Below are 98,104 nucleotides of genomic sequence, written 5' to 3' on the forward strand. Positions count from 1 at the left end.
GAACGCGGCCATGGAGCTCGACGAGCTCGGCATCCTCGCGAAGCACGGCGTCGAGCTCATCGGTGCGAAGGTCGACGCGATCCGTCGCGGTGAAGACCGCCAGGTGTTCAAGGAGCTTGTCGTCGAGGCGGGCGCCGACGTCGCGCGTTCGCACATCGCGCACACCATCGACGAGGCGAAGGTGGCCGCGGCCGACCTCGGCTACCCGCTCGTGGTGCGCCCCTCGTTCACGATGGGTGGCCTCGGCTCGGGCTTCGCCCACACCGAGGAGGAGCTCGTGCGCATCGTCGGCGAGGGCCTGCTCGCATCGCCGACCACCGAGGTGCTGCTCGAGGAGTCGATCCTCGGGTGGAAGGAGTATGAGCTTGAGCTCATGCGCGACAACTTCGACAACACCGTCGTCATTTGCTCGATCGAGAACTTCGACCCGGTGGGTGTGCACACGGGCGACTCGATCACCGTCGCGCCCGCGCTGACGCTCACCGACGTCGAGTTCCAGAACCTCCGCGATATCGGCATCGACATCATCCGCCGCGTCGGCGTCGACACCGGTGGCTGCAACATCCAGTTCGCCATCGACCCGGCCACCGGTCGCATCATCGTCATCGAGATGAACCCGCGCGTCTCGCGCTCGTCGGCGCTCGCCTCGAAGGCGACCGGATTCCCGATCGCGAAGATCGCCGCGAAGCTCGCGATCGGCTACCGCCTCGACGAGATTCCGAACGACATCACCCGCGTCACGCCGGCGAGCTTCGAGCCCACGCTCGACTACGTCGTCGTCAAGGTGCCGCGCTTTAACTTCGAGAAGTTCCCGGCCGCCGACCCGCTGCTCACGACGACCATGAAGTCAGTCGGCGAGGCCATGGCGATCGGCCGCAACTTCACGACGGCGCTGCAAAAGGCGCTGCGCTCGCTCGAGAAGCGCGACTCGTCGTTCACCTGGGGCGACGATCCGCGCAGCATCGACGAGCTGCTCGAGAGCATCGCGATTCCGACTGACGGCCGCATCGTCGACGTGCAGATCGCCCTCGCGAAGGGCGCGACGCCTGAGCAGGTCTTCGAGGCGACGAAGATCGACCCCTGGTTCATCGACCAGATCGCGCTCATCAACGAGGTCGCCGACCACGTGCGGCAGGCCGAGGGCCTGGATGCGCCGACACTGCGGCTCGCGAAGCGTCACGGCTTTTCGGATGCCCAGCTTGCGCAGCTTCGCGGGCTCGGCGAGGGTGAGGTGCGCGCCATCCGCCGCAACGCCGGCGTCGTGCCTGTCTACAAGACGGTCGACACTTGCGCGGGTGAGTTCCCGGCCTTCACGCCGTACCACTACTCGAGCTACGACAGCGAGACCGAGGTGACCTCGAGCGACCGCAAGAAGATCATTATCTTGGGCTCGGGGCCGAACCGCATCGGGCAAGGCATCGAGTTCGACTACTCGTGCGTGCACGCGAGCTTCGCGCTCTCGGATGCCGGGTACGAGACCATCATGGTGAACTGCAACCCCGAAACGGTCTCGACCGACTACGACACCTCCGACCGCCTGTACTTCGAGCCGCTAACGCTCGAGGACGTGCTTGAGATCGTCGACGCAGAGCGGGCGAGCGGCGAGCTGCTCGGCGTGATAGTGCAGCTCGGCGGCCAGACGGCCCTNTGGCCTCGCGAAGGGCCTTGAGGCCGCGGGCGTGCCGATCCTTGGCACCGACCCCGCCGCGATCGACCTCGCGGAGGAGCGCGGGCTATTTTCTGAGATCCTCGACAACGCGGGGCTCGCGGCGCCCGCGAACGGCACCGCCGTCGACGCCGCCACCGCCCACGAGGTCGCCGAGTCGATCGGCTACCCCGTGTTGCTTCGCCCGAGCTTCGTACTCGGCGGTCGCGGCATGGAGATCATCTACGACTCGGCGCAGCTCAACGACTACTTCGTGCGCACCGCGAACCAGGTCATCATCTCGAAGTCGCACCCGCTGCTCGTCGACCGCTTCCTCGACGACGCCACCGAGATCGACGTCGACGCGATCTACGACGGCACCGAGCTCTACATCGGCGGCATCATGGAGCACATCGAAGAGGCCGGTATCCACTCGGGCGACTCGGCCTGCACGCTTCCCGCGATCACGCTCTCGAACCGCGTGCTCGAGGAGGTCCGCGACGCCACGCTGAAGATCGCCGAGGGCATCGGCGTCAAGGGCCTGCTCAACGTGCAGTTCGCGATTAGCGCCGGCCGACTGTACGTCATCGAGGCGAACCCGCGTGCATCGCGCACCGTGCCGTTCGTGTCGAAGGCGCTCGGTGTGCAGCTCGCGAAGGCGGCAAGCCGGGTCATGGTCGGCGACTCGATCTCGCAGCTGCGCACCGAGGGCATGCTCGCGGCCGAGGGCGATGGCACCATCCAGCCGATGGATGCGCCGGTCGCGGTCAAGGAGGCCGTGCTGCCGTTCAAGCGCTTCCGCACCCGTGACGGCAGCATCGTCGACGCGCTGCTCTCGCCCGAGATGCGCTCGACGGGCGAGGTCATGGGCATCGACAACGACTTCCCCCGCGCCTTTGCGAAGAGCCAGATCGCGGCCTATGGCGGACTTCCCGAGTCGGGCAAGCTGTTTGTGTCGGTGAACGACCGCGACAAGCGGTCCATCGTCGCGCCGATCATGCGGCTTGTCGATCTCGGCTACGAGCTCTACGCCACCGAGGGCACCGCCCGGGTGTTGGCGCGCCACGGCGTCCATGCCGAACTCGTCGGCAAATTCACCGCCGACGAGCACTCGACGATGCCGACGGAGCGCCCGAACATCGTTGACATGATTCACGCTGGCGAGATCGATATGGTCATCAACACGCCCTCGGGGGGAGCCTCCCGGGGCGACGGCTACGAGATCCGGACCGCCGCAGTCTCGGCCGACCTCCCCATCTTCACCACGATGTCGGAGCTGCAAGCCGCGGTCGCGAGCTTCCAGGCGCTGCGTGATGGCTACGACGTGACCCCGCTGCAGGACTACAACGCACGTAGGAAGGCAATCTCATGAGCGACACCACCCAGCCGGCCGTACCGGCATCGACCGGCCCTTCGTTCGGTGAGCGCCTCGCCGACACGATGGACCGCTACGGTCGGCTCTGCGTCGGCATCGACCCGCACACGCACCTGCTGCAGAAGTGGGACCTGCCCGTGAGCGCGGTCGGCGCGCACGAGTTTGGCCTGCGCATCATCGAGAAGCTCGCGGGCCGGGTCGGCATCGTCAAACCGCAGGTAGCGTTCTACGAGCGCTTCGGCGCGAGCGGGTACCGCGTGCTCGAGGATGTCTTCGAGGCGGCACGCCAGGCCGGGCTGATCGTGATCGCCGATGTGAAGCGCGGCGATGTGGGTACGACCCTCGAGGCTTACTCGGAGGCGTGGCTGACCCCTGGCATGCCCCTCGAGGCCGACGCCATGACGATCAACCCGTACCAGGGCTTCGACACTTTCCGGAAGCCGCTCGAGATGACCGAGCAGTACGGCAAAGGTGTGTTCGTGCTCGCCGCCACGTCGAACCCCGAGTCGGCGTCGGTGCAGACCGCTCGCCGCGTACGCGGCTCGCAGGAGGGCCGCTCGGTCGCCGGCGGCATCGCCGCGCGCGCGGCGCTCTGGAACCGCGAGCACTCGGTGGGGCGCGCGAAGGGCTCGGTCGGTGTCGTCCTTGGCGCCACCGTCGACATGCAGCTGCTCGATATCGATGTCGACGACCTGGCGACCGAACCCGACACCCCGATCCTCGCGCCGGGCTTCGGCGCGCAGGGTGCGGCGTTCGAGGACGTCACGAAGATTTTCGGGAAATCGGCCAAGAATGTCATAGTTACTTCATCGCGCTCGATGCTCGACGGCGGCCTCGCCGGCCTGGACGACGCGATCACCTCGAAACTCGACACCCTGAAGAACGCCTTCGCCGTATGACTTTGACCCCGCCTCCCGTTGACCGCTCCGCCGCCTCAAAAGCGGCGGTCGCCGCCCGGCGCGCCCGGGCCGAGGTGAAGAACCGCATCTCGTCGGGCGCCGCTCGACCCATCGACGTGCTCGACGCCGCGGGCGATCGGGAGCATCCGGCCTCGACGCTGCGCATCACGCAGTTCCTGCGGTCGATTCCGCACATCGGCGTCACGAAGACCGAACGCATCCTCGCTGAGCTGCAGATCGCACCCGTCAAGCGCCTCGGCGGTCTCGGTCGCAATCAGCGCGAGCGGCTGCGCGCCTGGCTCGGGGAATGGGAACACGCGAGCGGTGCGACGCCCCGGGTCGTCGTGCTCGCCGGGCCGACGGCGGTGGGCAAAGGCACGGTGTCGCGATACATTCGCGAGCACTACCCCGACGTGCACATCTCGGTCTCGGCGACGACCCGCAGCCCTCGTCCCGGTGAGGTCGAGGGGCGGGACTACTACTTCGTGGACGACGCCGAGTTTGACCGCATGGTCGAGTCGGGCGAGATGCTCGAATACGCGACCGTGCACAACTCGTATCGCTACGGCACGCCGGCCGCGCCGATCCGCCGCGAGCTCGCGGCCGCGCATCCGGTCTTGCTGGAAATTGACCTTCAGGGCGCGCGACAGGTGAAAGCTGCGATGCCAGAGGCTAGACTGGTGTTTTTGTTGCCCCCGTCATGGGATGAGTTGGTTCGCCGACTCATCGGACGCGGCACGGAAACGCCCGAGGAGCAGCAGCGCCGGCTCGAGACCGCGAAGGTGGAACTGGCCGCGCAGCACGAGTTTGACGCCCGAGTCGTCAACGAAACCGTTCCGAGGGCCGCCGGCGAAGTCGTCCGCCTCATGGGATTCGACGTTCCCCGAGACGACGCAAGCTGACGCACGAAGCCGACTGAATACAAGGAAGCACCATGATTGACAAGCCCAAGGGCATCATCGACCCGCCGCTCGACGACCTGCTCGAGCGCGTCGACAACAAGTACCAGCTCGTGATCTTCGCCTCGAAGCGCGCTCGACAGATCAACGACTACTACACCGACCTGCAGGACGGTGCGATCTACGACAACGTCGGCCCGCTCGTCGACTCGGCCGTGGACGACAAACCCCTGTCGATCGCCCTGCGCGAGATCAACCAGAACAAGCTCGTCATGCGCGAGCCCCAGGCAGCGCCCGAGATTGTTCTGCCCGGTGACGACGACATCATCGATTTCGGTGACGACGACGTCACCCCCGCCGAGTCCGAATAGCCTCAGGCGCACCGCGACGATGACGACAGCGAACGAGCACGCGGCCGCCAGCTGGCGCATCGTCGTTGGTGTTTCGGGTGGTATTGCCGCCTACAAGGCCGTCTCGGTCATTCGGCAGCTCGTGCTGCTCGGCCACCACGTCGAGGTGATCGCCACGCCCTCGGCCCTCGAGTTCGTCGGTGCGCCGACGTTCGAGGCGATCAGCCGCAACCCGCTGCGCCGCGACGTGTTCGAAAACGTCCATGCGGTGCAGCATGTCGCGGTCGGCCAGCACGCCGACGTCGTCGCGGTCTTGCCCGCGACGGCGAACACGCTTGCGCGGATGGCCGCCGGGCTCGCCGACGACCTGCTCACCAACACGATTCTCGCGACCGGTGCCCCGGTCGTGGTAGCGCCCGCGATGCACACCGAGATGTGGCAGCACCCCGCGACCCAGGCGAACGTCCACCGGCTCGACGAGCGCGGGGTCACCATCGTTGGCCCCGAGTCCGGGCGCCTCACCGGCACCGACGAGGGCCCTGGCCGGCTCGCCGATCCCGACGACATCGTCGCGGCGATCCTCGCCGCCGCTCGCACCGCCGAGCGCGAGCGGGCCGCGGCCGCGCAGGGTCGCGACCTGGCGGGCATCCGGATGCTCGTGACCGCCGGCGGCACCCGCGAGGCGATCGACCCAGTGCGGTATCTGGGCAACCGTTCCTCGGGCAAGCAGGGCGTCGCCCTCGCCGCCCGGGCGGCGGCGAGGGGTGCCGAGGTGACTCTCATCGCCGCGAACGTCGAGGTCGCCACCCCCGACGACGTACAGCTCGTGCGTGTCTCGAGCGCCGAGCAGCTCGCCGCGGCCGCGACCGAGCTCGCGCCGAAACAGGACGTCATCATCATGGCCGCGGCAGTCGCCGACTTCCGGCCCGATCGCGTCTCGAATGACAAGATCAAGAAGGAGTCGACGGGCGACACCCTGACGCTCACCTTCACGAAGAACCCCGACATTCTGCGCAACCTCGTCGAGGTGCGACCCGAAGGTCAGCTCATCGTTGGCTTCGCGGCCGAGACCGAGGCCGACGACGCGGCCCGGCTCGAACTCGCGCGCGCCAAGGTGAAGCGCAAGGGCAGCGATCTGCTCGTGCTCAACCGAGTCGGCTGGGATCACACCTTCGGCCGCGAGGAGACCGAGATTCAGGTGCTCAACCTCGCCGGCGACGTGCTCGCTGAGGACGTCGGCGACAAGCTGTCGGTGGCCAACACTATCCTTGACGTCGTCGTGGCCGAACGCGGCGACGACACCGCGAACTAGCGTTCGCACTTCACACAAGTCCTCCCACGCGGCGCCCGGCGCCGCGCACTCCTAGGGAAAGTGAGCCAATCATGTCAAATCTCCGACTCTTCACCTCCGAATCGGTCACCGAGGGGCACCCCGACAAGATCTGCGACCAGATCTCCGATCGCATCCTCGACAACCTCCTCGCCCAAGACCCCTCGGCGCGCGTCGCCGTCGAGACCCTGGTGACAACCGGCCAGGTGCACGTAGCGGGCGAGGTGCGCACCTCGGGCTACGCGGACATCGCGGGCATCGTGCGCAAGACCATCACCGAAATCGGCTTCACCTCGAGCGACTACGGCTTCGACGGCAACCTCTGCGGCGTCTCGGTGTCGATCGGCGAGCAGTCGCTCGAGATCTCGAGCGGCGTCGAGCAGTCGCTCGAGCATCGCGAGGGGTCAAGCGACGACGAGATCTCGAAGCTCGGCGCAGGCGACCAGGGCATCATGTTCGGCTACGCCAGCAACGAGACGCCCGACATGCTCCCGCTGCCGATTTGGCTTGCGCACCGCCTCGCCGAGCGCCTCACCGAGGTGCGCAAGAACGGCGTGCTCGGCCACCTTCGTCCCGACGGCAAGACGCAGGTGACCATCGGCTATGACGACGAACACCAGCCCCGCAGCGTCGAGACGATCGTCATTTCGACCCAGCACGACGCCGACGTCACCCTCGAGCAGCTCAAGAACGACGTCGTGCGCGAGGTCGTCACGCCCGTACTCGCCCGAGTGAGCGAACTCGATACGTCGGGCCTGCGCATCCTCATTAACCCGGCCGGCAACTTCGTGCTCGGTGGCCCCGCGGCCGACGCGGGCCTCACAGGTCGCAAGATCATCGTCGACACCTACGGCGGCATGGCCCGCCACGGTGGTGGCGCGTTCAGTGGCAAGGACCCATCGAAGGTCGACCGCTCTGCCGCGTACGCCATGCGCTGGGTCGCGAAGAACATCGTCGCGGCGGGCCTCGCCGACCGCGCCGAGCTCCAGGTCGCCTACGCCATCGGCACGGCCGAGCCGGTGGGCCTGTACTGCGAGACCTTCGGCACCGAAAAGGTCTCGAACGAGACGATCCTCGCGGCCGTGCGCCAGGTGTTCGACCTCCGCCCCGCCGCGATCATCCGTGACCTCGAGCTGCACCGCCCGATCTACTCGAAGACGGCCGCTTACGGTCACTTCGGTCGCGATTTGCCCGAGTTTACGTGGGAGCACACCGACCGAGCCGAGGCGCTGCGCGAGGCCGCCGGCCTCGAATGACCCACGCCGTCGCTCGAGTCGTACTCGAGTCGCCGCTGCCACAGCTCGACCGGGTCTTTGAGTATGAGATTCCGGTCGAGTTGCGTGGTCAACTCCGCGAGGGGATGCGCGTCAAGGTGCCGCTGCGCAGTGGCGGTCGCGTCGTGGGCGGCTACGTCGTCGAGTTGACCGACGACCCCGAGTACACGGGACGACTCGCGAAGGTCGAGCAGCTCGTATCGGGGGCGCGGGTGCTGCCGCCCGAGCTCGCCCGCCTTGCGCGGGCCGTGGCCGATCGCCAGGCCGGCACGATGTCCGACGTGCTGCGCCTCGCGATCCCGGCCCGCTCGGCGCGGCTCGAGGGTCGCTGGCTCGACGACGAAACGGGGGAGCGAGCCGGCCGCGCCGCCGCAGCCGCACCGGTGCTTAGCTCGCACACCTCGCTCGAAGCCAGCTACGGCCCCGAACTCCTTGACGCGCTGCGCGGCGACACGCCGGTGCGGTGGTCGCTGCGCGTCCCCGTCGGGGTCGCTGGCGCTACTCCGCGCGCGCTGCGCACGCTCGTCGAGATGGCCGCCGAACTTGTCGCGATGAGCCGTTCGGCCATCGTGCTCGTGCCGGACTACCGCGACCTCGATCTCGCGATCGCTGCGGCCGAGGAGGTGCTGCCGACGGCGTCGGTGCGCCGCTTCGACTCACGACTCAAGCCGATGCCGCGCTACGAACAATTTCTGCGGGCGCTTGAGCCGGTACCCCAGCTCGTGGTTGGCACCCGGGCGGCGGTCTACGCGCCCGCGCATCGGCTCGGCGGCATCCTCATGTGGGACGACGATGATGAATCGTTCCGCGAGCCGCACGCGCCGTACGCACACGCGCGCGAGGTGGCGCTCATGCGTGCGCAACAGCAGAACTGCGCCGTGATTCTTGCGGGCCATGCGCCCTCGCTCGAGGCGGCGCGGCTGCTCTCGACCGGCTGGCTGCACGAAGTCCGGCCGCTGCGGCCCCAGCGGCCGAAGGTCATCCCGGCTGCCGCGACGCTCGGTGACGAGTCGGCGCAGCGCGAGGCGCGCATCCCCTCGTCGGCCTGGCGCGCCGCGCGCGAGGGACTCGACCGTGGCCCGGTGCTCGTGCAAGTCGGGCGGGCCGGATATCGCCCGTATCTCGCGTGCGCGAGCTGCCGCACGCCGGCCTCGTGCTCATTCTGCGGCGGTCGGCTACAGCAGCACGGCCCTGGCGGCGTGCCCTCGTGCGCCGTCTGCGGTCGGCCACATGCCGATTGGACGTGCCGCGAGTGCGGCGAGGCGAAGCTGCGCTCCGGCGGCATCGGCCACCAGCGCACGGCCGAGGAGCTCGGCCGTGCGTTTCCTGGCGCGCGCATCGTGCTGGCCGATGGCGAGGAGCGCCTCGTCGCCGTCGACGCGACGCCGCAGCTCGTCGTGGCCACCCGCGGCGCCGAGCCGGTGCCCGAGGGTGGCTATCGGGCGGTGCTGCTGCTTGACGTCGAGGGCGCCCTCGCGCGCGAGTCGCTCGGCGCTACGGAGGCGGCGATGCGCGCCTGGTCGAACGCGGCGGCCCTCGTCGCCGACGACGGCGCCGTGATTCTCGCGGGGCAGCCGTCGCCTCCGCTCATCGCCCTGCGCGATTGGCAGCAGACCAAGTGGGCGAGTGCCGAGCTGGCCGAGCGGCGCGAACTCCACTTCCCGCCCGCTGTGCGGGTCGGGGTGATCACCGGTAACGAACTCGAGGTCGACACCGCGGTGCGGCGACTCACCGACCTCGACGCGGTCGAAGTGCAGGTGCTCGGTCCGGTGCCAGACCCCGAACAGCACGACCGGGCGCGGGCCGTGATTCGCTTCAGCTATCGCGACGGTGTCACGGTCGCGGCCGCGTTGAAGTCCGAGCTCATTGCCCAGGCATCGGCGAGTCGACGTCGCGCGGGCGGGCGGGGAACGCCGTCATCGACGCTGCGCGTTCAGCTCGACGCACCCGACGTGTTCTAGTCAGTAGCATCGTTTCAGGAGGATCCATGCGAATCGCATTTGCCGGAACACCGCAGGCCGCGGTGCCGACGCTCGAGGCGCTCGTCGCCGCCGGGCACGACGTCGTCGCGGTGCTGACGCGCGAGGATGCGCCCGTCGGCCGCAAGCGCGTGCTCACGCCGTCGCCGGTCGCCGCGCGGGCCGAGGAACTCGGGCTGCACGTGGTACGCGCGAACCGGGTGACCGACGAGGCCACCGCCGAGCTGCTGGACCGTGGCTTCGACCTCGGTGTGGTCGTGGCCTACGGCGGCATTCTGCGCAGCCCGCTGCTCGACACGCCCCGCCACGGGTGGATCAATCTGCACTTTTCGCAGCTGCCTCGCTGGCGCGGTGCCGCGCCCGTGCAGCGGGCGATCATGGCCGGCGACGCGGCGAGCGGTATCGCGGTGTTCCAGCTCGAGGCGGGCCTCGACACGGGGCCGACCTTCGTGAACCGATCGGTTGATATCGGCACGCACGAAACCGCCGGCGAGCTCCTCGAGCGGCTCGCCGAGCTCGGCGCGCCCGACGTCGTGACGACGGTCGCCGAGATCGAGGCAGGGACCGCCGAGGCGACGCCCCAGACCGGGCACGCGACCACCGCGGCCAAGCTCACGGTGCGCGACGGGCTTGTCGACTGGCACGGCAGCGCGGCCGAAATCGACGCGCTCGTGCGGGGCGTGACGCCCGAGCCGGGCGCCGCCAGCGAGCGCGACGGTCAGCGGTTCAAACTGCTGCGCGGCGCCGTGGCCGAGACCACGCACGCGGCCGGCTCGCCCGGCGACGTGAGCGAGCGCGAGGGCCGCATCTTGGTGGCGACCGGCGAGGGCAGCTACGAACTGCTCGAGGTGCAGCCCGCCGGCAAGAAGCCGATGTCGGCCGCCGATTGGTGGCGGGGCCAGCGCGGCGCCGCGGTGCGCCTCGGATGAGCCGCTCGCGGACCCCGCGCGAGGTCGCGCTTGACGTGCTCATCGCGGTGATCGAGGACGATGCCTACGCCAACCTGCTGCTGCCGAAGCGGCTCGAATCGGCCGATCTCCACGGCACCGATGCCGCGTTTGCGACCCAGCTGACGCACGGCACGCTGCGCGCGCTCGGCTTCTACGACTGGATCATCGCCGAGGTCTCGGGCCGGCCGCTACGCAAGATTGACGCCGTCGCGCTTGCCTCGCTCCGGCTCGGCGCACACCAGTTGCTTGACACCCGCGTCGCGGCCCACGCCGCCGTCAATGAGACCGTGAACATCGTGCGACGGCGGGCGGGCCGTGGGCCCGCGGGCTTCGTCAACGCGATTTTGCGGGGCATCGCGCGCCGAGACCGCGGCGAATGGCTCGCGCAAATCGAGACGAAGGTTTCGGATGCGCGGGAGCGGCTCGCGATCACGCACGCGCACCCGCGTTGGATTGTCGACGCGTTTGCGGCGGCGCTCAAACGGGAGGACCGCGCTGGGGAACTCGTCGCGCTCCTCGAGGCCGACAACGTGGCGCCGCACGTGCAACTGGCTGCCCTTCCCGGTCGAGCCGGCAGGGATGAGCTCGCGAGCGAGTCCGCGCGACTCCGAGCGCAGCCCGCGGCGCCGACCGCGCTCGAACTCGAGTCGGGTGACCCCGCCAAGCTCGAGGCCGTGCAAGCGCACCGGGCGCGAGTGCAGGACGCCGGCTCGCAGCTCGTCGCGCTCGCGCTGACCCGAGCCGAAGCGCTGCGGCCGGGGGAGCGACTCCTCGATCTTTGCGCCGGGCCCGGCGGTAAGTCGGCGCTCGTCGCGGCAGAGACCCTCGTCGCCGGCGCCGAGTTCACGGCGAACGAGGTGACGCCCTCGCGCGCCGGTCTCGTGCGACAGGCGCTCGAGCCGCTCGGGGAATTCGAGGTGAACGAACTCGACGGTCGTGAATTTGCCGAGCGAGCCGGCCGCTTCGACCGCATCCTCGTCGACGCACCGTGCACGGGCCTCGGCGCTCTGCGGCGTCGGCCCGAGGCGCGCTGGCGCAAGTCCGAGCAGGATGTTCGCGAACTCGCGGTGCTGCAGCGCGAACTGCTCGACGCGGCGCTGCGGGCGACCGCGCCGGGAGGACTCGTCGCGTACGTGACCTGCTCACCGCATCCGGCAGAGACGACCGAGGTGGTCGAACGCGCCGTCGCCGCTGGCGCCGCATCTCCCCTCGACACTCGAGCGATTTGCGGTGAGCTCGCGCCCGATCTCGACCTTGCCGAGATCCGCGTTGGCACCGGCACCGCGGTGCAACTGTGGCCACATCGCCACGGCACCGACGCGATGTTCCTCGCGCTGCTGCGCACCCCGAACGAAGAGGAGCCCCCTCGTGGCTGACGTCCGCATTAACCCGTCGATCCTCGCCGCCGACTTCGCGAACTTCGCTGGCGAGCTCGACCGCATCCGCACTGCCGATGCGGCTCACGTCGACATCATGGACAACCATTTCGTGCCGAACCTCACGTTCGGCCAGCCGATGGTGGAGCGCCTGCAGCAGATCTCGCCGATTCCGCTCGACCTCCATCTCATGATCCAAGATCCAGACCGCTGGGCGCCGCAGTTTGCCGAGCTCGGCGTCTTCTCGGTGACATTCCACCTCGAGGCCGCGACCGCGCCCGTGACCCTTGCCCGCGCGATCCGCGATCGCGGCGCACGGGTGGGGGTGGCGCTGCGACCCGGCACACCGCTCGCTCAGATCGAGGAGCTGCTCGAGCACTTCGACCAGCTGCTGATCATGACGGTCGAGCCGGGCTTCGGCGGGCAGTCGTTCATGGCCGAGACGATGCCGAAGCTTCGGCAGGCGCGCGAGTGGGCCCGCGCGCACGACGCCGAACTCTGGTTGCAGGTCGACGGCGGCATCTCGGCCGACACCATCGAGATTGCCGCCGCGGCCGGAGCCGACACGTTCGTGGCGGGCTCGGCAGTATTCCGAGGCGAGCCGGCGGACGAAATCGCCCGCCTGCGCGAGCTCGCGAGCGCGCACGTGCACGCTGCTGACACCGCAACCCACTAGGGTGGAGCCGTGAAGAGCTTTGAAGATCTGTTTGCCGAATTGAGCGAAAAAGCCGCCACGCGCCCCGAGGATTCGGGTACGGTCGCGGAGCTGGATCGCGGGGTCCATTTCATCGGCAAGAAGCTCGTCGAAGAGGCTGCCGAGACGTGGATGGCAGCCGAATACGAATCCGACGCCGAGTGCCAGGCAGAGATGTCCCAGCTCATCTACCACCTGCAGGTGATGATGCTCGTCAAGGGTTACTCGCTCGAAGACATTTACCAGCACCTCTAGGAGACCCCCACACATGCTTCGCATTGCTGTGCCCAACAAGGGCATGCTCGCGGCGACCGCCAACGAGATGCTCATCGAGGCGGGCTACCGTGGCCGCCGCGGCGACCGCGAACTCGTCGCGTTCGACCCCGTCAACGAGGTCGAGTTCTTCTACATTCGCCCGCGCGACATCGCGACCTATGTCGGCGAGGGCGTGCTCGACGCCGGCATCACCGGCCGCGACCTGCTGCTCGACTCCGAATCGAAGGCGAGCGAAATTCGCGCGCTTGACTTTGGTGGCTCGACCTTCCGCTTTGCCGCGAAGCCCGGCGAGTTCTCGGAGCTCGCCGACCTCAACGGCAAACGGGTCGCTACCAGCTTTGTCGGCCTGCTCGGCGCCTACTTCGCTAAGCACGGAGTTGACGCCGAACTCGTGAAGCTCGACGGCGCCGTCGAATCGTCGATTCAGCTCGGCGTCGCCGACGCGGTCGCCGACGTCGTCTCGACCGGCACGACGCTGCGCCAGGCCGGGCTCGAGATCTTCGGCCCCGTCATTCTTGAGTCGACCGCAGTGCTCATCTCGAGGCCAGCCAAGGTCGAGCACACGCGCACGCTGCTCAAGCGCCTCGAAGGTGTGCTCGTCGCGCGACGCTACTCGATCATGGACTACGACATCCCCGCCGAGAAGCTGCAGGCCGCCATGGCGATCACGCCGGGCTTCCAGTCGCCGACCGTCTCGCCGCTGCACGACGAGACGTGGTTTGCCGTGCGCTCGCTCGTGCCGAACCGCGAGCTCAACCAGGTGATGGACCAGCTCTCCGACGTCGGCGCCCGCGCGATCCTCGTGACCGCGCTCCAGGCCGCACGGATGTAACCATGACGAGCTCCACCACCGACTCGCTCGCGGTTCGGGTCATCCCGTGCCTCGATGTGGCCGACGGCCGCGTCGTCAAGGGCGTCAATTTCCTCAACCTCCGCGACGCCGGCGACCCCGTCGAACTCGCGATCGCGTACGCGCAACAGGGCGCCGACGAGATTACCTTCCTCGACGTCACCGCGACGAACGAGAACCGGGCTACCACGTTTGACCTCGTCACCCGCACGGCCGAGAACATCTTTATTCCCCTCACCGTTGGCGGAGGGGTGCGCAGCGTCGAGAATGTCACGCAGCTGCTCGCGTCGGGCGCCGACAAGGTCGGCGTGAACTCGGCGGCGATCGCGCGGCCGAGCCTGATCGACGAGATCGCGGCGAAGTTCGGGGCGCAGGTGCTCGTGCTCTCGCTCGATATTCGCCGCAGCGACTCGACCGAGTCGGGGTTCGTCGTTACGACCCACGGAGGCCGCACCGACACCGGCATCGACGCGCTCGGTTGGGCGCGCGAGGCCAGCGAGCGCGGCGCCGGCGAACTCCTCGTCAACTCGATGGACGCCGACGGCACGAAGGCGGGCTTCGATCTTGAGCTGATCGAGCGGATGCGCGAGCTCGCNACCGTGCCCGTCATCGCCTCGGGCGGTGCGGGCAGGGTCGACGACTTCGCGCCCGCGGTCGCTGCCGGCGCCGATGCGGTGCTCGCGGCAAGCGTCTTCCACTACGGCGAGATCACGATCCCCGAGGTCAAGCGGTCCCTGCGCGACTCGGGTGCGGTGGTGCGCGATGTCTGAGCAGCCCGACCTCACGACCGAGCAGATCGAACAGATCATCGCCCAGGTGCAGTTCGCTGAGAACGGCCTCGTCCCGGCGATCGCGCAGCAGTGGGACACCGGCGAGGTGCTCATGATGGCGTGGATGAGCGCCGAGTCGATCCGACGCACGCTCACCGAGCGTCGGGCCGTCTACTGGTCGCGCTCGCGCGACGAACTCTGGCGCAAGGGTGATACCTCGGGCCACACGCAGGCCGTGAAATCGTTCGCGGTCGACTGCGACGCCGACACCGTGCTGCTGCGCGTACACCAGGAGGGCGCCGCGTGCCACCTTGGCACGCGCACCTGCTGGGACTCCGACCCGAACGCGGTGCATTTCTCGTGAGCCCCCGCCTGAGCAAACGGTTGAGCCTCCTTGGCCCGGTCGTGTTCGCCGCGCTCGCGATGATCGCGTGGACGCAACCGTGGGCGCACCTCGTCCTCGACGTTGAGGGCACCTCGGCCGACATCACGGCCTCGGGCAGCGATGCCTCGCTGCCCGTCATGGCGCTCTCGCTCGCGGCACTCGCGGGCACCGCCGCGATGGCGATGGCGCAGCGCAGTTGGCGGCTCATCCTGGCGATCCTGCTCGTCCTGCTCGGCGCGGGCATCGCGGTCACCGCGAGCCTCGCCTATGGCGATCCCGCCGCCGGCCTCCTCGCCCCGGTCGGTGAGGCGACCGCGATCGGCGGCGAAAACGCGATTCGTCAGGTCATCGCGACCGGAGAGGTGAGCGGCACCGCGTGGCCACTCATCGCCGCGATCGGCGGCGTCGGGGTGGCGATCTCCGGCGCGTTCGCGGCGATCACCTCGCGCAGCTGGGCGAGCGGCGGCCGTCGATTCGATCGGGATGCGAGCAGCGAACAGGAGGCCGATGAGGCCGTCGGCGACACGCGCGTGAGCCAGTGGGACGCGCTCTCGGCGGGCGATGACCCGACCGACGAAGAATCGCCCACTCGCCAGGTAGACTGATCAGGTATCTGGCAGCGACACAAGGAGTCATGGGATGTCGAACGAGGACGTCGTTTTCTCGAAGTACCACGTCGAAGACGAAGGCAACTCGGTTGCGGGCTGGACGGGCTTCACGCTGATCTGCCTCGGGTTCTTGATCGGAACCGTCGGTCTCTTCCTCAACATCGACATCATTCTCTGGATCGGCGTTGCGCTGATCCCGATCGGTGCGCTTGCCTGGGTCATCATGCAGGCGGCTGGCCTCGGGCCCAAGGAACACCACTAAGCCATGATGCTCGACGACCTTCTTGCGGGGTCGCTCAAGGACGCCGCGCGCCGTCGCGCCGAAGTGCCAACTGCTGAGGTCGAGCGTCTTGCGCTCGCCCAGTCGCCCGCGCTCGACGCGATTGCTGCGCTGTCTCCGCGCGACACCGTCAACATCATCGCCGAGGTGAAGCGGGCGAGCCCCTCGCGCGGCGCCCTGGCAGGCATCCCCGATCCGGCCGACCTCGCTCGTCGCTACGAGCGCGGGGGAGCCGCGGCCATCAGCGTGCTCACCGAGGAGCGCAAGTTTCTCGGCTCGCTCGACGACCTCCGCGCCGTGCGCGCGGCCGTCGACATCCCGGTGCTCCGCAAGGAGTTCATCGGTGAGGAGTACCAACTGCTCGAGGCCCGCGCGGCCGGGGCCGACCTCATCCTGCTNCATCGTGGCGAGCCTCGACCAGGCGACCCTGACGCGACTCAAGTCGTTTGCCGAAGACCTCGGCATGACGGCACTCATTGAGGCGCACACCCGCGAGGAGTTCAACCGCGCGCTCGACGCGGGCGCCAAGGTGCTCGGCGTGAATGCGCGCGACCTCCAGACGTTCGAGATGCATCCCGAGCTCTTCGGCGAACTTGCCCCGAGCTATCCCGAGGGCGTCATCAAGGTTGCCGAGTCGGCGGTGCTGCGCCCGGAACACGTGCGCGCCTACCGCGACGCTGGCGCCGACGCCGTGCTCATCGGCGAAGCGCTCGTGACGGGCGACGATCCAGAAACCACCATCAAGGAATACCTACAGGCATAACGTGACTCAGTACCGGAACGCGCAGGGACCATACTTCGGCGAGTTCGGTGGACGCTTCGTCCCCGAAAGCCTCATCGCCGCGCTCGACGAGCTCGACCGCGAGTGGACGGCCGGCAAGAATGACCCGGAGTTCTGGGGCGAGTTCCAGCGCCTCCTGCGTGACTATGCTGGGCGGCCCTCGCTGCTCACCGAGGCGCCGACCTTCGCGAAGTCGGCGGGCGGGGCGCGCATCCTGCTCAAGCGCGAGGACCTCAACCACACCGGCTCGCACAAGATCAACAACGTGCTCGGCCAGGCGCTGCTGACCAAGCGCCTCGGCAAGACGCGCATTATCGCCGAGACCGGCGCGGGCCAGCACGGCGTCGCGACCGCGACCGCGGCCGCGCTATTCGGCCTCGACTGCACCATCTACATGGGCAAGGTCGACACCGAGCGCCAGGCCCTCAACGTCGCACGCATGCGCCTGCTCGGCGCCGAGGTGATTGCCGTGGCCTCGGGCTCGCAGACGCTGAAGGACGCCATCAACGAGGCGTTCCGCGACTGGGTCGCAAACGTCGAGACGACGAACTACATTTTCGGCACCGCGGCCGGGCCCCACCCATTCCCGGCCCTCGTGCGCGACACGCAGCAGGTCATCAGCGTCGAGGCACGTCAGCAGTGCCTCGACCTCACCGGCGTGCTGCCGGATGCCGTGGTTGCCTGCGTCGGCGGCGGCTCGAACGCGATCGGCATGTTCGAGGCCTTCCTCGACGACGAGACCGTCTCGCTGCACGGTATCGAGGCGGCGGGGGAAGGCGAGGACACCCCGCGCACCGCGGCGACGATTGGCACCGGCCGCACCGGTGTGCTGCACGGCGCCAAGACGCTGCTCATGCAGGACGAGGACGGACAGACGATCGAATCGCACTCGATTTCCGCCGGCCTCGACTACCCGGGCGTCGGTCCCGCGCACTCGTGGCTCGCCAGAGCGGGCCGCGTGAGCTACTCGGGCGCGACCGACACCGAGGCGATGGAGGCCATGCGCCTGCTCTCGCGCACCGAGGGCATCATTCCGGCGATCGAGTCGGCGCACGCGCTCGCCGGCGCGATCAAGATCGGGCAGCAGCTTGGCCCGTCGGCAACGATCATCGTGTCGCTCTCGGGCCGCGGCGATAAAGACATGGAGACGGCAATGAACTACTTCGAGCTCAGCGACGCGAGCCGCGTGATCGGGGGCGACAAGTGAGCACGTCGCAGGTCGAACGCGCGATTGACGCGGCCCGCGCGGAACGCCGCGGTGCCTTCATCGGCTACCTCCCGGCAGGATTCCCCGACCTTGACGCCTCCGTCGACGCGGCCATCGCCCTGTCGCGCGCTGGCGCCGACGTGATCGAGTTCGGCGTTCCCTACTCCGACCCGGTGATGGACGGCCCCGTGATCCAGGCTGCCTGCCAGCAGGCGCTTGCCTCGGGCTTCCGGGTGAGCGATCTGTTCCGGGCCATCGAGCGAGTGCGCGCTGAGGTCGACACGCCCATCCTGGTGATGAGCTACATCAACCTCATGCTGCAGCACGGCATTGAGGCGTTCGCGGCCGACCTCGCCTCGGCGGGCGGCGCGGGCGCGATTACGCCCGACCTGATCCCCGACGAGGCCGACGAGTGGCTCGCGGCGGCCACCACGCACGACCTCGACCGCGTGTTCCTCGCGGCACCGGCGTCAAGCGACGAGCGCCTCGAGAGGATCATCGCCTCGTCGCGCGGCTTCGTCTACACCGTCTCAACGATGGGCATCACCGGTGCCCGCGCCGACGTCGACAATGCGGCGCGCGTGCTCGCCGACCGGCTCCACGCGGCCGGCTGCGAGCGGGCCTGCGTTGGCATCGGCATCTCGACCGGCGAGCAGGTTCGCGACGTGCTCGACTACGCCGAGGGCGCGATCGTCGGCTCGGCGCTCGTGCGCTCGCTCGGCGAGGGCTTCGACTCGCTCACCGACACCGCCCGCTCACTCGCACAGGGAACGGAGCGCTAGTGCCCGCGCTGACCTCGATTCCATCGCCGCCCGCCGAGTGGGCGGCCTTCTCGATCGGCCCCTTGACGCTGCACGTCTACGCCCTCGTCATCGTGCTCGGCATCGTCTTCGCCGTGTGGTGGACGAACCGGCGTCTGACCGCGCGCGGCGGCGAGCCGTGGATCATCATCGACATTGCGGTGCCCGCGGTGATCCTCGGCCTGCTCGGCGCGCGGCTCTACCACGTGGCGACGCACCCGGCCGACTACTTCTACGAGGGCGCCGACTGGTGGCGCGTGTTCGCCATCTGGGAGGGCGGCAACGCGATCATCGGCGGCCTCATCGGCGGCGCGATCGGCGCATACATCGTCTGCCGCATGCGCGGCATCCGCTTCCTCAGCTTCGCGGATGCGGTGGCCCCGGCGCTGCTCGCGGCGCAGGCCATCGGGCGCATCGGCAACTGGTTCAACCACGAGCTGTTCGGCTGGCCGACCGACCTGCCCTGGGGCCTCGAGATTCCGCAGCCGAACGCCGCGATCCCCGAGGGGCTGCCCGCCGGCACGCTGTTCCACCCGACTTTCCTCTACGAAATGCTCTGGAATCTCGTCGGCATCGGTGTGATCCTTGTGCTCGAGCGGATGTTCCGGATGCGCTGGGGCAAGACGGTCGCGATCTACTTCATCTGGTACGGCGTGGGTCGCATGATGATCGAGTCGATCCGCGTCGACTACTCCGAGGTCATCCTCGGCCTGCGTTCGAACGTGTTCGGCGCGCTCGTGCTCGCACTGATCGGCGTCGTGCTCTTCGTCGTGCAGACGCGGCGATACCGCACCGACGAGAGGTCCATCTACGCCGATGACCATGTCTGGAGCGACGAGGCGGAAGCCGAGGCCGAGACGCCCGCGCGCGAGAAATCTCCCGCGGCGGTCACGGCCGGCGTCAACGAAGCTGTAACCACTACCGACAAGAATGGCTCCGACGAGTCGAAGTAATCGACTCGTTCTCGCGAACTACGAAGAGGTCAACATGACACGACGCGCGAAAATTGTCGCGACGCTCGGCCCCGCGGTGTCCTCACCGGAGGGCATCCGAAGCCTGCTGACGGCCGGCGTCAACGTGACGCGATTTAACCTCAGCCACGGCGACCACGAGGTGCACACAACCAATTACGGTTACGTGCGCGACGCATCCGAAGAACTCGGCCTGCCGGCGGCGGTGCTCGTCGACCTGCAGGGCCCGAAGATCCGCCTTGGCAAGTTCGAGGCCGGCCCGTACCAGCTCGACAAGGGAGACACCTTCAAGATCACGGTTGACGACATTGTCGGCAACCAGCAGATCGTCAGCACCACCTTCAAAGGGCTCACTGGCGACGTGCGCCCCGGCGACCCAATTCTCATCGATGACGGACGCGTCGCGCTGCGCGCGACCGAGGTGACCGACACGACCGTCACGGCGGTCGTCGAGGTTGGCGGCCCCGTCTCGAACAACAAAGGCATCAACCTGCCCGGCGTTGCGGTCAACGTGCCGGCGCTGAGCGAGAAAGACGAAGACGACCTCCGCTGGGGTCTGCGCATCGGCGCCGACATCATCGCGCTCTCGTTCGTGCGTGGCCCCGAGGACATCACTCGGGTGCACGAGATTATGGACGAGGAGGGCGTTCGCCTGCCCGTTATCGCGAAGGTTGAGAAGCCCCAGGCGGTCGACCACCTCGCCGACATTGTCGATGCCTTCGACGGCATCATGGTGGCCCGAGGCGATCTCGGCGTCGAGCTTCCCCTCGAACAGGTGCCGATCGTGCAGAAGCGTGCGATCGAGCTCGCACGCCGGCGAGCGAAGCCGGTGATCGTGGCGACGCAGATGCTCGAATCGATGATTTCGAGCCCGCGCCCGACCCGTGCCGAGGCCTCGGACTGCGCGAACGCGGTGCTCGATGGCGCCGATGCGCTCATGCTCTCGGGCGAGACGAGCGTCGGCGAGTACCCGATCATCACGGTCGAGACGATGGCGCGCATCATCGAGTCGACTGAGGAGCACGGGCTCAGCATGATTCCGCCGCTCGGCACCCAACCCTTCACCCAGGGCGGCGTCATCACCCTCGCCGCGACGGAGGTCGGTGAGTTCCTCGGCGCGAAGTACTACTGCGTCTTCACCGAGTCAGGCGACTCGGTGCGCCGCCTGTCGCGGCTGCGCCCGCAGATCCCGATGCTCGGCTTCACTCCGAGCGCGGCGATTCGTCGCCGCATGAACCTCAACTGGGGCGTCGACGGCATCATCGTCGAGCGCAAGAAGCACACCGATGAGCTGTTCCTCCAAGTCGATGAGTACCTCATCTCAACCGGCAAGGCGCAGCGCGGTGACAAAGTCATCGTCATTGCCGGTTCGCCTCCTGGAGTTCCCGGCTCGACGAACGACCTGCGCGTGCACCGCGTGGGCGACGCCCTCGACGCGGTGGCGCCGGCCTACGAGGGGCGCCACTCCCGCAAGGGCTAGCGGCTCGCGCGTACGAACAGGGCTGCCANGGGGAGCAGTTCGAGCAGTTAGAGCACGCGGCGGCGCAGGATGGTCCAGAGGAACACCGTGCCACCCACGAACTCGATGAGAATCGACACGACGCCCTGCGCATAGAACACGTGGTTCATGATGAAGTAGGCGCTCGTGAGCACGAGGAAGGCGAAGGTGATCGCAAGCGGGAACACGAAGCGGTGATCCGAGGTGTTCGCGAACTGGTACGCGAGCGTAGCGACGAGGAAGCCGAGGAAGGTCATCGGGCCAACCAGCGCCGTCGACACCGCCATGAGCAGCGTCACGAGGGTCAGCGTCGTCATGAGTTCACGGGTGTGGTTGAGGCCCAGGCCGGTGGCGATGTCCTTGCCGAGCGCCATGACGTTGAGCCGGCGCGAGCGCAGGTAGAGCAGCGCCGCGACGACGATGACGATGGGAATCGCGACCGGCAGATACTCCTCGCGCGCGTTGTTCACCGAGCCAAAGAGGCGAGCGGTGAGCAGGTCGAACTCGCTCGGGCTCAGCATGCGCTGCATGAAGCTCGAGACGCTGCCGAGGCCCGTTCCGATCACGATGCCCACGAGCAGCATGATCTGGAGGTTTGCGAAGCGGCCCGAGAGCAGCCAGCCGTATAGGAGCGCCGCGAGGGCCACCATGACGGCGATTTGCGCGAGGAACTGGCCGATGCCCGAGAACGCAGTGAGCCCGGTCGAGCCGAGGAAGAACATCACGCCCGTCTGGATCGCGACGTAGAGCGACTCGAATCCCATGATGCCGGGCGTAATGATGCGGTTCGTCGTGATCGTCTGGAACGCGACGGTCGCGGTCGCGTGGCACACCGCGATGATGAGCATGACCAGCACGCTGCTCGCGCGGCGACGGGCGATCACCCAGAAGGGGTCGGAGCCGAACGCGACGGGGATGTTGTAGGTCAGAAGGCCGATCGCGAACAGCACGGCAAGCGTGACGCAGACGCCGAGGGTAAGCCAGTAGCGTCGGCGCGCTCGGTCGTTCTGGAAGGCAACCGAGCCGCTGCGCTGGCGGGGCAGCGTGGGGGATGCGGTGGTGCTAGCCATAACGTCGCTTTCGCAGCAATAGGAGCACGAATGCAATCGAGCCGAGCACACCGAGGATGAGCGAGACCGGCACCTCGAACGGCATGATGATCGTGCGGCTCACGATGTCGCAGACCGTGACGGTCGCGATACCGAGCAGGAACACCCACGGCAAGTTGCTGCGCAGATTGTCGCCGCGGAACATCGAGACGATGTTCGGCACGATCAGCCCGAGGAACGGCAAGTTGCCGACGACGACCGTGACGACGCCCGTCGCGACCGCGACGAGCGAGGTGCCGATGAGCATCATCCGGTTGTAGTTCAGTCCGACGTTCGTCGCGATCTCCTCGCCGAGCCCGGCCACCGTCAGACGGTCCGCAAGCACAAATACCGCCACGAGCACGATCGCGACGATCCAGAGCACCTCGTACTGGCCGCGCAGAATCGGCGCGAAGCTGCCGGCGAACCAGATGCCGAGCTGCTGCAGCATGTTCGTCTGCAGCGCGAAGAAGGTCGAGACCGAGCTCACCACCGCGCCGAGCATGATGCCGACGATCGGAACGATGAGCGAAGAGCGCAGCGAAACCCGACGCAGAAACGCGAAGAAGATCGTCGTGCCGATGAAGGCGGCGATGATCGCACCGACCATGCGACCAAGCAGGCTCGCGGTCGGGAAGAAGATCATCACGGCAAGGAGTCCGAGGCCGGCCCATTCGGTGGTGCCGGTGGTGGTGGGCTCAACGAAGCGGTTTTGCGTGAGTAGCTGCATCACGAGCCCGCAGATCGCCATCGCCGCGCCCGCGAGCACGAGCGCGAGGGTGCGTGGCACGCGGGTGATCCAAAACATGTCTGGCGACCCCTCGCCGTGGCCATCCAGGGTGTACACACCGATGAACAGTGAGGCGCCAAGGAGGGCGACCACAGCGAGTGTCGCCAGATACAGCTTCCAGTCAAGACGGTCGCGGCGAACTGGAGCGGCCGCGACCGTCGAGGTTGAGCTGGGGTTGGTCATGAAGGGTGAGTTGGCCTTACGACGCGGCGTCGAACGCGTCGGCGAGCTGGTTCAGGTACTCGGTGTACGTCTGGATGCCCTCGTTGGTGTAGGTGTCAGCAGGCATCACAACGATCTGGTCCTTCTGCACCGCGGGCACCTGCTGCAGGGCCTCGGATTCGGCGATGAGGTCGGCACCGGGCTGGTAGCCTTCTTCGTCCGCCGCGACGGCAGCGTCACGGTCCATCACGAGAATCCAGTCGGGGTTCGACTCGGCGATTGCCTCGACCGAGACCTCGTCGCCCTCGTGGTCGTCGCTCGCGCCCTCGACGACCAGCGCCGGGGTGAAGTCGAACCAATCGAACAGCACGCCGAGGGTGCGGCCGACGTGCGGCGCGAGGTAGCCGATCTGGCCGCCCGAGGTGTTGACCGCCATGAAGGTCGCGTCGGCCGGAGCCGCCTCGGCGNACGCGGTCGTAGGCGGCGTCGAACTCGTTGTTCAGCGCGGTGGCCTCGTCCTGCATGCCGAACAGCTCGCCGAGCACGGTGGTCTGGCGCTTGAGCTCTTCGGCGAAGTCCTCGCCCTCGCGGGGCTCAAGGTTGATGATCGTTGCGTCGGGCACGAGCTCAGCGATCTCGTCCTCGTAGTCGGTGAAGCGCTGGCCCATGATCACGAGCTCGGGCTCGACGGCGGCAATTGCCTCGAGGTTCGGTTCGCGGTGGTTGCCGATGTTCACGATCGACTCGTCGGTCTTGTAGTCGATGGTCTCGGGCATGAGGTCGAGGGGAGCCGCGGCGAGTTCGACGCCCCAGGACTGCAGCGTCTCGAACGTGCGGTTGTCGAGGGAGACGATCGACTGCGCGGGCATCTTGACCGTCTGCGTGCCGTTGTTGTCTTCAACGGTGATAGTGCCTTCGGCGCCCGCGGCCGAGGTCGCGTCGGTGTCGGCGGCGCCTGTGCTGCAAGCGGCGAGGGTGAGGGATGCGGCAATCGCGCTAACGACGCCGAGCAACCGCAGTCGAGGGGTTCGCATGGGTACGAGCTTCTTTCGTATCGATGGCGCGAGGCAGGGGGAGGCCCCGCGGGAGCTGGTCCAGAGGTTAGGCTAACCTAAAGGCTTGTTGTGCTCAACTTGTGAGTTGGGTGACAGCTCGCCATGTTTACTCGTTGCAACACCCCCGGAGGCCCCTGCGTGATCACCCTGGATTCCGTCGCGAAGCGATATGGCGACCACGTAGTCGTCGACGACGTTTCTCTCACGATTCCCGCGGGTGGCATCACCTCGATCATCGGACCGAACGGTGCTGGCAAGTCGACGCTGCTCGGGCTCATGAGTCGAATCGAGCCGCTCGAGAGCGGCATCGTCACGGTCGACGGGCTCGACGTCAGCGCGACAAAATCCTCCGTGCTCGCGAAGAGACTCGCCATCCTGCGCCAGGAGAATCACCTCGTGGTGCGGCTCACGGTGCGTGAGTTGGTCGCGTTCGGTCGCTTCCCGCACTCGCAAGGTCGCCTCACCGCCGAGGACGAGCGGCACATCGACGCCGCGCTCGAATTTCTCGGGCTCGCGGATTTGCAGGGCCGCTTCATTGACGAGCTCTCGGGTGGCCAGCGGCAACGCGCCTATGTCGCGATGGTGATCTGCCAGGACACCGACTACGTGTTGCTCGACGAACCGCTGAACAACCTCGACATGCGGCACAGTGTAAACATGATGCAGCACCTGAGCCGCATCGCCAGCGAGCTCGGCAAGACGATCGTCATCGTGATTCACGACATCAACTTCGCCTCGGTGTATTCCGACAACATCGTTGGTATGCGCGACGGTCAGGTGATCGCGCAGGGCTCGCCTGATCTCATCATGAACTCGGGCATTCTGAGCCAGATCTATGACATGCACATTCCGATCCACGAGATCGGGCGACACAAGCTGGCGACCTATTACTGGGCGTCCGAAACGGTCACTTCCTAGTGTGCCGGCTGGGGGACTCGAACCCCCACGCCCTCTCGGACAGCGCATTTTGAGTGCGCCGCGTCTACCGTTCCGCCAAGCCGGCCTGCTTGCCTCGACCACAGTAGCGTAATCTGGCAATGTGACTGAGAACACAACCGCTTCCGCACCCCGCCGAGTAGTCGTCGCTGAAGACGAATCGCTCATCCGCCTCGACATCGTTGAAACGCTTCGCGACAACGGTTTTGACGTTGTCGGTGAGGCCGGCGACGGTGAGACCGCGGTAGCGCTGGCCAAGGAACTCCGCCCCGACCTCGTCGTGATGGACGTGAAGATGCCGAAGCTTGACGGCATCTCTGCTGCGGAGCAGCTCTCGGAGGACAACGTCGCACCCGTCGTGCTGCTGACGGCCTTCAGCCAGAAGGAGCTCGTGGAACGCGCCACCGAGGCCGGTGCGCTCGCCTACGTCGTCAAGCCGTTCAACCAGAACGACCTCCTGCCGGCCATCGAGATCGTCCTTGCGCGTCACCAGCAGATCGTCGCCCTCGAGCGTGAGGTGGCCGACCTCGCGGAGCGTTTCGAGACTCGCAAGCTCGTTGACCGCGCGAAGGGCCTCCTCACCGACAAGATGGGCCTGAGCGAGCCCGAGGCGTTCCGTTGGATTCAGAAGGCGTCGATGAACCGTCGCCTCACTATGCAGGAAGTCGCGCAGGCGGTCGTCGAGCAGCTCGCGCCGAAGAAGAAGTAGCCGCTAACGACGGGTGCGCAGCATGTTGGTGATGCGCACCGTCGAGCACCGGCGCCCGTTCGCGTCGGTGATCACGACCTCGTGCACGGTCATGCTGCCGCCGAGGTGAATCGCGCGGCACTCGCCGGTCACCCAACCCGATGTGGCCGAGCCCGTGTGTGTCGCGTTGATGTCGATGCCCACCGCGTAGCGGCCCTCGCCGGCATGCAGCGAGGCGGCAACCGAGCCGAGGCTTTCGCCGAGCACGCAGTTGGCGCCGCCGTGGAGCAGTCCGAATGGCTGCGTGTTCGGCGCCACCGGCATGACCGCAATCGAGTGCTCGGGCGAAAGCTGCACCATGAGCATCCCCATGGCCGCGCCGAGCGCGCCGACGCCCAGTCCGCCCGTCACGGCCAACTGGTCGGGAATCTCGAGGCCGTTGATGACGGGCTCGGGCACCGGGGCCAGGTGCACAGATGGCTGAGACTCGGGCATCGCAATCTCTCGTCGACGTAGGCTGGTTGCGTGACTGCAACTCAGCCAAAGCCTACGCTCATGGTCATCGACGGCCACTCGCTCGCATTCCGCGCGTTCTTCGCGCTGCCGGTCGAGAGTTTCGTCAATTCCGAGGGCCAGCACACGAATGCCGTCCACGGCTTCATCTCGATGCTGCTCTCGCTGCTGCGTGACCACAATCCGAGCCACATCGCCGTCGCATTTGACGCAGGCTCGAAGTCGTTCCGCAACCGCGAATACGAGGATTACAAAGGCGGCCGCGACGAGACGCCGCCAGAGTTCCGTGGCCAGATCGGCCTGCTCAAGGAGGCCCTTACGGCGATGGGCATTGACTGGCTAGAGAAGGACGACTTCGAGGCCGACGACCTCCTCGCCACGCTGTCGCACCAGGGCGAGGAACAGCAATTCGACGTGCTCGTCGTGTCGGGCGACCGCGACGCGATCCAGCTCGTCAACGAGCAGACAACGCTGCTCTACCCGTCGGTGCAGGGCGTCTCGAAGCTCACGCGCTACACGCCCGAGAAGGTGTTCGAGAAGTACGGTGTGCTGCCGCACCAGTACTCAGACCTCGCGGCGATGGTCGGAGAGAAGGCCGACAACCTGCCTGGTGTGCCCAAGGTCGGGCCAAAGACGGCGGCGAAGTGGATTAATCAGTTCGGCTCGCTCGAAGGAATCCTCGAGCACGAGGACGAGCTCACCGGCAAGGTCGGCGAGTCGTTCCGCGAGCACCGCGAGAACGCGATCCGCAACCGCAAGCTCAACCAGCTGCTGCGCGACGTCGAGCTCGACTTGAAGCCGGACGATCTTGACATTCACCCAATTGACGTGGATGCGGTGCGCGAGGTCTTCACCCGCCTTCAGTTCCGCACGCTGCAGGACCGCGTGCTCAAGCTCGCGTCCGAACGCGACGGCGCGGTTGCGACGAGTGACGATGACGGTGCGCTCGACGACGTCGAGGTGCGCGAGCAGCTCGCGGGCGACGAACTCACGACCTGGCTGAGGGATGCGCAGGACCAGCCGCTCGGGCTGGTCCTGCGCATCGGTGAGTCGGGTCAGATCGATGCGGCGCTGGCGACCGAGCAGTCTGCCGTGTCGGTGAACGACGTGGCGGCGAATGAGCCACTCGTCGCGTGGCTCGAGAGTGACGCAGCAAAGTGGATGTTCGACGCGAAGCCGACCCTGAAGCATGCCCGCGCCGCCGGTGTCACGCTCGGCGGACCGATTCTCGACGGACAGCTCGCCGCGTTCCTCGTGAACCCGCTTAGCCCGCCGAAGCGACTGTCGGAGCTCGTGCAGCAGTACCTCGGCGAGTCGATGCCCGAGACCGACCCGAACCAGCTTCTCGAGGTTGAGGATGAGCAGGGCACCGGCTTCGCGGCGGAGGCCTGGTACGCGCTCCGCGGGGGTCTCGCCGCTCAGGCACGGCTGCCCGAGCCCACCGCCCCGGTGTTCACCGACATCGAGTCGCCACTCGAACTCGTGCTCGCGAATATGGAGTACACGGGTATCCACATCGACGTGCCACTGCTCGAGCAGCTCTCGTCGGAACAGGGCGAGAAGGTCGCGCAGTACGCGCAGGAGGCCTTCGCGGCGATCGGCGGCGAGGAGATCAACCTTGGCTCGCCGAAGCAACTGCAGACCGTGCTGTTCGAGAAGCTCGACATGCCGAAGACCCGTCGCACCAAGACCGGCTACTCGACTGACGCACAGTCGCTCGAGGAACTCGAGGCGAAGGCACCGCATCCGTTCCTCGGCGCGCTTCGGCACCACCGCGACGCCACGAAGCTCAAGCAGATCATCGACGCGCTCATCCGCGCGGTCGGCGACGACACGCGCATCCACACCACCTACCTGCAGACGGGCTCGTCCACCGGGCGGCTCGCGTCGACCGATCCGAACCTGCAGAACATTCCGATTCGCTCGGCCGAGGGCCAGCGCATCCGGGGCGCCTTCACTTGCGACGAGCGCTTTGAGGGCCTCCTCACGGCCGACTACTCGCAGATCGAGATGCGCATCATGGCGCACCTCTCGGGCGACGACGCGCTCATCGCCGCGTTCAACTCGGGCGAGGACACGCACCGTTTCGTCGGCTCGCAGGTGTTCGGTGTAGACCCGAGCGAGGTCACCCCGACGATGCGCAGCAAGGTGAAGGCGATGTCGTACGGCCTCGTCTACGGCCTGAGCGCGTTCGGGCTCTCGAAACAGCTCGGCATCGAGGTGGCCGAGGCCCGCGAACTGATGAACGGCTACTTCGAGCGCTTCGGCAAGGTGCGCGATTACCTGCGCGAATCGGTCGAGCAGGCGCGCAGCACCGGGTACACCGAAACGATCTTCGGGCGCCGCCGGCCGTTCCCCGACCTGAATTCGACGAACCGGCTCGCGCGGCAAAACGCCGAGCGGGCGGCGCTCAACGCGCCAATTCAGGGGTCTGCGGCCGACATCATCAAGCTCGCGATGCTCCGCGTGGATGCTCGGATGCGGGCTGAACAACTCGAGTCGCGCCTGCTGCTGCAGGTGCACGATGAGCTCGTGTTCGAGGTGGCTCACGGCGAAGAGACCGCCCTCGAGGCCATCGCGCGCGAGGAGATGGCGAGCGCCGCGACGCTGAGCGTGCCGCTCGACGTTTCGGTCGGTCGCGGCGCCAACTGGGAGACCGCGGGCCACTAGCGTGGGGGAGTTCGCGAGTGGTATCGGCCTCTTCTTCCGGGGCGTCGGGTTTTGGGCCCGGCGCCCGAAGCTCTTGGCCATCGGCGCGGTGCCCGCCCTCATTACGACGGTGCTCTACGGCATCGCGCTCGTATGGCTGTTCAGCAGCGTCGACGACTTCGCGGTGCGGCTCACACCCTTCGCCGAGTCGTGGGCCGAGCCATGGCAGACGATCATCCGGGTCGCCGTCGCGGGTGCGTTCCTGGTGGGTGGCTTCGCGGCCATGGTGTTCACCTTTGCCGCGGTCACGCTGACGATCGCGGCGCCGTTCATCGACAACATCCAGGAGCGCGTCGACCGCGAGCTCGGNGGCGTCGACCCCATCGACGAAGGGTTCTGGCCCTCGGTACGCCGGGGCATCGGCGACGGGGTGCGGCTGTTCGGCATGGGCCTGTTCGCCGCAGTGATCGTGTTCGTCTGCGGCCTGCTGCCGCTCGTGGGCTCACTCATCGGCTGGCTGCTCGGTGCGTACTTTGCCGGGCGCGCGTTCGCCGTCGATCTTACGGGCACGCCAGGGGATGCCCGCGGCATCCCGCTGACCGTGCGGCAGCAACTGCTCTCCTCGAACCGCGCCAAGTCGCTCGGCTTCGGCGTCGCGGTGTACCTTTCGTTTCTCATTCCGCTCGGCGCCGTCGTCGGCACACCCGCGGCAGCGGTCGGCGGCACCCTGCTGCTGCGCGAGCTCCGCGGCGAGCCCACGGAGGCGCGTCGGTAGGGTAGCGGCATGACGCACCGCGAGCCCACCGAAATTGACGCCCTTGCCGAACGCTTCGTCGACGCGACGACCGCCCTCCAACCCGAGTCGCGGGTGTACCGGGGGAGCGAGGGCGACAAGACCGAGTACCAGGACTACTCGCCGAACGGCGTGGCCGCCCTCGGCGAGCTCTACGCGGCGACCCGGCGCGAGCTTGTCGCCCTCGACGCGGTCGACGACGTTGACGTCGTCACGAAGCTCGACCTCGACCGCGTGCTCGAGCTCGGCGGCCAGCGCATTGACGCGGGCTGGTACCAGCGCGACCTCAACAACCTTGCGAGCCCCCTGCAGGAGATCCGCGACATCTTCGACCTGATGCCCACCGACGGCGACGACGACTGGCACGACATCGCCGGGCGCATGGCGAACGTCGGCGGTGCGGTTGACGGGTACATCGCGTCGCTTCGCGAGGGGCTGCGGGGCGGCAACACGCCGGCGGCCCGCCAGGTGGAGATCGGTGCGCGCCAGCTCGACGAATTCGCTCCCGGCGCCGGGTTCTTCCACGACCTTGCCGGCCGCGGTGCGGCGGCGTCGGGCGTCAACGCGAGTGCGCTTGCGTCCGGCGCCGAGGCTGCGACGGCGGCGTTCGCGCGCCTGCGCGGATTCCTCAGCGACGAGCTCGCCCCCGAGGCTCGCACCGACGACGCGGTCGGCCGCGACCTCTACGAGCTCGCGTCGCGCGAATTCCTCGGCGCCCGCGTCGATCTCGACGAGTACTACGAGTGGGGCACCGAGGAACTCGAGCGAATGCGCGTCGAGCAGGAGGCGATCGCCCGCGAGATCCTCCCGGGCGCCACCGTCGCGGAGGCCATCGCGCACCTCGACCAGGCCGGCGAACACCGACTCAACGGCACCGACGAACTGCAGCGGTGGATGCAGCGCACCGCCGACGAGGCCGTCGCCGCACTGAACGGCACCCACTTCGACATTCCCGAGCCGGTGCAGCGCATCGAGTGCATGATCGCACCGACGCAGACCGGCGGCATCTACTACACGGGCCCGAGTGACGACTTCTCGCGGGCGGGCCGCATGTGGTGGTCGGTGCCCGAGGGCGTCACCGAGTTCGACACCTGGCGCGAGCTGACGACCGTGTACCACGAGGGCGTGCCGGGTCACCACCTGCAGATCGGTCAGGCCGTGTACCTGCGCGACTCGCTCAACTCGTGGCGCCGCGAGGCCTGGACGAGCGGGCACGGCGAGGGCTGGGCGCTCTACGCCGAGCAGCTCATGGACCACCTCGGCTACCTCAAGACCCCGGCCGACCGGCTCGGCATGCTCGACGGGCAGCGGATGCGCGCGGCCCGCGTCGTGCTCGACATCGGCGTGCACCTCGGCAAGCAGATGCCAGGTGGCGGCGCGTGGACCTTCGAGTCCGCGCTGCAGTTCATGAGCGCGAACGTGAACATGAACGCCCCGTTCGTGAAGTTCGAGGTCGAGCGCTACTTCGGCTGGCCGGGTCAGGCGCCGGCGTACAAGATCGGCCAGCGGGTGTGGGAAGACCTCCGCGACGAGATCGCGCAGATTGAGGGCGAGAGCTTCGATCTCAAGGAGTTCCACCGCCGCGCACTCGCTATCGGCGGCTGCGGCCTCGACACGCTCCGCACCGCGGTGCGGCGGCTCTACGCGGACGGTGCTTCGCGATGACGCTCGTCCCGCCGGCACTCGACGCCAGCTTTCTCGCCGCGGCCGCCGCGTTCGTCGAGCTGGTCGATCGCGTGCCGGCGGGCATGCTCGCCGAGCCCGCGCTCGGCACGTGGAACCTCCGCGACCTCATCGGCCACACGACGCGAGCCCTGCGCACGGTTGCCATCTATCTCGACCGCCCGGCCGATCGCATCGAGCGTGCTGATGCGATCGAGTACTTCGAAGCGTGCCGCGACCCCGCGAACGCGCCGGTGGTCGCGGCGCGCGGCGTCGCCTCCGGCCGCGAGCTCGGCGACGACGTTCCGGCCGGCGTGCGACTCGCGTTCGACGACGTGGTCACCGCCCTCGGCCGCGTGCGCGACACCGACCCGGTCATCGAAACTGCCGCGGGCGGGATGCGATTGCACACCTACCTGCCCACGCGAACCTTCGAACTTGTCGTGCACTCGAGCGACATCGCGCAGGCCGCCGGGGTGAGCTACGAGCCGCCCGCCGCGGCGCTCGCCGAGGCGACCGAGCTCGTCCGCGGCCTCGCCCTCGCGCAGGGGCACGGGCTCGCGCTGGTTCGACGCCTCACTGGCCGAGAGTCCGGCGCCGAGCTGCCGGGCTCCGTGCTGTAACTATCGCGGCGGCGAAGCCTCAGAACGACACCAGGCGGCTGGCGTATGCTCGCAGCACCGTGACAAGGAGGTCAGGGTGAGTTTGCAACTGTCCTACATGGGCGAGGTCATCGCGGCGTCGCGAGACCGTTCGGTGCGTGCGCTCGGTTCGCCCGACAACGCGATGCCGCGCGCGGCCATCGCGCTCGACGACGTGCGCGAATGGCGCGGCGAGACCCCGCTCGCGCGGTACCTGCCCATGGTTACCGAACTGCTCGGCGAACCCCTGCGCGAGAGCGGGCTCGTGGTCGCGCTCGGGGACGCGGCCGGCCGCCTGCTCTGGGTCGACGGCGATCCTCGGATGCGCGGCGCCGTGGCCGACATGGGCTTCGTTCCCGGCGCCGACTGGTCGGAGGACACCGTGGGTACGAGCGCGCCGGGCACGGCCCTCATCGCCAACCGAGCCGTGCTCGTGGCGGGCGACGAGCACTTCGCGCCGACCGTGCATCCATTCAGCTGCACCGCCGTGCCCGTGCACAACCTCGCGACCGGCGAGGTGCTCGGCGTGCTCGACATCACGGGTGGCGCCGCCGCCGTGAGCTCGGCGAGCCTCGCGATGCTGCGCGCCACGGCGCGCGCGATCGAGACCGAGGAGCAGCTGCGCCACTTCCGCACCGGCATGCGCGTGGCGCCCACACAGGCGGCGCCGTCGCGCCCGTGCCTGCGGCTGCTCGGCCGCGACGTTGCCCGCCTCGAGTCGCCCGACGCCGCGCCGGTCGAGCTGAGCCGCCGGCATTCCGAGTTGCTCGCCCTACTCGCGGCCCACCCCGAGGGCCTGCGCAGCGGCGAACTGGCCGATCTCATGCACGAGCAGGGCATCCCTGCCGTCACGCTCCGCGCCGAACTCGTAAGGTTGCGGCAGGTGCTCGGTACGGCGCTGCCGGGGGTTCAGCTTGAGTCGCGCCCCTACCGGCTTTCGGTGCCGCTCGGCACCGACGCAGGCCAGGTGCTCGACGCCGTCGACCGAGGCGCGCACCGCCAGGCCCTGCGCGACTACCGCGGCGCCGTGCTGCCGGCTTCCGACGCCCCGGGCATCGTCGCGCTGCGTGAACGCACGCGCGCAACCCTGCGCGAGGCACTGCTCGAATTCGCGAGCGCCGAAGCCCTGCTCGCCTGGCTCGAGGTGCCGGGGAACGACGACGATGCCGAGGTGCAACTCGAACTGCTGCGCCTGTTGCCGCCGCGCTCGCCGAAGCGCGCCGGCCTCGTCGCGCAACTCGGCGCGCGCTAGGAGGCGTGCAACCCAACTGCAACCTTCCCCTCGCTACGGTCATGACACGTGCATTTCAGCTGCACGAATCGGAGATCCACGACAACGAAGTCAAGGAGCATCATGACCGTTTATGCGAACCCCGGCACCCAGGGCGCCGTGATGGAGTACCGCAGCCGTTACGAGCACTACATCGGGGGTGAGTGGGTGGCCCCCGTCAAGGGGGAGTACTTCGAGAACATCTCGCCGGTGAACGGCCAGGTCTTCTGCGAGGTCGGCCGCGGCACCGCGGAAGACATCGAAGCCGCCCTCGACGCCGCGCACGCCGCGAAGGAGGGCTGGGGCAAGACCTCCGTCGCCGAGCGCTCGCTCGTACTCAACCGCATCGCCGACCGCATCGAGGAAAACCTCGAGAAGATCGCCGTCGCCGAGACCTGGGACAACGGCAAGCCCGTGCGCGAAACTCTCGCCGCCGACATTCCGCTCGCCGTCGACCACTTCCGCTACTTTGCCGGCGTGATTCGGGCACAGGAGGGCACGCTTTCGCAGCTCGACGACAATACGACGGCCTACCACTTCCACGAGCCCCTCGGCGTCGTCGGCCAGATCATCCCCTGGAACTTCCCGCTGCTCATGGCGACGTGGAAGCTCGCCCCTGCGCTCGCGGCGGGTAACTGCGTCGTACTCAAGCCTGCCGAGCAGACGCCGGCCTCGATCCTCTACCTGTTCGAGCTCATCGGCGACCTGCTGCCCGCCGGTGTCGTGAACATCGTCAACGGCTTCGGCGTCGAGGCTGGTAAGCCGCTCGCTTCGAACCCGCGCATCTCGAAGATTGCCTTCACTGGCGAGACGACGACCGGCCGCTTGATCATGCAGTACGCCTCGCAGAACATCATCCCCGTCACCCTCGAACTCGGCGGCAAGTCGCCGAACCTCTTCTTCGAAGACGTCATGCAGCAGGACGACGCGTACTTCGACAAGGCACAGGAGGGCTTCACGCTCTTCGCGCTCAACCAGGGCGAGGTCTGCACGTGCCCATCGCGTGCGCTCGTGCAGGCGTCGATCTACGACAACTTCCTCGACGCCGTTACCGAGCGCACGAGCAAGATCGTGCAGGGCAACCCGCTCGACACGAACACACAGATCGGTGCGCAAGCGTCGAACGACCAGCTCGAGAAGATCCTGAGCTACATCGACATCGGCAAACAGGAGGGTGCCAAGGTGCGCATCGGTGGCGAGCGCGCCGACCTCGGCGGCGACCTCGCGGGCGGTTACTACGTCAACCCGACGATCTTCGAGGGGGACAACTCGATGCGCATCTTCCAGGAGGAGATCTTCGGGCCCGTCGTCGCGGTGACGAAGTTCGACGACTTCGACGACGGCATCCGCATCGCCAACGACACGCTCTACGGTCTCGGCGCGGGCGTCTGGTCGCGCTACCAGAACACCGCCTACCGCGCCGGCCGCGCGATTCAGGCTGGTCGCGTCTGGGTGAACCAGTACCACGCGTACCCCGCCCACTCGGCGTTCGGTGGCTACAAGTCCTCGGGCATCGGCCGCGAGAACCACCTGATGATGCTCGAGCACTACCAGAACACCAAGAACCTGCTCGTGAGCTACGACGAAAACAAGCTTGGCTTCTTCTAAGCCGACCGACCCCGCAACAAGATCATTCGCTGAACGTTCAAAGGAGAACCTGAAGATGAACACCCAGATCAAGGCCGCGGTCGTCACGGCATTCCAGCAGCCCCTGTCCGTCGAAACCAATTACGAACTGCCCGAGCCCGGGCCCAACCAGGCCCTCGTGAAGCTCGTCACGTCGGGTGTTTGCCACACCGACCTGCACGCCGCCGAGGGTGACTGGCCGGTGAAGCCGAGCCCGCCGTTCGTGCCGGGTCACGAGGGCGTCGGCGAGGTCGTCGCAGTCGGCCCCGGTGTCACCGACGTCAAGGTCGGCGACATGGTCGGCAACGCCTGGCTGTGGAGCGCGTGTGGCTCGTGTGAGTACTGCGAGACGGGTTGGGAGACCCTGTGCGAGCAGCAGCGCAACGGTGGCTATTCGGTCGACGGCTCGTTCGGCGATCACATGATCGTCGACACGCGCTACGCGGCACGTATTCCCGAGGGCGCCGACCCCGTCGAGGTCGCGCCCGTGCTCTGCGCCGGTGTCACGGTGCTCAAGGCGCTCAAGCGCACCGAGGCCCGCCCCGGCCAGTGGGTCGCCATTACCGGTATCGGTGGCCTTGGCCACATCGCGATTCAGTATGCGAAGGCGCTCGGCCTGCGGGTCGCAGCGGTTGACATCGCGGATGAGAAGCTCGAGCTCGCGCGCAAGCACGGCGCCGAGATCACCGTTAACGCCAAGAACGAGGATCCGATCGAGGCGATCCAGAAGGCGACGGGCGGTGTGCACGGCGTGGTCGTGACCGCCGTGCATCCCGCCGCCTTCGGCCAGGCAATCGGCTTCGCCCGCCGCGGTGGCACGATCGTGTTCGTTGGCCTGCCGGCCGGCGACTTCCCGGCACCGATCTTCGAGGTCGTGCTCAAGGGCCTGACGATTCGAGGCTCGATCGTGGGCACCCGCCGCGACCTCAAGGAGGCGCTCGAGTTCTACGCGCGCGGCCTCATTCACCCGACGGTTGCGACCCGGCCGCTCGAGGAGATCAACGAGGTCTTCGACGAAATGCGCCAAGGCAAGATCGATGGCCGCGTAGTCATCGACTACCGCTAGATTGGATTGAGCGCGGGCGGGAGGCGACCGTAGGTCGCCTCCCGCCCCGTCACCAGTTCAGGGAGGACGACATGTCCGAGATCAACGAAGAAGTTGTGATCAGCCCGGCGATCGAAGCGCGCCCGGTGATTGAAGGCGAGACCCAGTCGCGGGTCGGGCTTTCTGCGACGGCGGTCGAGCTGCTGCAGGAGCTGGCCGAGCGCAATGGCCCGCTAATGTTTCATCAGTCCGGTGGGTGCTGCGATGGTTCAGCCCCGATGTGCTACCCGGCGGGCGACTTTCTCACCGGCGATGCCGACGTGCTGCTCGGCGTGTTCGAGCTTCCGAACAGCTCGGGTGATGGCTCGAGCGAGCTCGAGTTCTGGATGTCGAGGGAACAGTTCGAGTACTGGCGGCACACTCGCTTGCTCGTCGACGCTGTGCCCGGCCGCGGCGCCGGTTTTTCGCTCGAGGGGCCGACCGGAAAACGGTTCCTGATACGGTCGACTTTGCTCGACTCCTAGGTGATTTCGTAGGGCGTACCAAATTGGAATTCCGGCGGATTCTCAGGTAGGCTTGTAGAGCACTTTTGTGCGTCTACAACTATCCGTTTCCCATTCGGCACAGGACAGCGGCGCGAGCTGCTGGCGTCGAATCGGGCCGACACAATTATCCAGCTGGAGTACCAACTACATGACGAACACCACGACCGAATCGGCTAAATCGCAGATCGCCGTCAACGACATCGGCACTGCTGAGGACTTCCTCGCCGCGGTCGAAGAGACGATGAAGTACTTCAACGACGGTGACCTCATCACCGGTACCGTCGTTCGAATCGACCGTGACGAGGTACTCCTCGACGTCGGTTACAAGACCGAGGGTGTCATCCCCTCGCGTGAACTCTCGATCAAGCACGACGTCGACCCCAACGAGGTTGTTGAGCTCGGCGACGAGATCGAAGCACTTGTCATCCAGAAGGAAGACAAGGAAGGTCGCCTCCTCCTCTCGAAGAAGCGCGCACAGTACGAGCGCGCCTGGGGCGATGTCGAGAAGATCAAGGAAGACGACGGCGTCGTCACCGGTACCGTCATCGAGGTCGTCAAGGGTGGCCTCATCGTCGACATCGGGCTCCGCGGCTTCCTCCCCGCTTCGCTCATCGAGCTTCGTCGCGTCCGCGACCTCACCCCGTACCTGGGCCAGGAAATCGAGGCGAAGATCCTCGAGCTCGACAAGAACCGCAACAACGTCGTGCTCTCGCGCCGTGCGCTCCTCGAGCAGACCCAGTCGGAGACCCGCGCCAACTTCCTCAACCAGCTCCAGAAGGGTCAGGTTCGCAAGGGTGTTGTCTCGTCGATCGTGAACTTCGGTGCGTTCGTCGACCTCGGCGGCGTTGACGGCCTCGTCCACGTCTCGGAGCTCAGCTGGAAGCACATCGACCACGCTTCGGAGGTCGTCGAGGTTGGCCAGGAAGTCACCGTCGAGGTGCTCGAGGTCGACATGGACCGCGAGCGCGTTTCGCTCTCGCTGAAGGCGACGCAGGAAGACCCGTGGCAGGTGCTCGCTCGCACCCACGCGATCGGTCAGATCGTGCTCGGCAAGGTCACCAAGCTCGTTCCGTTCGGTGCGTTCGTTCGCGTCGCCGACGGCATCGAAGGCCTCGTGCACATCTCGGAGCTGTCGAACCACCACATCGAGACCGCCGACCAGGTCGTCTCGGTTGGCAAGGAGCTCTTCGTCAAGATCATCGACATCGACCTCGAGCGTCGCCGCATCTCGCTGTCGCTGAAGCAGGCGAACGAGGGCGTTGACCCCGAGGGCACCGACTTCGACCCCGCCACCTACGGCATGCTCGCCGAGTACGACGAGCAGGGCAACTACAAGTACCCCGAAGGCTTCAACCCCGACACCAACGAGTGGATCGAGGGCTTCGAGGCACAGCGTGAGGCCTGGGAGCAGGAGTACGCGCTCGCCCAGTCGCGTTGGGAAGCTCACAAGGAGCAGGTCCGCGGCGCGATCGAGGCCGAGGCGAACGCCCCCGAGGCTACCGAGCAGGGCGGTTCGGCCTTCTCGAGCGAGTCGGAAGACGCGTTCGGCACCCTTGCCGACGACGCTTCGCTCGCCGCGCTTCGCGAGAAGCTCTCGGGTAACTAATTCCCGGTAGTCAGTAGACGGCCCGGCTCGATTCAATCGAGCCGGGCCGTTTCCTTGTTGGCGGGGCCCGCCTCAGCCGTTCCCCGTGGCGGAGCGCGCATTGCGCCGCGCGAGCATCCCACGCAGTCGCCGCGTCACCGCCACGGCCATGACGAACAGCCCGGCGAGCAGCACAAGCACGAGCACCGGCGCGAGCACGGCGCCGCTCGCCACGAGGCCAAAGCTCATCGCGTCCTCGCCGGTACTGAGCAGCGGGGCGGATGCGCCGACCGTCATCGCGTTCACGGCGGCCCGAGTCGACGTCTTCGTGAGATGCGTCACGAGGGCGATGATCGCGCCGAGCGCGATCGCCACCCAGAGGTGCGCTGAGAAGAACTGCGACGGTTCGTCAAGGCTCACGGTCTGCGCCGAGGTGCCGGCGCCAAACACGATGCCGCCGGATGCTGGGCGAACGACGGTCTGGACGATGTCGTTGACGGTGTCGATGGCGGGAATCTTGTCGGCGACAAGATCGAGCACCGTCAGCCCACCGATCACGACGAGCGCGATATCGCTCGAAAGCCAGTCCCACGCTGCTGGCAAGGTCATGAGGTCGGTGAACCGATCGAGCAGCCCGAGGATGAGCATCGGGAGGAAGGCACCGAGCCCGGCCGCGGCGGCGAGTCCCGTTCCGGTGAGTAGTTCCAGCAATTGAACCTCCTGTGGCAGTAGTCTGACAGAACGGGAGTCACCGTTGATTCGAGGAGGTAGCGACATGACCACCATCGCGCTCACCGGCGGCATCGCCTCCGGCAAGACGACCATCTCCAATCGGCTGCGCGAGCTCGGCGCCGTGATCATCGACGCCGACGAGATCGCTCGCGAGATTGTCGAGCCGGGACAGCCAGTGCTCGAGGCGATCGCGAAGCAGTTCGGAGAGGGCATCCTCGAGGCCGATGGTTCGCTCAACCGTGCCGCGCTCGCTGACATCGTGTTCGCGGACGAGGACGCTCGCCGCGCGCTGAATGACCTCACGCATCCTGAGATTCGCCGCATCACCGAGGNAGCGCATCGAGACGGAGCGCGCGGCTGATCCCTCGACCATCTTCGTGCACGACATTCCGCTGCTCGCCGAGACCCGCTCGAACTACGACTACGACGAGATCTGGGTGGCCGACGCCCCCGCAGAGGTGCGCGTCGATCGGCTCATCGCCGACCGCGGCATGACGCGCGAGGAGGCGCTGGCACGGATCGAGGCGCAGGCGAGCGACGAAGAGCGACGGCGGATCGCGGACGTCGTGCTCGACACGACCCGCCCGATCTCTGACACGATCGAGCTCGTCGACGAACTCTATTCGCGCCTGCGCATCACGGATCGCCTCGACGACGACGAGATCAGCTACGACGGCATGCCGGTGACCACGCCGCGCGAGGAGCGCATCAGCGACGACTAACGTCGACCCAGCTCGGTTCGAGCTCGGTCGGTGAAGCCTCGCCCGAGGTGATCGAGGCGAGGCGGGTGAGGAACTGCTCGCGGGCATCCTGCTGGTCGGGTACCGCGAGCCGAAGAGTCGCGCTGGCGGGTCCGTAGTCGGTGCCGAGCACTTCGACTCCCGCGGCCCGCAGCTCGTTTTCCCAGCGGCCTACCTGCGCGATGGGCGCGTCGACGGCGTAGCGGGCGAGCCGTTCGCGCGTCAGAAACTTGGCCGACGCGAGCGTTTGCGAGACGGTGTCGGAGTAGGCACGAACGAGGCCACCGGCTCCGAGCAATACGCCGCCGAAGTAGCGCACCACGACGATGATGATGTCGGAGAGATCGGGGCTCGGCGCGCCCGGCCGCACAAACTTCGTCAGGGCATCGAGCATGGGCACGCCCGCCGTGCCGCTCGGCTCGCCGTCATCGTTCGAACGCTGGATGCNGGCGCTCCGGACCGAGCGTGAACGCGGTGCAGTGGTGGCGGGCGAGCCGGTGTTCGGCGCGAACGAGCTCGATGTAGTCGCGGGCCTCGGACTCGGTCGAGACGCGCTCGGCATAGCCGAGAAAGCGGGATCGTTTGATCTCGAGTTCGTGCTCGGCGCTTGCCGCCAGCACACCGTATCGAGAGTCATCCGCCACGTTGCGTAGCTTAATCGCTCGGATCAGGCCTTCAGCGGTGCCCGCGCGTGCCTGGATGCGCTCCGCGGCTCGTGTCGGTGGCCCGACGTAGGGTTGAAGGCATGGAACCCACACGCAGCGTGCGCCCGTTCGAAGTGGTGAGCGAGTATCAGCCGGCCGGCGATCAGCCGCAGGCAATTTCCGAACTCACGAGTCGCATTAACGCCGGCGAGACCGACGTCGTGCTGCTCGGCGCCACTGGTACCGGTAAATCCGCCACTACGGCCTGGCTCATCGAACAGGTGCAGCGGCCGACGCTCGTGATGGCGCACAACAAGACGCTGGCGGCACAACTTGCGAACGAGTTTCGCCAGCTGCTGCCCAACAATGCGGTCGAGTATTTCGTCTCGTACTACGACTACTACCAGCCCGAGGCCTACGTACCGCAGACTGACACCTTCATCGAGAAGGACAGCTCGATCAACGATGAGGTTGAGCGCCTGCGCCACTCGGCGACGAACTCGCTGCTGTCGCGGCGCGACGTGGTCGTGGTGTCGACCGTGTCGTGCATCTACGGTCTCGGCAAGCCCGAGGAGTACTACAGCCAGATGGCGGCGCTGCACGTCGGCGATGTGATCGCGCGCGACGACCTCATTCGCCGCTTCATTTCGATGCAGTACACGCGCAATGACGTGGCCTTTCAGCGCGGCACGTTCCGTGTGCGCGGCGACACGATCGAGATCATCCCGGTTTACGAAGAGCTCGCGGTGCGCATTGAGATGTTTGGTGACGAGGTCGACGCGATCTCGATGCTCAACCCGCTCACCGGCAACGTGGTGCGACAGACCGACTCGGTGAGCATTTTCCCTGGCTCGCACTATGCGGCGAGCGAGAACGTGATGCACCGGGCGATGGATGGCATTCGTGACGAGCTGAAGTGGCGACTCGACGAACTCAACTCGCAGAACAAGCTGCTCGAGGCCCAGCGCCTCGAGATGCGCACGTCGTTCGACCTTGAGATGATGGAGCAGATCGGCTTCACCTCGGGCATCGAGAACTATTCGTTGCACATCGACGGTCGGCAGCCTGGCGAGCCACCGCACTGCCTGCTTGACTACTTCCCCGACGACTTCCTGCTCGTCATCGACGAGTCGCACGTCACGGTGCCGCAGATCGGCGCGATGTATGAGGGCGATGCCTCGCGCAAGCGCACCCTCGTCGACTACGGTTTTCGCCTGCCCTCCGCGCTCGACAACCGGCCGCTGCGCTGGGACGAATTTAAGGAGCGCGTCGGCCAGACGGTTTACCTCTCGGCCACGCCGGGCAAATACGAGCTCGCGCAGGCCGACGGCGTCGTCGAGCAGATCATTCGCCCCACCGGCCTCATCGACCCGAAGATCGTCGTCAAGCCGAGCGAGGGGCAGATCGACGACCTGCTCGAGACGATCCGCGAGCGCATCGAGCGCAACGAGCGCGTGCTCGTCACGACGCTGACGAAGCGGATGGCCGAGGAACTCACCGACTTCCTCGGTGAGCACGGGGTGCGGGTGCGGTACCTCCACTCCGACGTCGACACCCTGAAGCGCGTCGAGCTGCTCAGCGAGCTGCGCGCGGGCGTCTACGACGTGCTCGTCGGCATCAACCTGCTGCGCGAGGGCCTCGACCTGCCCGAGGTCTCGCTCGTCGCGATCCTCGACGCAGACAAGGAGGGCTTCCTGCGCTCGGCGACCTCGCTCATCCAGACAATCGGCCGCGCGGCCCGAAACGTGTCGGGCGAGGTGCACATGTACGCCGACAAGGAGACCGAGGCGATGCGCTTCGCGATCGAAGAGACCGAGCGGCGGCGCGAGCGACAGATCGCCTACAACACTGAGCACGGCATCGACCCGCAACCGCTGCGGAAGAAGATCAACGACATCACCGCGGTGCTCATGCGCGAGGGACAAGACACGCAGGAGCTCCTCGGCGACCGCGCGACCGACCCGCGCCGCAAGGCGCCGCCGAACCTGCGCCACGAGGGCATCGCCGCCGAGGGGGCCGACCAACTTGAACAGATGATCGCCGACCTCAACGAGCAGATGCTCGCGGCCGCCGGCGAACTCAAGTTCGAGCTCGCGGCGCGGCTGCGCGACGAGCTCGCGGAGCTCAAGAAAGACCTGCGCAACATGGAACGGGCCGGGCACGCATAGTGGCGCAGATGCACGCTTCTTTCAGTCAGCTTGCTACCTCTGCGCTTGCCGGCCGCGCGGGATCAGTGCGGGAGGCGTTTCGATCTGCGCGGGCAACGGCCATCTTCGTGCTGGTGTTCGGCGCCATCATCGGCGCGATTACCCTCTTTGCGGTCATCAGCGGTCTCACGCAGCTCATCACCGGCATCGACCGAACGGATGCGGCGACGCCGACGTCGGCCCGGCTCACCGCCGTGCCGGGTCTGATCTTCGCGCTCGTGATGTTTGGGGTCGCGGTGTTCTTCATTGTCCGCTTCTTTCGCGACGCCTTCCGCAAGCAGCGCGTGGCGGCGCTGGCACGGGCGAACGGGCTCGAATTCGTAGGCTACCGTTCCGGCGCGCACCTGCGCGGCGTGGGCTTCCAGGCACCCGGTGACGCTCGCTGGCACTCGCACGTGGTTCGCGGCGTCGCCCAGGGGCACCCGTTCGAGCTCGGCGACTTCGAGGTTACCGAAGAACAGCGTTCCGCCAAGGGCCGCAAGCGCACCGTCACGGTCACGCGCTTCGCCTACCTCGCAGCCGGCATGCCGCTAAGAATCCCACACACGTTCTTCGACGCGACACAGAACGGCAAGTGGCGAAGGTGGACCGGCACCCTCGTGCGCTGGGATCTCGAGGGGCACTTCCCGACGCAGTTTCGCACGTTCACTGAGCGCGGTCGTGAGCGCGAGATGCTCGAGGTGATCTCGCCCGACATCATGCAGGTGTTCTCCGTCCACGGGCTCGGCCACGACATTGAGCTCAACGGCGCTCAGCTCATTCTCATGCACCCCGGCGCGAGTGTCGCGAAGCGGGCCCAGCTCGATGAGCTGCTGCTGCGGGGTAGTGCGATCACCGCAGAACTCGATTCGCGCATTCCTGCGTGGCATAGGGGATAATTGGGCAGATGAGCGAGCAGACGAGCAAACGACTTCGCGAGCGGCGAGCCGCACGCCCGCAGGTTCGCCCCACCGCCGAGGGCTGGATTCAGCCGATGGGCGCCGATGGCCGACCCCAGCTGCAGTTCGCCGCCAAGCAGCGGCGCACGCAACCCCCGGTGCACCTCGCCGACCTGTCGATGGCCGAGCGCCAGGAGCGCCTCAAGGAGCTCGGGCACCCGGCGTTCCGCGCGAAGCAGCTGTCGACGCACTACTTTCAGCACCACACGGCGAGCGCCGACGAGATGACCGACCTGCCCGCCGCATCCCGCGAGCAGCTCGTCGCCGACACGATGCCGCCGCTGCTCACCGAGGTGCGGCGCCTGCGCACCGACAACGGCGACACCATCAAGTTCCTGTGGAAGTGCTTCGACGGCGTGCTCGTCGAGTCGGTGCTCATGCGCTACCCAGGCCGCATCACGCTCTGTGTCTCGTCGCAGGCCGGCTGCGGCATGAACTGTCCCTTCTGCGCGACCGGCCAGAACGGGCTGACGCGCAACCTGTCAACGGCCGAGATTGTCGACCAGATTGTGCAGGCGAACCGCGCGATTGCCGCGGGCGAACTCGGAGGCACCCGCTCCGACGGCGTGCCGGAGCGCGTGCACAACATCGTGTTCATGGGCATGGGCGAGCCGCTCGCGAACTACAAGCGCATCATGAACGCCGTGCACCGCATGGTCGACCCGACACCCGAGGGCCTCGGCATGTCGGCGCGCGGCATCACTGTCTCAACGGTCGGCCTCGTGCCGGCGATCCGCAAGCTCAGCGATGAGGAGCTGCCGCTGACGTTTGCCCTGTCGCTGCACGCCCCTGACGACGAACTGCGCGACGACCTCATTCCGGTGAACAGCCGTTGGAAGGTCGATGAGGCGCTCGACGCCGCTCGCGAGTACTTCGACAAGACCGGCCGCCGGGTGTCGATCGAGTACGCGCTCATCAAGGACATGAACGACCACGGCTGGCGCGCCGACCTGCTTGCCGACAAACTCAACGAACGCGGGCGCGGCTGGGTGCACGTCAACCCGATTCCCCTCAACCCGACACCTGGTTCGATCTGGACGTCGTCCGAGCCCGAGGTCGCTGCCGAATTCGTCGAGCGACTGCGAGCAAAGGGAATTCCCACCACCATGCGCGACACCCGCGGCAAGGAGATCGACGGAGCCTGCGGTCAGCTCGCGGCGGCGAACGACTAGGCACTGCGCCGCCAGCGAATCCAGCGAACCATGTCGCTGGCGCGACGTACTCTTGTCGGGTGCCGAAATTATCTGCGAAGACTAGCCAGCTCACCTCGCTGCGCGTGCAGCACGCACGCGTGCACAACCTCAAAAACGTCGATGTTGAGGTGCCGAGAGACAGCCTGGTCGTGTTTACCGGGCTCTCGGGCTCGGGCAAGTCGTNCCTTCGACACGATCTTTGCCGAGGGGCAGCGCCGCTACGTCGAGTCGCTCTCGTCGTACGCGCGCATGTTTCTCGGGCAGGTCGATCGCCCCGACGTCGATATCATTGAGGGCCTGAGCCCGGCCGTCTCGATCGACCAGAAGTCGACGAACCGCAACCCGCGCTCGACGGTCGGCACGATCACCGAGATCTACGACTACATGCGCCTGCTGTGGGCGCGCATCGGCATCGCCCACTGCCCCGAGTGCGGCGAGCGCATCCAAGCCTCGACCGTGCAGCAGATCGCCGACACCCTCATGGAGGTGCCGGCCGGCACCCGCTATCAAGTCCTTGCGCCCGTCGTACAGCAGAAGAAGGGCGAGTTCGTCGACCTGCTGCAGTCGCTCTCGCAGCAGGGCTTTGTGCGCGCGGTGGTCGATGGCGAGCGGGTGCAGCTCGCGAGCCCGCCGACGCTGAAGAAGTCGTACAAGCACGATATTTCGGTGATCGTCGACCGCCTCGTCGCGAGTGATGATTTGCTCGGTCGGCTCACCGACTCGCTCGAAACCGCGCTACGGCTGGCGCAGGGTCGAGTGACGATCCAGTACGTCGATGCCGAGGGCGACGACGCTGAAGAGTCGTTCTCTGAGAACCTCGCGTGCCCGAACGGCCACGCCCTCGCGCTGTCCGAGATCGAGCCGCGCACGTTCTCGTTTAACGCGCCGTTCGGCGCATGCCCCGCCTGCGATGGCCTCGGTATTCGCATGGCCGTCGACGAAGACCTGATGATTGGTGACCCCGACGCCTCGATCGTCGAGGGTGCGATTTTGCCGTGGTCGTCGCAGGGTAAGTCGCTTTACCAGTACTACGAGCGACTGCTGTTCGGCGTTGCCGAAGAGCTCGGTTTCGACCTCAACACGCCGTGGCGCAAGCTTCCGAAGGACGTGCAGCAGACGCTGCTGCACGGCAAGGATTTCAAGGTACGGGTGAAGTACCGCAACCGCTTCGGTCGTCAGGTCACGTACTCTTCGGGCTTCGAGGGCGTCATCCCCTACATCGAACGGCAGTTCGCCGAGGCCGAGTCCGACGCGAAGCGGGACCGCTGGTCGCAGTACCTGCGTGAGGTGCCCTGCCCAGCGTGCGACGGCGCGCGCCTGCGCCCCGAGGTGCTCGCGGTCACGATCGCCGGCAAGTCCATCGCCGACGCGACGTTCATGTCGCTCGACAATGCGCTCGACTTCTTCACCAACCTCGACCTCTCGGAGCGCGAGGCGAAGGTCGGCGCCCAGGTGCTGCGCGAACTTCGCTCTCGCCTCGAGTTCCTCACCGAAGTGGGGCTCACCTACCTCAACCTCGCGCGCTCGGCCGGCAGCCTCTCGGGGGGCGAGGCCCAGCGCATCCGCCTCGCCACGCAGATCGGTGCCGGCCTCACGGGCGTGCTCTACGTGCTCGACGAGCCGTCGATCGGCCTGCACCAGCGCGACAACCGCCGCCTGATCGAGACGCTCGAAAAGCTGCGCGACCTCGGAAACACGCTCATCGTCGTCGAACACGACGAAGACACGATTCGTACGGCCGACTGGATCGTCGATATCGGGCCCGGCGCGGGGGAGTACGGCGGCGAGGTCGTGCACTCGGGCAGCTACGAGGGGCTCATTTCGAACCGCCAGTCGATCACCGGCGACTACCTTGCCGGCCGCCGCGAGATCACGACGCCGTCGAAGCGCCGCAAGCTCGACAAGAAGCGGAAGCTCACGGTTGTGGGCGCGCGGGCCAACAACCTGCAGAACGTCACGGTCGATTTCCCGCTCGGCGTGCTCACGGCAGTGACCGGCATCTCGGGCTCGGGCAAGTCGTNTCAACGACGTGCTCGAGAAAGTCCTCGCGAACAAGCTCAACGGCGCCCGCCAGGTGCCGGGCAAGCACACGCGAGTCAACGGCGTCGACCAACTCGACAAGGTCGTGCACGTCGACCAGGCACCGATCGGTCGCACGCCGCGCTCGAACCCGGCCACCTACACGGGGGTGTTCGACCGCATCCGCAATCTCTTCGCCGAGACGCCGGAGGCGAAGGTGCGCGGCTACCAGGCCGGTCGGTTCTCGTTCAACGTCAAGGGCGGCCGCTGCGAGGCCTGCCACGGCGACGGCACGCTGAAGATCGAGATGAACTTCCTCCCCGACGTCTACGTGCAGTGCGAGACCTGCCACGGCAAGCGGTACAACCGCGAGACGCTGCAGGTGCTCTACAAGGGCAAGAACATCGCCGAAGTCCTCGAGATGCCCATCTCGGAGGCGGCGGAGTTCTTCGCGCCGATCAGCGCGATCCACCGCTACCTGCAGACCCTCGTCAATGTGGGGCTCGGCTACGTTCGCCTCGGCCAGGCGGCGACGACGCTCTCGGGCGGAGAGGCGCAGCGCGTGAAGCTCGCGACGGAACTGCAGAAGCGCTCGAACGGCCGCACCGTGTATGTGCTCGACGAGCCCACGACGGGTCTGCACTTCGAGGACGTCCGCAAGCTGCTCATGGTGCTCCAGAGCCTCGTCGACAAGGGCAACACGGTCATCGTGATCGAGCACAACCTCGACGTCATCAAGAGCGCCGATTGGGTCATCGACATGGGACCCGAGGGCGGAGCCGGCGGCGGCACAGTCGTGGCCGAAGGCACGCCAGAGAAGGTGGCAACGGTCGGGGCGAGCGCGACAGGCGAGTTCCTCGCCGACATCCTCGGTATCGCCCGACGCTCGTGAGCACCTACCTCGAGTGGCGGCCGAAGCCGGCGGACATTCCCGACAAACCGGGCGTGTACCGCTGGCTCGACGCCTCGGGCCGCATCCTCTACGTCGGCAAAGCAAAGCGGCTGAGGCAGCGACTCGCGAATTATTTCGCGGCGCTCGAGACGCTGCCCGAGCGAACGCGGCGCATGGTCACGACGGCCTCGACGGTGCGGTGGACCGTCGTCCAGAACGAGATCGAAGCGCTGCAGCTCGAGTACAGCCTCATTCAGGAGTACTCGCCGCCATTCAATGTGCGGTTGAAGGACGACAAATCGTACCCGTTCATGGCGATCACGCTCGCCGACGAGGCCCCGCGCGTCATGGTGACCCGCAACACCCACATCAAGGGCGCCCGGTACTTCGGGCCGTACCCGAAGGTCTGGGCGGTGAACGAGGCCATCGACCTCATGATTCGGGTGCTGCCGATTCGCACGTGCAACGACACGAACTACCGCCGGGCGATGCAAACCGGCAAGCCATGCTTTGCAGGCCAGATCGGCCGCTGCGGCGGGCCCTGTTCGCAGCAAGTGTCGATCGAGGAGCATCGTGCGCGCGTCGACGAGTTCGTGCGCATCATGGAGACGTATGACCGCTCGATCCTCGACGACCTGACAGCGCAGATGCAACTCGCCGCCATCGAGATGCGGTACGAGGATGCGGCCACGATTCGCGACCGCATCAGCGCGTTCGAGGCGGTGCTCGCGAAGTCCGCCGTGGTGCTGCCAGACAAGGCCGACGCCGATGTCTACGGCCTCGCGGAAGACGAGCTGGCAGCGTCGGTGCAGCTGTTCTCGGTGCGCCGCGGCCGCATCCGCGGCGTGCGCGGCTGGGTGCTCGACAAAGAACTCGACGTCGACACCGCAACGCTCATGCAGCAGGTGCTGCAGGATGTGTACGGGGCACAGGAGCAGCATCCCGCCCGCGAGGTGATCGTGCCGTCGCTGCCCGATGACCATGTCGCGCTCGAGGAGGTGCTCACGAAGGTGCGCGGTTCACGGGTGCAACTCCGCACCGCCCAGCGCGGCGTGAAGGGCGAGTTGCTCAAGACCGCCCAGTTCAACGCGACCGAAGCGCTGAAGCAGTACAAGCTCAAGCGTACCGCCGACTTCGTCTCTCGCACCGATGCCCTGAACGACCTGCGCGAGGCGCTCGGCATGGCCGAAGCGCCGCTGCGCATCGAGTGCTATGACGTTTCGCACCTGCAGGGAACGGGCGTTGTCGCGTCGATGGTGGTGTTCGAAGATGGCCTCCCGAAGAAGCGTGACTACCGTCGATTCAATATCGCGAACACCACTGACGACACAGACTCGATCTACCAAGTGCTCACGCGGCGCCTCGCGTACCTCAATGCCGAGGAGGCGCCGAAGGAGGGCGACAAGTTCGCGTACCGACCGCAGCTGCTGCTGATTGATGGCGGCCAGCCCCAGGTCGCGGCGGCCAAGCGGGCGCTCGACGACGCCGGGGTAGGGGAGATCACCATTACTGGCATCGCGAAGCGGCTCGAGGAGCTCTGGCTGCCCGACGACGACTTCCCAGTGATCCTGCCGCGCTCCTCTGAGGCGCTGTTCCTCGTGCAGCGACTGCGCGACGAAGCCCACCGCTTCGCGATCACGGCGCAGCGTAAGTCGCGAAGCCGCGACATCCGTTCGCAGCTGGCCGATGTGCCGGGTCTTGGCCCCGCGCGGATCCGCGAGCTGCTGAAACACTTCGGCTCGGTGAAGCGCTTGCGGGCGGCGGGCGAGGATGAATTGCTCGAGGTTTCGGGCATTGGCACGGCGACCGCGGCGGCGATCCGAACTGCGCTGTCCGCCGGAAGCTCAGGCGATGGTCGCTAGGCTAGTCGTCGACGGGGCGCCGTGAGATCCGTCTTGCGAGCAAGGAGCACAGCGTGACTTTTGGTGGAGCTAATGGAACTGGGTTGACCGTGCCTGGCGCGCAGGAGCGCCAGGAGATCACCATCGTCACCGGCATGTCCGGTGCGGGGCGCTCGACCGCGCTCAAGGGCTTTGAAGACCTCGGCTGGTTCGCGGTCGACAACCTACCGCCGCAAATGATTCGCCCCCTCATCGAGGTCGCGGCCAAGGCGCGAGACTCGCTGCCCAAGCTGACGGTCGCGGTCGACATTCGTGGTGGCCGCCTCATCGACGAGTTTGAGGACTTCGCAGCCGAGTTGCGCAAGACGCACGAGGTGCACGTGCTGTTCCTTGACGCGACCGACGACACGCTCGTCCGCCGCTATGAGTCATCGCGCCGCCCGCATCCGCTGCAGGAAGACGGTGACACGATCCTCGACGCGATTCACCGCGAACGCACCCGACTGCGCGAGATCCGCAGCATGTCAGACATCGTCATCGACACCTCCGAACTCAACGTGCACGAGCTTGCCCGACGCATCAGCGAGCGCTTCGGCGCTCCAGACCAAGACAAGATCCGGTTGACGGTGATGAGTTTCGGGTTCAAATATGGGCTGCCCGTCGACGCCGACCTCGTGCTCGACATGCGCTTTCTGCCGAACCCGTTCTGGGTGGCCGAGTTGCGCGCCTACAACGGCCGCGACAAGCGCGTCTCGGAGTACGTGGTCCACCAGCCCGGCGCGAAGGAATTTGCCGAAAGCTTTCTCGCCATGATTGACCCGGTGTTGTCGGGCTACGCTCGCGAGAACAAGCGCCACGCAATGATCGCGGTCGGCTGCACCGGCGGCAAGCACCGCTCAGTCGCGATGACCGAATACCTCGCCTCGAAGCTGCGCGAGCGCCGTGACGTCGCGGTCTCGGTGAAGCACCGTGACCTCGGTCGCGAGTGAGCCGAGGGGTAAGATTGGTTTTTTCGCAATGAAAGGATGTCTACGTGACGTTGACCGAGAAAGTGAAGCGGGAACTCAACGGAGTTAACCCAGGATCGAACCTGGCGCGTGCTGCCCAGATTTCGAGCATCCTTCGCTTTGCCGGTGCGCTGCAGATGATCTCTGGGCGTTATGTCATCGAAGCTGAACTCGACACCGAGACCCTCGCGAAGCGACTCGCCCACGAGCTCGCGGCCATCTACGGGGTTCGCCCCCGCATCGCGCGCAGTGCGGGCGGCGCCGCGAGCGACTCGCACACCTACCTCGTGCGGGTGCTCGACCAGGGCGAGACGCTTGCCCGGCAGACGGGGATGATGGATGCTCGCGGACGCATTGTCCGCGGGCTACCGAACCGGCTCACGCTCGGCACCGCCGATGTGCTCGCGGCCATTTGGCGGGGTGCGTTTATCGCTGCCGGATCGTTGACCGACCCGGGCCGCTCGGCATCGCTCGAGATCGTTTGCGCTAACCGCGAGACGGCCATGGCGCTCGTTGGTGCGGCCGGCCGGCTCGGCATCGCTGCGAAGCAGCGCGAGGTTCGCGGCGTGAACCGCGTCGTGATTCGCGACGCCGAGGCGATCAACCAGACGCTCTCAGTCATGGGCGCAAAGCATGTGCTGCAGGAGTGGGAGGCGCTCCGCCAGCGTCGCGAGACCCGCGCCACGGCGAATCGCCTCGTTAATTTTGACGACGCGAACCTGCGTCGTTCGGCGCAGGCGGCCGTCGCGGCGTGCGCCCGCGTGGAGCGCGCCTTCGAGATCCTCGGCGATCAGGTGCCCGACCATCTGCGCCAGGCCGGAGAACTGCGCCTTGCGTTCCGCGAGGCCTCGCTTGACGAGCTTGGGCAGCGGGCCGACCCGCCAATGACGAAGGATGCCGTGGCCGGCCGGGTGCGCCGTCTGCTCGCGCTCGCCGACCGCGAGGCGTCGCAGCAGGGCATTCCCGACACCGCGTCGAGCGTGCCCGAGGGCGAACTCCTCGACTAACGCGTCACGGCGCCGATTCTGGGAGGCGCGCTCACCCAAACTGGGTACCGTTGACCTGATGGAATTCCGCAGATTTCCGTCTCCATCGCGCACCTATTGAAGGAGCAACCGTGACAAAGATCGCCATTAATGGTTTCGGCCGCATCGGACGCAGCTACGCTCGCGCCCTGCTGGACAACAGTCACCCGAATCTTGAGCTCGTCGCGATTAACGACCTCACCGACAACGCGACTCTCGCACACCTGCTGAAGTACGACTCGACCTCGGGCGTACTGAAGAACGAGGTGACGCACGACGAGGGCAGCATCTCCGTCGACGGTCACCATATCCACGCCCTCGCCGAGGCCGACCCCTCGAAGCTGCCCTGGGCCGAGCTGGGCGTCGAGCTCGTGCTCGAGTGCACCGGCCGTTTCAACGACCCGGCCAAGGCGCACGCGCACATTGACGCAGGCGCCAAGAAGGTGCTGCTCTCGGCACCCGCCAAGGGCGACGCCCCGACGTACGTGTTCGGGGTGAACCACACCGACTACAACCCCGAGACCGAGCACGTCATCTCGAACGCGTCGTGCACGACCAACTGCCTCGCCCCCCTGGCGAAGGTGCTCAACGACAAGTTCGGCATCGTGTCGGGCCTCATGACGACGGTGCACGCCTACACGGCCGACCAGCGTCTGCAGGACTCGCCGCACTCCGACCTCCGCCGAGCCCGCGCCGCTGCGCTGAGCATCATCCCGACCTCCACCGGTGCTGCGAAGGCGATCGGTCTCGTCATGCCCGAGCTCAAGGGCAAGCTCGACGGCTTCGCACTGCGCGTGCCCGTTGAGACCGGCTCGATCACCGACCTGACGGTGAAGCTCGACCGCGAGGTCACGGTTGACGAGGTCAACGCGGCATTCAAGGAAGCCGCCGAGGGCGACTTCAAGGGCATCCTCAAGTACAACGAGGAGCCGATCGTGTCGCGCGACATCATCGGCGAGAACCACTCGTCGATCTACGACGCACCGCTCACCAAGGTGATCGGCGACCTCGTCAAGGTGTCGAGCTGGTACGACAACGAGTGGGGCTACACCGAGCGCCTCGTCGACTTCTCGTCGTACGTCGCTGAGAACCTGTAACCACACACCCACCACGCACACTGAGGGAGACCACTATGCCTCTGCGCACACTCGAATCGCTCGGCGATCTCGCGGGCAAGCGCGTCCTCGTCCGCTGTGATCTCAACGTCCCGCTGCGAGACGGCGAGATCACTGACGACGGTCGCGTCCGGGCGTCACTGCCCACGATCCAACGACTCACTGAGCAGGGCGCGAAGGTCATCGTGATCTCGCATCTCGGCCGCCCGAAGGGCGAGCCCGACCCGCAGTTCTCCCTTGCGCCGGCGGCGGCGCGCCTCGCGAAGCTGCTCGACCAGGATGTTCCGCTCGCCGGTGACACCGTGGGCGAGAGCGCAGCTGGGCTCGTCGCCGCCCTGGAAGACGGTGGGGTTGTCGTACTCGAGAACCTCCGCTTCAACGAGGGCGAGACGAGCAAGGACGACGCCGTGCGTCGAGCCTTCGCCGAGCAGCTCGCCGCGCTCGGCGACGCCTTCGTCTCTGACGGCTTCGGCGTGGTGCACCGCAAGCAGGCCTCGGTGTACGAGCTCGCGGAGCTGCTGCCCTCGGCGGCCGGCCTCCTCGTCGAGAACGAGGTTGAGAAGCTCGGCCGGGTGATCAACGACCCCGAGCGGCCGTTCACCGTGGTGCTCGGCGGGTCGAAGGTCTCCGACAAGCTCGGCGTCATCGAGAACCTAATGCCGAGGGTCGATCGCCTCGTCATTGGTGGCGGCATGCTGTTCACCTTTCTCGCAGCACAGGGCCATTCGATCGGCAAGTCGCTGCTCGAGTCCGAGCAGATCGACACCGTGCGTGGCTACATCGAACAGGCCGAGGAGCGCGGCGTCGAACTCCTGCTGCCAAGCGACATCGTCGTGGCGGCGGGATTTGCCGCTGACGCCGAGCATGAGGTGGTTGACGCTTCGGCGATCGAGTCTTCGAAGTTCGGTGCCGAGGGCATCGGCCTCGACATTGGTCCCGACTCGGCGCGCGCCTACGCCGAGACGATTCGCACGTCGAAGACCGTGTTCTGGAACGGCCCGATGGGTGTGTTCGAGTTCCCGGCGTTCGCTGATGGCACCCAGCAGGTAGCCCAGGCCCTGACCGAGGTCCACGGCCTTTCTGTGGTCGGCGGCGGCGACTCGGCCGCGGCGATCCGTACCCTCGGCTTCGCCGACGACGAATTCGGTCACGTCTCGACGGGTGGCGGCGCCAGCCTCGAGCTCATCGAAGGCAAGCGCCTGCCCGGCCTGGAGGTACTCGGATGGTAGCCACCCGCACGCCGCTCATGGCGGGCAACTGGAAGATGAACATGACGCATCTTCAGGCGATCGCCTTCGTGCAGAAACTCGCTTGGACGCTGAAGGATGCCGATCACGACTACGAGCAGGTTGAGGTCGCGGTTTTCCCGCCGTTCACCGATCTTCGTAGTGTGCAGACCCTCGTCGACACCGACAAGCTCAAGCTCGTCTACGGCGGCCAGGATCTCTCGAAGCACGACTCGGGTGCCTACACCGGCGACATCTCGGGAGAGTTCCTCGCGGCCCTCGGCGCGAAGTATGCGCTCGTCGGTCACTCGGAGCGTCGCACGATCCACTGCGAGGACGACGCCGAATGCCAGGCGAAGGTGCAGGCCGCGCTGAAGCACGGCCTCATTCCAGTGCTCTGCGTCGGCGAGACGCTTGAGCAGCGCGAGGCGACCGACACTCCGTGGGATGTCCCCGTTGCGCAGCTTCGAGCTGGCCTGGCCGAGCTGCCGGCTGACGCCGAGATCGTCCTGGCCTATGAGCCAGTTTGGGCGATCGGCACCGGTAAGGTGGCGAGCGCGGAGCAGGCCCAGGAGGTCTGCGCCGCCCTGCGTACGGCCCTCATCGAGGAGCTTGGTGAGGAGCGCGCGGCGTCGACGCGCATCCTCTACGGCGGCTCGGTGAAGCCTGACAACGTCGCGAGCATCATGCGCGAGCCCGACATCGACGGCGCCCTTGTCGGCGGCGCGAGCCTGAAGATCGACGACTTCGCGTCGATCGTGCGCTATCGCAGCCACGTCGGCATCTAATCAGACGTCGTCGCCTATACTCGGACGGGGCCTTTATCGGCTCCGTCCGAGTTTTTATTGTTGTCGAGAGGACACCGTGGACATTCTGCTGGTCATTTTGCAGGTGGTGCTCGCGATCACGAGCGTGCTGCTCATCCTGTTTATCCTGCTGCACCGAGGCAAGGGTGGCGGACTCAGCGATATGTTTGGCGGAGGCGTGACCACGAGCGCTCAGTCCTCTGGCGTGGCCGAGAAGAACCTGAACCGACTCACCGTCTGGACCATGGTGATCTGGGCCCTCGCGATCGTCGTGATCGGCATTCTGACGAAGTTCGTCACGCCTGTCGCGTAGCGGCGGCGTCGGCGTAGACGCGCACCTCGAGGCGTGCGCGGACGCGCGACACCGGTGACTCCTCGGCGCTTGCACTGCCCGTTCGGGCAAGTGTGAGCGCCGATTGCTTTTCCGCACCCGTGGCGAAAACCCAACAGCGGGCGGCGGCATCGAGCATGCGGAAAGTGAGCGTCACGCGCATGGGCGGCGGCTTGGGAGCGTCATCGACGGCAACCGCGAGGGCAGAAGTCTCGGCCGGTAGACGGCCGGGGAAGAGGGATGCGGTGTGCCCGTCGGGCCCCATGCCGAGCAGCGCAAGATCGAGGCTTGGCACGCCGTTCGACTCGCGGATGGGGACGTGCCGAATGAGTCGCTGCTCGTACTCCGCGGCCGCCTCGGCGAGCGACATACCCAGGTCCCGCGCGGCAGCGATGTGGAGTTGGCTGGCGGGAAAGTCCGTCGCCTGACGCATGGCCGCGACGACCGGCGTCGCGTTGCGTTCGTCGGTGCCGCGATTGACGAACCGCTCGTCAACGAACCAGACATGCACGCGCGACCAGTCGAGGTCGCGGGCATTGCCGAGCTCGACCATCGCCGGCACGACGACGGTGGCGAGGGAACCACCCGACACTGCGAGGTTCGCGGCTCCGTGTTCGGTGATCGCCCTCGCCAGCACGTCGACGACGTCGCTGGCGAGGATCTTCGCCAACTCAGCGGCGTCGGACCCAACGATGAGGTCGGCATCGGCGAACGTCGAGGTCATCGTTCCTGCTCCGTGAGCTCACGATTCGACGCGGCGATCTCGGGCACACCCTCGAGCAGAACTGCCGCGTAGATCGGGTCGGCGGCGAAGGAACGCAGCTCCTCGCTGAGCACCGAGAACCGATTACGGATCGCCAGCGGCACGATCTGGTCGGGCTGGTCGGGCTGGCTCAGGATCGCGGTGTCCTTCGCCGTGCGGCGGAGTTCGATCACGCCGTCGTGGCGGAATAGCTTGACGGCGCGAAGGTTGCCCGCGAGGTCGTCGTCGGAGAACTGCAGGGTGACCGGCACCTTGAGGTAGTGCGCCAGCCAGCCCGCCATGAGCAGCGTGCTCGTGGTGAGCTTGCGGTAGCTGACCTCGGCGCCCGTGATCGGGTCGTAGGGTGGCTGATCGAGCACCGAGGCGAGCTGGGCACGCCAGCGGGTGATGCGGGCCCACGCGAGGTTGGTGTCGCCGCTTTCGTAGCCCTCGGCGAGCTGCGCGAGGGNTGGCGAAGGGTTCGGCGACTTTGAAGCTGTCGACGATGCGCAACTGCGCGAGCTCGCCGAGCGGGTTCTGGGCCGGATGTGTCTCGGAGCAGTCGGGCCACCACGTCACAACCGGCGTGTCCGGCAGCAGCAACGGTTGGATGAGCGACGCCGGCTCTTCCGAGGCGGGGCCGGAGGCGTGGAGCACTACGACCTCGCTCGCGCCGGCGTCGGAGCCCACGCGGATCTCCGCATCGAGCTTCGCGCCGTCGCCGTCGGGGTAGGTGTGCACCACGATGACGCGCATCGGATGCTCGCCAGAGGCCTCGTTCGCCGCCTCAATCGCATCTTCGTTGACGTCCGAGGTGGCGACGACGATGAGCGTGAGCACGCGACCGAGGGCGATCGCGCCGCCCTCTTCGCGCATGCGGATGAGTTCGCGAGCGATCGCCGAAGAATTCGTGTCGTCGAGCGTGACAATCATGGGCGCCTCCAGGTTCGGTTGTCGCGCGCGAGTAGTTCGGCGGCGGATGCGGGGCCCCACGAGCCGGGCGCGTAGAGTTCTGGCGCACCGAGCGACGACCAGTACTCCTCGACCGGGTCGAGAATCTGCCAGGAGAGCTCGACCTCCTCGTGACGGGGAAAGAGGGGCGGGTCGCCGAGCAGCACGTCGAGGATGAGGCGCTCGTAGGCCTCGGGGCTCGACTCGGTGAACGCGTGGCCGTAGCCCATGTCCATCGTCACGTCGCGCACGCGCAGTCCCGAACCGGGCACCTTCGAGCCGAAGCGCATCGTGACGCCCTCATCGGGCTGCACGCGGATCACGAGCGCGTTCGGGCCGAGCGACACGCGGTCGGTGGGGGAGAACAAATAGCCGGGAGCATCCTTGAAGGTCACGGCGATCTCGGTCACGCGGCGGCCGAGGCGCTTGCCGGTGCGCAGGTAGAACGGCACGCCGAGCCAGCGGCGAGTGTCGATCTCGAGGCGCAGGGCTGCGAACGTTTCCGTGGTCGACTCGGCGTTCATGCCGTCCTCGTCGCGGAACGCCGGCACGTAGAGGCCGCCCTGCCAGCCGGCCGAGTACTGGCCCCGTGCGGTGCTCTTTGCGAGGTCGTGGCCGAGATGCACGGCCGACAGCACCTTCTCTTTCTCGTTGCGCAGGTGGTTCGCCGCGAAACTCAGCGGCTCCTCCATAGCGGTGAGCGCGAGCAACTGCAGCAGGTGGTTCTGAATTACGTCGCGCGCTGCACCAACGCCGTCGTAGTACCCGGCGCGGCCGGACACGCCGATGTCCTCGGCCATCGTGATCTGCACGTGGTCGACCCAGTTCGAATTCCACAGCGGCTCGAACATCGTGTTCGCGAAGCGCAGCGCGAGGATGTTCTGCACTGTCTCTTTGCCGAGATAGTGGTCGATGCGGAAGATCGAGTCGCTCGGGAACACGCCCTCGACAATGCCGTTGAGCTCACGCGCCGATTCGAGGTCGTGGCCGAACGGCTTCTCGATGATGACCCGGCGCCACGAACCGTGCGGCGCCTCGGTCAGTTCGGAGGCGCGCAGCTGCCCGGTCACCTCGGCGAAGGAGCGCGGCGGAATCGAGAGATAGAACGCGTAGTTGCCGCGGGTGCCCCGCTCGAGGTCGAGGCGGGCGAGCGTGTCGCGGAGGCGCGTGAACGCCTCCGCGTCATTGAACTCACCGCTGACAAACCGCAGACCCTTTGCGAGTTGCAGCCAGACATCCTCGTTCCACTCGGTGCGCGCGTGGTCAACGACGCTCTCTCGCATGAACTCGCGGAACTGGTCGTCGCTCCATTCGCGGCGGCCGAAACCGACGATGCCGAACGAGGGCGAGAGCAGACCGCGGTTCGCGAGGTCGTACACTGCGGGCAGCAGCTTCTTGCGGCTCAGGTCACCCGTGACGCCGAAGAACACGAGGTTGCTCGGGCCGGAGATGCGGTCGAGCCGCCGTTCGCCGACCGGACGCAGCGGATTCGCTGGAGTGGAAAAAGAGGTTGGCACGATCTAGATGTCTCCGAGGAGTCCGAGGAGCTGCTGCACGCCGCCTCGAGCGTCGGTCAGGTTGAGGCGCAGCACCGGCATACCGTGGTCCTCGAGCACCGACGCGTCGCCCGCGGCCTGCGCGTGAATGAGTTCGCCGAAGCTGAACGGGCGGTCGGGGATCGCGAACTGCGTCGCCGAGTCGGTCGTGATCTGCAGGAACACGCCGACGCGTGGGCCGCCCTTGTGGAACTGGCCGGTCGAGTGGAGGAATCGCGGGCCCCAGCCGAAGGTCACAGGACGACGGGCCCGGTGCGCCACGGCATCGCGGATCTGCGCGAGATCGGCGAGGCCGAGCCGGTCGGCGTAGGCCTGGATTGCGACGTAACCGCCCTCGGGCAGCTGCGCGANAGTGCCTCGATCGCGCCGAGCACGGTGCTCTGGCCGTCGGTGAGCTCGGCGGAGCCGCGCACCTCGATGTCGCCCTCCGAGAATGCGGGATCGACGGGGGCCGGCGTGGCGTCGAGCAGTGCTCGGGCCGCAGCCTTCGCCGACTCGACGTCGGGTTGGTCGAACGGGTTGATTCCGAGGAGCTTACCGGCGACCGCGACCGCGACCTCCCAAAGCAGCATCTGTTCGGCGAGCGAGCCCGAGACGTTGATCTCGTCGCCGAGCGCGGGCTCGGCAGCAGCATCCGCGACGAGGCGAACCACCTGCAGGTCGGGGATTGGCAGGCCGACCTCGGGAGCATCCTGGTGGAGGACGACGGGCAGCAGGCCCTTGCCCTCCTTGCCGGTCGACTCCGCGATGAGCTGCTCGGCCCAGTCGCCGAAGCCGACGATGTCGGTGCCTTGCTCAACGATGCCGATGTAGGTCTTCACCGGCTCGCCGCCAGCAAGCGCCGCGCCGAGCACGAGGCCCGGGTTCTGGGGCGAGTCGGCCTCAAGGTCGTCCTTCACGGCCGCCACCGGGGCGAGGAAGGCGTCCAAGTCGAGCCCCGCCAGGCCTGCGGGCACGAGCCCGAACGCGGTCATGGCCGAGAAGCGGCCACCGACGGTGGGGTCGGCGAGAAAGACGCGGTAGCCGGCCTCCTTCGACGCCGCCTCGAGCGGCGNGCCCGGGTCGGTGACGATGAAGATGCGCTCGGTCGGGTCGATGCCCGCGGCGGTGAACGCTGCCACGAACGCCCGGCGCTGCGAGTCGGTCTCGAGCGTCGAGCCGGACTTCGACGAGACAACGACGGCGGTGCGCTCGAGGTCGGTGTTGACCGACGCGGCCAGCTGCTCAGGGTCGGTCGAGTCGAGCACGACGAGCGGAATGCCCGCGGTGCGAGTCATGACTTCCGGCGCGAGGGAGGAGCCGCCCATGCCGCAGAGCACGATTCGGTCGACGCCCTTGCCGTTCAGCTCGTCGCGGAGCTGCACGATCTCGGGCACGAGCGGTGCCGAGACCTCGGCCGCGTCGACCCAGCCGAGGCGCTTCGACGACTCGTCTTCTGCCGCGGCACCCCACAGGGCGTGATCCTTGGCGAACAGACGACTCGCGAACTTCGAGTCGATGAGCGACTCGAGGTGGCGCTGCACCGCTTCGGTTGCGGCGCCGGACGTAGATACCTTGATGCTCATGGGGTGCTCCTTCGCGGCGGGCTACTTGCTCTGTTCGAGCTGCTCGGTGACGGTGTCCTGGAGCTGTGACCAGGAGACCTTGAACTTGTCGACGCCCTCGACCTCGAGCAAGTCAACGACCTCGGTATACGAGATTCCGAGGTCATCGATCGCATCGAGCAGGATGTTCGCGTCGTGGTAGGTGCCGGTGACCGAGTCGCCGCGGATCTCGCCGTGGTCGGCGACCGCGTCGAGGGTGGCCTCGGGCATGGTGTTGACGGTTTGGTCGGCGACGAGCTCGGTCACGTAGAGCGTGTCGGGGAGGGATGGGTCCTTGACACCGGTCGATGCCCACAGGGGACGCTGCGCGTGTGCGCCCTCGTCGAGCAGCAGCTTGGCGCGCTCGGAGGCGAACGACTCCTTAAAGACCTGGTAGGCGAGGCGTGCGTTCGCGATGCCGGCCTTGCCCTTGAGGGCGCTTGCCTCGTCGGTGCCAAGGGCGTCGAGCCGCTTGTCGATCTCGACGTCAACGCGGCTGACGAAGAACGAGGCGACCGAGCGGATGGTCGAGAGGTCGATGCCGTTCGCGCGCGCCTGCTCGAGGCCGGTGAGGTAGGCGTTGATGACCTCGCGGTAGCGGGGCAGCGAGAAGATGAGCGTGACGTTCACCGAGATACCGTTCGCGATCGCCTCGGTGATGGCCGGGAGGCCCTCCTTCGTGGCGGGAATCTTGATCATCACGTTCTTGCGGTCGACGAGCTCCCAGAGCTGCTTCGCCTCGGCGATGGTGGCATCCGTGTCGTTCGCGAGCAGCGGCGAAACCTCGATCGAGACGCGGCCGTCCTGCCCATCCGTTGCTTCGGCCAGCGGCGCGAACAGGTCGCAGGCGTTGCGGACGTCGGTCGTCGTAATCACGGTGATCGCCTCGTCGGTGGTGGCATCGCGCTCGGCGAGCTCCTTCACCTGCGGGGCGTAGGACTCACCGTTCTTCAGCGCTGCGGCAAAGATCGACGGGTTCGTGGTGACGCCGACAATGTTGCGCTCGTCGATCAGGGTCTGGAGTGAGCCCGATTCGAGGCGGTCACGCGAGAGGTCATCGAGCCAGATGCTGACGCCCTGGTCGGAAAGCTGCTGGGTGTTGGGGTTCTGCATGAGGTCCCTTTCAGAAAACGCGGTGCTTAGTTGGCCGCGAGCGAGTCGTGGGCGGCTTCGATGACGGCCTCGGTGGTAATGCCGTAACGGCGGAGCATTTCGCCGCCGTCGGCCGAGGCACCGAAGGTCTCGACCGAGACCGAGCGGCCGCGCGTGCCGAGGAACGGCGCCCAGGTCAACGCGAGGCCGGCCTCGACGCTGACGCGGGCGGTGACGCTCGCCGGCAGCACCGCGCTGCGGTACTCCTCAGGCTGGGCGAGGAACCACTCCTGCGACGGCATCGCGACCACGCGGGTGGGAGTGCCTTCGTCCTCGAGCACAGCACGAGCGTCGAGTGCGAGCGAGACCTCCGAGCCGGTGGCGATGAGGATGACCTCGGGGGCGCCGCTGCGGGCCTCGGCGAGGATGTAGCCGCCCTTCGCAAGGTTGCTCGCCGCGGCGAGCGTGTCGCCGCTCGCGTCGCCGTCGCCGCGCTCGAGCACGGGGAGGTCCTGGCGCGAGAGCACGAGACCAATCGGGCCCTCGTGCTGCTGCAGCGTGGCGAGCCACGCCTGCGCGGTCTCCGCACCGTCGCTCGGGCGGATGATCGTGAGGTTCGGGATGGCTCGCAGCGCGGTGAGCGACTCGACCGGCTGGTGGGTCGGGCCGTCGCCACCGAGGGCGATCGAGTCGTGCGTCCAGACATAGATCGCGGGGATGTTCATGAGCGCGGCGAGGCGCACTGCCGGGCGCATGTAGTCGCTGAACATGAGGAACGTGCCGCCGAAGGCGCNGTCTTCCCGTGCAACACGATGCCGTTGAGGATCGCCGCCATTGCGTGCTCGCGGATGCCGAAGTGGAGCACCCGGCCGTACGGCTCGGCGGTCCAGGTCGACGTCGAGTGCTCGACGGGGGCGAAGGACTTGGCGCCGTCGATGGTCGTGTTGTTCGAGCCGGCGAGGTCGGCCGAGCCACCCCAGAGTTCCGGAAGCAGCGGCGCGAGGGCGTTAATGGTCTTGCCCGAGGCCTTGCGGGTCGAGACCTTGGCGGTGCCGGCGAAGTCGGGCAGCGCATCCTCGATGCCCTCGGGCAGCTCGCCGGCCTCGAGCCGGTCAAGCAGCTCCTTGCGCTCGGGCTCACGCTCGGCCCACGCAGCGAAGTCGGCCTCCCACGCGGCGCGAACCTCGCGCATCCGCTCGCCGAGCTGGCGCGTGTGAGCGAGCACCTCGTCCTCGACCTGGAATGTGGCCTCCGGGTCAAAACCGAGGAGTTCTTTGATCGCGCGGATCTCGTCGGAGCCGAGCGCCGAGCCGTGGGCTGCGCCGGTGTTCTGTGCGTGCGGGGCGGGGAAGGCGATGTGGTTCTTGAGGATGATCAGGGTCGGGCGGGCAAGCTCGCCCTGCGCCGTCTCGATCGCCTCTGCGAGGTCGTCGATGTCTTCGGTGACCTTGCCGTCTTCGCCGAGCCAGTTCACCTCAAGTACCTGCCAGCCATACGCCTCGTAGCGCTCGGCGACGTCTTCGGTGAAGGCGATGTTGGTGTCGTCTTCGATCGAGATCTGGTTCGCGTCGTAGATGACGATGAGGCGGCCGAGCTGCTGGTGGCCCGCGAGGGACGAGGCTTCTGAGGTGATGCCCTCCTGCAGGTCACCGTCGCCGGCGATCACATAGGTGTAGTGGTCGAACGGGCTCGCACCCTCTTCAGCCTCGGGGTCGAACAAGCCGCGTTCGTAGCGCTGGGCGTACGCGAAGCCGACCGCGGTAGCGAGGCCTTGGCCGAGCGGGCCCGTGGTCATCTCGACGTGTGCGAGGTGGCGGTACTCGGGGTGGCCGGCAAGCGGCGATCCCCACTGGCGAAGGTGCTTGAAGTCGTCGAGCTCGACGCCGAAGCCGCCGAGGAAGAGCTGCGTGTACTGCGTGAGGCCCGCGTGGCCGTTCGACAGGATGAAGCGGTCGCGGCCGAGCCAGTCCTGGTCTGCGGGGTCGTGCCGCATGATGTGTTGATAGAGGAGGGTTGCCACCGGAGCCAGGCTCATCGGGGTGCCGGGGTGGCCGCCACCCGCGTTCTCGACAGCGTCAGCCGCCAAGAGTCGGGCGGTGTCCGCAGCACGCTGGTCGAGGTCGGTCCAAATGACGTTGGGCACAGGTGTCCTCCAGATAGCAATAACGAGGTCAAGGCACGCCGATCGGCGATGTCTCCACACTAGCGCCGCGGGATCGCGCGAAACCTTAGTCGTGTCCTCGAAGTCTGGCGCCAAACGGGTAGACTTGCAGCTATTGAGCAAGTAAAGGGCAGGTATCTGTGACAACCGATCGATTGACAGGCATGTCAAGCGCAGTTTCAGCAGCCGGTGACGGCGCGTCGAAGGCGACATCGATTGGGTTGAAGCGCAAACTGGCCGCCTACGTGGCGCTCACGAAGCCCCGCATCATCGAGCTGTTGCTCATCACGACGCTGCCGACCATGCTGCTCGCAGCCCGGGGCATCCCGTCGGTCTGGCTCATGCTCGGCGTACTCGTGGGGGGCGCGTTGTCCGCCGGTAGCGCAAACGCGTTCAACTGCTACTTCGACCGTGACATCGACCGTGTCATGAAGCGCACCGCGAAGCGGCCGCTCGTCACTGGCGAACTCGCCGACCGCGAGGCGCTCGTGTTCGCGTGGGTGCTCGGCGTCGTGTCGACCGCGGTGCTGTGGCTCGTCGCCAACCTGCTCACCGCAGCGCTTTCCGTCGGGGCCATCCTGCTTTACGTCGTGCTCTACACGCTCATTCTCAAGCGCCGCACCGACCAGAACATCGTCTGGGGTGGCGTCGCCGGCTGCATGCCCGTGCTCATCGGCTGGGCGTCGGTCACCAACTCGCTGAGCTGGGAGCCGCTGCTGCTGTTCCTGCTCATCTTCCTCTGGACTCCCGCGCACTACTGGCCTCTCTCGGTCAAGTACGCAGCCGACTACGACCGCGCCGACGTGCCAATGCTCTCGGTCACCGAGGGCGAGGGGTCGGTCGCCCTGCAGTCGGTCATCTACGCGTGGGCCACGGTCGTCGGCAGCCTGCTGCTCGTGCCGGTCGCGCCGATGGGCTGGATCTACACGATCGCCGCCCTAGCCGCTGGGGCCTGGTTCGTCATTGAGGCGCACCGCGTTTACAGCCACGTCGTGCGCCAGACCGGCCTCGCGCAGCCGATGCGTGTGTTCCACCTGTCGATCCTCTACCTGACCGTCGTGTTCCTCGCGGTCGGCGTCGACGCGCTCGTCTACCTGCCGCTGGTTCCATAGCCGCGCATCCGCCTGGCCCTCGGGCCGGTTGCCGGTCGTCGCGGTTCTCTCGTGACGATGCGGTTGTGGCTGCATCGATGATGGAAAATCGCATCGACGCCAGGAAACTGCGGCGGGGCTGGGCGGACGCGCGGCCCGCTACTTCGCGCGGCGGGCGTTGACCAGGTTCACAGTGAGCACCGCGATAACGGTGACCGCGAGGATCATGTGGGTGCCGACCGACCAGACCGGCAGGCCGGCTCGCGATTGGTAGACGCCGAAGGCGATCTGTATGACCACCAGGATGAGCAGGGTCACGCTTGACGCCTTCGTGCGCGCGAGCTTGCTGCGCAGGACGAACACCATCATTACGACGAGCGCCGCGGCGAGGGCGTAGGCCGGCCACGAGTGCACGTGCTGCATCACGACCGGGTCGAACCCGTTCCGCGCGGCAATTGTGTCGCCAGCATGGGGGCCGGCGCCGGTGGTGAGCACGCCGACGACCTCGGTGATCCACGTCAGCACCGTGACGACGATGAGGCTCACCCACAGGCCGCGCGGGGCACGGGGCGCATCCGCCGCCGGTAGCGGCTCGGCGTAGCGGACGCGCTGGAGCAGCAGCGCAGCAATGGCGACGATGGCAGCTGAAAAGAGGAAGTGCACGCCGACGATGCGCGGGTCGAGGTGGAAGATCACGGTGATGCCGCCGATGATTGCCTGCACGATGATGAGCACACCGATGAGGAACGCCGGGATGCGCAGGCCGAGCTGCTTCGGGGCGTTGCGCACGGCGAGGTAGGTCAGCAGGGCGACAATCACGAGCAGACCGGTCAGCGTGCGGTTGCCGAACTCGATCAGGCCGTGGATGCCCATCTCCTGCGTCGGCACGAGCGACTCGGTCGTGCAAAGCGGCCACGTCGGACACCCGAGGCCCGAGCCAGTGAGTCGCACGAGGCCGCCGGTGCCGACGATGAGGATGTTCACGACGAGGTTGGCCCAAGCCAGCCCCCGAGTCCAAGCGGTAACCGAGTCCGGCAGCAGGAACGATTGAACCGATTCCGGCAGCATGAATTTGGACCGTGGCACAGGGGCACCTCTCAGTTTGTGGCGAACACGCCCGAGAACCATGGGTGGTGGCTTAGACTCGAGGATGGTGTTCAGTTCGCGCGATCTTGGCCTCCCGGAGAACCCACGGGAAGGAATCGGCGCTGGAATTTGTTTCATTCTATGCGGGTCCCCACGATCCAGCCGCGAATCTGAACCGATGACGACAAGAAAGAGGTAGGGATGTCTGATCTGCTCATCGACCGCCCCGAGCTTAATGACCTTGGTCAGTATGAGTTTGGCTGGCACGACCCTGACGTAGCCGGGGCCTCAGCGAAACGCGGGCTCAGCGAAGACGTGGTGCGTGACATCTCGCGCATCAAGAATGAGCCCGAATGGATGCTCGAGCGTCGTCTCAAGGGACTGCAAATGTTCGGCCGCAAGCCGATGCCGACGTGGGGCGCCGACCTCAGCGGTATCGACTTCGACAACATCAAGTACTTCGTGCGTGCGTCGGAGGCTCAGGCCCAAACGTGGGAAGACCTCCCCGACGACATTCGCAACACGTACGAGCGTCTCGGCATCCCCGAGGCCGAGCGGCAGCGCCTTGTCGCGGGCGTCGCGGCCCAGTACGAGTCCGAGGTCGTGTACCACCAGATCAACGAGGAGCTCGAGCGCCAGGGTGTCATCTTCATGGACACCGACACCGCGCTGCGCGAGCACCCGGAGTACTTCGAGGAGTACTTCGGCACCGTGATCCCTGCCGGCGACAACAAGTTCGGTGCGCTCAATACCGCGGTGTGGTCGGGTGGCTCGTTTGTGTACGTGCCCAAGGGCGTCCATGTCGAGATTCCGCTCCAGGCCTACTTCCGCATCAACACTGAGAACATGGGCCAGTTCGAGCGCACGCTGATCATCGCCGACGAGGGCAGCTACGTGCACTACATCGAGGGCTGCACCGCCCCGATCTACAAGAGCGACTCGCTGCACTCGGCCGTCGTAGAGATCATCGCGAAGAAGAACGCGCGCGTTCGCTACACGACGATCCAGAACTGGTCGAACAACGTGTACAACCTCGTGACCAAGCGCGCCATCGCAGAAGAGGGCGCGACCATGGAATGGGTCGATGGCAACATCGGCTCGAAGGTGACCATGAAGTACCCGTCGATCTACCTCACCGGTGAGCACGCCAAGGGCGAGACGCTCTCGGTCGCGTTCGCGGGCCCTGGCCAGCACCAGGATGCTGGCGCCAAGATGATCCACATGGCACCGCACACGCAGTCGTCGATCGTCTCGAAGTCGATCGCCCGCGGCGGTGGCCGTGCCGGTTACCGCGGCGAGGTTCGCATCGCTGAGAACGCACACAACTCGGCCAACTCGGTCGTGTGTGACGCGCTGCTGGTCGACAACATCTCGCGCTCCGACACCTATCCCGCAATCGACATCCGTGTTGACGACGTGCAGCTCGGGCACGAGGCCACGGTCACGAAGGTGTCGGCGGAGCAGCTCTTCTACCTCATGAGCCGAGGCCTCGAAGAGACCGAAGCCATGGCCATGATCGTGCGCGGCTTCATTGAGCCGATCGCGCGCGAGCTGCCGATGGAGTACGCGCTCGAGCTGAACAAGCTCATCGAAATGAACATGGAAGGATCGGTCGGCTAAGCAATATGACGATCACTGTGACTCCGCGCCTGCCCGAGAGCGCCGGAAAGTTCGTCCCTGTCCAGACGCGTTCGGAGCGACCAGCTTCGTTTGCGCCCGAGGATTTCCCTCAGCCCACCGGTCGCGAGGTTGACTGGAAGTACGCGCCGATCAAGAAGCTCGCGCCGCTCTTCGAGGACGCCGCCGGCGACGGCAGCGTCACGGTCGAGGTCGCCGGGCCGAGCGAGGTGCGCACCGGCACCCTCGCCCCCGGCGAGGCGCCCCGCGGCACCGGATTCACCCCCGAGGGCCGCGCCGAGGCCATCGCCTCGAAGTACGCGACCGCGACGCACATCGTGATCCCGGCCGACGCATCCCTCGACGCGCCCGTGTACGTGCGCGTGACGGGCGCGGGCGCGCAAACCCGCGATCTCGTCCACCTCGTGCTCCAGGCCGAGTCGAACTCGACCGCCACGATCGTGGTGGAGCACTCGGGCTCGGCGCTCGTGAGCGAGAACGTTGAGATCCTCGTCGAAGACGGTGCGAACCTCGACGTCATTGCGATCCACGAGTGGGACGACGACGCGGTGCACACCGGCGCCCACCAGGCGGCCATCGGCAAGGAAGCGACGCTCAAGCACACGCTCGTCACGTTCGGCGGCAACGTCGTGCGCGTCAATCCGTCGCTGCACCTCAACGGTGCTGGCGCCGAGGGCATCGCGAAGGGCCTCTACTTCTCGGATGCGGGACAGCACTTCGAGCACCAGGTCTACATCGACCACGCCGGCGAGCGCACCACGAGTGACGTGAACTACAAGGGCGCCCTGCAGGGCGACGGTGCTCGCGCCGTCTGGATCGGCGACGTGCTGATCCGCCCGACCGCGGTCGGCACCCAGAGCTACGAGCAGAACCGCAACCTGGTGCTGTCGAACGGCGCGCGCGCCGACTCGATCCCGAACCTTGAGATCGAGACCGGCGACATCGCAGGTGCCGGCCACGCTTCGGCGACCGGCCGGTTCGAGCAGGAGCAGCTGTTCTACCTCATGGCCCGCGGCATCGACGAGCTCACCGCCCGTCGGCTCGTCGTGCACGGCTTCCTGAACGAGATCGTGCAGTCGATCAGCGTGCCCGAGGTGCAGGAGCGCATGCGCGAAACCCTCGAGCGTGAACTGGAGGCGAGCACCGAAGCGATGATGGCGGCGAGCGCCGTATGAGCTTCGAACGAGTCTGCGGCGTCGACGACGTCCAGGTTGACTCGCCGATGCGCGTCGAACTCGCCGACCAGGTGATCGCGCTCGTGCGCGACTCGGCTGGCGACGTCTTCGCAATCGGCGACCGCTGCACCCACGGCGACATCTCGCTCTCGGAGGGCTTCGTCGAAGACGGCACCCTCGAGTGCTGGGCACACGGCTCGCAATTCTCGCTCTGCACCGGGTGGCCCAAGTCGCTGCCCGCGTTTGAACCAGTTCCAGTCTTCGCCGTCAAGGTCGAAGACGACGCAATCTTCATTGACCCGACTCCGATCTACAAGGAGAACAACTAGCAATGTCCGTTCTTGAAATCAGCAACCTTCACGTCCAGGTCGAGACCGACCAGGGCCCCAAGGAGATCCTCAAGGGTGTCGACCTCACCCTGAACTCCGACGAGATCCACGCCATCATGGGCCCCAACGGCTCGGGCAAGTCGACGNGTCGTCGATCGCCGGCCACCCCGCCTACGAGGTGACCGAGGGCTCGGTCAAGCTCGACGGCGAAGAGGTCCTCGAGATGTCGGTCGACGAGCGCGCGAAGGCCGGCCTGTTCCTCGCGATGCAGTACCCGGTCGAGATCCCGGGCGTGACCCTCTCGAACTTCCTCCGCACCGCGAAGACCGCGATCGACGGCGAAGCGCCCGCGATCCGTGGCTGGCTCAAGCAGGTCCGCGGTTCGATGGACAACCTCCGCATGGGCAACGAGTTCCTCGAGCGCAACGTGAACGAGGGCTTCTCGGGTGGCGAGAAGAAGCGCGCCGAGATCCTCCAGCTTGAGCTGCTCAAGCCGAAGTTCGCCGTGCTCGACGAGACCGACTCGGGCCTCGACGTGGACGCGCTGCGCATCGTGTCGGAGGGCGTCAACCGCGTCAAGGGCGACACCGGCATGGGTGTCCTGCTCATCACGCACTACACGCGTATCCTTCGTTACATCAAGCCCGACTTCGTGCACGTGTTCGTCGACGGCCGTGTGGCCGACGAGGGCGGCGCCGAGCTCGCTGAGAAGCTCGAGAACGAGGGCTACGACAGCTACCTGCAGGCCGCGCAGGCCTAACTAACTGGAGGAGGGCCAACATGGCACTCGTTTCACTCGAACCCGCGCGCTACGACGAAATCGAAGAGGCGCTCAAAGAGGTCGTTGACCCCGAACTCGGCGTCAACATCGTCGACCTCGGCCTGATCTACGGTCTTGACTGGGAAGACGAGCTCGACGCCCTCGTGATCTCGATGACGCTCACCTCGGCCGGCTGCCCGCTGACCGACGTGATCGAAGACGAGACCGCGAAGGCGCTCGACGGGCACACTGAGCGATTCAAGATCAACTGGGTCTGGATGCCGCCTTGGGGTCCGGAGAAGATCACCGACGACGGTCGCGAAATGATGCGCGCCCTCGGGTTCAACATCTAGCGAAACGCGATCGAGCGGGGCTCGGCACTTCGGTGCCGGGCCCCGCTCGCGTTAGTCGAGCCCGCGCGCCCGAAGCGCGTCGGTGAGCTCATCCGCGTGCTGCAGCGTCAACACGAGCAGCGGGAACAGGATGCGCGGCGACGTGCCGCGGCGGCCGCGCGCGATGAGCGCCTCCCGCAGCTGCGCGGCGAGCGTGGCAATGAGTGGCACCGTTGAAATGGTGAGCGAGAGCAGAAGCGCAATGCGATCCGGTCGCACGCCGAGAGCGCGCAGGGGACGGAGCCCAGTCTCGAGCGCGTCGAGCAGCTCGGTCATGCGCGTCGTGCTCGTGACGAGCGCGGCGAGCGACACCACGATGGCGACCCTTGCGGTGTTCGTGATCGCGAGCTGCCACGGCAGGAAGATGAACTGCGGCACGAGCATGATGATGAGGAGCCAGCGCAGGCCCCACAGCTGGCGCCACAGTGCGGCGGGACCGACGCTGAGCAAGAAGGCCGTGATCGTCACGAATGCCGCTGAGGTCAGGACCCTCCAGTCACCGCCCCACACCGACAGCAAGAGCGTCGCGAGCACGAGTCCGAGCAGCTTGCTCCACGCCGGCGCGCGATGCAGCAGGCTCGTGCCGGGCACGAAGAGCGAGATCACGCGACGCTCGCCCGGTAGCGCGCGATGATGTCGGCGGGCCGGCCGACCGACGCGACCCGCGCATCCTGCACCCACACGAGCACATCGCAGCGCTCGGCGACCTCGAGGTCGTGGGTGACGAGCACGAGCTGATGGGGGAGAGCAGGGTCGAGCAGCAGCTCCGCGATGCGCGATCGATTGCGCAGGTCGAGCAGTGCCGTCGGTTCGTCGGCAATCACGAGGGCCGGCTCGGACGCGAGCACCGCGGCCACGGCGAGCAACTGCTGCTGGCCGCTCGAGAGCGAGTGGGCGGGTGCATCCGCGAGCTCGCTCAGCCCGACCGAGTCGAGCGTCGCGTCGACCTTCGCGGCGATCTCGGCGCGCGAGAGCTTGCGACCGCGAAACGAGAACGCGAGGTCCTCCCGCACCGTTGGCATAATCACCTGGGCCGCCGGGTTGGGGAAGACGAACCCGGTCTGCGCGCGCACCTTGGCGCCCTCACGCGCCGGATTCCGGCCGTGCACGCGCACCTCGCCGCTCGTCGCCGTGACGAGGCCGTTGAGCAGGCGCGCGAGGGTGGACTTGCCTGAACCGTTCTCGCCGACGACGGCGATGCGATGCTCCTCGAGCGTCAACGTGACGTCGTCGAGGGCAACGCGGCCCTCGCGCACGACGCGCACGCGGTCGAAGCGAAGCTCACGATCGGTCACGCGGCGTCTCGCTGGGGCCACGCGAACGCGCGGGGGTAGGCGCGCCACAGAGCCAGTGTGATGACGGTGGCGATCGCGACCTTGATGAGGTCGCCGGGCACAAAGACGAGGCTCGAAAGCAGGGTCTCCCACAGGCCGAGGCCGGTGATGAGCGACTGCAGCGGAATGCCGACGGCGTAGACGGCGAGCATGCCGCCGACGAGGCAGCCGAGCGCGACGCGCCACCATTGCGGTTTCGAGGCACCGGCGCGAACGATGACGCCCACGAGGAACGCGCCGACGAGCCAACCGAGTAGGTAGCCGACCGAGGGAGCCACGAAGACGCCGAGGCCGCCACGTCCTCCCGCGAGCAGCGGCAGGCCGAGCGCGACGAGCGCGAGCACGGTGAGCACGCTCGCGGCACCTCGCCACGAGCCGAGCACTGCGCCGGCGAGCATGACGCCAAGGGTCTGTGCCGTAATCGGTACCGCGCCGCCGAGCATGATCGTGCCCGGCAAGCCAAGCACCGCGATGAGGGCCGCCATCACGGCAATCCTGGCGAGGTCGGTAGTGGTGGTGGCGGGCTGCCGGACTGCAACGTCGGTCATGTTTGTCCTTGTCGATCGCTTCCTGAACGGTGTTCAGGCTATACGATAGTGCGGATGAGCCCGAACGCAACTTCTGAATCGTCGCGCACTCGCAACACGCGCGACGATGTCGTATCGACGGCGATGCGGATGCTCGCGAGAGGCGGCTTGCCCGCATTCAGCATGCGGGCGCTGGCGCGCGAGCTCGAGGTGCAGCCGAGCGCGCTGTACTGGCACTTCGCGGACAAACAGTCGTTGCTTGCGGCGATCGCCGACGAAATCGTTGCCTCGATGCCGGAACGACAGGCGGGGGAGACGCTGACGGAAGCGGCCGCGGCCCTGCGCAGTGCGCTGCTTGCGCACATGGACGGCGCGGAAATCCTGCTTTCGTCGATCTCGCTCGGCCTCGCCGACGACGTGGCGCTCGTGCGCCTGCAACTCGCCGGGGAGGATTGCGGTCTCTCGCGGGCGGCGGCCGAGGAACTCGCGAGCACCGCGCTTCACTTCGTACTCGGCTACGTGTCGCACGAACAGCAGCGCGCGCAGGCCGCGGCCGCTGGCGTGGCGGTGCGACCGCATCCGCTTGCTGCGGGCGACGCGAGCTTCGCGGCCGGCCTTGCGCGCCTTGACCCCGAAATGGAGGCGTAGGCCGTGCGGACAGGGCTGCTCATGCTGCTCATCTCGACGTTCTCGGTGCAGTTCGGCTCGGCATTCGCCAGCCTGCTCGTCGCCTCGTCTGATCCGGCGACCGCGAACCTGTTCCGGGCGCTCATCGCGGCTGTCGCCATGGGGCTCATTGTGCGACCGAAGCCGTGGAAGTGGACTTGGTCGCAGCTTCGTCCGGCACTGCTGCTCGGTGTCGTGCTGTTCGGGATGACCTCGACGTTCTATCTCTCGATCGAACGGCTGCCGATCGGCGTCGCGGTGTCGATCGAGTTCCTTGGCCCACTTCTGCTGTCTGCCTTGCTCTCGCGCCGTGTGTGGGACTTCGTGTGGATCGGCGTGGCCCTCTGCGGCATCGCGATCATGGGCATCGAATCGGCGTTGGCCGCCGACCACCTCGACCTCTGGGGCATCGTGCTCGCCGCGACGGCGGGCGTCTTTTGGGCCCTCTACATTCTTGCGGCCGCTAGAGTGGGTGAGGTGACCGAGGGCCAGGGCGGCCTGGCCGTGGCCTTTGCCGTGACGGCGTTGCTCGCGCTGCCGTTTGGGTTCGGGAGCGTGGCCACCGTAATCAGCGACGTGCACCTGCTCGGGCTCGCGTTATTGGTGGGCGTCCTCGCGGCGATCATTCCCTACACCTTCGAGTTCCTCGCGCTGAAACGGGTGCCGAAACGAGTATTCGGCGTGCTCATGAGCGTCGAACCCGCCATTGCCACGTTCACCGGGTGGCTCATCCTCGACCAGACCGCGAGCGTCTGGCGACTCGGCGCAATTGCGCTCGTGGTGATCGCGAGCGTGGGAATCACGATGGGGGCGCGTAAGATCGTGGAGGTTGACCTGCCGGCACGCGATCTTCACACGGGAACGATCGAGCTTCCCATCGCCCCGGCCCAGGTCGACGAACAACACTTGCCGAAGCGAAATGAGGATGCCGAGTAGTGCTTGCCGTTCAGGATCTCGAGATCACCGTCGGGGCGCGGACGCTCATGAGCGACGTGAATTTCCGCGTGCAGCCAGGCGACAAGATCGGCCTCGTCGGGCGCAACGGTGCCGGCAAGACCNCCAAGGTGCTCGCCGGCTGGTCGCTACCGAGTGACGGCAAGGTCGACCGCTCGGGTGAGCTCGGCTACCTGCCGCAGGATCCCCGCACCGGCGACCCGAAGCAGACCGCCCGCAACCGCATCCTGGATGCGCGCGGGCTCGGCTCGGTGCGGCAGCGACTCGCCGAGGCGGCCACCGCGATGGCCGAGGCGATGACCGACGCGGAGCAGGACAAGGCGATGCGCCGCTACTCGCGGCTTGACGACGAGTTTGTGACGCTCGGCGGTTATGCGGCGGAGAGCGAGGCCGCGGCAATCGCGTCGAACCTGAACCTGCCCGACCGCATCCTCGACCAAGAACTCGAGACGCTCTCGGGTGGCCAGCGACGGCGCATCGAGCTCGCGCGCATCCTGTTCTCGGATGCCGAGACGATGATTCTCGACGAGCCAACGAACCACNCTCGACTCGGTCGTGTGGCTACGCGAGTTTCTCAAGACCTACCGCGGCGGGCTCATCGTGATTTCGCACGACGTGGAGCTCGTGGGCGAGACGGTGAACCGCGTGTTCTACCTCGACGCGAATCGGCAGATGATCGACGTTTACAACATGGGCTGGAAGCAGTACCTGCGCCAGCGCGAGGCCGACGAGGAACGCCGCAAGAAGGAGCGCGCGAACATCGAAAAGAAGGCGTCCGTGCTGCAGCAGCAGGCCGCCCGCTTCGGCGCCAAGGCCACGAAGGCCGCGGCGGCGCACCAGATGCAGCGCCGCGCCGAACGGATGCTCGGCTCGCTCGAAGACGTGCGCCAAGCCGACCGCGTGGCGAAGCTGCGGTTCCCGACACCGGCCCCTGTCGGCAAGACGCCGATCAAGGCCGAAGGCCTGTCGAAGTCGTACGGCTCGCTCGAGATCTTCACGAGCGTCGACCTTGCGATCGATCGCGGCTCACGCGTCGTCGTGCTCGGCCTCAACGGCGCCGGCAAGACGACGCTNCTGCGCATCCTCGCCGGCGTCGATGCGCCCGACACCGGCGACATCATCGCAGGCCACGGCTTGCGTGTCGGCTACTATGCGCAGGAGCACGAGACCCTTGACGTCGCGCGCTCCGTACTGCAGAACATGGTGTCGGTGTCGCAGCACCTCACCGAGACCGAGGCGCGCAAGGTGCTCGGCTCGTTCCTGTTCTCGGGCGACGACGTGCACAAGCCCGCGGGCGTGCTCTCGGGAGGCGAGAAGACCCGCCTCGCGCTCGCCATGCTCGTCGTTTCGAGCGCGAACGTGCTGCTGCTCGATGAGCCGACGNAACCTCGACCCCGCCTCGCGCGAGGAGATTCTCGACGCGCTCGCCCACTACGAGGGCTCAGTCGTGCTTGTGTCGCACGACGAGGGTGCCGTCGAGGCCCTCAACCCCGAGCGTGTGCTGATCATGCCCGAGGCGATCGAAGATCACTGGAACCCGGAGTACTTCGAGCTCATCGAGATGGACTAGGCCCCGCCTACTCGTCGAGCAGTTCGTCTTCGATTTCGGCGTCGGTCTTGCGGCCGCGGCTGCGGCGCCGTTCCTCGGCGCGGGCGCTGGCGGCGAGCACGCGGGGATCGTCCTCGTTGCGCTCCTTAAACTCCTCGCGCAGCCCGTAGACGAGGCCGACCGCGGCAATCACGGCGAAGATGATCCACTGGAACGCGTAGCTGAGGTGGTTGCCCTCGGTGAGCTCGGGCTTCGGCGTGAGCTGGCCCGTTTCTGCGTCGACCGACTCGCTGCGAAGCAGCCCGTAGGCGCCGGTGTAGGTGCGATCGGTGCCGAGCTCCTCGGCGAAGGTCGGCAGGTAGATCGTCGCGATCTGCCCCTCGGGCGCGGTGCGGCCGGGAATCTCGCGCTCGCCGGGCTTCAGTCGGGCCGTCACGGTGAGTTCGCCCGACGGCGCCTCGGGCACGGAATCGGGGGAGTCCTGCTCGTTGCCGGTGGGGATCCAACCGCGGTTGACGATGAAGACCTCGCCCGAGGTCGTCTCGAACGGCGTGAGGATCTCGAAGCCGGGCTGCCCGTCGAACGGGCGTGCGCGAGCGAGTAGCTGGTCTTCGGCCAGGTAGTGCCCGGTCATTTCAACCACCGTCCACTCCTGATTCGGGTCGTAGGCGTCGAGCGTCAACAGCACCTCGTCGAGGGGCTGCGGGTCGGCGTCGAAGTGTGCGGTGACGAGGTCGTTCTCGGCGACCTTCTCGTCGCGGCGTTCGAATTGCCAGTGTGAGAGGAATCCGCAGGCGATCGCAAAGACGATGAGCAGAATGAAATAGCTGAGCCAGCGTCGGCTCAGCAAGAACTTCCATCCCTGTCGCGTGTTGGATTTTGAGGGTCGAGTGCCAGTTTGGGTCACTCGATGGGCTCCTCGTTGACGGGGTCATCAATGCGGGCAAGGCGTACCGGGAAGCGGCGCGACTCGAGGAAGCCGAGGAGGAAATCGAGGTGCTCGTCGCAGGCGAGCCAGATCTTCACGCGGTCGGCGTCGTGGATGCGCGGGTTGCGCCACTCGATGCGGTGCACGGCCGGTGCGTCGCACTGGGCGCGGGAGCACTGGGGCCGTTCGTCCCTCGACCCGAGGAAGCCACGGAGGCGGCTGCGCAGGTCAAACTCACCGCTGCTCATTCCGTCTCCTTTGCCGAGCGGAGGATAATCGCCCCCGCATCAGGAGATTCTACCCCTCGCTGTCGCCGGGCGCGAACGTGGTTCGCGAGCGCGACGGCGATCATGGGCAGGAAGATCGCGCCGAGAGCGAGCACCCAGAGCAGTGGGCCTCGCACCACGATCATGAGCAGGAAGCAGGCCGTGCGAATCGCCATAGTGAACATGTACTGGCGCAGGCGCGCCCTGCGCTCTTCTTCTTCACTCATCGTCATCGAGGTGACGTTGGTGACTTTGGCGTTCATGGTTCCCAAGATTCGTCTCGCGGTGGCTGCTTCAAGCGTACCCCCGAGGCGACCGTAGGATAGGGGAACGGGGCGTGTCTGCGACGCCGATATTCCGAACCCTTCCTGAGGAGCAACATGACGACCCAGCGCACCGTTCTCGTGACCGGCGGAAACCGCGGCATCGGTCGAGCGATCGCCGAGGAGTTTCTCGCCGCGGGGCACCGGGTGGCCGTGACGTCGCGCTCCGGCGAGGGCGGGCCCGAGGGTGCACTCACCGTTGCTGCCGACGTGACCGACGGCGCGTCGATCGACGCCGCCTTCACCCAGATTGAGGCCGAGTACGGGCCTGTCGAGGTGCTCGTCGCGAACGCGGGCATCACCAAGGACACCCTGCTGCTGCGCATGAGCGAGGACGACTTCGCGGACGTCATCGACACGAACCTCACCGGTGCGTTCCGCGTCATCAAGCGCGCGACGAAGGGCCTTTTGCGGGCGAAGTGGGGCCGCGTCGTGCTGATCTCGTCGGTCGTCGGCCTCTACGGCTCGCCTGGCCAGATCAACTACGCCGCTTCGAAGGCGGGCCTCGTCGGCATTGCGCGCTCGCTCACTCGTGAGCTCGGCAGCCGCGGCATCACCGCGAACGTCGTCGCGCCCGGCTTCATCGAGACTGAGATGACCGCAGTACTGCCGGAGGCCACGCAGAAGCAGTACCTCTCGACGATTCCTGCGGGGCGCTTCGGTGAGGTCAGCGAAATCGCAAAGACCGTGCGATGGCTCGCGGGTGACGATGCCGGCTATATTTCGGGGGCCGTGATCCCGGTCGACGGTGGCCTCGGCATGGGCCACTAGGCCCGCGCGGCGCTCAGCCGCGCAGACCCAGCATCGCGAGTAACTGGGTCATGTCGCGGCCGGGCAGCGACACAGCTGCCTCCTGGCGCACGATGGGCTTCGCGTCAAAGGCGACCGAGAGCCCAGCGATTTCCATCATCCCGAGGTCGTTCGCACCATCGCCGACGGTGATCACGCGTTCCATGGGCACGTCGAGCGACTGCGACCAGCTGCGCACGGTGTGCTGCTTGGCCTGGCGGCCGATGATCGCGCCCGACACCTCGCCGGTGAGGTCACCGTCCTCGGTGACCTCGAAGCGGTTTGCCCGCCAAAGGTCAAGGCCGAGCTCCTCCGCGAGTGGGTCGAGTACCTCGTGGAAGCCGCCCGAGACGGCGCCGACGCGACCACCAGCCGCGTGGATGGCGGAAATGGTCTCGGGCACCCCGCGGGTGACGCGGATGCGCTCCCGCACTCGTGAAATTTGGTCGAGCGAGATGCCTCGCAACAGGGCAACCCGCTCGCGCAGGCTGCCGTCGAAGTCGAGCTCGCCGCGCATGGCGCGCTCGGTGACCTCGGCCACCTGGTCGCGCACCTCGGCGTAGTCGGCGATGAGCTCGATGACCTCATCCTCAATCAGCGTCGAATCCACGTCGAAGACGACGAGGAAGCGGGCTCCCGCGGTGACGCGGCCAGTGCCGTGGACGGGGGTGAGGGTGAGGTCGGAGATGCTCATCGTTCGACGATACCGTTCTTCGGCACGACGGTCAGGCCGGACTCGGTGACGGTGAAGCCGCGGGCGCGATCGTGCTCTCGGTCGATGCCGATCGTCGCGCCGGCACGCACGACCACGTTCTTGTCGAGGATCGCGGAGCGCACCTGCGCGCCGGGCTCGATGGTGACGCGGTCGAAGGTGATCGAGTCGACGACGAGGGCGCCCGACTGCACCTTCGTCCAGGCGCCGAGCACCGAACGCTCGACGTGCGCGCCCGAGATGACCGAGCCGAGCGAGATGATCGAGTCGATCATCGTGCCGGTCGAGCCCCGCGCATCCCGCACGAACTTCGCCGGCGGCGAGTTGAGCGTCTGCGAGATGATCGGCCATTCCTCGTTGTAGAGGTTGAAGACCGGCAGCGTCTGGATGAGGTCCATGTGCGCGTCGTAGAAGGAGTCGATCGTACCGACGTCGCGCCAGTAGTCGCGGTCGCGCGGAGTCGAGCCCGGCACGTCGTTCTGAATGAAGTCGTAGACGCCGCAGTCGTTCTGTGCGACGAAGGCGGGGATGATGTCGCCGCCCATGTCGTGCTTCGAGTCATCGAGGTTCGCGTCAGACATGACCGCCTCGACGAGCTTGTCAGCGTCGAAGACGTAGTTACCCATCGACGCGAGGATCTCGCCGGGGCTGTCGGGCAGACCGTTCGTCGATTCGGGCTTCTCGAGGAACTCGCGAATGTGGGCCGGGTTGTCGGGGTCGACATCGATGACGCCGAAGGCGGAGGACATCTCGATGGGCTGGCGGATGGCGGCCACCGTGGCACCGAGGCCCGACTCGATGTGCTGGTCGATCATCTGCGAGAAGTCCATGCGGTACACGTGGTCGGCGCCGACCACGACGACGATGTCGGGCTTCTCGTCCTGAATCAGGTTGAGCGACTGATAGATGGCATCGGCCGAACCTGAGAACCAGTGCTTTCCTCGGCGCTGCTGCGCCGGAACACTCGAGACGTACGAGCCGAGGATCGCGGGCAGGCGCCAGGTCTGCGACATGTGGCGGTCAAGCGAGTGCGACTTGTACTGCGTCAACACCACGATCTGCTGCAGCCCGGAATTCACCAGGTTGGAGATGGCGAAGTCGATGAGTCGATACTGTCCGGCGAACGGCACCGCCGGCTTGGCGCGGTCGGCGGTGAGCGGCATCAACCGCTTGCCTTCGCCACCAGCGAGCACAATTCCGAGTATTTTTTTCTGCCCCTTTGCCATGGTTCACACTCTAGGGCGAACAGATTAATGAAGTTGTACCTTTCGCTATCTAATGTGTAACCATGCGCGTCGATGTCATCACTCGTGAATACCCACCGCACGTCTACGGCGGAGCGGGGGTGCACGTCACCGAGCTCGTTCGAGCCATGCGGGCGGATGCCGATGTCCGCGTCCGCTGCTTCGGCGAGCCGGTCGAGGAGCCCGGCACGACCGGGTACGAGGTGCCCGGCGACCTCGCGAAGGCGAACGCCGCGCTCGGCTTCCTCGCGGGCGACCTGCGCATCGCGAACGACACCGAGGGCGCCGATGTCGTGCACTCGCACACCTGGTACGCGAACCAGGCGGGCAATATCGCGAAGCTGCTCCACGGCATCCCGCATGTCATCTCGGCGCACTCGCTCGAGCCCCTGCGGCCGTGGAAGGCCGAGCAGCTCGGCGGCGGCTACCGTCTGTCGAGCTGGATGGAGCGCGACGCGTATGCGAACGCCGACCGCATCATCGCGGTGTCGAACGGGATGCGCGCGGACATCCTCCGCAGCTATCCGCAGCTTGACCCCGAGAAGGTCGTCACCATCTACAACGGCATCGACACCGAGCAGTGGCAGCCGGTGCACGACGAGGCGGTCGTGCGCGAGCTCGGCGTCGACCCCGACGCGCCGACGCTGATCTTTGTAGGCCGCATCACGCGGCAGAAGGGCCTGCCGTACCTGCTGCGGGCCATTCGTGAGCTGCCCGCCGAGGTGCAGGTCGTGCTCTGCGCAGGCGCGCCCGACACGCCGGAAATCGAGCGCGAGGTTCGCGACTTGGTCGGCGAGCTGCAGACCGAGCGCACGGGCGTGCACTGGATCGAAGAGCACCTGCCGCGGCCGAAGCTGCAGGCCCTGCTGACCTCGGCCGACGTGTTCGTGTGCCCCTCGATCTACGAGCCACTCGGCATCGTGAATCTCGAGGCGATGGCCTGCGGCACCGCGGTCGTCGGCTCGGGCACCGGCGGCATCCCCGAGGTCGTGCAGCACGGCGTGACCGGCACGATCGTCCCGATCGACCAGGAGCAGGACGGCACCGGCACGCCGAAGGACGCCGACAAGTACGTCGCCGACCTCGCCGCGGCCCTCACCGAGCTCCTCGGCAACACCGAACTCGCGAAGCAGTATGGCGAAGCCGGGCGCGAGCGCGTCGAGCGCGAATTCACCTGGACACAGATTGGTGCGCAGACACTCGAGCTGTACCGCAGCATCCTGGCCGACTGAGCCGATACCCTGAATGTCATGACCGACGTCGTGAAGTTCGAGAACGTCCGCGTGCGCCGCGGTGGCCGCAACATTCTAGATATCGCCGAATGGCGCGTCGGTGAAACCGACCGGTGGGTGGTGCTCGGCCCGAACGGCGCCGGCAAGTCGNCCTCGCCTCGTCGAACCTGCACCCGACCACCGGCACCGTCGAGGTGCTGGGGGAGCGGCTCGGTCGCACCGACGTCTTTGAGCTGCGCCCGCGCATCGGCATCGCCGGCTCGGAGATGGCCAAGCGCATTCCCGACAACGAGACGGTGCGCAATGCGGTCATGACCGCCATCTACGCCGTCACCGGCCGCTGGAATGAGCAGTACGACGAGATCGACGACGCGCAGGCGAACGACGTGCTCGCGCAGTGGCAGCTCGAGGGGCTCGCCGACCGCGAGTTCGGCACGCTGTCGGACGGGGAGCGCAAGCGCACGCTCATCGCGCGGGCCGTCATGAGTGACCCTGAGCTGCTGTTGCTCGACGAGCCGAGTGCCGCCCTCGATCTCGGGGCACGCGAGCGCCTGCTTGCATCGCTGTCGGAGTATGCCCAGAGCGAGTTCGCGCCGGCAATCATCATGGTCACGCACCACGTCGAGGAGATCCCGACCGGGGTGACGCACGCGCTGCTGCTGCGCGACGGTCAGATCGTGGCCGCTGGTCCCATCGGTGAGACGCTCACGTCGGCGAGCCTCGAGGCTACATTCGGCCTTCCGCTCGAACTGGTTCAGCAACACGGTCGATTCAACGCGCGTGCTATCGCGTAACCGGCGAACCACATGCTAGGCTTGCTGCTTGGCTTGCCCGCCCCGTCGGTCGCGGGCACTTAATCTTGCATATCCACTTGTCGAAGAAGGAACCGCGATGAAGACAGACATCCACCCGGACTACCACTACGTGGTGTTCAACGACCTCGCTTCGGGTGAGAAGTTCATTACCCGTTCGACGGTGACCAGCGAAAAGACCATCGAGTGGGAAGACGGCAATACCTACCCGGTCGTTGACGTCGAAATCTCGAGCGCCTCGCACCCGTTCTACACCGGTAAGCAGCGCATCATGGACTCGGCCGGTCGCGTCGAGAAGTTCAAGAACCGCTACGCGAAGTTCGGCAAGAAGGCCTAAGGCCCGACGCCAACTGGCAACGAGGCGGATGCTCCTTCCGGAGCATCCGCCTCGTTCGCCTTTCCGAGTGCGTTAGACGCGAACGGGCCACCCGCGGTCGGCGGTGAAGTTCGGGTCGCGCTGGCGGCGCATGTACGACTCGAAGTCGGCGGCCTGCTCGTCGTGCCAGCGCACCTGCGCGTCGAAGAGCTCGGCGAGGGGCACATCCACCTCGTTCGGGAACTTGCGGGCGATCGCGATGGCGACGAGGCCGGCCGCCACCGCATCCGCCGAGGCGTCGTGCGCGTCGAAGAGCTCGACGCCGTATGCCTCAGCCGTGGTGCCGAGCTTGCGGCCACCCTTGCGGTAGCGATCGACCTGCTTGTCGATGATGAGCGGGTCGACCACGACCTTGCCGAGCTCGGGCATCGCGAGCTGGTGTCGGGCGCACTCGGCCGCGAGCAGCGAGAGGTCGTAGGGCGCGTTGTAGACGACGAGCGCGATGTTGTTGCGCACGATCCACTCGAGCGACGCGATGATTTTCTGCAGCACCTGCGGCGCGGGCTCGCCCTCGGCCTGCGCCATCTCGGTGGTGATGCCGTGCACGGCCACCGCGGGCTCCGGAATCTCGACGCCGGGGTTCGCGAGCCAGTCGGTACCCCGCTCGAGCTCGCCTTCGGCGTTGAGCATGCCGATGAAGGCGGTCACGATCCGCGCCTCGAGTGGGTTCGTTCCGGTGGTCTCGGTGTCGAACACGGCGACGCGATTCGTCCAGCTCATGGTGCCTCGGCTTCAGATCGGAGGGATGTGGGTCGCCTACACTCTTCCACGATGCGGCCGAATAACCCCCTGGAACACAAGCTCGAGCAGATCCGGACTCGCCGGATCGATGTCGACGTCGCGGGCACGCGCACTGCGGTGTGGTTGTACGGCCCGCCCGACGCCGAAGATACCGTCGTGCTCGTGCACGGCTTTCGTGGCACCCACCATGGGCTACTCAACCTCGTCGCGCTTCTGCCTGACGTACGCTTCATCGCGCCCGACCTGCCGGGTTTCGGTGAGTCGGGGGAGTTCGCGGGCGAGCACACGCTCGACGCGTACGCGGCGTGGCTCGCGGAACTGCTCGAGGTCGTCGACGCCGAGGCGCGCGCCGTGGTGCTCGGTCACTCGTTCGGCTCGCTGGTTGTCGCCCGCAACGTGGCCGCGCTCGGCGACCGCCGCATCGTGCTCGTCAATCCCATCTCCGAGAACGCGCTCTCCGGCCCCGAGCGCATCCCCACCGCCGTCGCGGTCGGCTACTACCGGCTCGGCGCGGCCCTGCCTGAGGCCGCGGGCAGCGTGCTGCTCAAGTCGCCGCTCATCACGCGGGTGATGAGCGAGGTGATGGCCGTGACTCGATCGCGAGCCCTTCGCGCCTGGATTCATGACGAGCACGAGCAGCACTTCTCTGACTTCACCAGCCGGCGTGCCCTGCTCGAATCCTTCCGCGCCTCGGTCAGCGACGATGTCATCAGCCACGCGGCCGAGTTCCCCGAGGGCGTGCACCTCGTCGCCGGCGAGCGTGACCGCATCGCGCCGCCCTCTGGCAGCGAGCGGCTCCACGAGGAGATGGCGGGTTCGACACTGCACGTTATCGAAGGCGTCGGCCACCTGGTTCACTACGAAACCCCGACCGCGCTCGCGCGGATACTCGCCGGCTTTCTTGCCGAGAAAGGTGCCCAGCATGACTGAGTCCACCCTGTCGTTGCCCGAACGCGTCGCCATCGTCGGCGGCCACGGCAAGATCGCGCTCGCCCTCACCAAGCTGCTCGTCGCCGACGGCGTCGAGGTGCGATCGCTCGTGCGCATTGCCGACCACGCGGCCGAACTCGAGGCGCTCGGCGCGATTCCCGTCGTCTGCAACATCGAGTCGGCGTCGGCGAACGAGCTCGCCGACGCGTTCGACCACTCGGATGCGGTGGTGTTTGCCGCGGGCGCTGGCCCCGGTTCGGGCGCCGAGCGCAAGAGGACGGTTGACCGCGACGGCTCGATCAAGTCGGCCGAGGCGGCGGTTCTTTCGGGTGCCATGCGCTTCGTGCAGATCAGCTTCATGGGCGCTGAGCAGCCGAGCCAGAGTGACGATGAAGTGTTCGCCGCGTACTGGGACGCGAAGCGCGAGGCCGACGAGGCACTTCGCCGGGTCGCGCTCGACTGGACCATCGTGAAGCCCGGCGGCCTCACGGACGAACCGGCGACGGGGCGCGGGCTCGTCTCGTTCGCGCCGATCGATCGCGGAGGGAAGACTCGGCGGGCCGACGTTGCGGCGTTGATCCGACTCGCCCTCGCCGATAGCCGCACGGTGTGGAAGGACATCTGTCTCGTCGAGGGCGACGCCCCGCTCGCTGACGCGATCGACGCGGCCGTCGCGGCGGCTACGCCGCAGGCGTAGCGACGCCGAGCAGCTCCGCGACGCGCTCGAGCACCGCCGAGGTGCTGCCGTCGACGCGGAACTGGGCCAGTGCATCCACCGGGGTTGCGCCGCGATTCACGAGCATCACGGGTTTGCCCTGGCGGCGCGCGCGGTGCACCATCTTCACGCCCGTGTTGACCACGAGCGAGGTGCCGACCACGAGCAGCGCGTCGGCCCGGTTCATGAGCTGCGTCGCCGCGCGGTTGTTCTCGGCGCTAACGAAGTTGCCAAACATGACGACGTCGGGCGCCATCGCACCGCCGCACTCAAGGCAGCGGGGCAGTACGAAGGTGTCGACGAGTTCTTCGGCGATCGCGGCGTCGCCGTCAGGCCCCTCTGTGACGCGCTCGTCGGCGAGCCACGGGTTGTCGGCGCGGATGCGCGCGAGCAGCGAGTCGGCGGTTTCGACATGGCCGTGGGGCAGGCAGTGCACCGTGCGCAGGTGCCCGTGCAGCTCGATCACGTGCTTCGAACCGGCTCGACGGTGCAGGCTATCGACGTTCTGGGTTGCGACGCCGACAACGTAGCCGCCGGCCTCGAGCGCGGCGAGCGCGAGGTGACCGGCATTCGGCTCGAAGCGGCCCATCCGCCGCCAGCCCTTGGCCGCGCCCGACCAGTAGCGCCGCTGCGCCGCCTCCGACTCGAGGAATTGCTGCCACGTCATCGGGTTGCGCTTCGGCGCGCCGGGGGAGCGATAGTCGGGGATGCCCGAGTCGGTTGAGATACCGGCACCCGTCAGCACGGCGGCGGGCTGTGTCGCGAGGATCTCCGCGATCTCTTCGGCCCCCGCGGCCTCGTAGGGAGCGATCACCGGATACCTCCGCGGTCGGTCGACGCCTCTGGCCGCGGAAAGTGGCAAACTTGCTCGGTGCGCATTCTCCCCATCACTTCTCTCGAACATCCGGACCTGCAAGATTATTCGCGTCTCACTGATGTTGCCCTGCGCCGCAAGCTCGAGCCGGCCGGTGGGCTCTACATGGCCGAGTCAGAAAAGGTCGTGGCGCGCGCGGTCGCTGCGGGGCACGTGCCGCGGTCGATGCTGCTGCAAGAGAAGTTTCTGCCGCAGGCCGAGCGGCTGCTCGTCGACCACCCCGACACTCCAGTGTTCGTCGGCAGCGAAGAGCTGCTCGAGCAGCTGACGGGATATCGGATGCACCGGGGCGTGCTGGCGGCCATGCACCGGCCCGAGCCGCCGTCGGCCGCGTCGGTGCTCGAGAACGCGAAGACGGTGCTCGTGCTCGAGGACATCGTCGACCACACGAACGTCGGTGCGGCGTTTCGCAATGCGGCGGGCCTCGGCGCCGACGCCGTCCTCGTGACCGAGCGCTGCGCCGACCCGCTCTACCGGCGCAGTGTGCGCGTGTCGATGGGCACCGTGCTGCAGGTGCCGTGGACCCGGCTGCCGAGCTGGCAGGAGAGTCGGGAACTGTTCCACGAGCACGGCTTCGAGATCGCCGGGCTCGCCCTCGATGAGCACGCCGCGCCGCTGCAGGATTACGCGCGTGAGCGGCCCGAGCGGGTCGCGTTGCTGCTCGGCACCGAGGGCGACGGACTCACCCGAAGCGCGCTGGAGGCGGCCGACCGCACCGTCATCATCCCGATGCTGCACGGCGTCGACTCGCTCAACGTCGCCGCGACCAGTGCCGTTGCGCTCTACGCGTTACTGAACAACTAAGCCATGTCGGAGGTGAGTCGTATGGTGGATCAGATGTCTGAATCACAGCGTGCTGGAGCACAGGTGGGCCTGTATGCGGCTGAGCACCTGTCGCCGTCGTATCCGCAGCGCGCGCCCTGGGGTACGGCGGGTAACTTGCGTGCCTGGCAGCAGGAAGCGCTGCAGACCTACTTCGAGAAGGAGCCGAAGGACTTCCTCGCATCGGCCACCCCGGGCGCCGGTAAGACGACCTTCGCGCTTCGCCTCGCGGCAGAGCTGCTGCACGCGGGCACCGTCAACCGCATCATCGTCGTCGCTCCGACCGACCACCTGAAGACCCAGTGGGCGGCGTCGGCGGCGCGGGCGGGCATCCGACTCGACCCGAAGTTCTCGAACAACCAGCGCACCTATTCGCGCGAGTATCACGGCATCGCGGTCACCTACGCGCAGGTGTCGATGAAGCCGTACGTGCACGAGTACCTCTGTTCGTCGGCGCGCACGCTCGTGATTCTCGACGAGGTGCACCACGGTGGCGACAACCTCTCGTGGGGTGATGGCCTGCGTGACGCCTTCGAGCACGCCGAGCGGCGGCTCTCTTTGACGGGTACGCCGTTCCGTTCCGACACCGCGCCCATCCCGTTCGTGCGCTACGTGCGCGACGACGACGGCATCCGCGTGTCAAAGGCCGATTACACCTACGGCTACGGGCGAGCGCTCCGCGACGGCGTCGTGCGCCCCGTGCTCTTCATGACGTACGCGGGCAGCATGCGCTGGCGCGACACCTCGGGCGAGGAAATGTCGGCTGGTCTCGCCGACGACAACACGAAGGACATCATCTCGCAGGCCTGGCGCACGGCGCTCGACCCCGAGGGCGACTGGATGCAGCAAGTGCTCAAGGCCGCCGACCAGCGGCTGAGTGAGGTGCGGCTCGAGGTGCCCGATGCGGGCGGGCTAGTGATCGCGACCGACCACCAGTCCGCCCGCGGCTACGCGGCCCTGCTCGAGCACATCACCGGCCAGAAGCCCGCCGTGATCCTCAGCGATGACCCCGGCGCATCTGCCCGCATCGAGTCGTTCTCTGACTCAGACGAGCGGTGGATGGTCGCCGTGCGCATGGTGTCCGAGGGCGTCGACGTTCCTCGACTGTCGGTCGGCGTGTACGCCACGAGCTCGTCCACGCCGCTGTTCTTCGCTCAGGCCATCGGCCGATTCGTGCGCGCCCGTCGCCGGGGCGAAACCGCGAGCGTGTTCATCCCCTCGGTCCCAAAGCTCGCGTCGCTCGCCGAGGCGCTCGAGCTCGAGCGTGACCACGCGCTCGACCGACGCGAGGGCAACGGCGACTCCGAGGTCGACGGCATGACCGAGGAGGAGCGCGAGCTCGCTGCGGCCGAGGCCGAAGATCGTGCGAGCGAGGAACTCACGAAGTTCAAGTTCACGGCGATCTCGTCGGAGGCGCAGTTCGAGCGGGTTGTCTACGACGGGGGCGACTATGGCTACAGCGCCGAGGTCGGGTCGCTCGAGGAACTCGAGTACCTTGGGCTGCCGGGCATCCTCAACCACGACGAGGTTGCACAGGTGCTCGAGTCGCGGGCGCAGAAGCAGACGCGCATTCAGGATGCGCGGGCCCGCAATGAGGTGCACGACGGCCACCAGACGGTGCAGCCGCTGCATCGCAGCCTCAAGGAGCAGCGCACGCTCCTCAACTCGCTCGTCGGGCTCTACGCCCGGCAATCACACATGCCGCACGGCAAGGTGCACGGCGAGCTGCGGCGCATCTGCGGTGGCCCGGCCGTGGGCCAGGCCACCTCGCACCAGATTCAGCAGCGCATCAACGAGCTTCGTCGCCGTCTGCACTAGCGCGCCGCTGGCGTGCCTGCTTGCGCAGCTTGTAGAACACATAGAGTGCGATGAGGATGAGCACGATGGCGATGACGACGTACTGGAACCAGCCGGCCGCCTCCTCGAGCACGTGCCAGTTGTTGCCGAGCAGGTAGCCGCCGTAGACGAAGATCGTGTTCCAAATGCCCGAGCCGAGCAGCGTGAAGATGCCGAAGCGCCACCATGACATGCGCTCGACGCCGGCCGGCAGCGAGATGAGCGATCGGAAGATCGGGATCATCCGACCGAAGAAGACGGTCCAGTAGCCGTACTTGTTGAACCACTTGATGGTTGCGTCGATCTCGTCGCGGTCGACTAGCGGGAGGTACGAGAGCAGCCTGACGGTGCGGTCGTGGCCGAGCCACGCGCCGAGCCCGTAGAGGCAGTAGGCGCCGGCGACCGAGCCGATCGTGGCCCAGATGAGGGCCTCGACCCAGGTGAAGGTGCCGTCGGCCGAGGCTGCACTGAAGCCGGCCAACGGCAAGATCACCTCGGAAGGGATGGGCGGAAAGAGATTCTCGGCGAGCACGAGCAGTCCGACGCCAAAGGCGCCGAGGAAGTTCATGACGGCGACGGCCCAGTCGCCAATGACGCCGAAGGCGCTGCCGGACTCTGCGGCGGCCTGTTGCAAAGGGAAAAATAGATCGGGTCGCACTCGTCCACCCTACGTGAGGCGGGAGGTGCGACCCGAAGAGTCTGGCGCTAGGCGCTCTCGCCCGGGCCGATATTGAACATCCAGGAGATGCCGAACTTGTCGATCAGCGCGCCGTAGAGGTCGCCCCAGACCTGTCGTTCGAGCGGCATGATCACGTTACCGCCCGCGGCCAGGCCGTCGAAGTAGCCGCGGATTCGGTCCTCGTCGTCGCCCATGAGCGAGAGGTTGATGTTGTTGCCGGGCTGGTAGTCGTACGGGGCCATGCCCTCGAGGTGGTCGGCGGCGAAGAGCTGGATGAGGTCGGTCACCTCGAGGCTCGAGTGCATCACCTTGTCGGCGTGCTCGCTGTCGGCGGGTACTGCGTTGAACTCGCCGAAAGTCGAGAGGCGGGGTTCGACGCCGAACACCTGCCCGTAGAACTCCATAACCTCGCGCGTGTTGCCGGGGAAGTTGAGGTAGGGGTGAAGACCAGTAGCCATGATTTGCTCCTTGGTGATTCGGCCTGCGCTGGTCGGCGGGCACTGAGACGAGCGTAAAAAGCAGCGCTGGACTGGGCCTGTGACTCAGCCCCTGGCTTGAACGTTTAGGCCTGTCGCACCGTCTCGCCAGGCTTGAGTGGTCGAGCTCGGATGGCCGACAGGGTCTCGTCGAACGACACGTTCGAGTTCGCGCGCCAGCCGTCGCGCAGCAGCCGGTTCCAGAGCGTGTCGCGATTGAAATCGGCCGCGTTGCCCTTGGGGTAGATGAACCACACGGCGCGCAGCGGCGCGAGTGCCTGGATGTGCTGGTCGAGCGCGGCGTCGACGTCAGCGAGGGAGTTGGTGAAGAGCACCGCCACGTCGGCGTCGGCGAGGTCGGTGGCCTCGATCGTGTCGGCGGTGAGCTCCGGCGGGTGCGTGTGCGTCTCGGGCCAGACCCAGAGGCGAGTGCCGGGCTTGAGTTGCAGTTTCTTTTGGAGGGCGGCGTGGTCGGCTGTGGTGCTCATTTCGCTCCATCGCGTTGTGAGTGTGATTGCCTGGTTCAACCGTAGGCTGTTGGTGTTTTGTCCTGCCAATGCCGAGACCGGGGGAGCGGAGCACATGGCGAGCGAAGTTCAAGAGCAACTCAAGACGCTGAGGGAAGGCACCCTGCCTGAGGTCCTCGCCTGGCTTGGTCCGGACGACGCGAAGTCGTGGCGAAGCCATGACCGCACGGCGCTTGCGTGCGCGCTGACGAATCGATCGACGGCAGATCGGCTCGAAATCGCGAACGCACTGCTCGACCGCGGCGCGGACGCGGGCTTTGTGTTGCAAGAGGACAACGTCGGGGCACTGCACCTGCTCTTCAGCCATTGGCGACGTTTAAGTATCCAGACGGGACGTTCCAGCCGTTCTATTCGGCGCTGATCGACTCGAGCAAGCTCGACCTTGCTACGGTCGACAAGGGCGGCCGCTCGATGCTCGAGAACATCGAGAAGAAGACCCGTCTTCGTCAATCGCTGTATGACCAGTTGCTCGACTACCGGGCCAGGACTAGCTACTGAGGAGGCCACATCATGTCCGAAGCGATGAGCAGCGTCGACCTGAACGAGTTGATCAATGAGCTGTTGGCGGCCGCGGGCGCGACGGGCAGCGGCAGGGCGACCCGCGTGTTTCGGGCCGTGCCGGGCGGCCAGCTCTCGCAGGTGCTGCTCGTGCTGCGCGACGGCCGCGAACTTTCTGAGCACGAGAATCCGGGCGAAGCACTGCTCCACGTCCTGCGTGGGCGGGTGCGGCTGACGGCTGGCGATGAGCGCTGTGATCTGAGCGCGAACGAACACATCGTGATCCCGCAGCAGCGTCACGGCCTGTTGGCGCTGGAGGATGCCGCCGTCCTGCTCACTGTCGTGGGGTCGCGCTCCTAGAGCTCTCTGCGGCGGATTGTTTCGAAGTCGCTGCCGGAGCGGCCGGCGAGTCGTCGCTGCATCGAGCCTGCGATCCGGGTGGCCTGGAGCTTTGCGCGGTCGGCGATCGGCCCACTGAACTGGGCGTCGAGGTTATTCGTCCAGAGGTCGAGCCACCGTTCGAAGTGTTCCTCACCGAGCGGGTGCTTGGTGTGTAGCGCAAAGTGGAGTTGGAGCGCGTTGCGGCGGTACTTGCCGGCGTTCCACAGCACCGTCTCCCAGAAGTCGCACATGATCGGCAAGTGGTGGTCGAGGTCGAGTTTGGCCACGTCAGTGAAGATCGGGCCGATCAAAGGATCCTCGAAAGCGGACAAGTAGAAGGTAGATACCAGCCGTTCGACGTCAGCGCGGTCTGAGAGATCGTGCATGCGGCAGCCTCCTCACCGAAATCGGAAGAATTGATTGTCGTTCAATTATAGGCTGTGCACCAACGCGAAAGGCCCCTGACCGGATTGAATTCCAGGTCAGGGGCCTTTTCGTTACTGTGCGCGAGGGGGGACTTGAANCCCTCGCGCCGCGAATCTGGGCCGAGTGTTCTGCCGCATAAAATCAACGATCTACGACATGTGACCTGTGGATAACTCCGCCGCGATACCCCGACATACAGGTTACTTAGCACTTTCGTTAGCACTTTTCGCAGTGTACGCGGCTCAGCTAGAGATAAGCGGTCAAGTAGCTGCGCCAAGGGGCGATGAACAACTCAGCGGTCATGCTGCCTCACCGAGCTTTTGCAAATCCAACTGACAACGCCAGACCGTCATGCCGGGTTCTGGCGCTGCCCCGGAGCAGGTCTGAACCATTCGTCGCGGCGTTCGTGTTGGTAGATGTCGGGAATGCCGTCTGCATCGGCGTCGATCTCATCCCGCTCTCGAATGCGACGGTACTGTCGGTTCCGCAGGCCGAGCACGAGCGTCGCGAGCAGCGCGGCAAGCACCGAGGCGGAGAGGATCGCGACCTTCGCGTAGTCGTGGGCGGGTGAGCCGGGCTCGAAGCTGAGCTCGGCCACGAGCAGGGATACGGTGAAGCCGATGCCCGCGAGCAGTCCGACCCCGGCGAGGTCGATCCAGCGCAGTTCGGGATCGAGGCGGCTGCGCATGAGCCGGGTCGTGACCCATGTCGTGGCGACGATGCCGATCGGTTTACCGAGCACGAGCGCGGCGATGATTGCGAGGGTCACCGGACTGGATGCTGCCGCTTGTACACCGTCCCAGCCGCCGAGCGAGACGCCGGCGGCGAAGAACGCGAAGATCGGCACTGCGAACCCGGCCGAGAGTGGACGGAAGCGGTGCTCGAACTGCTCGGCGAGCCCGGTCGACATATCGGGAAGATGGCGATGGCGTTTGCGATGGATCACCGGGATGGTGAAGCCGAGCAGCACCCCCGCGATGGTGGCGTGGATGCCTGACGCGTGCATGAGCGCCCATGCGACGACACCGATCGGGAGCAGGATGAGCCACGCCGCGAGCGGGTGAAGGCCGAAGAATCGGCGGTACAGCTGCGCGATGACCCCATAGACGACGATCGTTCCGAGAGAGAGCAGCAGGGGCACGATCTCGATCTGGTCGGTGTAGAAGATCGCGATGATGCTGATCGCGATGAGATCGTCCACCACGGCGAGGGTAAGTAGGAAGATGCGCAGCGCCGAGGGCAGATGGGAACCGATGATCGCGAGCACGGCGACCGCGAAAGCGATGTCGGTGGCGGTGGGAATCGCCCACCCGTGGGCGAACTCCGGCTGCCCCCGCACGATGCCGGCGTAGATGAGCGCAGGGACGAGCACCCCACCAGCTGCGGCGGCGATCGGAACGATTGCCGTGCTGAATCTGCGCAGATCACCGGCGACGAACTCGCGCTTGAGTTCGAGGCCGACCAGGAAGAAGAATATCGCGAGCAGCCCGTCGGCCGCCCAGGCGCCGAGGCTGAGCCGGAGGTGCCAGGCTTCGTAGCCGATCTCGAAGTCGCGGAGCGCGAAGTAGGAGTCGGCGAGCGGGGTGTTGGCCCAGATGATCGCGATCGCCGCGGCGATGACGAGGAGGATGCCGCCGACGGTCTCCTTGCGGAGGATCTCGCCGATGCGTCGCGCTTCGGCGAATGAGCCGTAGCGCGGGAACAGGGTGGAGGTTCGGGTGGTGGGGTCTGTCATGGGAGCTTTCTGAAGGCGGAGTGAGGCCGTGTCGGCCGGTGAATGGGTGACGAAGTGTCGGGGATCGGTCAGAGCGACTCGCGGGCCCACGCTTCGTGGAGCGTCGATTCGGCAACGTCGTCCCAGGTGAGGGTGAGATCGCCCCATTTGGGCGGTTCGGTGAGCGCCTCCCCGAGTCTGGCCCGGAGCAGGGCGGGGTCGTCGCAGTCGGTGACATCGAGCACGAGGATGTTCACATAGCGGGCACGGTCCCGCTCGAGGTCATTGTGGAGCTGGGTGGCGAGGCCGGCGGGAACGCGGACGAGTACCTGCTGCGGAAACCTTCTCGGTCGCAGACAGGCGACGCACACGCGCCGGATGCCCAGCACCGTGTCGAATTCGGCCTTCAGATTGGCGATTGCGTCGTGCCAGACGGTGCGTGCCTGCTTCCGGGTCGCGCACTCGGTGAGGTCGACGCCCCAGAGCATGCCGTGCGGGCGATCCTCGCGCGGAGCCTCCGGGATGTTCGCGAGCGCCGGGAGCGCATCTCCGCGTATCAGAAATGGTGCATTCATGGTGAGTGGTCTTTCGGGTTCTGATTCGTTCGTCTCTCGCCGACCAGACTTCCCGGCACACCATGCGTCATCGGGGCAGGCCCCGCAACGAGTCCCCATACTATGCCGTTAGAGGGTGTTCTCGCAGCCGTCGCCCGGAAATCCGCACGATTGCCGGCACTGGCGCTGGGCCTCGGGTATCGGATGGGGTAGCATCGGTGCGGTGCGTCGGGAAGTCTGGTCGACACGCCACCTCGAGTCCGAGGCGGCGTCGAAGCAACCGAAGGCAACCCAGATGAACACCGGTTCCCAGAGCAATGCCCTGCACCGGGCCCGCGACCTCGCTCTGCGGTTGCGCGGACGTGCCCGCTATGCGGCCGGGCATGCGCCGGCTAGGGTCGCGCTCCTGGTCTTCTCCGCCGCCACGCTCCTGTTCACGGGTCTGCTCATGCTCCCGGTAGCCTCTGCGGATGGCACGCGCACCGCACTTTCGGACGCGTTATTCACGGCGGTGTCGGCGGTGACCGTGACCGGGCTCACCACCGTGGACACCGCGGAGCACTGGTCGATGTTCGGGCAGGTTGTGATCCTCGTCGCAATCCAGACCGGCGCGCTCGGCGTGGTGACCATCGCGCTGCTGCTGGCGATGATGGTCACCCGCAAACTCGGCGTGTCGAGCCGCGTGTTCGCGAAAGAGAGCATCGGCGCCAACGGCATCGGTAGCGTCGGGCGACTCCTGCGCGTTGTCGTCACGACCACCTTCATCATCGAGAGCGTTCTCGCGCTCTTCTTGGTACCGGCGTTCATCGCTTCTGGCGAGTCGTTTGGCCCGGGGCTGTGGCACGGCATCTTCTACGCGATCTCAGCATTCGGGAACGCCGGGTTCACCCCGCACGCCGGCGGGCTCGCGGTTTTCGCCGACAACCAGGCCGAGGCCACCGAGCACACGGCAGGCGAGCAGGTGCGGGCGTCGTCGTGGTTCGGGAAGCGCCGCGCCCGCGACGAGCACGAGAACGCCCAAGCGCGAACCGCCGAAGCGCGCCAGCAGGTGACGAGCGAGTGGGGCGAGCCGCCGAGGTGGGACGAACGTGCCGATGCGTGGGTGGAACGAGTCACCCGGCCCAGAATCGACAGCGACCCGCGCGTGATCGATGCCGAGCAGGAGCACCGGGCGGCACGCGACGCGCTGCTGCACCGGCCAGAGCGGGCACAGACCGAACGACTCGTGGCGTTCGCGCGAGTGTTCGGCGCGGAGACCGTGATCCGCAATCAGCAGGCGTACCTCACCACGAACCCCATGCAACAAGCCACACGAGCAGCGAAAACTGCGAAGCAAGCGCGAGAGGAAGCCGAGCTGCTACGGTCGCTCACCCCGGCCGAGGCCACCGAGAGGATCGAGCAGACCCGCGCAGCGCAGGCCGAGCGGGAAGCTCAGCGTGCCGAGCGGGAGCGGGCCATGTCGCACGACTATGAGGAGCAGCACCGGAGCGCACCCCGGCGTGACGGCCCGACGCTAGGCCTGTAAGCAGCCGATATGTGGGCGCTGAGTATGCTTGACCTATGCCTACGCTCGAAGCCCTCGCCGCCTTTGCTCTGGCGTCGGTGATTCTCATCGTCATTCCTGGGCCGAGCGTGCTCTTCGTGATCGGCCGTTCGCTCTCCTACGGTCGGCGCGGCGGCCTGATGAGCGTGCTCGGCAACGGCCTCGGCGCGCTGCCGCTCGTCGCAGCGGTCGCGTTCGGAGTAGGTGCCATCGTCGCACAGTCGATCATGTTGTTCACGATCATCAAACTGCTCGGTGCCGCATACCTTGTCTATCTCGGAGTGCAGGCGATCCGCCACCGCAAAGACAGCGTGACAGACGGCACCGATTCAGCGCGGCGGTCGTTGACGCCCGCAGTGATGCTTCGGCAGGGCTTCATCGTGGGAGTGACCAACCCGAAGACCATCGTGTTCTTCGTCGCCGTGCTCCCGCAGTTCGTGAGCTTCGAGGCCGGGGCGATCCCGTTGCAGATGATGGTACTCGGGCTCGTGTTCGTCACCATCGGGTTCATCTGCGATGCGGTCTGGGCGATTCTCGCTGGAACAGCGCAAGCCTGGTTCGCGAAGTCTCCCCGCCGACTCAGCGGGATTCGCGCGACCGGCGGCGGGCTGATGATCGGACTCGGCGGTGGTCTCGCGCTGACCGGCAACAAGGCGTAGACGCAACTCTTCGCTTGCCGCTGAGCTTCTACAGGCCGAGGCTCGGGCCGCTGCGCCCGCTGTCAGGTGGGGCGTCGTATCCGAACGCATCCAGCGGAGGCAGGGCACGGCGGCGTTCGCGTGCGGCGTCCAACTCCCGGTCAAGCATGGCAGGGTCGCGGACGGCCTTGCGTGTCGTGAAGCCCTGAGTGTGTTCGTTCAACAGTTCCATCAGCCGGTCGTGCCGTGCGGCGTCCTCGACGGTGACGAGGTTTGGGCGAATCAGGGCATCGAGCCCGGAGTGGTCTTCCACGATGGCGAGGGTGCGGGCGTGGGCGAACACGTCGCCGGGAATCTGCGACCAGTCGATGCCCCATCCGGCGTCGCGGGCGAGCTGGTTGAACATGACGTGCTGACTGCGCGTGTTCACGTCGCGGAACGGATGAATCGCGGTCGTCTCGCCCCACACCCAGGCGAGCCCATCGGAGAACGCATCCGCTTCCAGCCCGTGCAGGTATTCACGCTCTGCGAGAGCGCCGAAGACGCGCTCGGCCTCGGGCGCGATGAACGGCGGGCGGCAGTGCGCGATGCCGGTGCCGCCCGGATGGGTGTCGGTGTCGCCGAGGTCACCACCCCACACATACAGGTCTTGCGTCAGGTGCCGATGGATCGCCTGCAGGTGGGCGAGGTCGAAGCAGCCGGGGATCGGGTGCTCGGCGAGTTCGACCATGCGCTGATGGATCGCCGCCGTCTCGACGGCTTTCCAACGGTCGTAGTCGGTGATGCCGAGCTTGTTGATAAGAACCCGACTGTTCGGGTAGCTGTAGCGGTCGGGCATTAGTGCTCCTGCCCGAGCGGGTTACTTCTCGGGGAAGCGGTCGAGGGCTGCTGCGATTGCCTCGCGCACCGCCTCATCCCCGGACAGTTCGCCGAGCACCTGTCGGCGGGCAATCTCCCGATCCGCGTCCGAGACGACCGCACCGGCCGTCTCCTGACCGGCCTCAACCTCCGCAAGCACACGCCGGACATGGGCCTCAGATACCGGAGTCTTGAGTGCCATTCGGGGTGCCTCCTTGTGGTTGGCGTTCTTGGGCTAGTTTACGTCGCTTGGCCGACATTCACATGGAAGCCGGGCACGGGGGTGCCGATTCGGCACAGCGGGCAGTGGAGAGGTCAGGACTCACTGTTGTCGCTCGCGGTGTCGGCGAAGAGGGCGAGGAACTTCTCGCGCGGGATCACGATGCGCCGCCCGAGCTTCACATACGGGATCGTGCCCTCGTTGATGCTCGTGGTGATCGTGCGCGGATCAACCCCGAGCGCTTCGGCGGCTTCTTTGCGGGTGATGACCAGGCTGCGCCGCTTGCGGAGGTCGTCCATGTCCAGGGTGCTCTGCCGCATGAGGTCACCGTCCGATCCAATACAGGGAGATTGAGGGGTGCCTACCACGGTAGAAGCCAAACCTTGCTGTGTCAAGTACAACCATGTATGTTCTTAGTATGGAAACAGAGAGGGTGCGGGGCAACCCGCCAGGACACACCAACCAGTACGTCGCCGTAAACATCCGTGCGGCTCGTCAAGCGATCGGCATGGACTTGCGCACCATGTCGAAGCTGCTGACCGACGCGGGGCGAAAACTCTCCCCATCGGGGATCAGCAAGCTCGAAGCCGGGGATCGCCGCGTGGACGTGGACGACCTCACCGTGATCGCCTACCTGCTGCGCACCACCCCGGCCGCGCTCCTCACCCCGCCCGAAGCAGCAAGCGGCGTGACGGGGGTGCCTGGTGAGTATCTGACGGAAGAGATCGAGAAGTGGATGCAGGGCTGGCTCACGCTCACCCCGGAGGGGCTGCTGACCTATTGGCAGCAGGAATGGTTCGCCTGCCAGAACCGCATCCAGTATTACGAGTCCTCCCTCAGCATCCCCGGCAGCGACCAGCTCCCCAGCACCGAGACCTATATGCAGCGTCTCGCGGAGCAGCGGGAACGTGCACGGTTCATCCGGGTGCGAGGCGAGCAGATCGACCCGAGCGGGCGCGTATTCAGCGGCCCTGACTTCCTCGACCGCCTCGCCCCAGGCGGCACTGAGTAGTCCGCGCACACCCCAGCGAAACCGCTCACCCAGCAGAAGGGATTAGGCAATGGCACGAAAGGCCGCAGCCGCCGGGCACGACCCCGGCGCAGACCCCGCAGGCGAGGGGGTGAAACCGGCGCGACGCTCCCGCTCTCGGCAGCCCGGCTCGATCCAGGGTTACGACACCGATAAGGGCAAGCGGTGGCGGTTCCAGATCTACGTCCTGAAAGACCCCGAGTACCCCGAGATGGGGATGCGGCGTCTCACCCGTTCCGGGTTCACCAGCACCGACGAGGCCAACGATGCCTTGCAGGAGGCGTTGAAGCAGCGCAAGCAGAACGAGAAGTTCGGCAGCAAAGTTCCCTCCCTCGGCGTCTACGCCGACGAGTGGGCAGCGGGGCTGAAGCTCGCGGCATCCACGATCAAGGGGTACAAGAAGATCATACGCAACCACATCAAGCCGCAGCTCGGCATGATCCGGCTCGATAAACTTACCGCGACCAGGATCGCCCGCCACTACCGAGACTTGGAGAAGTCGGGCCGTAAAGACACATACGGCAAGGGCAAGCCGCTGTCGGCAAACAGCGTCCGTAAGGTGCACGTCGTGCTCGGCGCGATCCTCGACGCCGCGATCGACGACGGGCACGTGACAGTGAACCCGGCGAAGAAGAAGCGTACCGTGAAAGCTCCGACCACGAGCGAGGTGCGGGCGCAAAAGCCCGAAATCGTCACCTGGACAGCCGTGCAGCTCGTCCTGTTCCTCACCTGGAACGAGGACGAGCTGAAAGACGAGCTGTTCCCCATGTGGCGACTCATCGCGTACACGGGCATGCGCCGAAGTGAAGCCCTCGCCTTGAAGTGGAGCGACCTCAGCACCAAGGCAATGCGGGTCAGCATCCGCCGCGCGGTCGATACCGACGACTGGACGAAGACCAAGCCCCCGAAGACCGGCCACGCTCGGGTGATCGACGTAGACGAGGACACCCTGAAAGTGCTCGCCTCCTACAAGGTCGCCCGCGCGGAACTCTCGTTCACGCTCGCCAAGGCCGACGCCTACATCTTCGGCGACGACGATGGGAAGCTGCGCTCACCCGATGCGATGACCAGCCGATGGGATCGCCGCATGAACTGGCTCACCAAGAAGTACGACACCATGCACCGGGTCACGATCAAGGGCCTGCGTCACACGCACGCGACCCTGCTGCTCGAACTCGGCGAGCATCCCAAGGTCGTCCAGGAGCGCTTGGGTCACTCAACGATCACCACGACGATGAACATCTACTCCCACGTCACCCCGACCATGCAACGGTCGGCCGTGACCCGCTTCGCCGCCCACCTCGGCAAGGCTTAGCACTTTTTCTAGCACTTCCGACGCGAAAGACCCCCAACCCGGAGAACTAAATCCCAGGTCAGGGGCCATTTCATTCGCGTGCGCGAGGGGGGACTTGA

The 98,104-nt window shown here is 66.8% G+C and carries 93 protein-coding genes, 1 tRNA gene and 10 pseudogenes; 68 read left to right on the forward strand and 36 right to left on the reverse strand.

Going from position 1 to position 98,104, the window contains the following annotated elements; translation table 11 throughout:
- The 21 genes and pseudogenes from carB to pyk form a co-directional block, all read left to right on the forward strand.
- Positions 1-3,017: pseudogene (gene carB, locus ID132_RS02690) on the forward strand (carbamoyl-phosphate synthase large subunit); the annotation flags it as partial.
- Positions 3,014-3,919: an orotidine-5'-phosphate decarboxylase gene (gene pyrF / locus ID132_RS02695; RefSeq protein WP_125105851.1), complete on the forward strand. Its 906-nt coding sequence runs from the start codon at positions 3,014-3,016 to the stop codon at positions 3,917-3,919. The pseudogene carB and the gene pyrF, both read left to right, overlap by 4 nt.
- On the forward strand, positions 3,916-4,821 hold the full coding sequence (gmk, locus tag ID132_RS02700) for a guanylate kinase (protein WP_125105852.1): 906 nt from the start codon (positions 3,916-3,918) through the stop codon (positions 4,819-4,821). Before pyrF ends, gmk begins: the two co-directional genes overlap by 4 nt.
- 32 nt (positions 4,822-4,853) lie before the next feature.
- Complete coding sequence (gene rpoZ / locus ID132_RS02705) at positions 4,854-5,189, forward strand: DNA-directed RNA polymerase subunit omega (protein ID WP_125105853.1); 336 nt, start codon at positions 4,854-4,856, stop codon at positions 5,187-5,189.
- A gap of 19 nt (positions 5,190-5,208) precedes the next feature.
- Positions 5,209-6,480: a bifunctional phosphopantothenoylcysteine decarboxylase/phosphopantothenate--cysteine ligase CoaBC gene (gene coaBC / locus ID132_RS02710; RefSeq protein WP_193127796.1), complete on the forward strand. Its 1,272-nt coding sequence runs from the start codon at positions 5,209-5,211 to the stop codon at positions 6,478-6,480.
- A 71-nt stretch (positions 6,481-6,551) separates the two neighbouring features.
- A complete protein-coding gene (metK, locus tag ID132_RS02715; protein WP_125105855.1) occupies positions 6,552-7,754 on the forward strand; it encodes a methionine adenosyltransferase in 1,203 nt (400 codons plus the stop codon).
- Positions 7,751-9,733, forward strand: coding sequence for a primosomal protein N' family DNA-binding protein (locus tag ID132_RS02720; protein WP_125105856.1), 1,983 nt, complete (start codon positions 7,751-7,753; stop codon positions 9,731-9,733). The genes metK and ID132_RS02720 overlap by 4 nt, the downstream gene beginning before the upstream one ends.
- Positions 9,734-9,759: 26 nt before the next feature.
- Complete coding sequence (gene fmt, locus ID132_RS02725) at positions 9,760-10,680, forward strand: methionyl-tRNA formyltransferase (RefSeq protein ID WP_125105857.1); 921 nt, start codon at positions 9,760-9,762, stop codon at positions 10,678-10,680.
- Positions 10,677-12,077, forward strand: a complete 1,401-nt coding sequence (locus ID132_RS02730) for a transcription antitermination factor NusB (RefSeq protein ID WP_193127797.1) — start codon at positions 10,677-10,679, stop codon at positions 12,075-12,077. Before fmt ends, ID132_RS02730 begins: the two co-directional genes overlap by 4 nt.
- Positions 12,070-12,753 carry a ribulose-phosphate 3-epimerase gene (rpe, locus tag ID132_RS02735; RefSeq protein WP_193127798.1) on the forward strand — a complete coding sequence of 228 codons (684 nt, stop codon included), beginning with the start codon at positions 12,070-12,072 and terminating at the stop codon, positions 12,751-12,753. Before ID132_RS02730 ends, rpe begins: the two co-directional genes overlap by 8 nt.
- A 9-nt stretch (positions 12,754-12,762) precedes the next feature.
- On the forward strand, positions 12,763-13,026 hold the full coding sequence (locus ID132_RS02740) for a phosphoribosyl-ATP diphosphatase (protein ID WP_193127799.1): 264 nt from the start codon (positions 12,763-12,765) through the stop codon (positions 13,024-13,026).
- Positions 13,027-13,039: 13 nt separating this feature from the next.
- A complete protein-coding gene (hisG, locus tag ID132_RS02745; RefSeq protein ID WP_193127800.1) occupies positions 13,040-13,879 on the forward strand; it encodes an ATP phosphoribosyltransferase in 840 nt (279 codons plus the stop codon).
- 2 nt (positions 13,880-13,881) lie between these two features.
- Positions 13,882-14,667, forward strand: coding sequence for an imidazole glycerol phosphate synthase subunit HisF (hisF, locus tag ID132_RS02750; protein WP_125105862.1), 786 nt, complete (start codon positions 13,882-13,884; stop codon positions 14,665-14,667).
- Entirely contained in the window at positions 14,660-15,031 is a 372-nt protein-coding gene (gene hisI / locus ID132_RS02755; RefSeq protein WP_193127801.1) for a phosphoribosyl-AMP cyclohydrolase, read from the forward strand. Before hisF ends, hisI begins: the two co-directional genes overlap by 8 nt.
- Complete coding sequence (locus ID132_RS02760; RefSeq protein ID WP_211198206.1) at positions 15,028-15,657, forward strand: Trp biosynthesis-associated membrane protein; 630 nt, start codon at positions 15,028-15,030, stop codon at positions 15,655-15,657. The genes hisI and ID132_RS02760 overlap by 4 nt, the downstream gene beginning before the upstream one ends.
- 34 nt (positions 15,658-15,691) lie before the next feature.
- Complete coding sequence (locus tag ID132_RS02765) at positions 15,692-15,922, forward strand: HGxxPAAW family protein (RefSeq protein ID WP_125105865.1); 231 nt, start codon at positions 15,692-15,694, stop codon at positions 15,920-15,922.
- Positions 15,923-15,928: 6 nt separating this feature from the next.
- A pseudogene (gene trpC, locus ID132_RS02770) lies at positions 15,929-16,703 on the forward strand (indole-3-glycerol phosphate synthase TrpC).
- Position 16,704: 1 nt separating this feature from the next.
- On the forward strand, positions 16,705-17,928 hold the full coding sequence (gene trpB, locus ID132_RS02775) for a tryptophan synthase subunit beta (RefSeq protein WP_193127803.1): 1,224 nt from the start codon (positions 16,705-16,707) through the stop codon (positions 17,926-17,928).
- A complete protein-coding gene (gene trpA / locus ID132_RS02780) occupies positions 17,925-18,710 on the forward strand; it encodes a tryptophan synthase subunit alpha (protein WP_125105867.1) in 786 nt (261 codons plus the stop codon). The genes trpB and trpA overlap by 4 nt, the downstream gene beginning before the upstream one ends.
- On the forward strand, positions 18,710-19,681 hold the full coding sequence (lgt, locus tag ID132_RS02785) for a prolipoprotein diacylglyceryl transferase (RefSeq protein ID WP_193127804.1): 972 nt from the start codon (positions 18,710-18,712) through the stop codon (positions 19,679-19,681). Before trpA ends, lgt begins: the two co-directional genes overlap by 1 nt.
- 34 nt (positions 19,682-19,715) lie before the next feature.
- Positions 19,716-21,179 (forward strand): pyruvate kinase, encoded by a 1,464-nt coding sequence (pyk, locus tag ID132_RS02790; RefSeq protein WP_125105869.1) that lies wholly within the window; start codon positions 19,716-19,718, stop codon positions 21,177-21,179.
- Between the two features lie 47 nt (positions 21,180-21,226).
- On the opposite strand, the gene ID132_RS02795 is transcribed toward pyk, so the two are convergent.
- From ID132_RS02795 to ID132_RS15460, 4 genes and pseudogenes are all read right to left on the reverse strand, one after another.
- Positions 21,227-22,267, reverse strand: coding sequence for an iron chelate uptake ABC transporter family permease subunit (locus ID132_RS02795; RefSeq protein ID WP_125105870.1), 1,041 nt, complete (start codon positions 22,265-22,267; stop codon positions 21,227-21,229).
- The gene (locus ID132_RS02800) at positions 22,260-23,258 is read right to left on the reverse strand and encodes an ABC transporter permease (RefSeq protein WP_125105871.1); all 999 of its coding nucleotides are present in this window, start codon (positions 23,256-23,258) and stop codon (positions 22,260-22,262) included. The genes ID132_RS02795 and ID132_RS02800 overlap by 8 nt, the downstream gene beginning before the upstream one ends.
- A 16-nt stretch (positions 23,259-23,274) precedes the next feature.
- Positions 23,275-23,673, reverse strand: a complete 399-nt coding sequence (locus ID132_RS15455) for an ABC transporter substrate-binding protein (protein ID WP_328743519.1) — start codon at positions 23,671-23,673, stop codon at positions 23,275-23,277.
- An 88-nt stretch (positions 23,674-23,761) separates the two neighbouring features.
- Positions 23,762-24,271: pseudogene (locus tag ID132_RS15460) on the reverse strand (ABC transporter substrate-binding protein); the annotation flags it as partial.
- Between the two features lie 159 nt (positions 24,272-24,430).
- On the opposite strand from ID132_RS15460, the gene ID132_RS02810 reads away from it, so the two are divergent.
- Complete coding sequence (locus tag ID132_RS02810) at positions 24,431-25,210, forward strand: iron ABC transporter ATP-binding protein (RefSeq protein ID WP_125105873.1); 780 nt, start codon at positions 24,431-24,433, stop codon at positions 25,208-25,210.
- A 2-nt stretch (positions 25,211-25,212) separates the two neighbouring features.
- On the opposite strand, the gene ID132_RS02815 is transcribed toward ID132_RS02810, so the two are convergent.
- Positions 25,213-25,295: transfer RNA gene (locus ID132_RS02815), tRNA-Leu, on the reverse strand.
- Positions 25,296-25,331: 36 nt separating this feature from the next.
- Between ID132_RS02815 and ID132_RS02820 the strand changes: the two genes are divergently transcribed.
- Positions 25,332-25,937: an ANTAR domain-containing response regulator gene (locus tag ID132_RS02820; RefSeq protein WP_125105874.1), complete on the forward strand. Its 606-nt coding sequence runs from the start codon at positions 25,332-25,334 to the stop codon at positions 25,935-25,937.
- Positions 25,938-25,940: 3 nt separating this feature from the next.
- On the opposite strand, the gene ID132_RS02825 is transcribed toward ID132_RS02820, so the two are convergent.
- Positions 25,941-26,411 carry a PaaI family thioesterase gene (locus tag ID132_RS02825; protein ID WP_125105875.1) on the reverse strand — a complete coding sequence of 157 codons (471 nt, stop codon included), beginning with the start codon at positions 26,409-26,411 and terminating at the stop codon, positions 25,941-25,943.
- A gap of 60 nt (positions 26,412-26,471) precedes the next feature.
- Between ID132_RS02825 and polA the strand changes: the two genes are divergently transcribed.
- The 9 genes from polA (at position 26,472) to rpsA (ending at position 38,266) form a co-directional block, all read left to right on the forward strand.
- On the forward strand, positions 26,472-29,099 hold the full coding sequence (gene polA, locus ID132_RS02830; protein WP_193127845.1) for a DNA polymerase I: 2,628 nt from the start codon (positions 26,472-26,474) through the stop codon (positions 29,097-29,099).
- Between the two features lies 1 nt (position 29,100).
- Positions 29,101-29,853, forward strand: coding sequence for an EI24 domain-containing protein (locus tag ID132_RS02835; RefSeq protein WP_193127805.1), 753 nt, complete (start codon positions 29,101-29,103; stop codon positions 29,851-29,853).
- A 9-nt stretch (positions 29,854-29,862) separates the two neighbouring features.
- A complete protein-coding gene (locus tag ID132_RS02840) occupies positions 29,863-31,536 on the forward strand; it encodes a DUF885 domain-containing protein (protein WP_193127806.1) in 1,674 nt (557 codons plus the stop codon).
- On the forward strand, positions 31,533-32,156 hold the full coding sequence (locus tag ID132_RS02845) for a maleylpyruvate isomerase N-terminal domain-containing protein (protein WP_193127807.1): 624 nt from the start codon (positions 31,533-31,535) through the stop codon (positions 32,154-32,156). The genes ID132_RS02840 and ID132_RS02845 overlap by 4 nt, the downstream gene beginning before the upstream one ends.
- 76 nt (positions 32,157-32,232) lie before the next feature.
- Positions 32,233-33,426, forward strand: a complete 1,194-nt coding sequence (locus tag ID132_RS02850; protein ID WP_193127808.1) for a GAF domain-containing protein — start codon at positions 32,233-32,235, stop codon at positions 33,424-33,426.
- A gap of 102 nt (positions 33,427-33,528) precedes the next feature.
- Complete coding sequence (gene exaC, locus ID132_RS02855) at positions 33,529-35,052, forward strand: acetaldehyde dehydrogenase ExaC (protein WP_193127809.1); 1,524 nt, start codon at positions 33,529-33,531, stop codon at positions 35,050-35,052.
- Positions 35,053-35,107: 55 nt separating this feature from the next.
- Entirely contained in the window at positions 35,108-36,136 is a 1,029-nt protein-coding gene (gene adhP / locus ID132_RS02860) for an alcohol dehydrogenase AdhP (RefSeq protein ID WP_193127810.1), read from the forward strand.
- Positions 36,137-36,207: 71 nt separating this feature from the next.
- Positions 36,208-36,639 (forward strand): DUF779 domain-containing protein, encoded by a 432-nt coding sequence (locus ID132_RS02865; protein ID WP_125105882.1) that lies wholly within the window; start codon positions 36,208-36,210, stop codon positions 36,637-36,639.
- 169 nt (positions 36,640-36,808) lie between these two features.
- Positions 36,809-38,266, forward strand: a complete 1,458-nt coding sequence (gene rpsA, locus ID132_RS02870; protein ID WP_125105883.1) for a 30S ribosomal protein S1 — start codon at positions 36,809-36,811, stop codon at positions 38,264-38,266.
- A 72-nt stretch (positions 38,267-38,338) separates the two neighbouring features.
- Here the strand turns inward: rpsA and ID132_RS02875 are convergent, their stop codons facing one another.
- Positions 38,339-38,956, reverse strand: coding sequence for a DUF4126 domain-containing protein (locus tag ID132_RS02875; protein ID WP_193127811.1), 618 nt, complete (start codon positions 38,954-38,956; stop codon positions 38,339-38,341).
- A gap of 64 nt (positions 38,957-39,020) precedes the next feature.
- Between ID132_RS02875 and coaE the strand changes: the two genes are divergently transcribed.
- Both coaE and ID132_RS14290 read left to right on the forward strand, forming a co-directional pair.
- Positions 39,021-39,338: a dephospho-CoA kinase gene (gene coaE / locus ID132_RS14285; protein ID WP_268898483.1), complete on the forward strand. Its 318-nt coding sequence runs from the start codon at positions 39,021-39,023 to the stop codon at positions 39,336-39,338.
- A 16-nt stretch (positions 39,339-39,354) separates the two neighbouring features.
- Positions 39,355-39,699, forward strand: coding sequence for a dephospho-CoA kinase (locus ID132_RS14290; RefSeq protein ID WP_328743527.1), 345 nt, complete (start codon positions 39,355-39,357; stop codon positions 39,697-39,699).
- On the opposite strand, the gene ID132_RS02885 is transcribed toward ID132_RS14290, so the two are convergent.
- A complete protein-coding gene (locus ID132_RS02885) occupies positions 39,686-40,117 on the reverse strand; it encodes a YigZ family protein (protein WP_413229343.1) in 432 nt (143 codons plus the stop codon). The two genes, ID132_RS14290 and ID132_RS02885, sit on opposite strands and share 14 nt — an antisense overlap.
- A gap of 25 nt (positions 40,118-40,142) precedes the next feature.
- A complete protein-coding gene (locus ID132_RS14610; protein ID WP_459562424.1) occupies positions 40,143-40,475 on the reverse strand; it encodes a YigZ family protein in 333 nt (110 codons plus the stop codon).
- Between ID132_RS14610 and uvrB the strand changes: the two genes are divergently transcribed.
- From uvrB to secG, 11 genes and pseudogenes are all read left to right on the forward strand, one after another.
- Positions 40,463-42,529, forward strand: a complete 2,067-nt coding sequence (gene uvrB / locus ID132_RS02890) for an excinuclease ABC subunit UvrB (protein WP_125105887.1) — start codon at positions 40,463-40,465, stop codon at positions 42,527-42,529. The two genes, ID132_RS14610 and uvrB, sit on opposite strands and share 13 nt — an antisense overlap.
- A gap of 107 nt (positions 42,530-42,636) precedes the next feature.
- Positions 42,637-43,446, forward strand: coding sequence for a hypothetical protein (locus ID132_RS02895; protein ID WP_164509675.1), 810 nt, complete (start codon positions 42,637-42,639; stop codon positions 43,444-43,446).
- An 8-nt stretch (positions 43,447-43,454) separates the two neighbouring features.
- On the forward strand, positions 43,455-44,678 hold the full coding sequence (gene rlmN / locus ID132_RS02900) for a dual-specificity RNA methyltransferase RlmN (RefSeq protein WP_193127812.1): 1,224 nt from the start codon (positions 43,455-43,457) through the stop codon (positions 44,676-44,678).
- A 59-nt stretch (positions 44,679-44,737) separates the two neighbouring features.
- Positions 44,738-47,610, forward strand: a pseudogene (uvrA, locus tag ID132_RS13490) (excinuclease ABC subunit UvrA).
- Complete coding sequence (gene uvrC / locus ID132_RS13495) at positions 47,607-49,472, forward strand: excinuclease ABC subunit UvrC (protein WP_193127813.1); 1,866 nt, start codon at positions 47,607-47,609, stop codon at positions 49,470-49,472. Before uvrA ends, uvrC begins: the two are co-directional and overlap by 4 nt.
- A gap of 89 nt (positions 49,473-49,561) precedes the next feature.
- Positions 49,562-50,440, forward strand: coding sequence for an RNase adapter RapZ (gene rapZ / locus ID132_RS02915; RefSeq protein WP_125107343.1), 879 nt, complete (start codon positions 49,562-49,564; stop codon positions 50,438-50,440).
- Between the two features lie 44 nt (positions 50,441-50,484).
- Entirely contained in the window at positions 50,485-51,465 is a 981-nt protein-coding gene (gene whiA / locus ID132_RS02920) for a DNA-binding protein WhiA (protein ID WP_193127814.1), read from the forward strand.
- 110 nt (positions 51,466-51,575) lie between these two features.
- Entirely contained in the window at positions 51,576-52,580 is a 1,005-nt protein-coding gene (gap, locus tag ID132_RS02925; RefSeq protein WP_125105893.1) for a type I glyceraldehyde-3-phosphate dehydrogenase, read from the forward strand.
- A 35-nt stretch (positions 52,581-52,615) separates the two neighbouring features.
- The gene (locus tag ID132_RS02930) at positions 52,616-53,827 is read left to right on the forward strand and encodes a phosphoglycerate kinase (RefSeq protein ID WP_193127815.1); all 1,212 of its coding nucleotides are present in this window, start codon (positions 52,616-52,618) and stop codon (positions 53,825-53,827) included.
- Entirely contained in the window at positions 53,821-54,612 is a 792-nt protein-coding gene (gene tpiA / locus ID132_RS02935) for a triose-phosphate isomerase (protein ID WP_125105895.1), read from the forward strand. Before ID132_RS02930 ends, tpiA begins: the two co-directional genes overlap by 7 nt.
- Before the next feature lie 76 nt (positions 54,613-54,688).
- Entirely contained in the window at positions 54,689-54,943 is a 255-nt protein-coding gene (secG, locus tag ID132_RS02940) for a preprotein translocase subunit SecG (RefSeq protein ID WP_125105896.1), read from the forward strand.
- Here secG and pgl read toward each other — a convergent pair.
- From pgl to tkt, 7 genes and pseudogenes are all read right to left on the reverse strand, one after another.
- Positions 54,927-55,685: a 6-phosphogluconolactonase gene (pgl, locus tag ID132_RS02945; protein ID WP_125105897.1), complete on the reverse strand. Its 759-nt coding sequence runs from the start codon at positions 55,683-55,685 to the stop codon at positions 54,927-54,929. The genes secG and pgl overlap by 17 nt on opposite strands.
- On the reverse strand, positions 55,682-56,083 hold the full coding sequence (locus ID132_RS13500; RefSeq protein WP_328743536.1) for an OpcA/G6PD domain-containing protein: 402 nt from the start codon (positions 56,081-56,083) through the stop codon (positions 55,682-55,684). The genes pgl and ID132_RS13500 overlap by 4 nt, the downstream gene beginning before the upstream one ends.
- Positions 56,084-56,234: 151 nt before the next feature.
- Positions 56,235-56,636 (reverse strand): annotated as a pseudogene (locus tag ID132_RS14615) (glucose-6-phosphate dehydrogenase assembly protein OpcA); the annotation flags it as partial.
- Positions 56,633-58,174, reverse strand: a complete 1,542-nt coding sequence (gene zwf, locus ID132_RS02955) for a glucose-6-phosphate dehydrogenase (RefSeq protein ID WP_413229346.1) — start codon at positions 58,172-58,174, stop codon at positions 56,633-56,635. The pseudogene ID132_RS14615 and the gene zwf, both read right to left, overlap by 4 nt.
- Positions 58,175-59,775 (reverse strand): annotated as a pseudogene (locus ID132_RS02960) (glucose-6-phosphate isomerase). It lies immediately after the preceding gene.
- Positions 59,776-59,796: 21 nt separating this feature from the next.
- A complete protein-coding gene (tal, locus tag ID132_RS02965) occupies positions 59,797-60,906 on the reverse strand; it encodes a transaldolase (RefSeq protein ID WP_125105901.1) in 1,110 nt (369 codons plus the stop codon).
- Between the two features lie 26 nt (positions 60,907-60,932).
- Positions 60,933-63,028: pseudogene (gene tkt, locus ID132_RS02970) on the reverse strand (transketolase).
- A 182-nt stretch (positions 63,029-63,210) separates the two neighbouring features.
- Between tkt and ID132_RS02975 the strand changes: the two are divergent.
- Positions 63,211-64,158 carry a heme o synthase gene (locus ID132_RS02975; protein ID WP_125105903.1) on the forward strand — a complete coding sequence of 316 codons (948 nt, stop codon included), beginning with the start codon at positions 63,211-63,213 and terminating at the stop codon, positions 64,156-64,158.
- A 138-nt stretch (positions 64,159-64,296) separates the two neighbouring features.
- Here the strand turns inward: ID132_RS02975 and ID132_RS02980 are convergent, their stop codons facing one another.
- Positions 64,297-65,223 carry a COX15/CtaA family protein gene (locus ID132_RS02980; protein ID WP_164509676.1) on the reverse strand — a complete coding sequence of 309 codons (927 nt, stop codon included), beginning with the start codon at positions 65,221-65,223 and terminating at the stop codon, positions 64,297-64,299.
- 201 nt (positions 65,224-65,424) lie between these two features.
- Between ID132_RS02980 and sufB the strand changes: the two genes are divergently transcribed.
- The 5 genes and pseudogenes from sufB to ID132_RS03005 all read left to right on the forward strand — a co-directional run bounded on the left by sufB (position 65,425) and on the right by ID132_RS03005 (position 69,478).
- Positions 65,425-66,843, forward strand: coding sequence for a Fe-S cluster assembly protein SufB (gene sufB, locus ID132_RS02985; RefSeq protein WP_125105905.1), 1,419 nt, complete (start codon positions 65,425-65,427; stop codon positions 66,841-66,843).
- 5 nt (positions 66,844-66,848) lie between these two features.
- Positions 66,849-68,036 (forward strand): Fe-S cluster assembly protein SufD, encoded by a 1,188-nt coding sequence (sufD, locus tag ID132_RS02990; RefSeq protein WP_193127816.1) that lies wholly within the window; start codon positions 66,849-66,851, stop codon positions 68,034-68,036.
- Entirely contained in the window at positions 68,033-68,365 is a 333-nt protein-coding gene (locus ID132_RS02995; RefSeq protein ID WP_125105907.1) for a non-heme iron oxygenase ferredoxin subunit, read from the forward strand. Before sufD ends, ID132_RS02995 begins: the two co-directional genes overlap by 4 nt.
- A gap of 2 nt (positions 68,366-68,367) precedes the next feature.
- Positions 68,368-69,125: pseudogene (gene sufC / locus ID132_RS03000) on the forward strand (Fe-S cluster assembly ATPase SufC).
- A 20-nt stretch (positions 69,126-69,145) separates the two neighbouring features.
- The gene (locus tag ID132_RS03005; RefSeq protein ID WP_125105909.1) at positions 69,146-69,478 is read left to right on the forward strand and encodes a metal-sulfur cluster assembly factor; all 333 of its coding nucleotides are present in this window, start codon (positions 69,146-69,148) and stop codon (positions 69,476-69,478) included.
- 51 nt (positions 69,479-69,529) lie between these two features.
- Here the strand turns inward: ID132_RS03005 and ID132_RS03010 are convergent, their stop codons facing one another.
- The 3 genes from ID132_RS03010 to ID132_RS03020 are packed head-to-tail and all read right to left on the reverse strand — an operon-like array spanning position 69,530 to position 71,399.
- The gene (locus ID132_RS03010) at positions 69,530-70,123 is read right to left on the reverse strand and encodes an energy-coupling factor transporter transmembrane component T family protein (protein WP_193127817.1); all 594 of its coding nucleotides are present in this window, start codon (positions 70,121-70,123) and stop codon (positions 69,530-69,532) included.
- Complete coding sequence (locus ID132_RS03015; protein ID WP_125105911.1) at positions 70,120-70,812, reverse strand: energy-coupling factor ABC transporter ATP-binding protein; 693 nt, start codon at positions 70,810-70,812, stop codon at positions 70,120-70,122. Before ID132_RS03015 ends, ID132_RS03010 begins: the two co-directional genes overlap by 4 nt.
- Entirely contained in the window at positions 70,809-71,399 is a 591-nt protein-coding gene (locus ID132_RS03020) for a biotin transporter BioY (RefSeq protein ID WP_125105912.1), read from the reverse strand. The genes ID132_RS03015 and ID132_RS03020 overlap by 4 nt, the downstream gene beginning before the upstream one ends.
- Before the next feature lie 54 nt (positions 71,400-71,453).
- Between ID132_RS03020 and ID132_RS03025 the strand changes: the two genes are divergently transcribed.
- From ID132_RS03025 to ID132_RS03035, 3 genes and pseudogenes are all read left to right on the forward strand, one after another.
- Complete coding sequence (locus tag ID132_RS03025; RefSeq protein WP_125105913.1) at positions 71,454-72,026, forward strand: TetR/AcrR family transcriptional regulator; 573 nt, start codon at positions 71,454-71,456, stop codon at positions 72,024-72,026.
- Between the two features lie 3 nt (positions 72,027-72,029).
- Positions 72,030-72,980, forward strand: coding sequence for an EamA family transporter (locus ID132_RS14620; protein WP_125105914.1), 951 nt, complete (start codon positions 72,030-72,032; stop codon positions 72,978-72,980).
- Positions 72,980-74,568: pseudogene (locus ID132_RS03035) on the forward strand (ABC-F family ATP-binding cassette domain-containing protein). The gene ID132_RS14620 and the pseudogene ID132_RS03035 overlap by 1 nt, the downstream one beginning before the upstream one ends.
- A gap of 7 nt (positions 74,569-74,575) precedes the next feature.
- On the opposite strand, the gene ID132_RS03040 reads toward ID132_RS03035, so the two are convergent.
- From ID132_RS03040 to ID132_RS03050, 3 genes are read right to left on the reverse strand one after another with little or no spacing between them, the layout of a single operon-like run.
- On the reverse strand, positions 74,576-75,397 hold the full coding sequence (locus ID132_RS03040; protein WP_211198209.1) for an SURF1 family cytochrome oxidase biogenesis protein: 822 nt from the start codon (positions 75,395-75,397) through the stop codon (positions 74,576-74,578).
- A gap of 53 nt (positions 75,398-75,450) precedes the next feature.
- Positions 75,451-75,723, reverse strand: a complete 273-nt coding sequence (locus tag ID132_RS03045) for a hypothetical protein (protein WP_235988243.1) — start codon at positions 75,721-75,723, stop codon at positions 75,451-75,453.
- Positions 75,720-76,004, reverse strand: a complete 285-nt coding sequence (locus ID132_RS03050; RefSeq protein ID WP_125105917.1) for a DUF3099 domain-containing protein — start codon at positions 76,002-76,004, stop codon at positions 75,720-75,722. Before ID132_RS03050 ends, ID132_RS03045 begins: the two co-directional genes overlap by 4 nt.
- A 117-nt stretch (positions 76,005-76,121) precedes the next feature.
- Between ID132_RS03050 and ID132_RS03055 the strand changes: the two genes are divergently transcribed.
- The gene (locus ID132_RS03055; protein WP_125105918.1) at positions 76,122-76,835 is read left to right on the forward strand and encodes a beta-ketoacyl-ACP reductase; all 714 of its coding nucleotides are present in this window, start codon (positions 76,122-76,124) and stop codon (positions 76,833-76,835) included.
- A gap of 13 nt (positions 76,836-76,848) precedes the next feature.
- On the opposite strand, the gene serB is transcribed toward ID132_RS03055, so the two are convergent.
- The gene (gene serB / locus ID132_RS03060; RefSeq protein WP_125105919.1) at positions 76,849-77,547 is read right to left on the reverse strand and encodes a phosphoserine phosphatase SerB; all 699 of its coding nucleotides are present in this window, start codon (positions 77,545-77,547) and stop codon (positions 76,849-76,851) included.
- Positions 77,544-78,791 (reverse strand): glucose-1-phosphate adenylyltransferase, encoded by a 1,248-nt coding sequence (gene glgC / locus ID132_RS03065; protein ID WP_193127818.1) that lies wholly within the window; start codon positions 78,789-78,791, stop codon positions 77,544-77,546. The genes serB and glgC overlap by 4 nt, the downstream gene beginning before the upstream one ends.
- 62 nt (positions 78,792-78,853) lie before the next feature.
- Between glgC and glgA the strand changes: the two genes are divergently transcribed.
- The 3 genes and pseudogenes from glgA to ID132_RS03080 all read left to right on the forward strand — a co-directional run bounded on the left by glgA (position 78,854) and on the right by ID132_RS03080 (position 81,190).
- Positions 78,854-80,041, forward strand: a complete 1,188-nt coding sequence (gene glgA, locus ID132_RS03070) for a glycogen synthase (protein ID WP_125105921.1) — start codon at positions 78,854-78,856, stop codon at positions 80,039-80,041.
- Positions 80,042-80,059: 18 nt separating this feature from the next.
- Positions 80,060-80,835: pseudogene (locus ID132_RS03075) on the forward strand (ABC transporter ATP-binding protein).
- Positions 80,836-80,932: 97 nt separating this feature from the next.
- Positions 80,933-81,190 (forward strand): type B 50S ribosomal protein L31, encoded by a 258-nt coding sequence (locus ID132_RS03080; protein WP_125105923.1) that lies wholly within the window; start codon positions 80,933-80,935, stop codon positions 81,188-81,190.
- A 72-nt stretch (positions 81,191-81,262) separates the two neighbouring features.
- Here the strand turns inward: ID132_RS03080 and ID132_RS03085 are convergent, their stop codons facing one another.
- Complete coding sequence (locus ID132_RS03085) at positions 81,263-81,949, reverse strand: exonuclease domain-containing protein (protein WP_125105924.1); 687 nt, start codon at positions 81,947-81,949, stop codon at positions 81,263-81,265.
- Between the two features lie 51 nt (positions 81,950-82,000).
- On the opposite strand from ID132_RS03085, the gene ID132_RS03090 reads away from it, so the two are divergent.
- Together ID132_RS03090 and ID132_RS03095 are read left to right on the forward strand one after the other, a co-directional pair.
- Entirely contained in the window at positions 82,001-82,900 is a 900-nt protein-coding gene (locus ID132_RS03090) for an alpha/beta fold hydrolase (RefSeq protein ID WP_193127819.1), read from the forward strand.
- Positions 82,893-83,597 carry an NAD(P)H-binding protein gene (locus ID132_RS03095; RefSeq protein ID WP_193127820.1) on the forward strand — a complete coding sequence of 235 codons (705 nt, stop codon included), beginning with the start codon at positions 82,893-82,895 and terminating at the stop codon, positions 83,595-83,597. Before ID132_RS03090 ends, ID132_RS03095 begins: the two co-directional genes overlap by 8 nt.
- On the opposite strand, the gene ID132_RS03100 is transcribed toward ID132_RS03095, so the two are convergent.
- On the reverse strand, positions 83,581-84,429 hold the full coding sequence (locus tag ID132_RS03100) for a Sir2 family NAD-dependent protein deacetylase (RefSeq protein WP_328743537.1): 849 nt from the start codon (positions 84,427-84,429) through the stop codon (positions 83,581-83,583). The genes ID132_RS03095 and ID132_RS03100 overlap by 17 nt on opposite strands.
- A 57-nt stretch (positions 84,430-84,486) precedes the next feature.
- On the opposite strand from ID132_RS03100, the gene ID132_RS03105 reads away from it, so the two are divergent.
- Together ID132_RS03105 and ID132_RS03110 are read left to right on the forward strand one after the other, a co-directional pair.
- On the forward strand, positions 84,487-85,293 hold the full coding sequence (locus ID132_RS03105) for a TrmH family RNA methyltransferase (RefSeq protein WP_328743538.1): 807 nt from the start codon (positions 84,487-84,489) through the stop codon (positions 85,291-85,293).
- Between the two features lie 33 nt (positions 85,294-85,326).
- Positions 85,327-87,129 (forward strand): DEAD/DEAH box helicase, encoded by a 1,803-nt coding sequence (locus ID132_RS03110; protein WP_193127822.1) that lies wholly within the window; start codon positions 85,327-85,329, stop codon positions 87,127-87,129.
- On the opposite strand, the gene ID132_RS03115 is transcribed toward ID132_RS03110, so the two are convergent.
- The 3 genes from ID132_RS03115 to ID132_RS03125 form a co-directional block, all read right to left on the reverse strand.
- Entirely contained in the window at positions 87,101-87,781 is a 681-nt protein-coding gene (locus ID132_RS03115; RefSeq protein ID WP_211198210.1) for a DedA family protein, read from the reverse strand. The genes ID132_RS03110 and ID132_RS03115 overlap by 29 nt on opposite strands.
- Before the next feature lie 71 nt (positions 87,782-87,852).
- A complete protein-coding gene (locus ID132_RS03120) occupies positions 87,853-88,284 on the reverse strand; it encodes a VOC family protein (protein ID WP_125105929.1) in 432 nt (143 codons plus the stop codon).
- A gap of 104 nt (positions 88,285-88,388) precedes the next feature.
- On the reverse strand, positions 88,389-88,790 hold the full coding sequence (locus tag ID132_RS03125; RefSeq protein WP_125105930.1) for a hypothetical protein: 402 nt from the start codon (positions 88,788-88,790) through the stop codon (positions 88,389-88,391).
- Positions 88,791-88,812: 22 nt separating this feature from the next.
- On the opposite strand from ID132_RS03125, the gene ID132_RS03130 reads away from it, so the two are divergent.
- Entirely contained in the window at positions 88,813-89,190 is a 378-nt protein-coding gene (locus ID132_RS03130) for a hypothetical protein (protein ID WP_211198211.1), read from the forward strand.
- A gap of 149 nt (positions 89,191-89,339) precedes the next feature.
- A complete protein-coding gene (locus tag ID132_RS03135; RefSeq protein WP_235988244.1) occupies positions 89,340-89,687 on the forward strand; it encodes a cupin domain-containing protein in 348 nt (115 codons plus the stop codon).
- On the opposite strand, the gene ID132_RS03140 is transcribed toward ID132_RS03135, so the two are convergent.
- The 3 genes from ID132_RS03140 to ID132_RS03150 form a co-directional block, all read right to left on the reverse strand.
- Positions 89,684-90,094: a group III truncated hemoglobin gene (locus ID132_RS03140; protein ID WP_125105932.1), complete on the reverse strand. Its 411-nt coding sequence runs from the start codon at positions 90,092-90,094 to the stop codon at positions 89,684-89,686. The two genes, ID132_RS03135 and ID132_RS03140, sit on opposite strands and share 4 nt — an antisense overlap.
- Before the next feature lie 389 nt (positions 90,095-90,483).
- A complete protein-coding gene (nhaA, locus tag ID132_RS03145) occupies positions 90,484-91,869 on the reverse strand; it encodes a Na+/H+ antiporter NhaA (protein WP_125105933.1) in 1,386 nt (461 codons plus the stop codon).
- A 68-nt stretch (positions 91,870-91,937) separates the two neighbouring features.
- Positions 91,938-92,423, reverse strand: a complete 486-nt coding sequence (locus ID132_RS03150; protein WP_125105934.1) for a hypothetical protein — start codon at positions 92,421-92,423, stop codon at positions 91,938-91,940.
- Positions 92,424-92,697: 274 nt separating this feature from the next.
- On the opposite strand from ID132_RS03150, the gene ID132_RS03155 reads away from it, so the two are divergent.
- Positions 92,698-93,927: a potassium transporter TrkG gene (locus ID132_RS03155; RefSeq protein WP_125105935.1), complete on the forward strand. Its 1,230-nt coding sequence runs from the start codon at positions 92,698-92,700 to the stop codon at positions 93,925-93,927.
- Between the two features lie 35 nt (positions 93,928-93,962).
- Entirely contained in the window at positions 93,963-94,604 is a 642-nt protein-coding gene (locus ID132_RS03160; RefSeq protein ID WP_125105936.1) for a LysE family translocator, read from the forward strand.
- Positions 94,605-94,632: 28 nt separating this feature from the next.
- On the opposite strand, the gene ID132_RS03165 is transcribed toward ID132_RS03160, so the two are convergent.
- The 3 genes from ID132_RS03165 to ID132_RS03175 form a co-directional block, all read right to left on the reverse strand.
- Complete coding sequence (locus tag ID132_RS03165) at positions 94,633-95,421, reverse strand: Fic/DOC family protein (protein WP_125105937.1); 789 nt, start codon at positions 95,419-95,421, stop codon at positions 94,633-94,635.
- Between the two features lie 21 nt (positions 95,422-95,442).
- Positions 95,443-95,643 (reverse strand): antitoxin VbhA family protein, encoded by a 201-nt coding sequence (locus ID132_RS03170; protein ID WP_125105938.1) that lies wholly within the window; start codon positions 95,641-95,643, stop codon positions 95,443-95,445.
- Between the two features lie 113 nt (positions 95,644-95,756).
- Complete coding sequence (locus ID132_RS03175; RefSeq protein ID WP_125105939.1) at positions 95,757-95,981, reverse strand: helix-turn-helix domain-containing protein; 225 nt, start codon at positions 95,979-95,981, stop codon at positions 95,757-95,759.
- Positions 95,982-96,079: 98 nt separating this feature from the next.
- Here ID132_RS03175 and ID132_RS03180 point away from each other — a divergent pair, with 98 nt between their 5' ends.
- Both ID132_RS03180 and ID132_RS03185 read left to right on the forward strand, forming a co-directional pair.
- Positions 96,080-96,673 carry a helix-turn-helix domain-containing protein gene (locus tag ID132_RS03180; RefSeq protein ID WP_125105940.1) on the forward strand — a complete coding sequence of 198 codons (594 nt, stop codon included), beginning with the start codon at positions 96,080-96,082 and terminating at the stop codon, positions 96,671-96,673.
- 49 nt (positions 96,674-96,722) lie between these two features.
- On the forward strand, positions 96,723-98,006 hold the full coding sequence (locus ID132_RS03185; RefSeq protein ID WP_193127824.1) for a tyrosine-type recombinase/integrase: 1,284 nt from the start codon (positions 96,723-96,725) through the stop codon (positions 98,004-98,006).
- The last annotated feature ends 98 nt before the right edge of the window (positions 98,007-98,104 follow it).

This window comes from Gulosibacter sediminis (assembly GCF_014904065.1).
GTDB classification, from domain to species: Bacteria; Actinomycetota; Actinomycetes; order Actinomycetales; family Microbacteriaceae; genus Gulosibacter; species Gulosibacter sediminis.

What these genes read in the sequence shown, in the direction of transcription:
- pyrF (WP_125105851.1), top strand. Translation starts at nt 3,014, where the DNA reads ATGAGCGACACCACCCAGCCGGCCGTACCGGCATCGACCGGCCCTTCG.
- gmk (WP_125105852.1), top strand. Translation starts at nt 3,916, where the DNA reads ATGACTTTGACCCCGCCTCCCGTTGACCGCTCCGCCGCCTCAAAAGCG.
- rpoZ (WP_125105853.1), top strand. Translation starts at nt 4,854, where the DNA reads ATGATTGACAAGCCCAAGGGCATCATCGACCCGCCGCTCGACGACCTG.
- coaBC (WP_193127796.1), top strand. Translation starts at nt 5,209, where the DNA reads ATGACGACAGCGAACGAGCACGCGGCCGCCAGCTGGCGCATCGTCGTT.
- metK (WP_125105855.1), top strand. Translation starts at nt 6,552, where the DNA reads ATGTCAAATCTCCGACTCTTCACCTCCGAATCGGTCACCGAGGGGCAC.
- ID132_RS02720 (WP_125105856.1), top strand. Translation starts at nt 7,751, where the DNA reads ATGACCCACGCCGTCGCTCGAGTCGTACTCGAGTCGCCGCTGCCACAG.
- fmt (WP_125105857.1), top strand. Translation starts at nt 9,760, where the DNA reads ATGCGAATCGCATTTGCCGGAACACCGCAGGCCGCGGTGCCGACGCTC.
- ID132_RS02730 (WP_193127797.1), top strand. Translation starts at nt 10,677, where the DNA reads ATGAGCCGCTCGCGGACCCCGCGCGAGGTCGCGCTTGACGTGCTCATC.
- hisG (WP_193127800.1), top strand. Translation starts at nt 13,040, where the DNA reads ATGCTTCGCATTGCTGTGCCCAACAAGGGCATGCTCGCGGCGACCGCC.
- hisI (WP_193127801.1), top strand. Translation starts at nt 14,660, where the DNA reads ATGTCTGAGCAGCCCGACCTCACGACCGAGCAGATCGAACAGATCATC.
- ID132_RS02765 (WP_125105865.1), top strand. Translation starts at nt 15,692, where the DNA reads ATGTCGAACGAGGACGTCGTTTTCTCGAAGTACCACGTCGAAGACGAA.
- pyk (WP_125105869.1), top strand. Translation starts at nt 19,716, where the DNA reads ATGACACGACGCGCGAAAATTGTCGCGACGCTCGGCCCCGCGGTGTCC.
- ID132_RS02795 (WP_125105870.1), bottom strand. Translation starts at nt 22,267, where the DNA reads ATGGCTAGCACCACCGCATCCCCCACGCTGCCCCGCCAGCGCAGCGGC.
- ID132_RS02800 (WP_125105871.1), bottom strand. Translation starts at nt 23,258, where the DNA reads ATGACCAACCCCAGCTCAACCTCGACGGTCGCGGCCGCTCCAGTTCGC.
- ID132_RS15455 (WP_328743519.1), bottom strand. Translation starts at nt 23,673, where the DNA reads ATGGCGGTCAACACCTCGGGCGGCCAGATCGGCTACCTCGCGCCGCAC.
- ID132_RS02825 (WP_125105875.1), bottom strand. Translation starts at nt 26,411, where the DNA reads ATGCCCGAGTCTCAGCCATCTGTGCACCTGGCCCCGGTGCCCGAGCCC.
- polA (WP_193127845.1), top strand. Translation starts at nt 26,472, where the DNA reads ATGGTCATCGACGGCCACTCGCTCGCATTCCGCGCGTTCTTCGCGCTG.
- ID132_RS02840 (WP_193127806.1), top strand. Translation starts at nt 29,863, where the DNA reads ATGACGCACCGCGAGCCCACCGAAATTGACGCCCTTGCCGAACGCTTC.
- ID132_RS02845 (WP_193127807.1), top strand. Translation starts at nt 31,533, where the DNA reads ATGACGCTCGTCCCGCCGGCACTCGACGCCAGCTTTCTCGCCGCGGCC.
- exaC (WP_193127809.1), top strand. Translation starts at nt 33,529, where the DNA reads ATGACCGTTTATGCGAACCCCGGCACCCAGGGCGCCGTGATGGAGTAC.
- adhP (WP_193127810.1), top strand. Translation starts at nt 35,108, where the DNA reads ATGAACACCCAGATCAAGGCCGCGGTCGTCACGGCATTCCAGCAGCCC.
- ID132_RS02865 (WP_125105882.1), top strand. Translation starts at nt 36,208, where the DNA reads ATGTCCGAGATCAACGAAGAAGTTGTGATCAGCCCGGCGATCGAAGCG.
- rpsA (WP_125105883.1), top strand. Translation starts at nt 36,809, where the DNA reads ATGACGAACACCACGACCGAATCGGCTAAATCGCAGATCGCCGTCAAC.
- uvrB (WP_125105887.1), top strand. Translation starts at nt 40,463, where the DNA reads ATGGAACCCACACGCAGCGTGCGCCCGTTCGAAGTGGTGAGCGAGTAT.
- rlmN (WP_193127812.1), top strand. Translation starts at nt 43,455, where the DNA reads ATGAGCGAGCAGACGAGCAAACGACTTCGCGAGCGGCGAGCCGCACGC.
- ID132_RS02930 (WP_193127815.1), top strand. Translation starts at nt 52,616, where the DNA reads ATGCCTCTGCGCACACTCGAATCGCTCGGCGATCTCGCGGGCAAGCGC.
- tpiA (WP_125105895.1), top strand. Translation starts at nt 53,821, where the DNA reads ATGGTAGCCACCCGCACGCCGCTCATGGCGGGCAACTGGAAGATGAAC.
- pgl (WP_125105897.1), bottom strand. Translation starts at nt 55,685, where the DNA reads ATGACCTCGACGTTCGCCGATGCCGACCTCATCGTTGGGTCCGACGCC.
- tal (WP_125105901.1), bottom strand. Translation starts at nt 60,906, where the DNA reads ATGCAGAACCCCAACACCCAGCAGCTTTCCGACCAGGGCGTCAGCATC.
- ID132_RS02975 (WP_125105903.1), top strand. Translation starts at nt 63,211, where the DNA reads ATGTCAAGCGCAGTTTCAGCAGCCGGTGACGGCGCGTCGAAGGCGACA.
- sufB (WP_125105905.1), top strand. Translation starts at nt 65,425, where the DNA reads ATGTCTGATCTGCTCATCGACCGCCCCGAGCTTAATGACCTTGGTCAG.
- sufD (WP_193127816.1), top strand. Translation starts at nt 66,849, where the DNA reads ATGACGATCACTGTGACTCCGCGCCTGCCCGAGAGCGCCGGAAAGTTC.
- ID132_RS02995 (WP_125105907.1), top strand. Translation starts at nt 68,033, where the DNA reads ATGAGCTTCGAACGAGTCTGCGGCGTCGACGACGTCCAGGTTGACTCG.
- ID132_RS03005 (WP_125105909.1), top strand. Translation starts at nt 69,146, where the DNA reads ATGGCACTCGTTTCACTCGAACCCGCGCGCTACGACGAAATCGAAGAG.
- ID132_RS03020 (WP_125105912.1), bottom strand. Translation starts at nt 71,399, where the DNA reads ATGACCGACGTTGCAGTCCGGCAGCCCGCCACCACCACTACCGACCTC.
- ID132_RS03025 (WP_125105913.1), top strand. Translation starts at nt 71,454, where the DNA reads ATGAGCCCGAACGCAACTTCTGAATCGTCGCGCACTCGCAACACGCGC.
- ID132_RS03045 (WP_235988243.1), bottom strand. Translation starts at nt 75,723, where the DNA reads ATGAGCAGCGGTGAGTTTGACCTGCGCAGCCGCCTCCGTGGCTTCCTC.
- ID132_RS03050 (WP_125105917.1), bottom strand. Translation starts at nt 76,004, where the DNA reads ATGAACGCCAAAGTCACCAACGTCACCTCGATGACGATGAGTGAAGAA.
- ID132_RS03055 (WP_125105918.1), top strand. Translation starts at nt 76,122, where the DNA reads ATGACGACCCAGCGCACCGTTCTCGTGACCGGCGGAAACCGCGGCATC.
- serB (WP_125105919.1), bottom strand. Translation starts at nt 77,547, where the DNA reads ATGAGCATCTCCGACCTCACCCTCACCCCCGTCCACGGCACTGGCCGC.
- glgC (WP_193127818.1), bottom strand. Translation starts at nt 78,791, where the DNA reads ATGGCAAAGGGGCAGAAAAAAATACTCGGAATTGTGCTCGCTGGTGGC.
- glgA (WP_125105921.1), top strand. Translation starts at nt 78,854, where the DNA reads ATGCGCGTCGATGTCATCACTCGTGAATACCCACCGCACGTCTACGGC.
- ID132_RS03080 (WP_125105923.1), top strand. Translation starts at nt 80,933, where the DNA reads ATGAAGACAGACATCCACCCGGACTACCACTACGTGGTGTTCAACGAC.
- ID132_RS03085 (WP_125105924.1), bottom strand. Translation starts at nt 81,949, where the DNA reads ATGAGCTGGACGAATCGCGTCGCCGTGTTCGACACCGAGACCACCGGA.
- ID132_RS03090 (WP_193127819.1), top strand. Translation starts at nt 82,001, where the DNA reads ATGCGGCCGAATAACCCCCTGGAACACAAGCTCGAGCAGATCCGGACT.
- ID132_RS03095 (WP_193127820.1), top strand. Translation starts at nt 82,893, where the DNA reads ATGACTGAGTCCACCCTGTCGTTGCCCGAACGCGTCGCCATCGTCGGC.
- ID132_RS03110 (WP_193127822.1), top strand. Translation starts at nt 85,327, where the DNA reads ATGTCTGAATCACAGCGTGCTGGAGCACAGGTGGGCCTGTATGCGGCT.
- ID132_RS03120 (WP_125105929.1), bottom strand. Translation starts at nt 88,284, where the DNA reads ATGGCTACTGGTCTTCACCCCTACCTCAACTTCCCCGGCAACACGCGC.
- ID132_RS03125 (WP_125105930.1), bottom strand. Translation starts at nt 88,790, where the DNA reads ATGAGCACCACAGCCGACCACGCCGCCCTCCAAAAGAAACTGCAACTC.
- ID132_RS03135 (WP_235988244.1), top strand. Translation starts at nt 89,340, where the DNA reads ATGTCCGAAGCGATGAGCAGCGTCGACCTGAACGAGTTGATCAATGAG.
- ID132_RS03140 (WP_125105932.1), bottom strand. Translation starts at nt 90,094, where the DNA reads ATGCACGATCTCTCAGACCGCGCTGACGTCGAACGGCTGGTATCTACC.
- nhaA (WP_125105933.1), bottom strand. Translation starts at nt 91,869, where the DNA reads ATGACAGACCCCACCACCCGAACCTCCACCCTGTTCCCGCGCTACGGC.
- ID132_RS03150 (WP_125105934.1), bottom strand. Translation starts at nt 92,423, where the DNA reads ATGAATGCACCATTTCTGATACGCGGAGATGCGCTCCCGGCGCTCGCG.
- ID132_RS03155 (WP_125105935.1), top strand. Translation starts at nt 92,698, where the DNA reads ATGAACACCGGTTCCCAGAGCAATGCCCTGCACCGGGCCCGCGACCTC.
- ID132_RS03160 (WP_125105936.1), top strand. Translation starts at nt 93,963, where the DNA reads ATGCCTACGCTCGAAGCCCTCGCCGCCTTTGCTCTGGCGTCGGTGATT.
- ID132_RS03165 (WP_125105937.1), bottom strand. Translation starts at nt 95,421, where the DNA reads ATGCCCGACCGCTACAGCTACCCGAACAGTCGGGTTCTTATCAACAAG.
- ID132_RS03170 (WP_125105938.1), bottom strand. Translation starts at nt 95,643, where the DNA reads ATGGCACTCAAGACTCCGGTATCTGAGGCCCATGTCCGGCGTGTGCTT.
- ID132_RS03175 (WP_125105939.1), bottom strand. Translation starts at nt 95,981, where the DNA reads ATGCGGCAGAGCACCCTGGACATGGACGACCTCCGCAAGCGGCGCAGC.
- ID132_RS03180 (WP_125105940.1), top strand. Translation starts at nt 96,080, where the DNA reads ATGGAAACAGAGAGGGTGCGGGGCAACCCGCCAGGACACACCAACCAG.
- ID132_RS03185 (WP_193127824.1), top strand. Translation starts at nt 96,723, where the DNA reads ATGGCACGAAAGGCCGCAGCCGCCGGGCACGACCCCGGCGCAGACCCC.